Source organism: Myroides albus (assembly GCF_024722315.1).
Lineage (GTDB): Bacteria > Bacteroidota > Bacteroidia > Flavobacteriales > Flavobacteriaceae > Flavobacterium > Flavobacterium album_A.
This window is the reverse complement of the sequence record NZ_CP102754.1, coordinates 3,480,928-3,596,270: the sequence shown is the minus strand read 5'-3', so window position 1 is coordinate 3,596,270 and position 115,343 is coordinate 3,480,928. Positions and strand designations below refer to the sequence as shown.

The 115,343-nt window shown below is 34.3% G+C and carries 110 protein-coding genes, 4 tRNA genes and 1 riboswitch (1 of these 115 running past the window's edge); of the genes, 76 read left to right on the top strand and 38 right to left on the bottom strand.

Going from position 1 to position 115,343, the window contains the following annotated elements:
* Window positions 1-14: 14 nt before the first annotated feature.
* The 6 genes from NWE55_RS16040 to NWE55_RS16015 all read right to left on the bottom strand — a co-directional run bounded on the left by NWE55_RS16040 (window position 15) and on the right by NWE55_RS16015 (window position 7,169).
* On the bottom strand, window positions 15-737 hold the full coding sequence (locus tag NWE55_RS16040) for an LOG family protein (RefSeq protein ID WP_155092345.1): 723 nt from the start codon (window positions 735-737) through the stop codon (window positions 15-17).
* A gap of 12 nt (window positions 738-749) precedes the next feature.
* A complete protein-coding gene (gene uvrA / locus NWE55_RS16035) occupies window positions 750-3,578 on the bottom strand; it encodes an excinuclease ABC subunit UvrA (RefSeq protein WP_155092346.1) in 2,829 nt (942 codons plus the stop codon).
* Window positions 3,579-3,806: 228 nt separating this feature from the next.
* Entirely contained in the window at window positions 3,807-4,304 is a 498-nt protein-coding gene (locus NWE55_RS16030) for an META domain-containing protein (protein WP_155092367.1), read from the bottom strand.
* 601 nt (window positions 4,305-4,905) lie between these two features.
* Complete coding sequence (gene creD, locus NWE55_RS16025) at window positions 4,906-6,183, bottom strand: cell envelope integrity protein CreD (protein WP_258204417.1); 1,278 nt, start codon at window positions 6,181-6,183, stop codon at window positions 4,906-4,908.
* Window positions 6,184-6,234: 51 nt separating this feature from the next.
* The gene (locus NWE55_RS16020; protein WP_155092348.1) at window positions 6,235-6,534 is read right to left on the bottom strand and encodes a winged helix-turn-helix domain-containing protein; all 300 of its coding nucleotides are present in this window, start codon (window positions 6,532-6,534) and stop codon (window positions 6,235-6,237) included.
* A gap of 5 nt (window positions 6,535-6,539) precedes the next feature.
* Complete coding sequence (locus NWE55_RS16015; RefSeq protein ID WP_155092349.1) at window positions 6,540-7,169, bottom strand: hypothetical protein; 630 nt, start codon at window positions 7,167-7,169, stop codon at window positions 6,540-6,542.
* 332 nt (window positions 7,170-7,501) lie between these two features.
* Between NWE55_RS16015 and NWE55_RS16010 the strand changes: the two genes are divergently transcribed.
* From NWE55_RS16010 to NWE55_RS15985, 6 genes are all read left to right on the top strand, one after another.
* Window positions 7,502-8,470 carry a quinone oxidoreductase family protein gene (locus tag NWE55_RS16010; protein ID WP_258204416.1) on the top strand — a complete coding sequence of 323 codons (969 nt, stop codon included), beginning with the start codon at window positions 7,502-7,504 and terminating at the stop codon, window positions 8,468-8,470.
* A gap of 127 nt (window positions 8,471-8,597) precedes the next feature.
* Window positions 8,598-8,762 (top strand): hypothetical protein, encoded by a 165-nt coding sequence (locus NWE55_RS16005; protein ID WP_155092351.1) that lies wholly within the window; start codon window positions 8,598-8,600, stop codon window positions 8,760-8,762.
* Between the two features lie 24 nt (window positions 8,763-8,786).
* On the top strand, window positions 8,787-8,966 hold the full coding sequence (locus tag NWE55_RS16000; protein WP_258204415.1) for a hypothetical protein: 180 nt from the start codon (window positions 8,787-8,789) through the stop codon (window positions 8,964-8,966).
* 309 nt (window positions 8,967-9,275) lie between these two features.
* Window positions 9,276-9,707, top strand: coding sequence for an IS200/IS605 family transposase (gene tnpA / locus NWE55_RS15995; RefSeq protein WP_155093506.1), 432 nt, complete (start codon window positions 9,276-9,278; stop codon window positions 9,705-9,707).
* 598 nt (window positions 9,708-10,305) lie between these two features.
* Window positions 10,306-11,646, top strand: a complete 1,341-nt coding sequence (locus NWE55_RS15990; protein ID WP_155092354.1) for an NCS2 family permease — start codon at window positions 10,306-10,308, stop codon at window positions 11,644-11,646.
* A 75-nt stretch (window positions 11,647-11,721) separates the two neighbouring features.
* The gene (locus NWE55_RS15985) at window positions 11,722-12,663 is read left to right on the top strand and encodes a ketopantoate reductase family protein (protein WP_155092355.1); all 942 of its coding nucleotides are present in this window, start codon (window positions 11,722-11,724) and stop codon (window positions 12,661-12,663) included.
* 92 nt (window positions 12,664-12,755) lie between these two features.
* Here the strand turns inward: NWE55_RS15985 and NWE55_RS15980 are convergent, their stop codons facing one another.
* Window positions 12,756-13,373, bottom strand: coding sequence for a hypothetical protein (locus NWE55_RS15980; RefSeq protein ID WP_155092356.1), 618 nt, complete (start codon window positions 13,371-13,373; stop codon window positions 12,756-12,758).
* A gap of 100 nt (window positions 13,374-13,473) precedes the next feature.
* On the opposite strand from NWE55_RS15980, the gene NWE55_RS15975 reads away from it, so the two are divergent.
* Window positions 13,474-14,325, top strand: coding sequence for an alpha/beta hydrolase family protein (locus NWE55_RS15975; RefSeq protein ID WP_155092357.1), 852 nt, complete (start codon window positions 13,474-13,476; stop codon window positions 14,323-14,325).
* Window positions 14,326-14,470: 145 nt separating this feature from the next.
* On the opposite strand, the gene NWE55_RS15970 is transcribed toward NWE55_RS15975, so the two are convergent.
* The 3 genes from NWE55_RS15970 to NWE55_RS15960 are packed head-to-tail and all read right to left on the bottom strand — an operon-like array spanning window position 14,471 to window position 17,554.
* The gene (locus NWE55_RS15970; RefSeq protein WP_155092358.1) at window positions 14,471-15,511 is read right to left on the bottom strand and encodes a COX15/CtaA family protein; all 1,041 of its coding nucleotides are present in this window, start codon (window positions 15,509-15,511) and stop codon (window positions 14,471-14,473) included.
* A gap of 12 nt (window positions 15,512-15,523) precedes the next feature.
* On the bottom strand, window positions 15,524-16,960 hold the full coding sequence (locus NWE55_RS15965; protein WP_155092359.1) for a CCA tRNA nucleotidyltransferase: 1,437 nt from the start codon (window positions 16,958-16,960) through the stop codon (window positions 15,524-15,526).
* Between the two features lie 21 nt (window positions 16,961-16,981).
* Window positions 16,982-17,554, bottom strand: coding sequence for an L-threonylcarbamoyladenylate synthase (locus NWE55_RS15960; RefSeq protein ID WP_155092360.1), 573 nt, complete (start codon window positions 17,552-17,554; stop codon window positions 16,982-16,984).
* Between the two features lie 203 nt (window positions 17,555-17,757).
* On the opposite strand from NWE55_RS15960, the gene NWE55_RS15955 reads away from it, so the two are divergent.
* The 7 genes from NWE55_RS15955 to NWE55_RS15925 all read left to right on the top strand — a co-directional run bounded on the left by NWE55_RS15955 (window position 17,758) and on the right by NWE55_RS15925 (window position 20,567).
* The gene (locus NWE55_RS15955; protein WP_155092361.1) at window positions 17,758-18,201 is read left to right on the top strand and encodes a PaaI family thioesterase; all 444 of its coding nucleotides are present in this window, start codon (window positions 17,758-17,760) and stop codon (window positions 18,199-18,201) included.
* Between the two features lie 2 nt (window positions 18,202-18,203).
* Window positions 18,204-19,265: a chorismate-binding protein gene (locus NWE55_RS15950; RefSeq protein ID WP_155092362.1), complete on the top strand. Its 1,062-nt coding sequence runs from the start codon at window positions 18,204-18,206 to the stop codon at window positions 19,263-19,265.
* A 93-nt stretch (window positions 19,266-19,358) separates the two neighbouring features.
* On the top strand, window positions 19,359-20,075 hold the full coding sequence (gene bshB1 / locus NWE55_RS15945; protein WP_155092368.1) for a bacillithiol biosynthesis deacetylase BshB1: 717 nt from the start codon (window positions 19,359-19,361) through the stop codon (window positions 20,073-20,075).
* Window positions 20,076-20,142: 67 nt separating this feature from the next.
* A tRNA-His gene (locus tag NWE55_RS15940) sits at window positions 20,143-20,216 on the top strand.
* A 43-nt stretch (window positions 20,217-20,259) separates the two neighbouring features.
* Window positions 20,260-20,333 (top strand) — tRNA-His (locus NWE55_RS15935).
* 43 nt (window positions 20,334-20,376) lie between these two features.
* Window positions 20,377-20,450: transfer RNA gene (locus NWE55_RS15930), tRNA-His, on the top strand.
* A 43-nt stretch (window positions 20,451-20,493) separates the two neighbouring features.
* Window positions 20,494-20,567: transfer RNA gene (locus NWE55_RS15925), tRNA-His, on the top strand.
* A gap of 338 nt (window positions 20,568-20,905) precedes the next feature.
* Here the strand turns inward: NWE55_RS15925 and NWE55_RS15920 are convergent.
* A complete protein-coding gene (locus tag NWE55_RS15920; protein ID WP_155092363.1) occupies window positions 20,906-21,949 on the bottom strand; it encodes a M28 family metallopeptidase in 1,044 nt (347 codons plus the stop codon).
* Between the two features lie 105 nt (window positions 21,950-22,054).
* On the opposite strand from NWE55_RS15920, the gene NWE55_RS15915 reads away from it, so the two are divergent.
* From NWE55_RS15915 to NWE55_RS15900, 4 genes are all read left to right on the top strand, one after another.
* A complete protein-coding gene (locus NWE55_RS15915; protein WP_258204414.1) occupies window positions 22,055-22,864 on the top strand; it encodes an SDR family oxidoreductase in 810 nt (269 codons plus the stop codon).
* 84 nt (window positions 22,865-22,948) lie between these two features.
* Window positions 22,949-23,605: a fructose-6-phosphate aldolase gene (gene fsa / locus NWE55_RS15910; RefSeq protein WP_155092365.1), complete on the top strand. Its 657-nt coding sequence runs from the start codon at window positions 22,949-22,951 to the stop codon at window positions 23,603-23,605.
* 171 nt (window positions 23,606-23,776) lie between these two features.
* The gene (locus NWE55_RS15905; protein WP_258204053.1) at window positions 23,777-25,393 is read left to right on the top strand and encodes an IS1182 family transposase; all 1,617 of its coding nucleotides are present in this window, start codon (window positions 23,777-23,779) and stop codon (window positions 25,391-25,393) included.
* A 223-nt stretch (window positions 25,394-25,616) separates the two neighbouring features.
* Window positions 25,617-27,017: a serine hydrolase gene (locus NWE55_RS15900; protein ID WP_155092366.1), complete on the top strand. Its 1,401-nt coding sequence runs from the start codon at window positions 25,617-25,619 to the stop codon at window positions 27,015-27,017.
* 63 nt (window positions 27,018-27,080) lie between these two features.
* Here the strand turns inward: NWE55_RS15900 and NWE55_RS15895 are convergent, their stop codons facing one another.
* The gene (locus NWE55_RS15895) at window positions 27,081-27,176 is read right to left on the bottom strand and encodes a 30S ribosomal protein THX (protein ID WP_155092870.1); all 96 of its coding nucleotides are present in this window, start codon (window positions 27,174-27,176) and stop codon (window positions 27,081-27,083) included.
* 315 nt (window positions 27,177-27,491) lie between these two features.
* On the opposite strand from NWE55_RS15895, the gene bcp reads away from it, so the two are divergent.
* The 4 genes from bcp (at window position 27,492) to NWE55_RS15875 (ending at window position 30,689) form a co-directional block, all read left to right on the top strand.
* Window positions 27,492-27,953 (top strand): thioredoxin-dependent thiol peroxidase, encoded by a 462-nt coding sequence (gene bcp, locus NWE55_RS15890; RefSeq protein WP_155092871.1) that lies wholly within the window; start codon window positions 27,492-27,494, stop codon window positions 27,951-27,953.
* A 109-nt stretch (window positions 27,954-28,062) separates the two neighbouring features.
* Window positions 28,063-29,058, top strand: a complete 996-nt coding sequence (locus NWE55_RS15885) for a DUF2157 domain-containing protein (RefSeq protein WP_160340049.1) — start codon at window positions 28,063-28,065, stop codon at window positions 29,056-29,058.
* The gene (locus NWE55_RS15880) at window positions 29,045-30,127 is read left to right on the top strand and encodes a DUF4401 domain-containing protein (RefSeq protein WP_258204413.1); all 1,083 of its coding nucleotides are present in this window, start codon (window positions 29,045-29,047) and stop codon (window positions 30,125-30,127) included. Before NWE55_RS15885 ends, NWE55_RS15880 begins: the two co-directional genes overlap by 14 nt.
* Window positions 30,114-30,689 (top strand): GDYXXLXY domain-containing protein, encoded by a 576-nt coding sequence (locus NWE55_RS15875; RefSeq protein ID WP_160340051.1) that lies wholly within the window; start codon window positions 30,114-30,116, stop codon window positions 30,687-30,689. Before NWE55_RS15880 ends, NWE55_RS15875 begins: the two co-directional genes overlap by 14 nt.
* Window positions 30,690-30,746: 57 nt before the next feature.
* On the opposite strand, the gene NWE55_RS15870 is transcribed toward NWE55_RS15875, so the two are convergent.
* Window positions 30,747-31,511, bottom strand: coding sequence for a class I SAM-dependent methyltransferase (locus NWE55_RS15870; protein WP_155092875.1), 765 nt, complete (start codon window positions 31,509-31,511; stop codon window positions 30,747-30,749).
* Between the two features lie 344 nt (window positions 31,512-31,855).
* Here NWE55_RS15870 and NWE55_RS15865 point away from each other — a divergent pair, with 344 nt between their 5' ends.
* Window positions 31,856-33,457, top strand: a complete 1,602-nt coding sequence (locus tag NWE55_RS15865) for an ABC-F family ATP-binding cassette domain-containing protein (RefSeq protein ID WP_160340067.1) — start codon at window positions 31,856-31,858, stop codon at window positions 33,455-33,457.
* A 40-nt stretch (window positions 33,458-33,497) separates the two neighbouring features.
* Here the strand turns inward: NWE55_RS15865 and NWE55_RS15860 are convergent, their stop codons facing one another.
* Both NWE55_RS15860 and NWE55_RS15855 read right to left on the bottom strand, forming a co-directional pair.
* Window positions 33,498-33,962, bottom strand: a complete 465-nt coding sequence (locus NWE55_RS15860) for a GNAT family N-acetyltransferase (RefSeq protein ID WP_155092877.1) — start codon at window positions 33,960-33,962, stop codon at window positions 33,498-33,500.
* Between the two features lie 19 nt (window positions 33,963-33,981).
* Window positions 33,982-34,443: a GNAT family N-acetyltransferase gene (locus NWE55_RS15855; RefSeq protein ID WP_155092878.1), complete on the bottom strand. Its 462-nt coding sequence runs from the start codon at window positions 34,441-34,443 to the stop codon at window positions 33,982-33,984.
* A 246-nt stretch (window positions 34,444-34,689) separates the two neighbouring features.
* On the opposite strand from NWE55_RS15855, the gene NWE55_RS15850 reads away from it, so the two are divergent.
* Window positions 34,690-35,556, top strand: a complete 867-nt coding sequence (locus NWE55_RS15850; RefSeq protein ID WP_258204412.1) for a GNAT family N-acetyltransferase — start codon at window positions 34,690-34,692, stop codon at window positions 35,554-35,556.
* Between the two features lie 692 nt (window positions 35,557-36,248).
* Here the strand turns inward: NWE55_RS15850 and NWE55_RS15845 are convergent.
* Together NWE55_RS15845 and NWE55_RS15840 are read right to left on the bottom strand one after the other, a co-directional pair.
* Entirely contained in the window at window positions 36,249-36,890 is a 642-nt protein-coding gene (locus NWE55_RS15845; RefSeq protein ID WP_258204411.1) for a porin family protein, read from the bottom strand.
* A gap of 336 nt (window positions 36,891-37,226) precedes the next feature.
* A complete protein-coding gene (locus NWE55_RS15840) occupies window positions 37,227-37,832 on the bottom strand; it encodes a porin family protein (RefSeq protein WP_258204410.1) in 606 nt (201 codons plus the stop codon).
* 205 nt (window positions 37,833-38,037) lie between these two features.
* Here NWE55_RS15840 and NWE55_RS15835 point away from each other — a divergent pair, with 205 nt between their 5' ends.
* The 11 genes from NWE55_RS15835 to fabG all read left to right on the top strand — a co-directional run bounded on the left by NWE55_RS15835 (window position 38,038) and on the right by fabG (window position 47,966).
* Complete coding sequence (locus NWE55_RS15835) at window positions 38,038-39,831, top strand: ABC transporter ATP-binding protein (RefSeq protein WP_258204409.1); 1,794 nt, start codon at window positions 38,038-38,040, stop codon at window positions 39,829-39,831.
* A 289-nt stretch (window positions 39,832-40,120) separates the two neighbouring features.
* Window positions 40,121-40,915, top strand: coding sequence for an AraC family transcriptional regulator (locus tag NWE55_RS15830; RefSeq protein WP_258204408.1), 795 nt, complete (start codon window positions 40,121-40,123; stop codon window positions 40,913-40,915).
* Window positions 40,916-40,996: 81 nt separating this feature from the next.
* Window positions 40,997-41,398: a RidA family protein gene (locus NWE55_RS15825; protein WP_258204407.1), complete on the top strand. Its 402-nt coding sequence runs from the start codon at window positions 40,997-40,999 to the stop codon at window positions 41,396-41,398.
* Window positions 41,399-41,783: 385 nt separating this feature from the next.
* Complete coding sequence (locus tag NWE55_RS15820) at window positions 41,784-42,008, top strand: DUF2798 domain-containing protein (RefSeq protein WP_155092884.1); 225 nt, start codon at window positions 41,784-41,786, stop codon at window positions 42,006-42,008.
* A 3-nt stretch (window positions 42,009-42,011) separates the two neighbouring features.
* A complete protein-coding gene (gene ribB / locus NWE55_RS15815) occupies window positions 42,012-42,665 on the top strand; it encodes a 3,4-dihydroxy-2-butanone-4-phosphate synthase (RefSeq protein WP_258204406.1) in 654 nt (217 codons plus the stop codon).
* A gap of 9 nt (window positions 42,666-42,674) precedes the next feature.
* The gene (locus tag NWE55_RS15810; RefSeq protein ID WP_155092886.1) at window positions 42,675-43,247 is read left to right on the top strand and encodes a Crp/Fnr family transcriptional regulator; all 573 of its coding nucleotides are present in this window, start codon (window positions 42,675-42,677) and stop codon (window positions 43,245-43,247) included.
* Window positions 43,248-43,633: 386 nt separating this feature from the next.
* Window positions 43,634-44,122 (top strand): RNA polymerase sigma factor, encoded by a 489-nt coding sequence (locus tag NWE55_RS15805; protein ID WP_258204405.1) that lies wholly within the window; start codon window positions 43,634-43,636, stop codon window positions 44,120-44,122.
* On the top strand, window positions 44,112-44,720 hold the full coding sequence (locus NWE55_RS15800) for a hypothetical protein (protein ID WP_258204404.1): 609 nt from the start codon (window positions 44,112-44,114) through the stop codon (window positions 44,718-44,720). Before NWE55_RS15805 ends, NWE55_RS15800 begins: the two co-directional genes overlap by 11 nt.
* A 226-nt stretch (window positions 44,721-44,946) precedes the next feature.
* On the top strand, window positions 44,947-45,441 hold the full coding sequence (locus NWE55_RS15795) for a hypothetical protein (protein ID WP_155092889.1): 495 nt from the start codon (window positions 44,947-44,949) through the stop codon (window positions 45,439-45,441).
* A gap of 241 nt (window positions 45,442-45,682) precedes the next feature.
* Window positions 45,683-45,787: riboswitch (SAM-I-IV-variant riboswitch) on the top strand.
* 62 nt (window positions 45,788-45,849) lie between these two features.
* Window positions 45,850-47,151, top strand: a complete 1,302-nt coding sequence (locus tag NWE55_RS15790) for a Na+/H+ antiporter NhaC family protein (protein WP_160339118.1) — start codon at window positions 45,850-45,852, stop codon at window positions 47,149-47,151.
* A gap of 68 nt (window positions 47,152-47,219) precedes the next feature.
* The gene (fabG, locus tag NWE55_RS15785; RefSeq protein WP_155092891.1) at window positions 47,220-47,966 is read left to right on the top strand and encodes a 3-oxoacyl-[acyl-carrier-protein] reductase; all 747 of its coding nucleotides are present in this window, start codon (window positions 47,220-47,222) and stop codon (window positions 47,964-47,966) included.
* A gap of 80 nt (window positions 47,967-48,046) precedes the next feature.
* Here the strand turns inward: fabG and NWE55_RS15780 are convergent, their stop codons facing one another.
* A complete protein-coding gene (locus tag NWE55_RS15780) occupies window positions 48,047-49,036 on the bottom strand; it encodes a diaminopimelate dehydrogenase (RefSeq protein WP_155092892.1) in 990 nt (329 codons plus the stop codon).
* Between the two features lie 225 nt (window positions 49,037-49,261).
* On the opposite strand from NWE55_RS15780, the gene NWE55_RS15775 reads away from it, so the two are divergent.
* From NWE55_RS15775 to NWE55_RS15765, 3 genes are all read left to right on the top strand, one after another.
* Window positions 49,262-49,801, top strand: a complete 540-nt coding sequence (locus NWE55_RS15775) for a hypothetical protein (RefSeq protein WP_155092893.1) — start codon at window positions 49,262-49,264, stop codon at window positions 49,799-49,801.
* A gap of 292 nt (window positions 49,802-50,093) precedes the next feature.
* Entirely contained in the window at window positions 50,094-50,882 is a 789-nt protein-coding gene (locus NWE55_RS15770) for a class I SAM-dependent methyltransferase (RefSeq protein WP_258204403.1), read from the top strand.
* Between the two features lie 62 nt (window positions 50,883-50,944).
* Window positions 50,945-51,493 carry a putative glycolipid-binding domain-containing protein gene (locus tag NWE55_RS15765; RefSeq protein WP_155092895.1) on the top strand — a complete coding sequence of 183 codons (549 nt, stop codon included), beginning with the start codon at window positions 50,945-50,947 and terminating at the stop codon, window positions 51,491-51,493.
* A 39-nt stretch (window positions 51,494-51,532) separates the two neighbouring features.
* Here the strand turns inward: NWE55_RS15765 and NWE55_RS15760 are convergent, their stop codons facing one another.
* A complete protein-coding gene (locus tag NWE55_RS15760) occupies window positions 51,533-52,444 on the bottom strand; it encodes a DUF6048 family protein (protein WP_166520720.1) in 912 nt (303 codons plus the stop codon).
* Window positions 52,416-52,934 (bottom strand): DUF6452 family protein, encoded by a 519-nt coding sequence (locus tag NWE55_RS15755; protein ID WP_166520721.1) that lies wholly within the window; start codon window positions 52,932-52,934, stop codon window positions 52,416-52,418. The genes NWE55_RS15760 and NWE55_RS15755 overlap by 29 nt, the downstream gene beginning before the upstream one ends.
* Before the next feature lie 235 nt (window positions 52,935-53,169).
* Between NWE55_RS15755 and NWE55_RS15750 the strand changes: the two genes are divergently transcribed.
* Both NWE55_RS15750 and NWE55_RS15745 read left to right on the top strand, forming a co-directional pair.
* Window positions 53,170-54,705: an L-lactate permease gene (locus tag NWE55_RS15750; protein ID WP_155092896.1), complete on the top strand. Its 1,536-nt coding sequence runs from the start codon at window positions 53,170-53,172 to the stop codon at window positions 54,703-54,705.
* 210 nt (window positions 54,706-54,915) lie between these two features.
* On the top strand, window positions 54,916-56,046 hold the full coding sequence (locus tag NWE55_RS15745; RefSeq protein WP_258204402.1) for an aspartyl protease family protein: 1,131 nt from the start codon (window positions 54,916-54,918) through the stop codon (window positions 56,044-56,046).
* A gap of 90 nt (window positions 56,047-56,136) precedes the next feature.
* On the opposite strand, the gene rlmD is transcribed toward NWE55_RS15745, so the two are convergent.
* The gene (gene rlmD / locus NWE55_RS15740; RefSeq protein ID WP_258204401.1) at window positions 56,137-57,549 is read right to left on the bottom strand and encodes a 23S rRNA (uracil(1939)-C(5))-methyltransferase RlmD; all 1,413 of its coding nucleotides are present in this window, start codon (window positions 57,547-57,549) and stop codon (window positions 56,137-56,139) included.
* Window positions 57,550-57,786: 237 nt separating this feature from the next.
* Between rlmD and NWE55_RS15735 the strand changes: the two genes are divergently transcribed.
* The 5 genes from NWE55_RS15735 to NWE55_RS15715 all read left to right on the top strand — a co-directional run bounded on the left by NWE55_RS15735 (window position 57,787) and on the right by NWE55_RS15715 (window position 61,706).
* On the top strand, window positions 57,787-57,912 hold the full coding sequence (locus tag NWE55_RS15735) for a hypothetical protein (protein ID WP_258204400.1): 126 nt from the start codon (window positions 57,787-57,789) through the stop codon (window positions 57,910-57,912).
* Window positions 57,913-57,981: 69 nt separating this feature from the next.
* Window positions 57,982-59,223: an ornithine--oxo-acid transaminase gene (gene rocD, locus NWE55_RS15730; protein ID WP_258204399.1), complete on the top strand. Its 1,242-nt coding sequence runs from the start codon at window positions 57,982-57,984 to the stop codon at window positions 59,221-59,223.
* A 651-nt stretch (window positions 59,224-59,874) separates the two neighbouring features.
* Window positions 59,875-60,489, top strand: coding sequence for a bifunctional nicotinamidase/pyrazinamidase (pncA, locus tag NWE55_RS15725; protein WP_258204398.1), 615 nt, complete (start codon window positions 59,875-59,877; stop codon window positions 60,487-60,489).
* Entirely contained in the window at window positions 60,489-61,031 is a 543-nt protein-coding gene (locus tag NWE55_RS15720) for a hypothetical protein (protein WP_258204397.1), read from the top strand. The genes pncA and NWE55_RS15720 overlap by 1 nt, the downstream gene beginning before the upstream one ends.
* 99 nt (window positions 61,032-61,130) lie before the next feature.
* On the top strand, window positions 61,131-61,706 hold the full coding sequence (locus NWE55_RS15715) for a hypothetical protein (RefSeq protein ID WP_258204396.1): 576 nt from the start codon (window positions 61,131-61,133) through the stop codon (window positions 61,704-61,706).
* An 86-nt stretch (window positions 61,707-61,792) separates the two neighbouring features.
* On the opposite strand, the gene NWE55_RS15710 is transcribed toward NWE55_RS15715, so the two are convergent.
* The gene (locus NWE55_RS15710; RefSeq protein ID WP_258204395.1) at window positions 61,793-62,455 is read right to left on the bottom strand and encodes a thiamine diphosphokinase; all 663 of its coding nucleotides are present in this window, start codon (window positions 62,453-62,455) and stop codon (window positions 61,793-61,795) included.
* Between the two features lie 126 nt (window positions 62,456-62,581).
* On the opposite strand from NWE55_RS15710, the gene NWE55_RS15705 reads away from it, so the two are divergent.
* From NWE55_RS15705 to ygiD, 11 genes are all read left to right on the top strand, one after another.
* Window positions 62,582-62,893: a rhodanese-like domain-containing protein gene (locus NWE55_RS15705; protein ID WP_155092551.1), complete on the top strand. Its 312-nt coding sequence runs from the start codon at window positions 62,582-62,584 to the stop codon at window positions 62,891-62,893.
* Between the two features lie 173 nt (window positions 62,894-63,066).
* Window positions 63,067-63,945 carry a diacylglycerol/lipid kinase family protein gene (locus NWE55_RS15700; protein ID WP_258204394.1) on the top strand — a complete coding sequence of 293 codons (879 nt, stop codon included), beginning with the start codon at window positions 63,067-63,069 and terminating at the stop codon, window positions 63,943-63,945.
* 98 nt (window positions 63,946-64,043) lie between these two features.
* A complete protein-coding gene (gene lpdA, locus NWE55_RS15695; RefSeq protein ID WP_155092549.1) occupies window positions 64,044-65,447 on the top strand; it encodes a dihydrolipoyl dehydrogenase in 1,404 nt (467 codons plus the stop codon).
* A 109-nt stretch (window positions 65,448-65,556) separates the two neighbouring features.
* Entirely contained in the window at window positions 65,557-66,150 is a 594-nt protein-coding gene (locus NWE55_RS15690) for a hypothetical protein (protein ID WP_258204393.1), read from the top strand.
* A 133-nt stretch (window positions 66,151-66,283) separates the two neighbouring features.
* Entirely contained in the window at window positions 66,284-66,682 is a 399-nt protein-coding gene (locus tag NWE55_RS15685; RefSeq protein WP_155092547.1) for a hypothetical protein, read from the top strand.
* Window position 66,683: 1 nt separating this feature from the next.
* On the top strand, window positions 66,684-67,217 hold the full coding sequence (locus tag NWE55_RS15680) for a DNA-3-methyladenine glycosylase I (protein WP_155092546.1): 534 nt from the start codon (window positions 66,684-66,686) through the stop codon (window positions 67,215-67,217).
* A gap of 102 nt (window positions 67,218-67,319) precedes the next feature.
* Window positions 67,320-68,114: a HipA family kinase gene (locus NWE55_RS15675; protein ID WP_155092545.1), complete on the top strand. Its 795-nt coding sequence runs from the start codon at window positions 67,320-67,322 to the stop codon at window positions 68,112-68,114.
* A complete protein-coding gene (locus NWE55_RS15670; protein ID WP_258204392.1) occupies window positions 68,101-68,478 on the top strand; it encodes a DUF3037 domain-containing protein in 378 nt (125 codons plus the stop codon). Before NWE55_RS15675 ends, NWE55_RS15670 begins: the two co-directional genes overlap by 14 nt.
* 1 nt (window position 68,479) lies before the next feature.
* Window positions 68,480-70,261: a TrkH family potassium uptake protein gene (locus tag NWE55_RS15665; RefSeq protein WP_258204391.1), complete on the top strand. Its 1,782-nt coding sequence runs from the start codon at window positions 68,480-68,482 to the stop codon at window positions 70,259-70,261.
* A 13-nt stretch (window positions 70,262-70,274) separates the two neighbouring features.
* Window positions 70,275-70,958, top strand: coding sequence for a potassium channel family protein (locus NWE55_RS15660; protein WP_155092542.1), 684 nt, complete (start codon window positions 70,275-70,277; stop codon window positions 70,956-70,958).
* A gap of 2 nt (window positions 70,959-70,960) precedes the next feature.
* Window positions 70,961-71,803: a 4,5-DOPA-extradiol-dioxygenase gene (gene ygiD, locus NWE55_RS15655; RefSeq protein WP_258204390.1), complete on the top strand. Its 843-nt coding sequence runs from the start codon at window positions 70,961-70,963 to the stop codon at window positions 71,801-71,803.
* 37 nt (window positions 71,804-71,840) lie between these two features.
* On the opposite strand, the gene NWE55_RS15650 is transcribed toward ygiD, so the two are convergent.
* From NWE55_RS15650 to NWE55_RS15635, 4 genes are all read right to left on the bottom strand, one after another.
* Window positions 71,841-72,692, bottom strand: coding sequence for a GNAT family N-acetyltransferase (locus NWE55_RS15650; protein WP_258204389.1), 852 nt, complete (start codon window positions 72,690-72,692; stop codon window positions 71,841-71,843).
* Window positions 72,682-73,728, bottom strand: coding sequence for an NAD(P)H-dependent flavin oxidoreductase (locus tag NWE55_RS15645; RefSeq protein WP_160339116.1), 1,047 nt, complete (start codon window positions 73,726-73,728; stop codon window positions 72,682-72,684). Before NWE55_RS15645 ends, NWE55_RS15650 begins: the two co-directional genes overlap by 11 nt.
* Before the next feature lie 2 nt (window positions 73,729-73,730).
* Window positions 73,731-74,918: a serine hydrolase domain-containing protein gene (locus NWE55_RS15640; protein ID WP_155092538.1), complete on the bottom strand. Its 1,188-nt coding sequence runs from the start codon at window positions 74,916-74,918 to the stop codon at window positions 73,731-73,733.
* 65 nt (window positions 74,919-74,983) lie between these two features.
* Window positions 74,984-76,099, bottom strand: coding sequence for a C1 family peptidase (locus NWE55_RS15635; protein ID WP_160339117.1), 1,116 nt, complete (start codon window positions 76,097-76,099; stop codon window positions 74,984-74,986).
* Window positions 76,100-76,169: 70 nt separating this feature from the next.
* Here NWE55_RS15635 and NWE55_RS15630 point away from each other — a divergent pair, with 70 nt between their 5' ends.
* From NWE55_RS15630 to NWE55_RS15610, 5 genes are all read left to right on the top strand, one after another.
* Complete coding sequence (locus NWE55_RS15630; protein WP_006258825.1) at window positions 76,170-77,009, top strand: 1,4-dihydroxy-2-naphthoyl-CoA synthase; 840 nt, start codon at window positions 76,170-76,172, stop codon at window positions 77,007-77,009.
* An 823-nt stretch (window positions 77,010-77,832) separates the two neighbouring features.
* Window positions 77,833-78,141 carry a hypothetical protein gene (locus tag NWE55_RS15625; RefSeq protein WP_155092536.1) on the top strand — a complete coding sequence of 103 codons (309 nt, stop codon included), beginning with the start codon at window positions 77,833-77,835 and terminating at the stop codon, window positions 78,139-78,141.
* Window positions 78,142-78,256: 115 nt separating this feature from the next.
* Window positions 78,257-79,168, top strand: a complete 912-nt coding sequence (gene menA, locus NWE55_RS15620; protein ID WP_155092535.1) for a 1,4-dihydroxy-2-naphthoate octaprenyltransferase — start codon at window positions 78,257-78,259, stop codon at window positions 79,166-79,168.
* A gap of 12 nt (window positions 79,169-79,180) precedes the next feature.
* Window positions 79,181-79,867: a metal-dependent hydrolase gene (locus NWE55_RS15615; protein WP_155092534.1), complete on the top strand. Its 687-nt coding sequence runs from the start codon at window positions 79,181-79,183 to the stop codon at window positions 79,865-79,867.
* 6 nt (window positions 79,868-79,873) lie between these two features.
* Complete coding sequence (locus NWE55_RS15610) at window positions 79,874-80,905, top strand: o-succinylbenzoate synthase (protein ID WP_160339973.1); 1,032 nt, start codon at window positions 79,874-79,876, stop codon at window positions 80,903-80,905.
* Between the two features lie 136 nt (window positions 80,906-81,041).
* Here NWE55_RS15610 and NWE55_RS15605 read toward each other — a convergent pair whose 3' ends face one another.
* The 7 genes from NWE55_RS15605 to NWE55_RS15575 all read right to left on the bottom strand — a co-directional run bounded on the left by NWE55_RS15605 (window position 81,042) and on the right by NWE55_RS15575 (window position 91,272).
* Window positions 81,042-81,914 carry a helix-turn-helix domain-containing protein gene (locus NWE55_RS15605; protein ID WP_155092532.1) on the bottom strand — a complete coding sequence of 291 codons (873 nt, stop codon included), beginning with the start codon at window positions 81,912-81,914 and terminating at the stop codon, window positions 81,042-81,044.
* 273 nt (window positions 81,915-82,187) lie between these two features.
* Window positions 82,188-83,264, bottom strand: coding sequence for a porin (locus tag NWE55_RS15600; RefSeq protein ID WP_155092531.1), 1,077 nt, complete (start codon window positions 83,262-83,264; stop codon window positions 82,188-82,190).
* Window positions 83,265-83,488: 224 nt separating this feature from the next.
* Window positions 83,489-85,282, bottom strand: coding sequence for an acyl-CoA dehydrogenase FadE (locus tag NWE55_RS15595; protein WP_155092530.1), 1,794 nt, complete (start codon window positions 85,280-85,282; stop codon window positions 83,489-83,491).
* Between the two features lie 30 nt (window positions 85,283-85,312).
* Window positions 85,313-86,494, bottom strand: coding sequence for an acetyl-CoA C-acyltransferase (locus tag NWE55_RS15590; protein WP_155092529.1), 1,182 nt, complete (start codon window positions 86,492-86,494; stop codon window positions 85,313-85,315).
* A 28-nt stretch (window positions 86,495-86,522) separates the two neighbouring features.
* Window positions 86,523-88,928: a 3-hydroxyacyl-CoA dehydrogenase/enoyl-CoA hydratase family protein gene (locus NWE55_RS15585; RefSeq protein ID WP_155092528.1), complete on the bottom strand. Its 2,406-nt coding sequence runs from the start codon at window positions 88,926-88,928 to the stop codon at window positions 86,523-86,525.
* A gap of 40 nt (window positions 88,929-88,968) precedes the next feature.
* On the bottom strand, window positions 88,969-89,406 hold the full coding sequence (locus tag NWE55_RS15580) for a MarR family winged helix-turn-helix transcriptional regulator (RefSeq protein WP_155092527.1): 438 nt from the start codon (window positions 89,404-89,406) through the stop codon (window positions 88,969-88,971).
* Window positions 89,407-89,496: 90 nt separating this feature from the next.
* A complete protein-coding gene (locus NWE55_RS15575) occupies window positions 89,497-91,272 on the bottom strand; it encodes an AMP-dependent synthetase/ligase (RefSeq protein WP_160339972.1) in 1,776 nt (591 codons plus the stop codon).
* A 964-nt stretch (window positions 91,273-92,236) separates the two neighbouring features.
* Between NWE55_RS15575 and NWE55_RS15570 the strand changes: the two genes are divergently transcribed.
* The 12 genes from NWE55_RS15570 to NWE55_RS15515 all read left to right on the top strand — a co-directional run bounded on the left by NWE55_RS15570 (window position 92,237) and on the right by NWE55_RS15515 (window position 106,112).
* Window positions 92,237-94,159: an LTA synthase family protein gene (locus tag NWE55_RS15570; RefSeq protein ID WP_160339032.1), complete on the top strand. Its 1,923-nt coding sequence runs from the start codon at window positions 92,237-92,239 to the stop codon at window positions 94,157-94,159.
* A 604-nt stretch (window positions 94,160-94,763) separates the two neighbouring features.
* Window positions 94,764-95,285, top strand: coding sequence for a c-type cytochrome (locus NWE55_RS15565; RefSeq protein WP_155092524.1), 522 nt, complete (start codon window positions 94,764-94,766; stop codon window positions 95,283-95,285).
* A 23-nt stretch (window positions 95,286-95,308) separates the two neighbouring features.
* On the top strand, window positions 95,309-97,267 hold the full coding sequence (gene nosZ, locus NWE55_RS15560; protein ID WP_160339031.1) for a Sec-dependent nitrous-oxide reductase: 1,959 nt from the start codon (window positions 95,309-95,311) through the stop codon (window positions 97,265-97,267).
* Window positions 97,268-97,361: 94 nt separating this feature from the next.
* Window positions 97,362-97,970 carry a hypothetical protein gene (locus NWE55_RS15555; protein WP_155092522.1) on the top strand — a complete coding sequence of 203 codons (609 nt, stop codon included), beginning with the start codon at window positions 97,362-97,364 and terminating at the stop codon, window positions 97,968-97,970.
* Between the two features lie 3 nt (window positions 97,971-97,973).
* A complete protein-coding gene (locus tag NWE55_RS15550; protein WP_160339030.1) occupies window positions 97,974-98,414 on the top strand; it encodes a nitrous oxide reductase accessory protein NosL in 441 nt (146 codons plus the stop codon).
* 21 nt (window positions 98,415-98,435) lie between these two features.
* Window positions 98,436-99,695, top strand: coding sequence for a nitrous oxide reductase family maturation protein NosD (gene nosD, locus NWE55_RS15545; RefSeq protein WP_155092520.1), 1,260 nt, complete (start codon window positions 98,436-98,438; stop codon window positions 99,693-99,695).
* Window positions 99,679-100,386, top strand: a complete 708-nt coding sequence (locus tag NWE55_RS15540) for an ABC transporter ATP-binding protein (protein ID WP_155092519.1) — start codon at window positions 99,679-99,681, stop codon at window positions 100,384-100,386. Before nosD ends, NWE55_RS15540 begins: the two co-directional genes overlap by 17 nt.
* Window positions 100,379-101,161, top strand: coding sequence for an ABC-2 transporter permease (locus tag NWE55_RS15535; RefSeq protein ID WP_155092518.1), 783 nt, complete (start codon window positions 100,379-100,381; stop codon window positions 101,159-101,161). Before NWE55_RS15540 ends, NWE55_RS15535 begins: the two co-directional genes overlap by 8 nt.
* Window positions 101,162-101,228: 67 nt before the next feature.
* Window positions 101,229-101,825, top strand: coding sequence for a Crp/Fnr family transcriptional regulator (locus tag NWE55_RS15530; RefSeq protein ID WP_155092517.1), 597 nt, complete (start codon window positions 101,229-101,231; stop codon window positions 101,823-101,825).
* A 405-nt stretch (window positions 101,826-102,230) separates the two neighbouring features.
* Window positions 102,231-103,562: an autotransporter outer membrane beta-barrel domain-containing protein gene (locus tag NWE55_RS15525; protein ID WP_160339029.1), complete on the top strand. Its 1,332-nt coding sequence runs from the start codon at window positions 102,231-102,233 to the stop codon at window positions 103,560-103,562.
* A gap of 18 nt (window positions 103,563-103,580) precedes the next feature.
* Entirely contained in the window at window positions 103,581-104,654 is a 1,074-nt protein-coding gene (locus NWE55_RS15520) for an imelysin family protein (protein ID WP_160339028.1), read from the top strand.
* A 48-nt stretch (window positions 104,655-104,702) separates the two neighbouring features.
* On the top strand, window positions 104,703-106,112 hold the full coding sequence (locus NWE55_RS15515) for a di-heme oxidoreductase family protein (RefSeq protein WP_160339027.1): 1,410 nt from the start codon (window positions 104,703-104,705) through the stop codon (window positions 106,110-106,112).
* 45 nt (window positions 106,113-106,157) lie between these two features.
* Here NWE55_RS15515 and NWE55_RS15510 read toward each other — a convergent pair whose 3' ends face one another.
* The 4 genes from NWE55_RS15510 to NWE55_RS15495 all read right to left on the bottom strand — a co-directional run bounded on the left by NWE55_RS15510 (window position 106,158) and on the right by NWE55_RS15495 (window position 110,289).
* Window positions 106,158-106,757 carry a hypothetical protein gene (locus tag NWE55_RS15510; protein ID WP_155091526.1) on the bottom strand — a complete coding sequence of 200 codons (600 nt, stop codon included), beginning with the start codon at window positions 106,755-106,757 and terminating at the stop codon, window positions 106,158-106,160.
* 186 nt (window positions 106,758-106,943) lie between these two features.
* Window positions 106,944-107,519, bottom strand: a complete 576-nt coding sequence (locus tag NWE55_RS15505) for an LPXTG cell wall anchor domain-containing protein (RefSeq protein WP_155091525.1) — start codon at window positions 107,517-107,519, stop codon at window positions 106,944-106,946.
* Between the two features lie 222 nt (window positions 107,520-107,741).
* Window positions 107,742-109,145, bottom strand: coding sequence for a glycosyltransferase family 2 protein (locus NWE55_RS15500; protein ID WP_155091524.1), 1,404 nt, complete (start codon window positions 109,143-109,145; stop codon window positions 107,742-107,744).
* A 301-nt stretch (window positions 109,146-109,446) separates the two neighbouring features.
* Window positions 109,447-110,289, bottom strand: a complete 843-nt coding sequence (locus NWE55_RS15495) for an EamA family transporter (protein ID WP_155091523.1) — start codon at window positions 110,287-110,289, stop codon at window positions 109,447-109,449.
* 397 nt (window positions 110,290-110,686) lie between these two features.
* Here NWE55_RS15495 and NWE55_RS15490 point away from each other — a divergent pair, with 397 nt between their 5' ends.
* The 3 genes from NWE55_RS15490 (at window position 110,687) to NWE55_RS15480 (ending at window position 114,553) form a co-directional block, all read left to right on the top strand.
* Window positions 110,687-111,397 carry a sterol desaturase family protein gene (locus tag NWE55_RS15490; RefSeq protein WP_258204388.1) on the top strand — a complete coding sequence of 237 codons (711 nt, stop codon included), beginning with the start codon at window positions 110,687-110,689 and terminating at the stop codon, window positions 111,395-111,397.
* 169 nt (window positions 111,398-111,566) lie between these two features.
* Window positions 111,567-112,679, top strand: a complete 1,113-nt coding sequence (locus NWE55_RS15485; RefSeq protein WP_258204387.1) for a hypothetical protein — start codon at window positions 111,567-111,569, stop codon at window positions 112,677-112,679.
* A 95-nt stretch (window positions 112,680-112,774) separates the two neighbouring features.
* Window positions 112,775-114,553 (top strand): aminopeptidase P family protein, encoded by a 1,779-nt coding sequence (locus tag NWE55_RS15480; RefSeq protein ID WP_258204386.1) that lies wholly within the window; start codon window positions 112,775-112,777, stop codon window positions 114,551-114,553.
* Between the two features lie 54 nt (window positions 114,554-114,607).
* On the opposite strand, the gene NWE55_RS15475 is transcribed toward NWE55_RS15480, so the two are convergent.
* A protein-coding gene (locus tag NWE55_RS15475; protein WP_258204385.1) for a hypothetical protein crosses the window boundary here: on the bottom strand, window positions 114,608-115,343 show its 3' portion. Its footprint extends 104 nt past the window's final position; 736 of the gene's 840 nt are visible here — the last part of the coding sequence; its start codon lies off the right edge, out of view; it ends in the stop codon at window positions 114,608-114,610.

Here is a 115,343-nt window from a genome sequence, read left to right as displayed (position 1 = left end):
TTTGTAATATGATATTAAAAGTTTGGTCTTAAATTATACTTTTTATAGAAGTTGTCAATTACTTCAATTACTTCATCCGCACTGTCAACTAATTGAATTAAGTCCATATCTTCCGCACAAATGTTATTGTGCTTAGTTAATAAGGTTTGTTTTATCCAATCAATCAATCCTCCCCAGAACTCAGTTCCAACAAGAACGATAGGGAATTTAGCAATCTTCTTCGTTTGAATTAACGTTACAGCTTCAAACAACTCATCAAGTGTACCAAAACCACCAGGCATTACTACAAAACCTTGAGAGTACTTAACAAACATTACTTTGCGTACAAAGAAATAGTCAAATTGTAAGTTTTTATCGTGGTCAATATATGGGTTGAAGTGTTGCTCAAATGGCAATTCGATGTTTAGTCCAACAGAAACACCTTGTCCTAAATGTGCTCCTTTGTTACCTGCTTCCATAATACCAGGACCACCTCCTGTGATTACGCCATAACCAGCTTTACTAATTTTGAATGCAATTTCCTCAGCTAATTTATAGTAAGGATCATCTTTCTTAGTACGCGCTGAACCAAAAATAGATACACTTGGACCGATACGTCCCATGTTCTCGTACCCATTTACAAATTCAGACATAATTTTAAAGATTCCCCAAGAATCATTTGTCTTTATTTCATTCCAAGATCTTTGTTTGAACTTGTCTTGAATTTTAGCCTCTTCACTTTCAAAAATTTCTTTCATATCATCTAATCTTTAAAGCTCATTCTTCAAAAAATGAGCGGTATAACTTTTTTTATTCTTTATAATTTCCTCTGGTGTTCCCGTTGCAACTATCTGACCTCCCTGACTACCTCCTTCATATCCTACATCAATGATATAGTCTGCAAGCTTGATTACATCCAAGTTGTGTTCAATAATTAATATCGTATTTCCTTTCTCTACTAATTTCGTAATAACTTCCATCAGTACGCGTATATCCTCGAAGTGAAGTCCAGTTGTTGGTTCATCAAGGATATAGAAGGTATTACCTGTATCTTTCTTAGAAAGTTCTGTGGCAAGCTTAATGCGCTGTGCTTCACCACCAGATAAAGTAGTACTTTGTTGTCCTAAAGTTAGGTATCCTAAGCCAACTTCATCAATTGTTTTCAATTTACGATATATTTTTGGAATATTCTCAAAAAACTCTACCGCTTCTTGAACAGTCATATTTAAAATATCCGAAATTGACCTTCCTTTGTATCTTATCTCAAGGGTTTCTCTATTAAAACGCTTGCCTTGACACGTCTCACATTCTACATATACATCCGGTAAAAAGCCCATCTCGATTGTGCGTACTCCTGATCCTTCACAAGTATCACAGCGACCACCTTTTACATTAAAACTAAACCTACCAGGCTTATATCCTCGTATTGCCGCTTCAGGGGTTTGAGCAAATAAGTTGCGTATATCAGAGAACACATCCGTATAAGTAGCAGGGTTTGAACGAGGAGTTCTTCCAATAGGACTCTGATCTATACAGATCACTTTGTCCAAGTGCTCAAGCCCCTTAATCTTTTTATAAGGTTGTGGTTTGGCAACTGCATTGTAAAAATGAGTATTCAAAATAGGATAAAGCGTACCATTGATTAATGTCGACTTTCCTGAACCAGAAACTCCAGTCACACAAGTAAGCGTTCCCAATGGAATATCTACTGTGACATTCTTCAAATTGTTACCCGTAGCTCCTTCTAATCTCAAGGTTTTTCCATTTCCTTTTCGCCTTTGTTTAGGAACCTCTATCTTCATTTGACCATTGAGATACTTAGCCGTTAGCGTTTGTTCTTGTAGCAATTCTTGTGGCGTTCCAGTACTGATTATCTTACCTCCATTCTTTCCGGCTCTCGGACCAATGTCGATAACGTAATCAGCTCGTTCGATCATATCTTTATCGTGCTCAACGACAAGTACAGAATTTCCAAGATCACGCAGTGATTCCAAAGACTTTATCAATCGCTCATTATCTCGTTGGTGCAGTCCTATACTCGGCTCGTCTAAGATATACAATACACCTACCAGTTGAGAGCCTATTTGTGTGGCTAATCGGATGCGCTGTGCTTCTCCACCTGATAGTGTACGCGAACTTCTGTTTAAAGATAAATAGGTTAATCCTACATCTTCTAAAAAGGACAGACGAGTATTGATTTCCTTTAATATCTCAGTAGCAATACTTGCTTGCTTGTTTGTCAATTGTGGAGGAAGATTTTGAAACCATTTGATCAATGTTTCCACATCCATTTGGATTAACTCTCCAATGTTCTTTTCTCCGATTTTAAAGTACAATGCTTCTTTGCGCAGGCGACTACCACCACATTCTGGACAATCTATTTCGTCCATGAAGTCTTTTGCCCAACGTTTGATTGTCGAACTTTCGCTTTCTTCAAATTGATTTTTAATGAAATTGACAATTCCCTCAAAATCGATTTTGTAATTCTTAGTGATTCCTGCAACTTTTGATACTACCGAAAAGCTTTCATTGCCTCCATTGAGGATCACCTCCATGGCTTCATCAGGGATTTTTGAAATAGGATCGTTTAGCGAGAACTTGTATCGCTCAGCGATTGTTTCCAATTGTTTAAACATCCACGACTTTTTCTCCGTACCTAATGGTGCAATACCTCCAGCTTTAATAGATACTTTGTTGTCAGGTATTATCTTCTGTATATTCACTTGGTTAATAGTACCTAATCCATTACAACATTCACAAGCTCCTTTGGGAGAGTTGAAAGAGAAATTGTTCGGTTCAGGTTTCGGATAAGATATTCCCGTAGTTGGACACATCAGATGTCTACTGAAATACCTAAAATCACTTGAATCTTGTTCCAGTACCATGATGATATCATCTCCGTAATGCATGGCAACTTTGATGCTTTGGGCGATGCGTTGAAGGGTTAGTTCTTCTTTATCTACAGCTATTCGGTCAATGACAATCTCGATATCATGGGTTTTATAGCGATCAATGCGCATTCCAGATTCAATATCTCTAATTTCACCGTCTATGCGAACTTTAAGAAACCCCTGTTTTGCAATTTGCTCAAATAATTCTCTGTAGTGTCCTTTTCTTGCGCGAACAACAGGAGCTAAGATATTAATGCGTTTGCCGTCAAAGTCTTTTGCAATTAGTTCTTGGATTTGCTCATCGGAGTAGCTAACCATTTTCTCGCCCGTGTTATAACTATACGCTTCACCAGCGCGTGCATATAAAAGACGCAAGAAATCGTAAATTTCTGTAATGGTTCCTACTGTTGAACGTGGACTCTTGTTGGTAGTCTTTTGTTCAATAGCTATTACAGGAGATAAACCATCAATTTTATCGACATCTGGTCGCTCTAATCCACCCAAAAACTGTCTGGCATAGGAAGCAAATGTCTCTATATAGCGACGTTGTCCTTCGGCGTAGATCGTATCGAAAGCAAGTGAGGATTTTCCCGATCCAGATAATCCTGTTATTACAACAAGTTTTTCACGAGGTATTACGACATCTATATTCTTTAGATTGTGTACTCTCGCTCCTAAAACTTCAATATTATCGTCTGAATTAATCATAATTTTTTGCAAAGGAACAAAGATACATAATTATACAATTTTAAAGAAGTTTTATGACCTTTATGAGCATGGGATTAATACACTTTTAACGCTGAAAAAGAGACAGCGTGATTCATGTGCCTTTATTTTAGTTTAGAAGTAGAAATATACCCTAACTAAAAAGAAAAAATCCTTCTAATTTTTAAATTAAAAGGATTTTATATTGAAATACAATATTTTAAATATAGCCTACTCTGTTACTTCGGCTTTCTTAAATTTCATTACTACGATATCTCCAGAGATGAATAAAAGTTCATCACCTACAATATCATATTTTGTTACTGAAGTTAAACCTTGCATAAATACAGTGTCAGCAACACCTTCACAGAACATTTTTGTAGCTGCTAATTTATCTCCGATAGCAATACCGTTGTTCTCTTTGCTTTCATATTCACCCATGATGTTATTACAACCGTCATTACCGTTCAATTGATTCTCTCCTGAGAAAGTTAAACTTGGTTTTTTGTTAGGGAATAATTGGTCAACAGTTTTACCTTCTGCTGCAGGTGTGGTAACAGCTAATAGTTCCCAACTTCCTGTCAATTTACTTTCTGTTTTCTCCACTTGAACTTCTGTTTGTGTCGTTTCTTGATTCGTTTCAGGTGTCTCTGTTGTAGCTTGTTTGTCTTTACAGCTTACTACTGCAAAACTTAAAATTGAAGCTAAGATAAATACGGTTTTTTTCATTTTCATCTTTTTAATTAGTGATATAGCAAAAATAAGAAAAAATGAATGGTATTACAGTATCAAATTCATACTATGTGAGTATTGCAATGAAAATTACAGGAAATAATGTGTTGTACTTCTTTGTTAATTACCCTTTTAACGACTAATGCAAAAATAGTACAAATAGACGTAAAGAAACATAAATGATCAGTCCACTTTTTGAGTGATATAGTCGTTAGGCCTTTTAAATATCAGCTTTATGGCTCAAGCCATTTAAAGCCGATGGGTACTTTGTTCGGATATTGGTGCGATAAAGTACGCTATTTACTGGGATTAAGGGCACTTTTGCGAATGAACCTCCCACCATCTCCGAACAAACCCCTAACCAAGTAGGATACGGCAAATACCTCTCTGTAATTTATTTGTGTTTGGAAGTAAATTAGAATTGGAAAACTTATGAAACGTATTGCGAATATTGTAAAAAATAACCTCCTTTTCATCAAAGGAGGTTATAGATAGTGATACTTGTGTGTTTTAGTTAAATGATTCTTGTTCAGTTTATTGCGTCTGTCGCTACTGTTTGTTTAAGAATAGGCTTACACATTTCTATAGATAGACCTGTTTATTTGCTGAATGTTATTCGCTTTGAAAAGTACATCAGTATTGCTAAAATTGCAAAAAGTCCAATACTTCCGACAATTAACGCTGCTTCTTTCAACTGAAGTAAGAAGAATAAGAAAGTGTATAATAGCGATAGCAGTCCCATGATAGTCAGTGCAATTCTCTTGTTCTTGCTCAAGCCATAGAGGAATGAGGTAATCAATGTAATTGTCGCAGTGGCTGAAATTAAGTAAGCATAACTGAAACCAACGTACTCAGCAAAAGACAATAATAGGACAAAGTTGATACACAAAGCCAACCCTACTAAAGCGTAGTGCAAAATATTTATTTGAAGATTCTTTAAGTTCTCCATAAAGAAAAATGTTGCAAAAGTTAACCCGATGAATAATAAGGCATATTTAGTTGCCCTGTTTACTTTGCTGTAAAAATCATTCATCTGTAAGAATTTTAATCCAAATTCAAAAGTTTCTAAACTTTCCAGGTTGTTGATGTTTGCCTCAAAGGGAAATGATTGAAAGATAGTCCACGTTGGATTGCTTAACGTCATTTTTTCTGATTCGCTATCAGGTAGGTAGCTTCCAATGTATTTGATATCCTGATAAGTCGTATTCAGTTTTACTTTGTTTTCTTTGGCAGTGGCAAGAAACTTTAATTCTGTTGACCCTTTTAGGTGTAGAGGAAAACTGATTTTGCTAAGATCAATAGTAGATTCCTTGATGTCAAAACTCAAGAGATTTAAGCTTGACTTAGTGCTAATTTCGTTGTCCTGCTCAAAAAAATTGGAAGGATTGCCGTTGATATTGATTTGTTCTGTAAATCCTCTGCTATCAGATATAGCAAAGACAATCTTTGCTGTAGTAAATTGATCTTTGCTGTCGAGTTTTAACTTTTCTGCGATTTTATCGAGAGAGATAAAAGAGGCATCGACATTCAAATTTGTGTTGTAAAGCGTGACTTCATATAGGCTTCGCTTTTTAATTTGAGTTTCTACTTTTCCCGCTATATTTTGAGATTGTGGAGAAGTTAGTGATGGCACCGTTCTTTCAACTATGGTATTGTCTTTTTGAACATAGGTTTTTTTGTATTCTACATAAATGAAAGGGCCGTAGATTGTTTGTTCGTTACCCCACTTGGAAGTTACTTCATTTTTAACTTCTCTTTGAAACGATTCTCTTTCTGATACTATACCTGTGATAAAAGGGATAGCGATAAGTAATAGTAGGGATAGTACAGTAATGATGATTCCCTTGATCATTGGTTTTTGATTTTCTTTTTCCATATTTTAAATATTAAAAGTACTTTGATTTTCAAAGTAAAAAATTAAAAAAAATTATTTCAACTCTTTGATTAAATTTTCGAGATAGGTTAAGTGTTGTTTAAAGGCCATTTTTCCTTCTTCTGTAGCAGAATAGGTAGTGTTAGTTTTTCGTCCAATAAATCCCTTTGTTACAGTAATATACTGGCTTTCTTCTAAGTTTTTTAGATGAGAAGCCAGGTTGCCATCAGTCAGGCTTAAATATTCTTTTAGATCGTTAAACGAAAGTGATTCATTGACCATTAATCCGCTCATAATACCTACGCGGATTCTGTTGTCAAAGACTTTGTTCAATTTATCTAAATCAAATTTCATAACTGTTAGTTTTGTTTGTCGTATTTATTCCAAAGGATTATGCCATAAAGAAGGTGGATCAGCCCGAAACCAATAGCCCAACAAAGTAAGGTATAATCTATAAAATAGAAGGATACAAGTCCTAATAAAAGTTGCAATAGTGCTATTATTTTCACTTCTTTTACTGTGTCCTCCTGTACAGTATACAGAGCAAGTCCATAAAAAATTAGGGTAGTTGGTAAAGCAAAAGACAAAAGGTTGTACTTATACCACAATAGACAAAGAATACCACCAACAACAAGTGGTAGAGAAAAGCGAATTAGCAATCTCTTGGTTAAGCTATTGATAAATTGTTTTCCTTGTTTTTGCGTTTTCACAATGGTAAAATAGAAACCTCCAGTAACAGCCACTATAAAGGTGATCAATGCTAATGACAATAAGTTAAATGCATTGTACGTAGTTTGATAAGGATCGTTAAGCGTGAGGTCCTGATAGCTGTACAGTGAATTTGTTTGCCAGATATACAAGATACCGCTGGCAATTAATCCACAGAGTCCTACCCAAATTCCACTCCATCCACTAAGACTTAAAAACTTAGTAGAACGCTCCATCATTGTCTTGATTTGCGCTAAATCTTCAATAGCTTTATTACTCATAATAAAAGTACTTTGAATTACAAAGTTAATTAAAAATTGATAAGTTGGTTGCTTTTTTTTTTATTTTTTTCAAACGCCAAATTTGAGATAGACATCTGAGTGAATAGTAGCGATACAAAATCGATCTGAATTAGTAAGACATGCAAACATCTGGGTGGTTTAAGGGTGAATGAAGAAGATATTAAGTAGAGTTGCTTAGTTGTATTGGACTAAGAAAGATTTTGGATTGATAAAAAATGTGGGAGTCATATAAGTGAGCGGACTTGCTATCTTTTTTAGAAATGATACCTCTTATTGTTGTAATATTGTGCTTTATTTATTTTATTGAGAATATGAAGGCAGCAGTATTGTATAAGTCTGGTTCAGTACCTGTATATGGTGAAATAGAAGCTCCAGTTAGCAATGGTTTAAATCAACAATTGTTGCATGTTAAAGCAGCGGCAATTAAGAATTTGGACAAGGCGAGAGTGAGTGGAAAGCACTATGCGAGTTATAAGGATTTTCCTTGTGTTGTAGGGGTAGATGGCGTCGGGCTATTGGAAGATGGCAGACGTGTTTACGCACAAGGTATGACGGGGATGCTGGCTGAGTATGCATTGATTTCCCAACAGATTACACCTATCCCTCATAACTTAGATTATGTGACAGCCGCAGCCTTACCCAATGCTGTATTGGGTTCTGCCATGCCCTTATTGATAAGAGGGAAGCTGGAGAAAAGACAAAATATACTTTTTAATGGGGCTACGGGTGTTACAGGTCAGGTAGCCGTGCAAATTGCAAAATACTATGGAGCAAATGAGATTATCGTGACGGGGCGTAATGAGCGTATTCTTAATGAGTTAAGAACATTCGGCGCTACGCATACGATTAATCTAAAAGAAGGAGAAGAAGCGGTGAAAGGTAAATTAAAAGCGATTCACGATCAGTATCCTATCGATATCGTAATTGACTATCTGTGGGGACAGCCTATAACTTGGGTTTTAGATACTTTAAAGGGCGGAAGTATACATCACCTATCGCATACTACAAAAATTGTAACAGCGGGTGATATGGCAGGTAAAGAGATTGCGTTAACTTCTGCTATCTTGCGTAGCTCTGCTATAGAAATACTGGGCTCTGGTTTTGGAAGTTTATCAGCCGAGGAATTAATTGTCTTTAACAAAGTAATCTTACCCGAAATGTTTTTATTAGCCTCTAATGACAAATTGAAGATTCAAACTGCGGCTTACCCTTTAGAGGAAATAGCAGAGGTGTGGAATAAGGATTTGCCTTCGGGTACTCGACTTGTTATTACGATTTAGTTATTTGCTGAGAATTACAAAAATATGAAATGAGGATTACTTTTAGTGTTTACTTGTTTAAGGATGTTCTAGTGATAATATAGAATGTGGTTACGATAATAGAGATGAATTAATTACCATTGATAAATTGATTGGTAAATGGGACTTAGTGGATGTCAAATGGAATAGTGATGAAGCGTTTTTTGAAGATAGATGTAGAAAGGAATTTAATGCATTTAATTCTAATACAAAGGCTATTGCAGATATTAAGTATGGACAAGATAATCAGTGTCATAATACAAGTATTGTTTAAGAAAGGTCTTTACACTGTGATAAAGTGAGCTACCATAACCCTAAAACTAAAAAGTATCGTGATGATAAAATCTATAAACTAACAAATAAAGAGGGAATAGTATTCACTGATATAGAATCAGAGTTTATGTTGATATTAGATATATATGACCCTAATGGTCCTGTTTTTGTTAGTCAAGTTATTAAAACATATAGAAGAAAATAATATAGTTGAAGAACTGTCTTTTAAAGGCAGTTCTTTTTTTTTGAGGTTTTACCTTGGTCTTACTGATGTTTCCGATACATTTCAGAATAAGTACTGACGATCTATTCGCAGATGGTTTTGTAGTTTTTTTGATTAGCCAAAAAAAGCAGAATAAGACATATTAGTCAAATAAGCTCATGAGGAGAAAAAGTGTATATCATGAGCTTTCTTAATAGGTTTTGTTAGTGTTTATTGGTCGCAGACTGTAGTTAAAACTATGCACTTTAGTGCATTTAGCTTTCAGCTTCTAAAAATGTTTACCTTTGATATATGGAATATCAACGAACCGGAGGACATAGTGTATCACGTTTAACCGCCCATATAGTATGGGTGACTAAATATCGTTATCCAGTATTGGAAGGAGATATTCAGATACGTTGTCGTAGTCTGATCATTCAGATTTGTGAAGCAGAAGATATTCAAATTTTAAAAGGTGTAGTATCAAAGGATCATGTTCATCTTCATATAGAATATCGACCATCTCAAAACATAAGTAATATTGTCAAACTCTTCAAGGGTCGTACCTCAAGGAAACTCCAAATAGAATTTCCTGAGTTGAAGCACAGATACTGGGGACGTCACTTTTGGGCAATAGGCTTTGGTTGTTGGAGTACAGGAAATATTACTGATGAAATGCTAAATCAATATCTTGAACACCATCGTAAACCAAATGATAACGGAGGTAACTTTATACTTGAGTAAGTAGCTCCACCCAGGCAGACTTTAGTCTGCTTTAACAAACTATGGACTTTCAGTCCATAGTGGTTTATTTTTGAACTTACACACTTTAAGAGACAGTGCCCAAAGCAATTCTACTTCATATCTCTTTCATTTCTTCTACAACTATACTACAGTATGCTTTTTTCTTAGATTCAGAGCTATTTTGTATAATTACTTTTCGTTTTTATGTCTATCGCTTAATCTGTGTTAAAGAGGGATATGGCAATCATATGTGTACACACAGCGTCTTTAGATTTAATGAAGCATTGCAGATAGTTTGGGTTTTAGTGCTTAGTTATAGTAAATATTGTTTTAGGGGTGAATTATATTGCATTAATCTTTGTGTGTTCGAGATTGAAAAAAGAAAAGTTGTAAATGGTAAAGAAGAAGAAAACCCTGCCCAAGGACTTTCAAGAATTAGTTGACACAACAGTACTTTGAAAGAGTATTAAGTCATTGTGTTTTCATAGCGATGTATTGATTCTGTTTCTAATTAATTAGTTTTAATGTGGAATCTTTGAATTTTAATAGAGTTGTATTTAAAAACTTTTTACTTTTGTTTGCTTAACGCAACAACACAATGAAAAACTTTTTGGAGAACTACTTTCAGTTAAGTAGTAACGGTACCACTATAAAACGTGAGTTTGTAGCTGGGATAATTACTTTTTTAACCATGTCTTATATCTTGGTTGTGAATCCGAATATTCTTGCGGATGCCGGGATGGATAAGAGTGCTTTGTTTACCACAACTGCTTTAGCTACTATTTTTGCAACACTGTTAATGGGCTTGTATGCCAAATTGCCTATTGCTCAAGCTCCAGGAATGGGATTGAATAGTTTCTTTACTTATTCTGTTGTTTTGACTTTAGGGTATTCATGGCAGTTTGCTTTGACAGCAGTATTTATTGAAGGGATCATTTTTCTACTTTTAACCTTCTTTAATGTTAGGGAATTAATCGTAAAGAGTATTCCAAAAGTACTCAAAGAAGCTATCCCTGCTGGAATAGGTTTGTTCATAACGCTTATAGGTCTAAAGAGTGCAGGTGTGGTAGTAGGAGATCCCAATACTTTGGTTCGCTTAGGTGATTTTAGTCAACATACCGTATGGATAACGCTTGTAGGGTTGGTCGTTACTGGTATTTTATTGATTAGAAATGTAAATGGAGCCATTCTCTTTGGTATCCTTGCGGCGACAGTCTTTGGAGTTATTTTAGGTGATGTATCTTTGCCGAGTAGAGTGGTAGATTTACCTCCTTCAATTGAGCCTATCTTTGGAGAAGCTATCAAACCTATGTTTACGGCAGAAGGTTGGAACCAGATCTTGTCTATAGATATGGTTGTAGTTGTTTTTACTTTCTTGTTTGTTAATTTGTTTGATACAGTAGGTACCTTAATTGGTGTGATTTCTAAAACGAATATAGCGGACAAGGATGGGAATTTTCCTCAAATGAAAAAGGCTTTATTTACGGATGCAATGGGGACTACTTTTGGAGCGATATTAGGGACAAGTTCTGTGACTTCGTATGTAGAGAGTGCCTCTGGTGTGGCATCGGGAGGTAGAACTGGACTAACTGCAGTAAGTGTAGCTGTTATGTTTGCCTTAGCTTTATTCTTGGGACCGATATTCTTGATGATTCCTGCAGCTGCTACAGCTCCAGCATTGATAATCGTAGGGCTATTTATGATTAGTTCTGTATCGAATATCAATTTTAATAATCTATCAGATGGCTTACCTGCATTTTTAACGATAGTTTTTATGCCATTCACTTATAGTATTGCAGAGGGAATTGTATTTGGTATTTTGAGTTTTACAGTTTTAAAATTAGGTGCTAATCAGCATAAGGATATTACCCCGACGGTATATGTACTTTCTATATTGTTCTTGATAAAGATTGTATTAGACGTGGTGTCTATCGGATAATACAATAAATTGAAAAAGGGAATTTGGTTTCGAGAAAACTTATTACCTTGTTTGAAATTATAAAACAAGTAGCATATGAAGACTCGAATTGCAATTTTAGGCATAGGAGGTGTTGGGGGTTTTTATGGTGGTCTATTAGCAAGTTATTATAAAAATGACCCCAGTATTGAAATAATTTTTGTTGCAAGAGGTGATAATTACCAAGTGATAAGTACCAGTGGGATTGAAGTTTATACTGATAAGGAGAAATGGGTAGGAAAACCTAATTTAGTTGTTGATCACATCAAGAAAGCTGGTAAGTTAGACTACATTATCTTAGCGACAAAAGGATATGATTTGGAACCAGTCATTAGCGATCTTAAAGAGGTCGTAGATGATAGTACCGTTATATTGCCCCTTTTAAATGGAGTAGAAGCTTTCGAATTGTTAGCCTCTGCATTCAAAGAAGGACAGGTCTGGAAGGGGTGCACTTATATTGTAACTCGATTGAAAGAACCAGGTGTAGTGGATAATCCCAGTGGAAGACAACGTATACTCTTTGGTTTAGACAAAGAGCTTACCCCGCAAATGAGCTTTTTTGAAAAGATATTGACTGACGCGGGAATTAATGCCTTAGCGACATGTGATATTAGTAGGGAAGTGTGGGAGAAGTATATTTTGGTTTCTTCTTCTGCGACTGCGACAACGTATTATAACTCTTGTTTTGGCGGCGTAATGGAGCATCACGCAGATGTTATGCACCAGCTCTTGATCGAGATATCGTCATTGGCGAGAGCTAAGGGAATTACTTTGTCAGCTGATATTGTAGATGTAGTGGAAGGTAGGTTAAAGGCTATACCTTATGAATCGACAACATCTATGCACAGTGATTTTCTTAGTGGTAAGCTTTCTAATGAATTGGGGATTATGACAGGTTATATTGTCAAAGAGGCAGTAAAATATGGTGTTGAGGTACCTAAGTACAAAGAGATGTTCGAAAACCTAAGTCAGAGAACAGGAGAGAAGTATTTAAAATAGATTTTATATCTAATAATATGAAATTAAAAAAGGAGTGTATTCATACAGAATACACTCCTTTTTAGTTTGTTTGAAAAAAAATATCACTTTACTTATTTGGTTTTCTGTGGAGCTATTGCTTCTGTAGGTTCACTATGTTGTTGCATCATTTTCATAAATTCTTCGCGTTGCCTTTGCATATCTTCTTGCATCGATTGCATCATCTCCATGATATCACTTGTAAAGAAACTGTCTTGTTCTCCTGCATGGCTATTGCCAAACATGGAACTTTGCATACCGAAATTACTTTGGTTGCTAAACATGGGGTTATTTGGAGTTGAAATTTCTAAGTATTTATCTCCTTTGTCGTTCTCGTGAATTGTTATCGAATAAGGACTTATCCCCATGGAGTTATACTCTGACTTTTGTTGAGAAGACCCTCTTTCGTCAATAAATTTTGTCGTAATACCGATGATCTCACCTTTGTCATTTCTCTTGATGTTCGAAAAGTTTAAGGTAGCTACTTTTTCATCGTTGACTTCTTTTTTTATCAACTCTAAATCAGTATCTTTAGTTTCCTTAGTAATTTTGTACTCATAGGTAGTGCTTTTTACCTTGAAGTCATTCTTTTTCTCTTGTGCATGGCTAAAGTCAATTCCTGCAGAGATCAATAAAAACGTTAGCATTAGAATACTACTTGTGAATTTCATGCGTTTAGTTACTTTTTTCATTGTAAATATGTTTTTATTATAAGTTGATTGTTGCTAAGTTAGTTTTTATAGTTTTAAAATAGATATAAATTATTACTATCAAATGTTAAAATGATGTGTTATGAAAGGTGAATTATTTAAAAAGACAGTTGTATTAAAGAGCTCAAATAATAGAGATATATTGTCGGATATTACCCGTCCAGCAAATGATAAAGTATTGCCTTTGGTGATATTCTGTCATGGATATAAAGGTTTTAAAGATTGGGGAGCTTGGGATTTAGCGATGGATTATATTGCAGAGAAGGGATGCTGTGTAGTGAAGTTTAATTTTTGTATGAATGGTACTACGGTTGACAAGCCTACGGAGTTTGAGGATTTAGAAGCTTTCGGACATAGCACTTATAGCCAAGAACAAAACGATTTGACTACTGTAATCGATTATTATAAAACACTTGATGGGATAGATGCGAGTAATATTTATTTGATTGGGCATAGCCGTGGAGGTGGCGCAGTCATTCTTCAAGGATATTTTAATTCTGATGTAAAGGGAGTTATTACTTGGGCAGGTGTTTCTGATTTTAGAAAGCGCTTTCCACATCACGATCGCTTTGATCAATGGAAAGAACAAGGGGTATTCTATGTAATCAACGGAAGGACAAATCAGAAGATGCCACATTACTTTACTTTTTGGGAGGATTACGAGCAAAATGAAGAACAACTTAATGTACAAGTCGCAGCTCAACATTTGAATAAGCCAACGTTGATTGTACAGGGGACTGAGGATGAGGCTGTGCCGTTAAAAGAAGCTCAATTACTTCATCAGTGGATTTCGAACTCTCTACTCAATATTGTAGATGGTGCTAATCACGTCTTTGGGGCAAAACACCCTTATGAGGATAAAGAGTTGCCATTGCATCTCAAACAAGTAGCGGAGGCAACAGCCACGTTTATATTGGACAATGAAAAGCAATAAGTTTTTTAGGTCAGATATTCCTTTGAGGTTGTGGTAATATCCTGTTTTGAATACAAGACAATTTAATTGAGAAAATAGAATAAAAAAAGCGAAACAAGAATTTGACGTTTTCTTGTTTCGCTTTTTTATGTATTTAATTTCTTTTTTAGTCTTCCGAACTTCTACCGCAGTAGTAACATTTTCTTGCTTCGAGAATTAATTTGAATTGTACTCCAAATAGTATAGAAGCCAGTACTAAGTGCGCTGTTTGTGATCCAAATGGGAAGTGAAGATAATTCATCAAAACCCCCGTAAATACTTCTAAGATTAGCAAAATCATAACCCATTTCATTTTGTCAAATCCAAGGTTGTATTTTCTATTGGTGTAGAACAAATAGATGTTTACAGCTAAAATTAAAAAGGAGAAACTACGGTGTATGTAGAACTCAATATTTGGCATATTTAACCATAAATGTTCATTGCCAATTCCCGCTTGTATCTTTTCATCTATAAACTCTCTTACTTGAGTACCTAATACAGTTTGTACTAATGTAAAGATTAAGGATACAATAAGTATGGTTTTGAAACTGCTGTGGTATTTTCTAATTTCTTCATTTCTACATCTACATGCGTGTATGATACTGATAATAATCGCTACGATAACTAACGCCATTACCATGTGAACTGTAATCTTAATTGGGTTTAGTACGGAATAAACAACAACTGCACCTAACCACGCTTGAAATACCATTAAAGCAACAACTAACCACGAGGCAAGTGTAATGGATTTTCGCTCTTTCCAATATGAAAACGAGGCAATAGCCATTGCCAAACAAGCTAATCCTGCCAAAGCACCACATAACCTATTGATGTATTCGGTCCAAGTGTGATTTGGATTAAACTCAGCATAATCGTGCTTAGTATATTTTTCCCAGTGAACCTCGTTATACTCAGATGTTGTTGTAAAATCCTCTTTTGCTTTCCATAAACTATCGTCATGAATAATCATTTGTCCTTTTTCATATTGACGATCTGGTTGCCATTGCAATACTTCAACATCAGTAGGAGGGATGTAGTATCCGAAACATTTAGGCCAGTCTGGACAACCCATTCCTGAACCTGTCATCCTTACCGCTGCACCAGCAAATATCACTAAATACACTAATATTAGTGAAGCTTTAGCAAAGGGTAAAAAATAATTTTTCATATATATTGTCTATTATTTATTGACTATTTCTAATCCCATTTTTTTAGCTTTTTCAAGCATAAAATGGTAAGCAGCTTCATATTCATTTGGTATAACACCTTCTAAAATAGCTTCTTTGATTGATTCTTTGATTGAACCAATTTCTCTGCAAGGTTTTAAACCAAATATATCCATAATTTCTTCACCTGTAATAGGAGGTTGGAAATTGCGAACATGATCTCTTTCTTCTACTTCAACAATTTTTTGTCTAACAACTTTGAAATTATTGTGGTATTTCTTGAATTTATTTGGATTCTTAGTGGTAATGTCTGCTTCACATAGCGTCATCAAATCTTCTACATTTTCCCCTGCATCAAAAACTAAACGTCGCACTGCAGAATCAGTAACTTCTTTCTGTGCTAAGACAATTGGCCTTGAGCTCATCATAACCATCTTTTGAACAAACTTCATTTTTTGATTCAATGGCATGTGTAAACGAGTGAAGATTTTCTTCACCATTTTGCCTCCTAAAAACTCGTGCCCATGAAAGGTCCAACCGTTTCTCTTTGTATATCTCTTAGTAGGAGCTTTGCCAATGTCGTGTAAAAGGGCTGCCCATCTAAGCCATAAGTCATCTGTGTTTTGACTAATGTTATCTACAACCTCTAAAGTGTGATAGAAGTTGTTTTTATGTGTGTGACCTTCAATTTCTTCTACTTGGTTTAGTGCAGTTAATTCAGGAAGAATCAAGTCTAATAACCCTGTTTTATACAATAAAAGAAATCCTTTAGAAGGAGTTGTTGTCAATAGTATTTTGTTCAACTCCTCGACGATTCTCTCTCCTGAAATAATATCTAAACGCTTGTGATTTCGAGTAATTGACTCAAAGGAATCTTCGTGAATAAAGAAATCTAACTGAGCAGCAAAACGCACTGCTCGCATCATGCGCAACGGATCGTCAGAATAGGTAATATCTGGATCTAAAGGAGTGCGTATAATTTTGTTATTCAAATCACTAACGCCGTTAAAGGGATCTAACAATTCGCCGTAGTTTGCTTTGTTTAAAGATAAAGCCAAGGCGTTAATTGTAAAATCACGTCTGTTCTGATCATCTTGTAGTGTGCCATCTTCTACTACAGGCTTTCTACTGTCAAAGTGATAAGATTCTTTTCGTGCACCAACAAATTCGATATCCATATCATCAAAGCGCAACATGGCTGTGCCATAGTTTTTAAACACTTGAACTTTGGGTTGATTAGGCAATAATTTAGAAACTTCCAAAGCAAGTTCAATACCACTGCCAACAGCAACAATATCAATGTCTTTCTTAGTGTTTCTTTGAAGTAAGAAGTCTCGAACGTAACCGCCAATCACATAACTGTCAACTTTTAGGTTTTCAGCTGCTTTTGATACGTAATCAAATATAGGATTTGTTAAGGCTTCTTTATATATTGGAGTTTTAGTATTCATAATGATAAAAGGACAATACCGTTATTTTCTAAGTATTGTCACTTGACTATTTGCTGTTAGTTTTATTACAGTTGATGGTTTAACAGGTTTGATTTCTGTTTGTCTTAGATTCACAACATAATCTACCCCGTCAATAATTTCCTTTGATATTTCCTTGAAATTTTGAGGAGAAGGCTGTCCGCTTATATTAGCAGAAGTTGAAACCAAAGGCGATTTCATTCGCTCAATTAATTTAAAACAAAAAGGCTCCGTAACAATTCGAACGCCTAAAGCGTTGTCAGAGGAAATAATCTCTTTAGCAACATATCTTGGATTGTCAAGAACAAGTGTTGTTGGCTTGTCGCTATAATCAAGGATATCCCAAGCAACTTCGGGAATTTCGTTAAAAACCCTATGTAGAAGTCTGTCTCCATTGACAAGAACAATCATGCTTTTGGATTCAGCTCTTTGTTTTAAACTGTAAATTTTCTTTACAGCTTCTGGATTATTTGCGTCACAACCTATTCCCCATACAGTATCTGTAGGGTATAAAATGATACCACCATTTTTGATTATTTCGTATGCTTTGTGCACTTCTGCCTGGATATCTTCCATTGTGTTTAAAAAAAGTTGTAGTTTGTGTGTATGTTTTTGTGGGGCAAAATTACTAAAAAATAAGAAATTGAACGTTGATTAAAGTCAGGAAACTTGGAGATATAGGAAAAAGAGTGATAATTATATTTTTTTTAAGAATTGAAGGGGAAATTTACTTTAATTTTAAGAGCACTAAGCCACATAGGTTTTAAATTTGTAAGATTATGAGCAATAATATAAGAAAGAACTTTGATAAGGAGGCTATTTTAGAAATGTATGCTAAAGTCTCTAAGAATACCCTGATGGAAACATTGGGAATAAAATACGTTGATGCAGGCCCAGAATACCTTGTAGCAACTATGCCAGTTAAACCTGAAGTGCATCAACCCATGGGATTGTTGCATGGTGGTGCCTCAGTGGCCTTGGCAGAAAGCTTAGGGAGTGGGGCTTCTCTTATGTTGATAGATCCAGAAACGCAGGAAATCAGAGGTATTGAAATCTCTGCTAATCACGTAAAAAGTAAGAGAGCTGGTTTAGTGACAGGAACAGCTAAGTTGATTCATAGAGGTCGTATGTTGCATTTATGGGAAATTCGCATAACAGATGAAAATGGGGAGTTAATTTCACTCTGTAAAATAACTAATATTGTAATAGATAGAAGAAAGTAAGTATGTATTTGTATAAATGTTTACTTAAGCAATTTGAAGAAAAAAGACCATTTGTAGTATATAGAAAGCCTAATGCAGATCAAATGGTGGGGCTTTTTCAAAAAACGCGAGAGCTACACCTTATTGAGAATTTTGATGAAGTGGGATTTGTTTTAGCTCCTTTTGCACAAGGAAAGCGATTTTATATTCCTTTATCTGAATCAGCTATTATTGTAGAGCAAGCGCCACAAGGGAAATTGGATTTAGAGGACGTTGAATTAAATTACAATGATGCGATTGCTAAAGAGAATTTTGAAGATTTGGTGAAGCGATGTGTGTCGGCAATTAAGCAGAATGTTTTTGGAAAAGTAGTGCCATCCAGAAAAGAGAGTATCCAAGTAGACGTTCAAGGTGATTTGGAAGGGCTGTTTAATAGATTGTGCTTATCATATCCTACGGCTTTTTGTTATGTGATTTATCATCCAGAAATAGGGATGTGGGCAGGTGCAACACCCGAATCACTATTAAAAGTAAAGGATGGAGTATTAGAGACCATGGCATTAGCAGGAACCCAAGTAAATAATGGGCAACAAGATGTGGTATGGGAGCAAAAAGAGAAGGAAGAACAGCAGTTTGTGACTGATTTTATAGTGGAAAGTTTAAATCCATTAGCTAACAAGATAACAGTTTCTGAACCATTTACTAAAAGAGCTGCACGCGTTATGCATATATGCACAAGTGTGGTAGCAGAACTTAAAGAAAATAACGTTAAAGTTATTGTAGATGCATTGCATCCCACGCCAGCGGTATGTGGTATGCCAAAAGCGAAGGCCAGAGAGTTTTTGATTAATGAAGAAGGCTATGAGCGTAAATACTATGCAGGATATATAGGTGAACTAAACTGTAATGTGATTGAACAAACGGTAGAAGAGACTGATTTATACGTTAATCTACGCTGCATGGAAGTGGAATGTGACAAAGTGAGCTTATACATTGGGTGTGGGGTGACTAAAGATAGTGATCCTACGTCGGAGTTTATCGAAACTGTGAATAAGTCTTCGACGATGAAAAAGGTTTTAAAATAATTAGTATTAATATTAAAAGGAATTTGTATCTGAATTACTCTTGTTTTTTTTAACAGTTAGTAAGAATGATTAAGAGTTCACAACAAAGGAATGATGAAATTAGATATCTTAGCTTTTGGAGCACATCCAGATGATGTGGAACTTGGATGTGGAGCAACAATTGCCAAAGAAGTGTCATTGGGGAAAACTGTGGGAATAGTTGATTTAACCAGAGGAGAGCTTGGAACTCGTGGCACAGCTGAAACACGTAAAGCAGAAGCAGAAGAAGCAGCAAGAATACTTGGTGTGTCTGCACGTGAGAATTTGGGTTTTAGAGATGGCTTTTTTGTCAATGATGAAAAACACCAACTGGAAATAATAAGAATGATACGCAAGTATAAGCCAGAGATTGTCTTGTGTAATGCTATAGACGATAGGCATATTGACCACGGAAAAGGAAGTAAGCTTGTTTCTGATGCTTGTTTTTTATCTGGATTGATGAAGATTCAGACAGAGTTAGACGGAGTTAGTCAAGAAGCATGGAGGCCAAAACTGGTTTATCACTATATTCAATGGAAGAATATTGAGCCAGATTTTGTTGTAGATGTAGAAGGTTTTATGGAGCAAAAATTAGCTTCAGTTTTGGCTTATGGGACGCAATTTTACGATCCAAAATCGAGTGAACCGAAAACGCCAATAACATCAAAAAACTTTTTGGATAGCATAACGTATCGCGCGCAGGATCTAGGAAGGTTGGTTAATAAAGAATTCGCAGAAGGATTTACTGTTGAAAGGTATTTAGCAGTCAGCAGTTTAGATAAATTGATGTAATTTTTTTCTAAAAAAGCTTGCGAGGTATAGAAAAATAGGTACCTTTGCAACCGTTAAACAAAACACGGTGGTTGTAGCTCAGTTGGTTAGAGCGTCGGATTGTGGTTCCGAAGGTCGTGGGTTCGAGACCCATCATCCACCCAAAAACTTTGGGATTTAGTTTTAAAATAAAATTCATGACACGGTGGTTGTAGCTCAGTTGGTTAGAGCGTCGGATTGTGGTTCCGAAGGTCGTGGGTTCGAGACCCATCATCCACCCAAAAACTTTGGGATTTAGTTTTAAAATAAAATTCATGACACGGTGGTTGTAGCTCAGTTGGTTAGAGCGTCGGATTGTGGTTCCGAAGGTCGTGGGTTCGAGACCCATCATCCACCCAAAAACTTTGGGATTTAGTTTTAAAATAAAATTCATGACACGGTGGTTGTAGCTCAGTTGGTTAGAGCGTCGGATTGTGGTTCCGAAGGTCGTGGGTTCGAAACCCATCATCCACCCAAAAGGAAAAGGCTATTCTATTTAGAATGGCCTTTTTTTGTCAGTATATGTTAGAATGTTTTATCTAATTATAAATATTAGTATATAGGTAATTGCTAAGCATTTGATAGATAGGAATGAAAAAGAATCTAAAGTAATCCTTCGATTGATAAAACTTAGCACAAGAGCAATGGGAAGTACATATAAGGCATAGTACATTGGAGTAAATAAATTATTATAAATCCAAGCAAAGGCAGTATAGCTTTCTATATTATAGGCATACCCAGCTCTTATAAGCCATAATATAAGATTTGTCATGCACAAGATAAATAATGAGATATCAATTATTTTGGCTCTTTTAGTTCTTTTTTTCTGTAAGTTGGGGTCTGTGTTCTCCATTTGCTAATTTCCAAGCTGTTGTAAAGATTAATTGAGTTCTCTTTGTAAGTAAAGGTAGATCTATTTTATCAAAAGTATCTGAAGGTAAATGGTAGTCATCATGAGTGCCATTGTAATAAAATACTGCCGGAATACCTTTTTGGGCAAAACTATAATGATCAGATCGATAATAAATTTGTTGTGGATCATTTTCATCGTCAAATTTATAATCAATTGTAAGGTTGATTGATTCTTTATTTGCTGAACTTACAACATCATAAAGATCTTTGCTCAATTTTCCTGAACCAACTGCAAAAATATAATCACCTTTGCCAGAGTGCTCTTTACTTCGGCGTCCTATCATATCAATATTAAGGTTAGCAATGGTGTTTTCAATTGGAAATATAGGATTCTGAACATAGTACTTTGAACCAAAAAGTCCAAATTCTTCCCCTGTAAGGTGGATAAACAATACAGATCGCTTGGGTTGAATCCCTTGTTCTTTTAATTGTTGAAATACTCTTGCTATCTCCATAATAGATGCAGTTCCAGAACCATTGTCATCAGCTCCGTAATATATTTGATCTAATAGTATTCCCATATGGTCATAATGAGCAGAAATAATCAAAACTTCCTCTGGTTTTTCTGTTCCTTCAAAATAGGCTAGTATATTCTCACTGTCTTGTAGTTTCATCATTGAAGGTTTCATAAATGAAGAGGGAATACTCTGTAGATAGCCATCCATTTCTTTTGGTGGTGCAATTCCCCTTTTCTTGTAGAAGTTGACAATGAATTCAGTTGCTTTTTTCTGACCAGGCTCGCCAGTACGTCTACCTTGAAATTCATCAGAAGCAAGCTTTTTTAAGTTTGTTGCAATCGAATCTTGGTTAATTAGCGCGTAATATTGATATGGTACTACAGTAGTGTTGTTTAAAATACTATTATCTAAATTTTGCTGTACGCCTTTACAAGAATTTAGCAAGAGTACAGCAAACAAACCAAGTAATAATGTGTTTTTAATCATGTGGAACTAATTAGTTTTGTGTAAATATAGCAACTTATCAAATTATAGTGTATTCTTTATTATTGTTATCGATAGTATTATATTTGTTTAAATAAGAAAAGTAAAATGAGTAAAGTAGTTTTTATCACTGGAGGATCTTCTGGTATAGGCAAATGTGTAGGAGAGTATTTAACTCTAAAGGGATTTAAAGTTTATGGAACAAGTCGCAATCCAGAGAGGGTCGTAGGATCTAAATTTCCATTAGTTCAGCTCGATGTAAGAGATAAAGTAACTATTGTAAGTGCTATAGCTGAAGTAGTAGCAAAAGAAGGGAGAATCGACATCTTAATCAACAATGCAGGTGTAGGAATTACTGGTCCTATTGAAGAAATTCCTACAGATGAGATAATTAATAATTTTCAAACTAACGTTTTTGGTCCAATTGAAGTTATCAAAGCAGCATTACCTACGATGCGAAATCAGAAAGGTGGTTTAATTATTAATGTTACTTCTATTGCAGGATATATGGGATTGCCTTTTAGAGGTATTTATTCATCTTCAAAAAGCGCTTTAGAGATGATAACAGAGGCTTTGCGCATGGAACTGAAACCTTTCAAAATAGAAGTTACAAATGTAGCTCCTGGAGATTTTGCCACTAATATTGCTGCAGGAAGATATCATGCTCCAGTGTTACAAGACTCTCCGTATAAAGATGTTTATCAAATGTCTTTAGACATGGCAAATACACATGTGGATAGTGGTAATAATCCAATGGAAATGGCTGAAGCTATTTTTAAAATAATCAATACTAAAAAACCTAAAGTTAGGTATAAAGTTGGGGAGAAGTTGCAAAAGTTTTCTTTATTCTTAAAGAAGGTTCTACCGAGTAAAACTTATGAGAAATTGCTAATGAATCATTATAAGATAAAGAAATAAATTATGATTCAAAAATTGTGATTAACCCAGATATAAGTTGTAATTTTGGACTACAGCATAACATAATATAAGAAATATATTACTATGAAATTTTTTATTGACACAGCTAATTTAGATCAGATTAGAGAAGCTCAAGCACTTGGTGTTTTAGATGGTGTAACTACCAACCCTTCTTTAATGGCTAAAGAAGGCATTACAGGGGCTGCGAACATTATTAACCACTACAAAACAATTTGTGAAATTGTAGATGGTGATGTTAGTGCAGAAGTTATCTCGATCGATTATGATGGGATGATAAAAGAAGGTGAAGAGTTAGCAGCTTTAAATCCTCAGATTGTTGTTAAATTACCAATGACAAAAGAAGGTATAAAAGCATGTAAGTATTTTTCTTCTAAAGGTATTAAAACAAATGTAACATTAGTGTTCTCAGCAGGGCAAGCTTTATTAGCTGCTAAGGCGGGAGCTACTTATGTATCTCCATTTGTTGGACGTTTAGACGATATTTCAACTGATGGATTAATGTTAATCCAAGAAATTCGTCAAATCTATGATAACTATGGTTTTCATACTGAAATCTTAGCTGCATCAGTGCGTCACACAATGCATATTGTGAACTGTGCTAAGATTGGAGCAGACGTAATGACTGGGCCATTAAGTGCTATCGAAGGATTGTTAAAACATCCTTTGACAGATAATGGATTAGCTCAGTTCTTAGCCGATTACGCAAAAGGAAATAAATAAGATATAATAAAAATCTTATACATACATTTACAAACTACAAACGAAAGAAAGAGGCTGTCTAAAAAGCCTAAAAAACAAAACCCCGTCTAAAAAAGGCGGGGTTTTTTCATTGTTTGTCCTCAAAAATAATTATCTTCAAGGTGCAACCAAACAATAAGAAAGACAAATATAATGTTCAAATCTGAAAGTTTAAAATCGCCGAGTCTATTTCCTGAAGATATTTTTTCTAAAATTCCTCTAGACCATCCTGTTCGTCTTATCAATGCTGTTGTTGATGAGTTAGATATTAGTTCTATTTTAAGTCAATACAAAGGAGGAGGGACCACCAGTTATCATCCCCGTATGATGATAAAAGTCTTATTCTACGCCTATTTCAATAATATTTATTCATCGCGTAAGATTGAACGGGCTTTGACGGAGAACATTTATTTTATGTGGTTATCTGGTAATAGCTTGCCTGATCATCGCACGATTAATTATTTTCGCGCTAAGCGATTGAAAGGTCAAATCCATCAGCTTTTTGCAGATGTGGTTCGTCTGTTACAAGAATTACAATATGTTAGTTTACAAGTTCAATATATTGATGGAACAAAAATTGAATCTAGCTCTAACCGATACACCTTTGTATGGCGTGGTTCAGTGGAGAAAAACAAGGCTAAATTAGAAACAAAAATTCAAGATGTTCTCACAGAAATAGAGGGTCAAATCAAACAGGATCAAAGTGAACTCGCAAAAGAACACTGTTCCAAAAATATTGATAGTTTAGAGCTTAAAGAAAAAGTGACTCAGTTAAATAAACATAGGGCAGACCTACCCAAACCTACAGCTAAACAGCTCAAACAGTTAGAAGACGAGCATTTACCTCGCTTGCAAAAATACGAACAACAACTAGAAACTTTAGGTACTCGAAATAGTTATAGTAAAACAGATCCAGATGCTACTTTTATGCGAATGAAAGAAGATCACATGAAAAACGGGCAACTTAAACCTGCCTACAATACTCAAATAAGTACTGAAAATCAATTTATTACACATTATACTATTGCACAAAAATCAACTGACACCACTACCTTAATCAATCATCTAGAGACTTTTGAACAAACCTATGCACAACAAAGTAAAGAAGTTGTAGCAGATGCTGGGTATGGTAGCGAAGAGAATTATCTGTATTTACTTGAAAGAGAAATAACGCCCTATGTGAAATTTAATTATTTTCATATGGAACAGAAAAGAGCTTGGAAGAACAACCCTTTTCTACAACACAATCTTTACTACAATAAATTGTTTGATTACATCTTATGTCCAAATGGAGAAAAGCTACCTAATATTGGAAGTAGTACTAAATACACCACCACTGGTTTTGCGTCAAAAATACATCTGTATCAAGCTTCTAACTGCTTGAAATGCTCGTTAAAAGAGCTATGTAATAAAGCAGCAGAAAACAGAACAGTCTCTATGAATCATAGATTGGTTCAAATAAAACAACATATTAGAGAATTACTCAACTCTGAACGCGGTAAATATCATAGAAGTAAAAGACCTGTAGAAGTAGAAGCTGTTTTTGGACAACTAAAAAGCAACAACAAATTTACTAGGTTTACTCTAAGAGGATTAGAAATGGTCGAAATTGAATTTGGACTGATGGCTCTTGCACATAATTTAAGAAAACTTACTAAGAATAGAGAAAAATCGACTTTAAACAACAATTTTCATCCTAAAAAAGAGACTGATAAACGAAAAATGACAAATTATAAGTCTAAAACTCGTTTTAATTGCAAGAACTTTTAATCTAAGAGAAAAGTAACGTTTTATATAATACAAAAGAGGGTGACCTTTTGGGACACCCTCTTTTTTGTATGGATTCAAGTTAATGACTGGCAGTAATCTTTATATTCTATGATATGTGAGTTTCACAAAGGATATATTATTGTAAAAAAATATTGAATTATTGTTAAAAAGAATGTTATCTGTAAAATTACTAATATATTTAGAGGATAAAGTTAGATGATATATGAAGCGTATAAAGATTCTTTTCTTATTGACCTTACTGTCAATAGGTGTAGTACATGCTCAAGAGAAAGAAAAAAATGTAATAGTTGAAACCTTTGTAAAAGATTATAATTCGGAAGATTATGATGACTTTTACACGTATTTCTCTACTTCTCTAAAAGAGGAATTGCCTTTCAATCAAGCAAAGAATTTCTTTGTTGAGATGAAGGGAAAAATGGGAAATATTAAGAGTATAGAGTTCTATGGATTAGACGATAATCAATTGGCTCTTTACCGAACAGAGTTTGAGAATAAGGAAGTAGCATTATTAAACTTGGCTATCAATTCTCAGGGAGAGTTGGAGGGATTCCGCATTATTGATATGCCGGATAATAATAAGAAGGCATCTGCAATAACACAGAAAAGTAACCAAGATATTCTTTTAGAATCTGCTAAAGGTCTACCTGCGAAAGGACAGTTTGCAGTGGCTATCATTGACAACGATCAAGTGAATTACTTTGGAGTAGAAAATAAAAAGGGTAAGATAGTACTGAAAGATAATAGAGAAAATTTATTCTCAATGGCGAACTTTGCTACTATTTATACCTCAACCTTATTTGCAAAAGCAGTTAATCAAGGAAAAATAGAGTTAACACAAGATGCCAATGACTTTTATGATTTCGAATTCAATAATAAAGTTAGACTTCCATTAACTAAATTAGCCAATCATACCAGTTTTGTTCCCATGTTACCGCCTTTGGAATCTGTTAGTATTGGCGAAGATGAGTTCTTTAGTGGATATAATCAAAATCAACTCCACGAGTATTTAAAGAATCAACTCACAATAGATTCTTTAAACATGCAGTTAAAACAAAGTTTTTCTTTTTTGGGATATGCTATTTTGGGTGATGTGGTGTCAAAAGCACTCGAAAGTGACTTTAATACACTTGTTGAAGATCAAATCTTCAAACCTTACAAAATGAATAGTAGCATAGTTGATTATCAAAAGAAGAATAAAAAGATTTTAAAGGGAATTAATAGATTAGGGCAAGAGTCTACTGTAGTACCAGTAAGTATGTTTAAATATGCAACAAGTACTTATTCGAATACAGTAGATTTGGGCAAGTTTGTTCAAGCACAATTTGATCCAACAGATGAAGATTTGTCGTTGACAAGACGAGCAAGTGTCATTGTATCACCTACCTATTGGTTGTCTTCGGGTTGGAAAATAGCCTTTCCTTTTGGCAATGACACCAAGCTGTATTTTTCAAGAGCTGTAGATAGTGGATATTCAAACTATGTTGGCTTTGATCCAGTTAAAAAGAAAGGGTTAATCATATTAGCTAATAGCTCTACAGAGGAATCTTTAAAATCTTTAGATGAACTTAGCTTTCAGTTAATGATGAAGCTATTAAAGAATTAAAACAAGTGAAGTTTATAAAACAAAAGAGGATCAGATAAATTATTTACCTGATCCTCTTTTGTTTTATTTAGAGGTATCCTTTTTTTTCTTAGGTCTTCTAACCCCGTATGACTTGTTTACAATTTTCCCTCTTTTAGTTTTTAAATCTCCTTTACCCATGTTTTCAATATTTTAAAAATTAATAGATTATGTATAACACACTTTTCTCTGTGAAAAGTCTAAGTCCCTACAAGATACGCAATTTTAATGTATGGCGAAAATAAAGCGATTTATAAGTGACTTACAATAAGGTTGTTGAATACTTGTTTTAATAACCTACCTGCCAAAAATGATGTTATTTTTTAAAAGAGGTAATCTTTTTATTGTGGAGTATTCAATCTTACAAACAAATAATTGTAAGTCTATTAAAAGTTCAAAGTTGTAACTTAAATATAAATCGTCTACTTTTACTTTAAATCTTAAAATAAAGAAACAATGACTACTTTACAAATTGGAGATAAAGCACCAAGTTTTAAAGGTGTAGATCAAGCAGGAAAAACACATCAATTATCAGATTATAAAGGAAAAAAGCTTGTTGTATTCTTCTATCCAAAAGCAAGTACACCAGGCTGTACTTGGGAAGCATGTAATCTTCGAGATAATTATACAGAGTTAAAAGATAAAGGGTTTGAATTATTAGGGGTTAGTGCAGATTCAGCAGCAAGACAACAGAAGTTCATTGAGAAAAATGAATTGCCTTTTCCTCTTTTAGCTGATGAAGATAAAGCTGTCTTAAATGCCTTTGGTGTATGGGGACCAAAGAAATTCATGGGACGTACTTATGATGGAATTCATCGAACAACTTTTGTGATTGATGAAAATGGCATATTAATAGATGTGATCACAAAAGTAAAAACGAAAGATCACGCCGCACAAATTTTAGAATCTGTAAAATAATAACAAGTTACTGGTGTATTATATTACAAGATAAAACGTTATAATAAAAGATAGTGACTTTTATAGTACTATCTTTTGTTTTTTTAAGTATCATTAAATACTTGAGCTTATGAAAAAATTGTATGAAAAAAGAGTTTCAAAAGAAGATCTATACCTACTCAAGGAGCACAGTAGTGTAGAAAGTGAAGAACTGCAACATTTGGTTGAACAAGAATGTAGTGTTAGTTCAAATGAGTGGAGAACCTTTATAGAGTATTTCTTATTAACCTTGGGGAGTGGTTTATTAGTAAGTGGCATTGTGTTCTTTTTTGCCTATAATTGGAATGATATGCCAGCATTTGGCAAGTTTGCTGTTGTATTAGGATTATTAGTCGTAGCTGTTTATTGTAGTGTGACTAACCGTATGACAGAATCTACTCGAAAGGTAAGCTTAGTAATAGCATCTGTTTTAGTAGGAGTTTTGTTTGCTGTTTTCGGTCAAGTTTATCAAACTGGAGCCAATGCCTATGATTTATTCTTAGTTTGGACGATAACGATAATCCCATGGACAGTTGTTTCTAAATTCTCAGTACAGTGGTTAGGCTTAGTAGTCTTAGTAAATACTACTTTCTCTTTGTTCTTTTCTCAAGTCAGTACTGAATTGAATTTTTACATGGTGTTAAGCTTGTTTTTAAGCTTCAATATCACATTGTTTGTCCTTCCATTTTTAATCGGAAGAATGCAGGGATTTGTACCTTCAAAGTACTATACTGCGATAATGGCTTTTGTATGTACTTGTATTGCTGTTTTCTCTATTTCGGCATGGATATTCACTATTAGTTCAAACTATGATATTAATGATCTAATGGGAGAATCAATAGCAGTTATACTGAGTTGTGTATGGATAGGAGCAAGCTATTATTGGAGTGTTAAACAACGCAATATTTTGTTTTTTAGTTATTTCGGTTTAGCAGTCGTTTCTATTTTATTTATGTTGTTATTAAAGTGGTTTAAGCTTGAAATAGTTTCCCTGCTGCTCTATACAATTTACATTATTGGGGCTACCTATGGCTTAATTAAAGTAATTATGAATATGAATAAAACTTGGAAAGATGAAAGAGAATAGTCAATTCAATACAATTTTATCCTCTTTAGAAGCTAAAGGGGTTGAAATTGATCAGACTGGAATCATGCAGAAAAGAGAAGATAATTCATTGAAAACAGTTTTCATAAAGATCATATCAGTTGTAGGAGGTTTAATTGCCATGGGAACATTCTTAGGGTTTATATCTTTAGCCTTTGCCAGAGACTCTAATTTTGATATACTATTTCTGAGTTTTGGATTACTGTCAATGATTGGTTGTTATTTTATTCATAAAAGTACAGACAATGCAGTAAGAGATGGAGTTGGAATAGCCCTTTATATCAGTGGTTTTGTCCTGCTGTTAGCGGCTCTTATTCAGCACGATTTCATACCTACAAATATGTATATTGCTACAATAGTTATAGCCTCTATAAGTTTGTTTTTATATAAAAATCAGATTATAACCTTTATTGCTGCTACTGCCATAATCATAGGATGTCACGGATTACTGTTTGAGAATTTCAGCAATGATTATCTTAGTTTACTCTTACTTGTTTTGCTTTTAAGCGTAGTGTTTCTCTTTTATAAAGAGACTTTTTTAAGAAGTACAAGTTTGTGGTGGAATAACAATTACCAAGCAATCTTAGTTGCTACTTTTTGTTATTGTTTAGGCTTGAGTATCATGACATCTGTAGAGATGTTTTTACCTTACTATGGTTCCGAGAGAATGCTGTTTTCATACTCTACCAAAGTAGTGTTTATATTGATAACATTAGGTAGTTTGTACATTTTATTAGATAGGGCTTTAATACAAAATACTGTCATTAAAGGAATGTCAATCGTAATTACGGCTGTGTTTTTATATTTATTGGGAATTGATTATCCCGCTTTTATAGTTGGCTTTTTGTTTGCATTATGGTCGTATAACAACCAATTTAAAACAGGTATTGTTTTGTCTATATGCACTTTTATTTGGGCTATGGGAATGTATTATTACGACTTGAGTATTTCACTATTAGCAAAATCAATTTCTTTGATGCTTAGTGGGATTATTTTTCTTAGTGTTTATTGGGTAATTCATAAAAATTGGAAACAAGATGAGCAAGAATAGGACAAATTATGTGATATTAATCACAACAGTATTGATAGTATTATTTTTCATTCGCGCTGTGTTTGAAAAGGAGCAAACGATTAAAGAAGGACAGTTAGTCTTATTAGAATTAGCTCCTGTTGATCCAAGATCTTTAATGCAAGGGGATTATATGAGGTTGAATTACAAGATTTCTACAGGGATGAGTGATTTTCTAAATGATAGTTTATTTGTAAGTGAAACAAATGATTCACTTGGCATTACGCAGGACAGTTTTAATAAAGCTCCTATTACTTCTTACAAGGATACAAGAGGTTTTGTCCTTTTAAATATAGACGAGAAGGGGATTGGTCACCTTGTTGATTTATCATCTAAGATAAAAGAAAAAGGAGATAATCAGATTTACGTTAAGTTTTTCAATAAGACCAATTGGAATTTCAATATTGGAGCAGAAAGCTTTTTCTTTCAGGAAGGTGAAGCAGAGAAGTTTGAAAAAGCTGTTTACGGAGGCTTAAGAGTTGATGAAAAGGGAAATAGTGTATTAGTAGGGATGTACGATAAAGATTTAAAGCTAATTGAATAATTGCAATAGCATCAAAAAAAGAGGTTCAATATTGAACCTCTTTTTTTGATCTTTATTTTAGTATGCTTCAAATGTTATAGTATGAGTTTGCGAGTCAATATTTGAGGATAGTTCATAATTACTGTAAGTTTTAATTGCAGTAAAGCCAGCGTGTTTCAAAGCCAGTTCGAACTCTTTTATTCCCCAGAATCTCAAGCTAAAATAATCTAATTCACTTGATTTTAAAGAACCTTCATTTGACCAGTACTCATAACGCAATTGAGAAGTAGTTGTTTGAGTTAAAAAATTGACTTCTTCACGCGTTTCTGTCAATGTCAAAATACCATCTTTTACTTTCCAACTTCGCGCCATCATGGTAGGTTCACTTAAACAAGAAAGAGGAGATAAATCAATGATAAGTTTCCCTTTCTCGTTTAAAACCGCCTTAAATCGCTTGAGAACATCTATAGCGATATTTACATCTGTGATTAGTTGAAATGAACCTGCAGGCAATATTACAGCATCATAGCGACTGTTTAGGTTAAAGTCTTCGAAGCGCTCTTGTGCTAATTCAGGGTTTAGCTGTCTTTTTTGAACTTCAGCTTTACAATAGTCAAGCATTTCTTTTGAAGCGTCAAACCCTGATATATCAAATCCTTGTTCTAAAAGCGGGATTAATACACGACCATTTCCCGTTGCTGGTTCAAGTATTTTACCTGAAATACCTTGAAGTCTTTGACTGTAAAATTCTATATCTCCAAAAGAGCGACCGATAGGTTTATCTAAGTGATATACCCAGGAGGCAAGTGTACTATATCTATTGGTTAAATTTTGATTGTCCATATTATAGAAAATACTTTAGGTTGTCAATTAGTCTTAAAAGAGATAATTACTTTCTCATTTTGGCGAATTTAATTTAAAAAAGTAATATTTATAAATAAAAGTATTAAATTTGCGACAGTATTAATTAAAACATAGTTTAAATGTATATAGCTGAGTAAAGATTGGTTGTTTAACCAATTAAAGTGAGCTTTCACTATCAAAGAGGTTAAAAGATTCTTTAATTGAAGATATGGATTCTCTGTATTTTCTCAATACTCAGCAATATGTGATTAATTGTATTTGACCGTGAGGTAATGGTATACGGGCCATTGGTTAGGTATTTAATTAAATAATTTTAGTAAACTATGGTTTTAAGTATTTCAAACTTATCCTATTCTCATTCTGATTATTCCCCTTTATTTAGCGATTTGAACTTTGTCTTGAATCGAGCAGACAAAATAAGTCTTATAGGTGATAATGGTACAGGTAAAAGTACCTTATTAAAATTGATTTCATCCGAAATTGCACCTCAACAGGGTACAATCGAGTTGACATGCTCTCTGTTTTATCTCAAGCAAAATAAAATAGATTTACACCATCAAACCATTGCAGAAGCTCTGGGGATAGATGTTAAGCTCAATGCCTTAAAAGCAATATTGTCTGGAAGTTCTTCTGCGGAACACTATGATCTATTAGATGACGATTGGGGGATTGAGGAGCGCGTTGAGCAAGCGCTGAATTATTGGGACTTAGCAGAAGTCGATTTGACCAGTAGTCTTGCCACTTTAAGTGGTGGCCAACAAACCAAGGTACAATTTGCGCGTATGATGTTGAGTCAAGCAGAACTCTTACTTCTGGACGAGCCAACCAATCACATTGATATAGCTACCAAGTTAAAACTTTACAATTACATTGAAAACTTCAAAGGAGCGATAATTATCGTGAGTCATGATCGAGCACTGTTGAATCAAGTACACCTCACTTACGAGTTAGTAAATGGAACTTTGGAGCGATATGGTGGAAATTTCAGTTTCTTTAAACAACAAAAAGAACTTAAGCTTGCTGCAATGAATAGACAGGTAGAACAAACTCAAAAAGAGTTAAAAGAAGTTGCAAGGGAAAAACAAAAGCAAGTAGAAAAACAGACTAAGGAAAAAGCAAAGAACAAACGCAATGAAAAATCTGCTGGATTGCCCAAGATTGTTATTAATGCCTTTAAGAATAAAGCGGAGAATAGCGCAGCCAAGTCATTAGATGTTCAACAGCGACGGGCAGATCAGATAAAGGGAAATCTAAGCGAGTTGCAGAGTCAACTACACAAAGAGAGTCTCTTTGATATTCGCTTTCCACAATCGAGAATAAGCAAAGGTAAATTACTGTGGAGGGCTTGTGATTTACAGTTTACATATGATCAAACAAACGTCTTTATTGAACCTCTTAGTTTCGATATCGTTGCAGGAGAAAGAACTAAGATAGTAGGAGATAATGGAAGTGGAAAATCAACGCTTTTTAAATTGTTAATGAGAGAACTATTTCCTTCAAGTGGAGAACTTGAGCACAGTCAGTCCCAGCCTGTAGTAGTCTATTTGGATCAACATTATGGGCTTTTGACAAGTGAATTAACATTGCAAGAGCAAATTGCATTTTACAATAAATTAAATAAGCCTTCAGTAGAAGTGAATAACTTATTGTTTCAATATGGACTCCACTTAGAACTATGGCAGAGAAAAGTAGCACTTTTAAGTGGTGGTGAAAAGCTTAAATTAGCATTGTGTTGTTTGACGTTAGCTTATGAGAATATTGATGTATTATTGTTAGATGAGCCGACAAATAACTTAGATATCAAGAGTACGGAGAGTTTGACAGCAGCATTAAATCAGTTTAACGGAACCATATTGGTTATCTCTCATGACACTGTTTTTTTACAGGATATGCATACTGATAAAGAAATTAACTTAAATAAGTAAACCAAAAGAGGTTGTTTCATTTGAAACAACCTCTTTTGGTTTAATCTAAACGCTGTCTCATCGATTGATTAAAATTAGTAAATCCTTCTCTCTCATATAATTTTTGTGCAGCAGTATTGGCAGTTAAGACATTTAATTCAAGATAATTTACTCCTTGTGACTTTGCCCAAGATTTTACTTGTTGTAAAAGAGCTTTTCCAATACCTAATCCACGGGAATCTGGATTGACAACGATATCCATGATGTACACTAATTTCTGTTGAACAAAACAGTTATACATAGGAGCATCTTGTTTTTGAACGATCACAAATCCTTCGACTTGTGTATCTTTTTCGAAAACGTAGATCAAAAAATTGTTCTCTTGATTAATCACACTTTTGACAAACTCATAATCTTGATCTGTTTCTTTCATATAGTTTGGCTCATAAATAGCCATTTGCTTGAATAGTTCACGATAGAGTAGTAGTATGCTTTGAATATCGGCGAGAGTCGCTGTTCTAATCATTCTCTTAGGTTTTAGTAATTCATAATTTGTATCTCATTACACTGTGTACAGTTTCAAATGATTCTTTGAGGTATAGTGCTTGTGCTTTACTATTTTCTCTTAGAACCAAAAGCTCAATATAATCCACTTTCTTTTCTTTGCCCCATTTTTTTACATTTTCAATCAATTCTTTACCCAGCCCTTTGTTTCGGAAACCTTCTTCTACATATAAATCTGCAAAATTCAGATAACGGTGGGATACATAGCATTCATAAGGTAAAGTTTCTTCAATGAATAGGGCGGCCATCCCTATGAGTTGGCCTTCATGCTCTACGACAATAAACTCAGCCTGGTCGCTTTTTATCGTTTCCTCAAGAAAGTCAACAGCGGGCAAGTCAGCCTTAAAGTAATATGGTTGATACACTTGTTGTGTTTTAAGTTGCTTCTGATATAGCAGTTGTAATTGCTCTATATCCGTTAGTTCTGCCACTCGTATTGTCATATTGTGTAAAGTATAATAAAGCTAATTTACTTCTTTTTTTCTTTTAAAATCATTGATAAATAGAGGTGTTTGCATCAGTAAGAGATGTAAAGGGGTATCGTTATTTTTAGCACCTTGATTATTTGTTAGTTACTTATGGAATAAGGGTAGGTGAGCGATTTAGTAAATAGAATAATTAGAGAGAACATATGAACAGATTTGTATAAAGCTATTATATTTGGAAACTAAGAATCAAAAGATATAGACATGAAATTATCGATTCAACTCGCAACTATAGACGATTTAGGGATGTTAACACAAACAGCGATGCTCTCGAAACAAGTATGGGGGTATAGCCAAGAACTTATGAATTTATGGAAGGAAGAATTGACTATCACAAAAGAAAACTTGATTAAAGCGCAAGTATATAAGTGTTTTGTTGAACAAGAGTATATTGGTTTCTTTGAGCTAAGAGGAAAAGGTGCTTATGTTACTTTAGAACATTTTTGGTTATTGCCCAAGTGTATAAATAAAGGATTTGGTAAAGAAATAATCAAACAAATTAAGGTCATGTCACATCAGCTTGGTTTTAAGTATATCGAAGTATATGCAGACCCTAATGCTAATTTATTCTATGAGAAAATGAGTGGTGTTTGTGTGAAACAAATTTTGACTAAAGTACCTGGTAGGATGATGAATATCTATCATCTTCCTGTAGTAGAGCAACAATGGGTAGATTTGCATACTGTAGGATTGGTCGTTGTTGAAGAAGGTAAGCTGCTATTGGCGTACAGCAACAATAAGAAAGCTTGGTATTTGCCAGGTGGTAAGATAGATCAAGGAGAAGAAAGTAAGGTTGCTCTAATACGAGAAGTAGAAGAAGAATTAAGCCTTAGTATGAATAGTGATCGATTACAATATTTTGTCCATATCATTGCTCCAGCCTATGGAGAGAAACTCAATATCATGATGCAACAAGATTGTTATGTGTATGAGTTAAGAGATGAGAAGATAAAAGCTACTAATGAAATCGGGGCAGTGAAATACTTTAGTTTTGAAGATTATAAGAAGGAAGAAGTCCAGGTACCGGGAGTACTAATGGTATTTGAGGTATTAGGCTACACAAAGTCGTAAGACTTAGTGTCGGTTCCGCAAAGTTTCCTGACTTTGCACTAAAGTTATCTATAACTTGGAAGCGTATAGCTCATAGTCGTGGGACTTAGCACAGTGTTGTAGGTATATTGCTTACAGTCGCAAGATTTTGTACAGTGGGTATAGAAAACTGATTCTAAAAGAGTTGTTTTATTTCGTATATTTGATATAAACATTTCTCAATTATTCGTTTTAGTATCTGATAACTTTTATCATCTAATGTATACTAAACAAAGAAATAATTAGTTTCTTTCTATATTTAAAAAACACCATATATCTATGTGGTAAAATTCTCATTTTTTACAATTTATAAATTCTTGAAAAGCGTGCTACGCGTGTGTTGTTCGGTGTTTCTTCGGAAAAACACTACTTTTTCCAATGTTTAGCGAGTAATCCCCGAATAATCTCCGAACAAATGACATGAAGAATGGTTGTGCTTCCCGTTTTTACTGGTTTTGATCTTAGTTCGGCAGATGTCGAACCGCTGTTTTGGATATGATTTGTAAGTTCAATTTGAGAACAGTAAAAAAGACAATTAGTAAGAGAAGAACAGGAGGTTTATTGCATTAATCAAATAATAGTTAGAGGTCATAATAAATAGGCTAAATAGGCTATTATAAAAAAAGGGACTTCTTTTTTAAAGAAGTCCCTTTATAGCTATTTTGCAGGAATAATTAGAATTTATACCCTACAGATAATTGAGATACTTGATTCTTAGAAGAAGCTCCTTCTTTGTTAATTGAACTTAGACCTATATTAGCACGAAGATCAAAGAATACCCCAATTGGTAGTTCATATCCTATACCAAAATTTAATCCAAAGTCCACTTTATTCATCATCTGTTTTATTGAAACACTATGATTGTTTGCAGAAATACCAGCTTCAGGAATTTCAACTTTGTCATAATGTAGTTTTGCTGTAGTCAAGAAACCTATTTGAGGTCCTGCTTGTAGGTTTAAACCTTTCCACACATAATATTTAGCCATAATAGGTAAAAGAATGTAGTTTTGTTTAAACGTTCCTTCTACCTTTACTTCCCTAAATTCTAATAATCCATCATCATAGCTACCTGCACCATCAAATTTAGCTCCTTGACCTGAATATAATAATTCAGGTTGAATTGAAAATTTTTCAGTAATTGGAATTTCAGCGACAGCTCCAATGTGGAAACTGGTACGCGTTGAAAGCCCGTCAGCATTTGAAAACTTAGATTCGTTTAAACCTACTTTAGCTCCAAATTTAATTTCTTTTTCTTGTGCATTTGCAGCAAAGCCGATAGTTAGTACTGCAATTAAGGATAAAGTAATTTTTTTCATGTTTGTTTAATTGTTAATTTTTTGCAAAAGTATTTAAAAATTATTAACAAAAAACAAGAGAAGTTAAAATAGGTGAATTTTTACTTTTATTCTATGTATAATCTTTTTTTTGTGAATGTATAATTTGGTGATATTGCGTTTCTGTTATCTGTGGTTTAGGAGTGTTTAAGTATATGGCTCAAAGTCGTGAGGCTTTGTGCAGTGTCCATGCATAGCAGCTAATATATGAGCAGTATTGCTTCTGAAAAGAAGATCAACAGACAATATTGTTAGATCTTAAAAAAATAAAGGTTCTTACCACGTGATAAGAACCTTTATAGTTATGTTTAAATAGGATTAGAATTTATACCCTACAGATAACTGGAATACTCCGTTTTTTGCTTTTACTGTTTCTCCTTCAATTTTTTTAGTAACATTACTAAGACCAAGGTTGTAACGTGCATCAACAAATAGACCAAGTGGTAATTCATAACCTAAACCAAAGTTAAGGCCAAAATCAAAAGTTTTGATTACATCTTTTATATCTTCTCCAGCGCTTTTAGCAGCTACATTAAAAGCAAATTGAGGACCTGCTTGTACGTTTAAACCTTGGAAAATATAATATTTTGCCATAACAGGGATTGTGATATAATCCAGCTTTGTTGTATAAGTATTACTTGTTGTAATAAAAGTATTATCATTATAATACTCATCAATATCATCGAATTTCAGACCTTGAGCAGAGTATAATAATTCAGGCTGTATTGAAAACTTTTCATTGATAAAAATTTCAGCTACAGCTCCAATATGGAATGCTGTTCTTGTATCACCATTAGCATCACTTCCGTTTATGTTTGCAAAGTTAACCCCTGCTTTTGCTCCAATCTTTACGTCTGGAGTTTGTGCATTAGCTGTTAGACCAATTGCTAAAGCAGCAACTAAGGATAAAGTAATTTTTTTCATATTTCTATAAGTGTTAAAATTTTAGCAAAATTAAACTAATTTTTAATTAAAACAATATTAAAAGTTAAATGTGATAGCCTTTACTTATACTGTCAAAATATGACTCTTTATTTCATCACTAAAAATCGATATAGTTAAAAAGTATTATTATTTTTTATTGACCTAAATCAATACTTTCTATTTAGAACAATTCTATCTTTGCAGTATGAATTTGATAAAAATACTTAAACAGATAAAACCTTTTGTAATGCCTTATAAAAGGTTAATAATAGGAACTTTAGTATTGACGGCAGTGGGCTCTTTTGCCGTTCAGGTAAACGCTTTGATTATTCGCCATATGGTGGATACTTTAAATGAGGTAGTTACTGGGGTACAAGACTTGGCTTGGGGATATAAGATGCTGTTGTTTAGTAGTGTGGTGTTAATCGCAAAAGAAATAATCAATGCTTTTATACAGTTTGGGCAGAAGTTTTTCGGAGAGAAATTGCGTATTTATGTCTCAAGAGATATTTCTCAATTGATTGTTACCAAGATATTGACGTATCGCATGGCGTTTTATACCTCTGATGAGAATGACAGTGGAAAATTACAAACTCGTATTGACCAAGGGATAGGGAGTATTACTCGTCTTATACAGAATTTCTTTATCGATATATTACCACTTTTTGCCAATGCTATTGTGGCATTAGTGTTTATTTATACTGCTAATGTCTATGTGGGACTGGTTAGTACTGCTATGATTCCTTTGTACTTTTATGTCAGTCAGTTACAGGCGAGTAAGCTAAAAGGGTTTAGACGAAAAATGCGTAGCTTTAGAGAAAATAAAAACAATGGGATTATCTCTTTAATCAATTCTATTACGGTAATTAAGTCGTTCGTCAGAGAACCTTTAGAAGCCGAAAAGCATGAAGCAATTCAATATGATATGACAGAGAATCAATTGCAAACAAGACGTATGAGTTTTGTATTTGATGCTGTAAAGGGGTTCATTGAACAGTTTGGGCTTGTGGTGATTATTCTGATGACAGCCTATTTCGTATTAAAAGGTGATATGACTGTTGGGGCGATTATGTTTCACGTTCTGTTATTTAATAACGTGACAGCGCCTATTAGACAACTTCACCGTATTTATGACGATGTAAATGATGCCATGATTTACTCAGAGAGTTTCTTTGAAATCATTGAGGCTGAGCACGAGGTAGAAATCACTGGTACCTATGTGCCTACACAAATAAAAGGTAAGATAGAGATAAAGAATGTCTCTTTTGACTATCCAAACGGGACAAATGCTTTGAAAGAGGTGTCTATGGTAATAGAACCCAATAAGACTACTGCATTAGTAGGGCTTAGTGGGGCTGGTAAGAGTACGGTGATTAACTTACTGGATAAGTTTTATGCACCTACATCAGGGCAAATCTTCTTAGATGGTGTAGACCTAAGAGAATACGATACTAAGGAATTGCGTAAACACATAGGGCTGGTACTGCAAAAGAATCATATCTTTCAAGGGAGTATTGCTGAGAATATCCGCTATGGAAATCCGCATGCTACGATGGAAGAGGTGGAATTAGCTGCTCAGAAAGCGTATATCCACGAGCAGATTACTGAGTTGCCTCAGGGGTATGAGTCTGATGCTCGCTTACTCTCAGGTGGACAGCAACAGCGTATCGCTATCGCTCGTTTGTTTTTAAAAGATCCCGCTATTATATTTTTAGACGAGCCTACTGCCAGTTTAGATGCGATTGCTACAGAGCAAATCAAGAAAAGTCTGGATGCGATTAAGGAAAACAGAACAGTGATTATCGTCTCACACAGTATCTCTCAGATTATCGATGCGCATGATATCGTGGTTATGGAAAAGGGAAGAGTGGTAGAGAATGGTAAACACGAGGACTTGTATGAGAATAAAAGTACGTATTACGATATCTTTTCTGCTATGGCTAATAGCTTAAATTTGGAAAAAATATCTCAGACTTTACATCAAGAGGGAGGAAACTGAGAACAGAGAACAGGAAACAGGAAACAGGAGGACCGAGCGTGAAGAAAATGTCCGGTGGACATTTTTAGCGATGGGGCCAGGCGGCGCGGTGGCAGTGTAGAAACGGAAAACGGGGAGGACCGAGCGTGAAGAAAATGTCCGATGGACATTTTTAGCGATGGGGCCAGATGACGCGGTGGCAGTGTGGAAACGGGAACGGAAATAGTATATAAAATTAGGTTATGTTATGTATAGGAGTCACTGCGTATGCAGTGGCTTTTTTTTATCTTTGTCATTAAAGTATGTACTGATGTATTATCATGAAATAGCCCCTATATTACCTTTAAGACCTTATGTCCAGTATTTTTGGGTGTTAGAAGATACTATGGAAAGTACAGAGGTTAGGAACTTTAAGATTATTCCCGATGGAGTACCTGCTTTGATTTTTCAAGATAGTCCTAATCTATTTACTGATGTTCAGGGTAAGCTTATTCCAAAATTGTACGTGTATGGGCAGTTTAATCAGTATACAGAGGAAAGAATTTCTGGAGCGTTTAGAGTTATAGGGGTTTATCTGTATCCTACGGCATTAAAAGCACTATTTGGCATTGATGCCAATGAGTTTGCTAATCAGAATATTCCCTTAGAAGAACTTGTACATCAACCCATTTTGGAGAAGTTGGTCAATGCCAGAACAGTAAGAGAGAAGATAGTAATCATCAGTCAATTTTTAGTTCAGCAATTACAGAATCAAAAAGGAAATGCCGATAAGGCAAATTACGTTTCTAATCTGTTACAATATGGCAAGTCATTAAAGGAGGTGCAGCAAGAAATGAATATCTCAGAGCGAACGCTGGAGCGCTTAGTGAAGCAGTATGTAGGTATGTCTCCTAAAGTGTACTCGCGTATTATACGCTTTCAGGCAAACTTAAACCTCTTGCGTGAATCAAGTTTTAAGTCTTTAACGGAGCTTACGTACGAGAGTGGGTATTTCGACCAATCGCATTATATCCGTGAGTTTAAGACATTCACAGGTAGTACTCCAAAGCAATATCTATTAGATACACAAGAACAGCTACTCAATTTTCCTGAGTTTAAAAAGTAATTCTATTCTTGTCGGTTTTATACAATTTTTAATGATCAACTCCTTATAGTTTTGTTTTTCAAAATAATTAAAAATATTAAGATGAAAAACATGAAGGAAGTCAAAAGAGTAAACCCAACGACTTTATCAAGTCCTGTGGGGAGGTATTCACATGTGACGATAGTGCCTAAGGAAGCGACAATCTATACATTTTCAGGTCAGATAGGTACCGATAAAGAAGGGCGTATCCCCCTGGTGTTTAATGAGCAGGTAGATAATACGTTTGCGAACATAAGAGCTTTGTTAGAAAGTCAGGGTTTGAGCAGTCAAGATGTTATTAAGGTTAATATTTGGTCTACAAAAGAAATTGACTGGGAGTATTTTGACAAAGTGTGGGAAGAACTATTTGAAGGAAGTCATCCATCTATGACAATTGCTTATATTACTGCATTGGGTCTATCAGAGATAGATATCGAAATAGAGGTGTGGGCAGCTGCTATTTAGGCAACGGAAAACTGGAGGACCGAGCGTGAAGAAAATATCCGGTGGACAGTTTTAGTGGAGGGGCCAGGTGGCGTGTTGGCGATTTAGGGAACAGGGAACGGGAGGACCGAGCGTAAAGAAAGTGTCAGGTGGACAGTTTTAGCGATTTAGGGAACGGAAAACGGAAAACGGGGAACGGAAACAATATATAAAATTAGTTTATGTTATGTATAGGAGCCACTGCGTATGCAGTGGCTTTCTTGTTTTAAGAATGTAAGTCGTTAAGCTTAGTTGAGAATTGTTTCTATTTGTAAAGAACGTTTCCTTCTTTTTTGACTTATGTCAATGTTTGAGAGTGTTGAGAAGAAGACCTTTGTCCTATCACAAATCACAAAATAGAGATAAAATGGATAAAAAGTTTTATAAGTATATCAATACTTTATTTGTCGTCGTGCCAATGACTTTAATTATGGCATTTGTAGGCTTAATACGCAATTATGGTTTTGGAGAAAACTGGGTTTTACTCTTCTTAAAATCCTGGAGCACCATGATTCCCGTGGCTTATTTAGCAGCTTTTGTCATTATTCCTAAAGCACGCACTATAACTGAATCAATAACTAAAAAAGAATAAAGAATGAGTCAAGAATTAACTCTAAATCACTTTGGGTGGGATAGTCAAGAGAGAGTAGAACGAGCAATTAGCAACTTAAAAAGTGGGAAAGGTGTTCTATTACTGGATAATGAAGATAGAGAGAATGAAGGGGATATAATATTTTCAGCCCACTTGATGAGCGAAAAAGATATGGCAATGATGATTCGATATTGCAGTGGAATTATTTGTTTATGCTTGACAAATGATAAAGCAGATGAGCTTGAATTACCTTATATGGTTGAACAAAATAGTAGTCGTTTTCAGACTCCCTTTACCATTACTATAGAAGCGAGCAAAGGAGTAACAACAGGATTGTCTGCAGCAGATCGATTAACAACTGTAAGAGCAGCAGCAAACAAAGATGCGGTACCAGGGGACTTAGCTCGTCCAGGACACATCTTTCCGTTAAGAGCAAAGAATGGAGGAGTTTTAGAGCGCAATGGTCATACGGAAGGAAGTATTGACCTTATGAAGTTAGCTGGTTTACCTCCTCAAGCAGTATTGTGTGAGTTAATGAATGACGATGGGACTATGGCAAGGTTACCTGAGGTATTGACTTTCGCTCATGAACATAAAATGACAGTTTTGACCATAGCAGATTTAGTTTACTATCGTACCTTTGTTTTACAAGATTAATGATATGAAATGAAAAATTTAATAACATACCTACAAAATAGTGTTGAGTTTACTGATGAGGAGTTAGATAAGGTTCTTTCTTATTTTCACTATGAGAAGTATGAGAAAGGAGTGCAGTTAACTAATTCTGGTACTAATAGTCATAAATTGTATTTTGTGTCTAAGGGATGTGTTCGAATTTTTTATATTAATGAAGCAGGACAAGATGCTACTCGCTATATTGCGTTTGAGAATCAGTTTGCAACTGCATTAGTGAACTTTATAGATAATTCAAGTTCTTATGAATACTTGCAAACCTTAGAAGTGACAGAAGCTTATTGGATTACGCATAACGATTTTTATAACCTATTGGAATCTATGCCTAAGTGGGAGAAATTCTATAGAAAGTACCTTGAGTTAGCTTATCTGAATAATACTGCACGACATTTCGAAATGGTAACTATGGATGCAAGTGAACGATACAAACGATTACTAAGTCAAAATCCTATAATTGTTAGGAGGTTGCCGAATAAGATTGTCGCTACTTATCTTAATGTTTCTCAAGAAACGCTAAGTAGAATCAAATCAAAAGTATTAATTTAATTTTCTTAATTCCTCAAATGCAACTTGCCTTGGGGAATTTTTTATGTATATACCCCTTCTTGGGTAGGATGCACTTCTTATCTATATGTTATTTTAAGTGAGGTTCATGAAAAAGTTGATGCGAATACAGCATGAAAGAAATAGTTCTTTAATATAGAACAATCACTTGATCTGGTATATGAAATCAATGAACAATCATAATCTTAGCGTAGATAAAAGAACTCTAATCGAATTTATTTTAAGCATAGGTTGTAAGTAATCTATGCTTTTTTATTCATTCTCTAAATCAGTTAACATTTCGAAGGCATAGTTAAGTAGATCATTTGTAATTTAGTTGTAACATATTTCCATACTGTGTATCTAAATGACAAAACCAATCAAAACACATGAGTAAGTATAAAGAATTATTTGAGTCGCTCTATGAACAATATTGGCAGCGAATTTATCGATTGGCATTAGGATATGTTAATGATGCGGATTTGGCTAAAGATATAGCACAGGAGACTTTCGTTAATGTGTGGAATCAGTTGCCCAAGTTTAGAGCTGATTCAGGCTATGGTACGTGGATATACCGGATCACTGTAAATATCTGTTTAAGACAAATAGAACGAAGTAAAAAAGTTATTCCTGATGAAAGCGAGATAAGACAGAGCAAAAGTGTAGAGGAGGAGTACAAAGAAACCAATACTCAGATACTCTATCAAGCGATTAGTGAATTAAGTGAGCTGAATAGAATTATTATTTCGCTGACTTTAGAAGGGGTGGATCAAAAACATATTGCTGATGTGACAGGACTTACACATGCTAATGTGCGTACTCGAGTACATCGTATTAAAGAAGAACTATATCAAAAACTCAATAACTATGGAAAGTAATCAAGTAAATTTAGAACAGCTCTGGGCTACTCCGAGAGTAGAACACAGCGATATTAAGGAAGTTTATCAGTCTATAGATACCTATCGTTTAAAGAAAGTAAAGATGAATTGGGCTCTGGCTATAATAGGCGTGTCTACTATAGGCTGGATCATTGGAATTTATATATGGTTATTAGACACTGAGTTTGCTGGAAGTTTATGGGTGATTTTGGGATCTCTATGTTGTGGAATAACGATGATGTTGTTTATGTTTAATTATTATCGCTTAAATAGCTTAATGCCAGAATCTATATTAACACAGTCAACAAGTGATTATATTGCGTTGCTAACGAAAGAAAAGAAGCAACAATTACAATTGTCAAAGGTATGGATGAATGTATATATCGTTACTCTCATAACTGGGATAGCTATCTTTACTTATCCGTTTATTGTAAAGATTGATTCTGCAATTGTGGGAGGAAAGAATATTGTATTGATGGGTTATTATATTGTATTAGGGATCTGGGCTGGCGTGAATATGTATTGGAACAAAAAGATGAATACAAAAAAGATAATAAAATTAGAGCAAATGATTAGCTCTCTACAAGCTATTAAATAAGAAAAGTAAAGTCGCTTTAATTGTAGGGATTCTCCCAGCAAAGTCTCGAACGGTAGTTGTTTTTCTGTAATTTACGCTTCCAGTATTGCTTTTTTGAATAAGGTTCTAAATGATTGATGTAGTATCAGATAGTGAAAGGAAAGGTTGAATTATACTTATTAGAAATCTTTTAACTTTTATCTCCTTGTAAATTACAGTAGCTTTGACTTTTTAAAATAGAATAAATATGAAAAAAGTGTTGCTTTCAGCTGCTTTTGTATTAGCTATATCAGTTACTACATTTGCACAATCAACTCCAAAGAATGCCATTGGTTTGCGTTTTGGAGGAAATAGTGGATTAGGTACAGAGATAACTTATCAAAGAAAGTTAGCTAAGAACAATCGATTAGAATTAGATTTAGGTTGGAGAACTCGCCATGATGTAGATGCTTTTAAAGTAACAGGTATCTATCAATGGATGTGGAATATTGATCAAGGATTCAATTGGTATGCTGGTGCTGGTGCTGCAGTGGGAACTTGGAACTATTCTGAAAATATCAGAGGTAAAAGATATTCTGATAATGGTACTTTCGGTTTGGTAACGGGTACAATAGGAGTGGAGTATAACTTTGATTTTCCTCTGCAAATATCATTAGACTTAAGACCTGAAATATATTTGAATGACTCTTATAGAAATGGTCTTTATACTGATTTAGGTTTGGCAGTGCGCTATAGATTCTAAATTTTAAAAACACCTGAAAGCGATTTAAAATATACAGTCATCTTTTACTTGTTAAAAGATGACTTTTTTATTGAAGAGAAGTCGATGTTTGGCCTTTCTTTGAAATAGCTCACTGAAGTAATTAGGTATTTGCAAAAAAAGTGCTTTGGTTGAGGTAATGATGAAGTGGCGATGTAGATAGCCTTAAGATTAAAATAGAGGGGTGTTTTTGATATTAAAATTTTAAAGGCTATATTTGCACTCAAATTATCAAGAATTTTTTAGTCAAATACTAAAGAATAGCAACCTGCAACAACAAGCAAGGTGCTGCAATCGATAAGCCAGAAATGGAAAAAATGTTGTTTACTTCACAAGTAAGTATTATTTCTATCAGATCTGGCAAGTAATTTGTAAACCTTCAATTATTTAATTTACAGTATGTCAGAGAACAAGTTTTACACTTTTATTCCATTTTTCGTTTTCATAGCCATCTTTTTAGGTTCAGGTATCCTATTGGGCGGATTTTATATGATGCCGTCACCTATAGCTATTTCGGTGGGGATTATTACCGCGTTTTTATGTTTTTATAAAACATCAATGAATGATAAGGTGATATCTCTTATTAACGGATGCGGAGATAGTAAGGTAATTACGATGTGTATTATCTATTTATTGGCTGGAGCTTTCGCAGTTGTAACTAATGCGATAGGAGGTGTAGATGTTATGGTGAATATTGGACTTAGCTTTGTCCCTGTAGAGTACTTGGCAATAGGAATATTTGTCATTGCGTGTTTTTTATCCTTGTCTATTGGTACTTCCGTAGGTACTATTGTTGCGCTTGGGCCAATTGTAGTTGGTTTAGCAGAGAAGTCAGGAACATCTATGGGACTTCTATGTGGTACACTATTAGGAGGGGCTATGTTTGGGGACAATCTCTCGTTGATTTCAGATACAACTATTACTGCGACACAAACAGTAGGTTGTCAAATGAAGGATAAGTTCAGAGCGAATTTTAAGTTGGCTTTTCCAGCGGCAATTGTTACTCTGATAATCCTCGTATTTATGACAGGGAGTGAGAGTACTATTGTTTTTGAACTTGGGGATACAAGTAACTTTTGGGTTGTTATTCCCTATGTCTTAATTATTGTCTTAGCCCTACTGGGTGTACAAGTATTTGTAGCCTTATTTATTGGTATTGTTGTCGCAGGGTGTATTGGATTGATGCAAAGTGATTTTGATGTATTGGGATTTGCTAAGTTAACCTACGAAGGTTTTGTATCGATGAACGAAATCTTTTTATTGTCAATGCTTACAGGTGGATTAGCAAAGATGGTAGAAGATCAAGGTGGGATTGATTGGTTGTTAAGACAAATGAAAAAACTGATGAAGTCCCCTAAGGGAGCGGAATTTGGTATTGCTGGTTTGGTATCCTCAATAGGAGTTTGCCTTGCCAATAATACGGTATCTATCCTTGTAGCAGGTAATTTAGCAAGAGATATTGCTACAGAATACAAGTTAGATAGGCCGAGAGTGGCGTCCATTTTAGATATTTTTGCATGTATTGTGCAAGGAGTACTTCCTTATGGTGCTCAGATCTTAATATTATTGGAGTTCACCAATGGGAAGATTGATTATATTGATTTGATGAAGTATTCTTATTACTTTGTTTCTCTGTTAATTATCACTCTTTTTTATATGGTTTTTTTAAGAAAGCGCGTACAAATAGCATAAAATATGAATCAGAAAATACAAATTGTTTATATTTGTCCTTGGTTCAAATACAAAAATTGGATTTACACATGAAATTATTAGAAGGTAAAATCGCTATTATCACTGGTGCTACAAGAGGAATCGGTAGAGGAGTAGCTAAGGCATTTGCAGAACATGGTGCGAATGTTGCATTCACATATAGTTCTTCAGCTCAAGCAGCAGTGGAATTAGAACAAGAATTAGCAGCTTTAGGTGTTAAAGCAAAAGGATATCAATCTAATGCAGCAGAATATGATGCAGCAGAGAAATTGGTAGAGGAGATTTTAAAAGAGTTTGGAAACATTGATATTTTGATTAATAACGCTGGTATTACTAAAGATAACTTATTAATGAGAATGTCTGAAGCAGATTTTGATGCAGTAATTCAAGTAAACCTTAAGTCAGTGTTTAATATGACGAAAGCTGTTCAACGAACAATGTTGAAAAACAGAAAAGGGTCTATTATCAATATGAGTTCTGTAGTTGGAGTAAAAGGAAATGCAGGACAAGCAAACTATGCTGCGTCTAAAGCAGGAGTTATCGGGTTCTCTAAATCAATCGCTTTAGAGTTGGGATCTCGTAATATCCGTTGTAACGTAGTTGCTCCAGGATTTATTGAAACAGAGATGACAGGTGCTTTACCAGAAGACGTAGTAAAAGGATGGAGAGATGCTATTCCTTTAAAACGCGGTGGTACACCAGAAGATATTGCAAATACATGTGTATTCTTAGGTTCTGATATGTCTGCTTATATCACTGGTCAAGTGATTAATGTAGACGGAGGAATGCTTACATAAGATTCACTTCAATATACAATAAAACAAAAGGCTATCTAATTATTAGATAGCCTTTTGTTTTTATATAAGCCTTGTAAATTTTACAATAAGTTAGCTCTTAATTCTTCAGCTGATTTTGGAGATAAAGCTCCAAGTGGAATATCAAATACTGTAACTGCTCCAGTATGTCCTTGTTTAGCTTGTTTGTAAACAGCGCGTGAAAAGGCAACTAAAACACTGGCAGTAAATTCTGGATTACTTTCTAAGGTAAGGCCAAATTCGATATTTTGTTTTGTTTGTTCACCAGTCAATCCAGAACGGAATACTTTACCTCCATGAGGCATTGCAGAGTGGTTTGCTTTAAGCTCTTCTTCTGATATAAAGTGCACGGTAGTGTTGTAATCAGCAAAGTAATTAGGCATCGTCTTAATACTGTTTTCTATGACAGATTTATCTGATCCCTCTTGCGCAACAACGTAGCATACACGTTCGTGTTTTTCAGCTGTTGTTAATACTGGGTTTTCCCCTTGTCTAACTCGTTCTAAGGCAGTTTCAATAGGGATTGTATATTGTACCCCCGCTTTTACTCCCTCGATGCGTCTGATGGCATCTGAGTGTCCTTGACTCAGTCCTTTCCCCCAAAAAGTATACGTTTCCCCTTGTGGTAGAATACTCTCACCTAAAACTCTAAGCATTGAGAAGAGCCCAGGATCCCACCCTGTAGAAATAAGACTTAAAGTATGGTGCTCTTTAGCTACTTTATTTACGGTGCTAAAGAATTCAGGAATTTTTGCATGAGTATCAAAACTGTCAACTGTATTAAACCATTGAGCAATATATGGCACTTGCTGAGGTAGATCTGTTGAAGAACCTCCGCAAATAATCATGACATCTACAATGTTTCTATAGTCGGTAATTTTATCTATGTGTACAGCCTTTGCGGTAGTGTCAATTTCTTTAGGATCTCGTCTTGTAAAAATAGCAACGAGCTCCATGTCTTTATTTTGTCTTATTGCAAGTTCAACTCCTTTTCCTAAATTTCCATAACCAACAATACCTATTTTAATAGGGTTATTATAAGCAGTATTCATATTTCTATATTTGTTTTTTTAAGTAATGATCTTATTGGTAAATGTGTTTTTCACTCAATAAGGGGCTAATTTACTTAATTCTTTTAGAGTTTGCAGTAATTCTAAAAGAGAAAATAGCAGTTGTATCTTACTTTATCCGAAATCTGAACAGCGCTAAATACTTTGTTTACATTATAGGTTGTGTGTATTTTTTTGTAAATTTAACAAACTAAAATGGACGCTTGTATGAAAATAGGAAATGACACAATAGGAATTTCTTTAGCAGATAAGATAAAGCTATTTATTTTTAACTTCCTTATATATGTATTGTTAATCTTACTATTGGATTGGTTTTTTGACGGAACAATTAAATCATGGGATGTTTATCTTCTGAAGGGAATTATTTACAGTATATTGTTTACAGGTATCATTTATTTTACTCTAAAAACAATGACCAAAAGAGTTGCTACAAAACTGCAAATACCCTTGGCAGAAGGTGAAGAACTTGAGGCTCATGGCGTAGCAAATATGTTTATTGGGAAAGAAGCAGTTGGTGGGAAATTGGGAATTACTCCCGAAGCACTTATTTTTCACTCTCACAAGTTTAATATGTCAACGGGAACGGTGCGTATAAACTATGATATGATTAAAGCAGTTAAGCCTACCAGGATAATGTGGTTAATTAACACAGGGATCAAAGTTTATTTAAAAGATGGAGATAGCTTTGTCTTTGTTGTTAGCGATAGAAAAGTTTGGTTAGAACTGATTGCAAAAAAGTTGAACTAAGGCGTAGGTATATATAGTAAGGCTACTGAAAGCTTTAGGAAATGGTACATTTCTTAAAGCTTTTTTTTGTCTTTAAGTATAACCTCTTTTGGAAATTAATTCAACAATTTTGTCCTTTTTTGAAGTATTTTGTCATTTATGTATTTTCTTTGTACTTTAAAATAGTAATCATTAAAAAGCAATGTCAATAATGGATATTACAATCTAACATAGTATAATAGAGATAATCACAGGCATTATTTCTATTAAAAGTTCATATAAGTAAGTAGGACAATTAATTAATAGAAAGAATATGCAAGAAAATAATAAATATACTCAACACAATGAAGCTGCTTGGGATAAACAAGCATTAGCTAATGTTCAATGGTCACAACCTGTGTCAAAAGAAGTGGTAGAAAGAGCCAAACAGGGGGAGTGGGAATTATATGTATTACCAACTCCAATAAACAAAGAATGGTTGGGCAATCTACAAGGTAAAAGAGTTTTATGTCTTGCCAGTGCTGGTGGTCAGCAAGGGCCTGTATTAGCCGCAGCAGGTGCAATAGTTACTGTTTTAGACTTATCTACAGAACAGTTAAATAAAGATAAGTTTGTTGCAGAGCGAGATGGTTTAACCATTGAATTGGTTCACGGAAGTATGACAGATCTATCTATGTTTGAAGATCAGACATTTGACTGTATTGTACATCCTATTTCTAATCACTATATCGAGAGTGTGATTCCAGTATGGAGAGAATGCTATCGCGTATTAAAGATGGGAGGTAGTCTAATTAGCAGTTTTTACAACCCAGTTGTTTATATACACGATAGAGATCAACGCTTTGCCAAGGATCAAGTAATCAAGCCAAAGTATAGAATCCCTTTCGCTGACTTAAAGGATTTTACAGCCGACGAAATTAAGAATAAACAAGATAAAGGGGAAGCTTTTGTCTTTGGGCATTCACTACAGGATTTGATTGGTGGTCAATTAGATCAGGGGTTTGTGATTAAGGCCTATGAAGAAGCTTTTCAACCGAATCCTCGCTTTGTTGTAGATCCTTTTATTCCAACTTTCATCGCTACATTGGCTTTGAAAATCTAATATGAAATCGTTTTTTTTATTGTATCTTGTACTTAGTAATTTGTACGAAATAAGAAAGAAGTATGGATAAAAACACAACATGGATAGGTGAACAACACTTGTCAATTGAACGATGTAAAATCATATCAAAAGAGAATAGTTATCACGTTAAAGGTGAGTTGGTTGGGAATAAAAACAATCAAGTTTACGGCGTGGATTATCAGATTGTCGTGGATGAGAATTGGGAAACGAGATTTTTCTCAATAGAAACACGTACTGGTCATAAGAATAATTTTATTAATGCTCATAAAATTAATGGCTTATGGATGATTGATGAAATGGATCGTCCAGAGTTTAACGAATGTTTAGACATTGATATAGCTATAACTCCTTTTACTAATACAATACCAATCAATCGACTGAAACTTGCTGTAAATGCAACAGCAGAAATTACGGTGATCTATATAGACCCTATTGATGGTAGATTAGTACCGATGTTGCAACAATATACACGACTAAGTGATTCTCGTTATTTCTACAAAAACTTGGGAACTGAATTTGAGTCTGAGATTGAAGTAGATGAAAATGGCATTGTTCTAAATTATCCTGGATTGTTTAAAGCTATCATATAAAAACAAAGCGCACTGTAAAGTGCGCTTTATTTTTATTCTTTATTTCAACTGTTTCTTATTGTTTTCAATCATTTTTAAGTCTTCAGATTGACTACTATTATCTTCAGTGTTCACTTTATTACCTTCCAAATCATATTTTACATCAGATTCTATAGGAGCAGTATTTTTGTGTTTCTTTGATTTATAAAGTGGGATAAAATAGGTGATTGTATAATTAAATCCAACTCCTATAGCTCCACTGTGTTTTTTATTAAAACCGGGAATATAAAGGTTCTCAAATTGATCTGGCTGTTTTTGACTAACTAATCCATTTAACCTTAAAGTAAAGCCCATAAAAACATTGTTAAACATTTTTGCTTGAATTCCCGTGACAAATTCTACCCAATGTGCAGATAAGCCACTAAACTTTTCATTTGGTCTGATCTCTTGATTTGGGAAATAGGGATCTGTAGTATAGATTCTGTACCAATCTAAAGTCTGTGAGAAACTGCTAAATCCATATCTAAACCCTACAAAAATAGCATTTTCTTCATCTAACCAATTGTCATATACATTGTAGTTCGCTCCTAATCGGATATAGTTACCTTTAGTTGTGAAGCCATACGTACTTTCATTTCTCTCTAACTTATCTGTTCCTATTTCTGCAGCAGCCCACCAATTTTTATTGAGTCGATAATCTCCTGTAATCTCAAAACCCTGATAAGTTTTGTCATAGAATCCACGAGTTAAGCGAAACAAATCTACTCCAACACGCAATCCAAAACGCTGCGGGAATACTGCTGGTGTTTCTTGTTTGGAGGTTATTTGAGGTGTAGTCTCCACGATTTCAATTTTCGTAGGAGGGGCAATACTATCATTTTTACTTTCAATGACTTCTTTCTCTTGTGCAAAAACGGATAAAGCACAAAGAAATATACTTCCTTTAATAATAGATTGTAAAGTGTGCTTCATCTTGATTTAAAATTTCATTTGTTTCTGTAATATACAATTGAATCCAGTTGCCTTCTGTTCTTTCTTTATCTCCATTAAGTAGAGGAGAAGTTCCATCTTGGTTCAATGAGAAAGTAGATACATATCCACAAGCTTTGTTTAAATAACTTGTATTGATTTTGTATTTATAAGTTAAGGTATCACTAAGTACGTAAGTTTCTTCTTGCTCGCGTATTGTTCGAGATAAAACCCAACTTGTCTCCGGTTGATCTAAGCGAAGAGGGAGCACTAATTTATTGCCAGAAGATGCAATCTTTTGTTCTTCAAAACCTAAAGCATAGGCTTCAATGCGCTCTGTACGGGGAATATCTTGATCTTCATAATTGAAAAACTCAATTAAGAAACTCGGTGTAGTTGCTTCTGTTTCAGCGCAAATATCATCTTTCTCACAAGCAACAAAACTTAAGGAGCCTATTAAAATAGCGATAGATGCATATAAAATTCTTTTCATAGATTAATTCAAAGTCTATTTATGATTGCCAAAAATACTAAAAGTAATTCATAAGTCTTTAAAAATATTCTATAAAGGGTTGGCTGTAATTAGCAGTAGAATAAATACTAAATGAATAAATTATATTCAAAAAAAAGTAAAATATATAAAAATTTCAAAGATAAAATGACATTTTTCCTTATTTTGAAGGATTATTAGAATTATCTTTATAGAGCAAATAAAAAAAGATTGTAAAATGATTGAGAAAATTACAGCACTACAAGTAGTATTGGCAGTGATTCCCATTTTGCTGTTGATCATTCTCTTAGGAGTGATGAAAGTGTCGGGGCATATAAGTGCATTGATCACTTTAATAGCGACCGTACTTATTGGAATATTTGGTTTTGCCTTACCCTTTAGTGATACAGGGGTGGCAATAGCTTATGGCGTAGTCAAGGCTATGTTTCCGATCCTCCTTATTATTTTGATGGCAATTTACAGTTACAATGTTCAAGTACACACAGGTAAAATAGAAGTCATCAAACAACAATTTGCTGCTATATCAGAAGATAAAGCAGTTCAAGTACTTTTGTTGACATGGGGATTTGGAGGTTTGTTAGAGGGAATGGCTGGTTTTGGAACAGCTGTTGCTATACCTGCTGCAATCTTAATAAGTTTAGGATTCAAGCCCATTTTCTCAGCAGTAGCCAGTTTGTTAGCCAATAGTGTGCCTACTGCTTTTGGGGCTGTAGGGATTCCTGTTATTGTCTTGGCAGGTGAGGTGGATATGCTTGAGCAAATCACGAGTATCAGTGCAGATATTGTGGCACAATTAGCCGTCTTAATGTTCCTTGTGCCTTTCATGATTGTAACCCTTTCGAATCCTACTTGGAAAGCTGTTCCCAAGCATTTATTGTTGTCTTTTATTGTCGGAGCTACGTCATTAATTGTACAATATTATGCTGCTATATATATCGGTGCTGAAACTCCTGCAATTTTAGGAAGTATTGCAGCTATTATCGTGATTATATTATTTGGTAAGATTGCTGCGCTAAAACAGAAGCAGCCGAAGAAGGTATTGCCTTTTACTAAAAAAGAGCAGATGAGTGCGTGGAGTGTATATGGGTTGATTTTAGCTTTGGTGTTAATTACAAGTCCCTTATTTCCTGTTTCTACGTGGTTAAAAGCAAATGTGAGTATTTTTCAAAGCACCTTTAATTTTGAGATATTAGGGCAAGTTAAGAAACTGGGTGTTTATTGGTTAACCGATACAGGAGTATTAATTTTTATCAGTTCTGTCATTGGTGGATTGATACAGGGAGGTACTTTTAAGGGGTTAATGAAGTTATTGGGGGATACCGCTATTCAAATACAGAAAACGGTTCTGACGGTTTGTTGTCTTATTGCTCTGTCAACGATTATGGATGTATCAGGAATGATTACAGTATTGGGAGTAGCTTTGGCTACTGCTACAGGAGCATTCTATCCTTTCTTTGCTCCAGCAATTGGTGCAGTTGGTACCTTCCTAACGGGAAGTGATACGTCTTCTAATATTTTATTTGGTAAGTTACAAGGGTCAGTTGCCGATCAAATTGGCGCAGATAAGGGATGGCTTGCTGCAGCGAATACCACAGGTGCAACAGGTGGTAAAATTATCTCTCCTCAGAGTATAGCTGTAGCAACCACAGCGTGTAATGAACAAGGAAAAGAAGGACTAATACTCAAAAAAGCAGTCATCTTCTCCTTGCTTTATATTATTATAGCTGGCGTTATTGTGTATTTGGGGAGTTAAGTATAGAAATTAAGAGCCAGTAGGATTACACATAATCTTGTTGGATTAATTTAATAAGCATTTTAGACATTTTAGAGGAGAATTACTCGAAAGAGTAATTCTCCTTGTTTATTTTATATTCTTATTAATTAAAGTATTATTAAAATGTGAGAAAAGGTATAATTTATTATCTTGATATGCGTTAGTACAAGTATTAATTAGAAAAAATTAATGAGAAATAGATTTGCTTTTATTATAGCTTTTAGTGTGCTATTGTCGTTTGTATCAGGTTTTGCACAAACAATTCGATTGCCTTATCACGATAAAGGAGGCTGGATGCTCGTGGATTTAAAAGTCAATAATAAACCGATGACTTTTCTATTTGACACAGGTTGGGATGGCTTAGCTATTCGAGGTAGTCTGTTGGAGGATTTCTATTCAGGGGGACATATCGGGGTTGTAGATGCAAATAACGTAGCTAAACAAGTGGAAGTGATCCACGTTGATAGTATGAAGGTGGGGAATTATACCTTTCATCATTTGCCTTTTACTGACTTAGAACACTTTCCGATGTTGAAGGATCCTATTTTTGACTGTTATCAGATAGATGGGATTTTAGGTAATGTGATCTATCAAGACAAAATCTTAGAAATAGATCCGGTAAAGAAAGAGATTATTCTACAAGACTTTAATCCAGAAGTAATAGATAGGCTATTACAAGGAGGGTTCACGGAGGTAAAGAATCTAAATATGGGCTATTCTCCTCGTATGATTATTCCTATTAATATTAATAATTTAGAGCGTTACTTTTTATTAGATACAGGAGATAATAGCTATATCAGCATGAGTCTTGACAAAGACATACTAAAGACATTAGACAGGGACAAAGCTAATAAGTATTTGACTACTGGAAGTGTAGGTGCTTTTGGAATGGATGAATCGCTAAACTACACTTTGGTTTCCAATGGGAATACAATCACTATAGGAAAGCACAGTTTTAAAGAGGAGGAAATCACCATGTCTTTAAGCGAAAATACTTATCAGTTAGGCGTTGAGTTTATCAAGCAATTTCACTTGATTTACAGTCCGAATCGCGGTACTTTATTCTTAAAGAAAGTACAAGATACTAATGTAATCTCTACTTTAGAAAAAGTAGGGTATGGGATTGCATATATCGAAGGACAATATCGCATAGCTGCTATAGGTGAAAAGAACAAAAAGGTAAAGTTAGGAGATGTAGTGTTGGAAATGGATGGTGTATCGATGAGTAATCGCTGTGATTACCGAAAGTATATTCAGAATAAGAAAGAGGCTCCAACGTTAAAATTGCTAAGGGATAACAAGGTTGTCAAAATAAAGTAATTAGCTATTTTATCTTATTGAGGAGTAGGTATAAAAACAAAGGGCAGTGAATCATCACTGCCCTTTGTTTTTTGAGATATTTAGTTAGTATTATCTTAGTTCTAACAACACAACGTTTTCAACGTGGTGAGTCTGTGGAAACATATCCACTGGACGTACTTTAATCACTTTGTACTTGTGATCCATCAAGGCTAAATCTCTTGCTTGTGTAGCAGAGTTACAGCTCACATATACAATGCGTTTAGGTGCAACTTTAAGTAACATCTCTACGACATCTTTATGCATACCGTCACGCGGAGGGTCTGTAATAATCACATCTGGTTGACCATGTGTTGCGATAAATTCATCGTTAAACACATTCTTCATATCTCCAACGAAGAATTCACAGTTGGTAATATTGTTGCGTTCAGCATTGAGTTTAGCATCTTCTATAGCCTCAGGTACTGCTTCTACACCGATTACTTTACCAGCTTTTTTAGATACGAATTGAGCGATTGTCCCTGTACCAGTGTACAAGTCATATACTAATTCACTACCTGTCAGTCCAGCGTATTCTCTTGTTATTTTATATAATTCGTATGCCTGTTGAGAATTTGTTTGGTAGAACGACTTAGCATTAATGCTAAACTTAAGACCTTCCATTTCCTCTAAGATATAATCACGGCCTTTGTACAATACTACATCTTGATCGTAGATTGTATCATTTGCCTTGCCGTTGATTACATATTGTAGAGAGGTAATCATAGGGAAGCGCTCAGCCAAGAAATCCATTAATAATTCTCTTTCTTCTTTGTTGTCATAGAAGAATTGAATCATGACCATTACTTCTCCTGTAGAGGCTGTTCTGATCATTAGTGTACGCAATAGGCCTTCTTGTTCACGAGGATTGAAAAAAGATAGGTTATTCTCATTGGCAAACCTTCTTATTTCATTTCTGATTTCGTTAGAAGGGTCTTGCTGCAAATGACATTTTTTGATGTCCAATATCTTGTCCCACATTTTTGGGATGTGGAATCCAAGTGCATTTTCTTTACCCATTTCTTCTCCACTTGCTACTTCTTCAGGTGTTAACCAACGTGCGTTAGAGAATGAAAACTCCATTTTATTTCTGTAAAATAAAGTTTCTTCTGACCCCATGATAGGTTCAAATTCAGGTAATTCAATTTTCCCAATGCGCTTAAGGTTATTGTAAACCTCTTGGTTTTTGTAGAATAATTGTTGGCTGTATTTCATATTTTGCCATTTACAACCCCCACAAGCTCCAAAGTGTTCACACACAGGTTCAATTCTATGTTCAGAAAGTTTGTGGAATTTTACAGCACGACCTTCGTAATAAGCTTTGCGCTTTTTGAATGTCTGTACATCAACCACATCTCCCGGAACTACATTAGGGATAAAAATAACTTTCCCATCTGGAGCTTTTGCTACCGAAACGCCTTTTGCACCTGCATCAAGGACTTCTACGTTTTCGAATACGATTCTTTCTGTTCTTTTTCTTGTCATGCCGCAAAAATAGGCTAAAAAACGATTGATTTTTAGCTTTTACTCATTTTTAGTGTTTGTTTTAAAGGTGTTTAATTTGCTTTAGTACAGTGTGTTATGTATTGTTTTGCTTATTTGTAATCACTCTAATTTATTTTGGATAGAAAATCACTCTAAGAAAGCTGTTCAAAAGGCAGGACAGATTAAAATTAGCTTCTTTGGATAATGTTAATGATATCTTATAGTTAACCTTAGTCGATGATGGATCATAATTTATTTAACTTTTTAGCACTGTGTTTATCAGTAGATGTAAACCATGAGTATGCAAAGAGGGAATTTGGAAGAAGACAGATTGTTTTCTCTCTAATAGCGGGTAAATTGTAATTATAATTTCGCAAAAAATAATTATCTTGCAAACTGTAATTTATTAAAAACACAATAAACCATTATATAATGTCACAAAAACTTTCATCGGCTCAAATTATAGAGTTAGAAAATAAATATGGAGCTCATAACTATCATCCACTACCAGTAGTATTGTCTAAAGGTGAGGGAGTATATGTATGGGACGTAGAAGGTAAGAAATACTACGATTTTTTATCTGCTTATTCGGCAGTGAATCAAGGACACTGTCATCCAGCTATTGTTAAGGCAATTAGTGAACAAGCGGGAACTTTGGCTTTAACATCAAGAGCATTTTACAATGATAAGTTAGGAGTATACGAAGAAAAGATTACAAAGCTTTTTGGCTTTGATAAAGTACTTCCTATGAATTCTGGTGCAGAAGCAGTAGAAACAGCTTTGAAATTATGTAGAAAATGGGCATACGAAGTGAAGGGAATTGCAGAAGATCAAGCAAAGATTATCGTGTGTGAGAACAATTTCCACGGAAGAACAACGACAATTATTTCTTTCTCAAATGACCCAGACGCTCGTAAGAATTACGGACCTTATACAGATGGGTTTATCCGTGTTGCTTATAATGATGTAGATGCTTTGAAAGCTGCAATGGAGGCGAATAAAGGTACTATTGCTGGTTTCTTAGTTGAGCCTATTCAAGGTGAGGCAGGAGTGTATGTGCCAGATGCTGGATATTTAACAGCAGCTAAAGTGCTTTGTGAGCAACACAATGCTTTATTCATCGCAGATGAAGTACAAACAGGTATCGCTCGTACAGGTAAAATGCTTGCGATTGACCATGAAAATATCAAAGCGGATATCATTGTATTAGGAAAAGCATTGTCAGGAGGAGCATATCCAATTTCAGCTGTTTTGGCTAATGACGAGATTATGAACGTAATCAAACCAGGTCAACACGGTTCTACTTTTGGAGGTAACCCTACTGCAGCTGCAGTAGCTATCGCTGCTTTAGATGTTGTCTTAGAAGAAAAGTTAGCAGATAATGCTGAGAAATTAGGTCAATTGTTCAGAGCTGAGTTGAACAAGTATATTGCAAACAGTAATATCTGTACTTTAGTACGTGGAAAAGGATTGCTTAATGCAATTATTATCAACGATACAGAAGAAAGTGATACTGCTTGGAATATTTGTCTTAAGTTAAGAGATAACGGACTATTGGCAAAACCAACACATGGTAATATTATTCGTTTCGCTCCACCATTAGTAATGAATGAAGAGCAGTTATTAGACTGTGTACGCATCATCACTGAAACATTAAAAGAATTCGAAAGATAGTATTCGACTAAATAACAATAAGAAACCTGCATTAGTTTGCAGGTTTTTTTTTGCTCTTATATTAATGGTGAACTATGTGGTTTTATAGGGGGGTTATTATGGGTAAATAGACAGCAAATCACCTTCTTGTATGACATCAAGGTTTAGTTTAAATAAGATTTGCAATCCGAGTTATTGGCTGTCAAAGTTCTCAGTCAACTTTAAGCTTATTTTGTATTTGGAGCAGTAGTGATTTCTTGGGACTTTGTAGTAGTTTTCTTGGGGTATGCTTGGGGTTTTCTTGCTGAAAAGGGCTGTTTTTCGAAGAAAACCCCAAGGAATCCCCCAGTATTCCCAACGAAACCCCAAGGAATTACTCTTAAAATTGTATTGAAGTTTCCCTTTGTTTGTTAGATAAGGGGGCTTACTTCAAGGCGAATGTTTCCTCTAAGATTATTAGGTGATTTAGATAGAAATTTCCTAAAACTACAGATTTGCTTCACAGTGTGATCTGTATGTTTTTCGACCCTGCAGTGGGTAGGTAAAGGTGTAATGATTACTGAACAAATAGATTGTAGGGGAGATAGGAAGATAATAGATTTTGCCTCTAAAGCGGTACATTATTTTCATTTTGGTTACTTTTGCAGTTAACCACATTAAAATACGTAAAGGATGAAGGCACTACTTATAGTTGACTTACAATATGATTTTCTTCCTGGAGGGAGTTTGGCTGTTCATCAAGGTGATGATATCATTCCGATTATAAATAAGATTCAAGACAAGTTCGACATACTTGTTGCTACACAGGATTGGCATCCTAAAACACATAAAAGTTTTGCTTCTCAGCACAAAGATAAAGAGGTATTTGAAGTAATTGACTTAAACGGGTTACCCCAGGTTTTATGGCCAGATCACTGCGTGCAAGGAACTAAAGGTGCGATGTTTAGCGATGCTTGGCAGAGCAATGGTGTCGCTGCTGTATTTCGAAAAGGAATGGATGAGGAAGTAGACTCATATAGTGGCTTTTTTGATAATGGCAAGCGTAGCACGACAGGATTACATGGGTTTTTGCAGGAAAAAGGAGTAACAGAAGTATATGTCTGTGGTTTGGCAGCTGAGTTTTGTGTGTATTATACCTCAAAGGATGCAGCTGAAGCAGGCTTTAAGACTTACTTTTTAGATTTTGCTACAAAACCGATAACTGCAGAAGGCTTGGTTGAGGCAAAGAGTAAGTTAACGGAGCAGGGGGTCATAGTGGTAAGTAAAGAAGATGAATTAGTTTTTTAATGAAAAAGTATACACGATTTAATTTTTTTAAACACACTTTCTGTGATTGGGTTGAAATACCTCTTGATTTTATAAAAGATAGGGAGCCTAATTACAAGAGTAAAGCGGGTAGTCAGTATTTTTTTGATGATGAAGGTGTTGCTCGTTTGTCTAATCATTGGGGACGAGCTGCAAATTGTCGATGGAGAATCACAGGGGATAATAAGGTGAATAACCAAGGCTTGGTGCTTGCGTATGCCAAGTGGACTGACTTTTTTCCCAACAATGAAGATGAGAAGTTATATGTGATAATTGTTAAAGTTAAGCAAAAGTCTGTGACTTTTACCCATAAGGAAAGTCTAAAAAGCAGTGGAATGATAGTCAGGACTGCTAAAGAAACTGCTAAACGCATTTCTAAAATCAAAGAAGTATTGGAAACAGATCACTGGTTTAAATACATAGAAGGTGTTGATTTAGAAGTTGCAAGGGAACTTATAGTAGAACAATTAGTTAGTACAGAGAAAGATTTTCAATTCATTAAAAGAAGTTTATTTAATAGATAGTCAGAAAAATTATTGTTTGAATATTTAATTTTTTTGTACTTTTGACCGCTTCTTTGTAAAAAGAAGTTAAAATGAAAAATAATTAACATTGATTAAACTATGAAAAAAATTACATTATTAGCTGCGTTATTAGTAGGAGGTTTAGTAAGTGCAAATGCACAAAAAGTAGAAACTCCAAAATTAGCTGAAAAAGTAGGAACTACACCTATTAAAAAAGGAAACTGGATGGTTGGAGCAACTGTAGGTAATATAGGTTATGACTTTGAAGCTGAAAGTTTTGGTTTCGAAATTAAGCCAACTGCAGCATACTTTATCTCTGATGGATTTGCAGTAGGAGCTGAAATCGGTGGAGGGCTTGAGACTGTAAAAAGTGGTAAAGACATCTGGAGTTATGTAATTATGCCTTATGGACGTTACTACTTCCCAGAAGGAGCAAGTGAAACAGGACGTTTCTTCGGACAAGGTGGTATTGGAATCAAAGGTAAATCTCAAGATGGAAATACTAAAAATTCATTTGCATTTGATATCAAAGGAGGTTATTCTCACTTCGTATCTCGCAATGTTGCTTTAGAGCTTACAGCTGGGTATAGCTATAGTAAAGCTAACTTTACAGGTGGAAAGAATTTCTCTGGATTAGGTATTGGATTAGGATTCCAAATTTTCTTAGGAAAATAATCTTAATAAGATTTATTAATAGAAAAAGGATGTCAGTGATGACATCCTTTTTTGTTTATATAGTAATTTAAGAATAATAATTGTTGTTAATCGTGACATTCCATCATTAATAAATAACCTTGTTTGTAGGATATAGTAACTAATCCGTCCTGAAGAACTGAATTACTACTTCCGGTGCGCTCTCCTAAGATTAAAGATTCATTAGTAAGTGGATACAAGAGGTTTGTCGTTGTTATATCAGTCACTTCTCCAATTGGAATTAGTGAAATGATCGTATCTTTTTCGTACCACTTCTTAAATTCGAAAGGCAGTGTATAGATGCGAGAATAGTCGTCGTATATGGTTATTTTAAGTTTTTCTCTGTATTTAGCAATATTTGTAATATTCGTAATGGTGTGGTCTGCTCGTTTACCTGTAGCCCATATAACATTAGCAGCAGGAATACCTCTGTCTATGAGGTAATTAAAGGCCTTTTCTAAGTCCGTAGAATCTTGATCAGCAATATGTATAATATCTATGGGATACTGTTTTTCTCTGTAAATATCTACATTAAAATCTCGATCAAAATCTCCGATGAGTACATCTACTTTTATACCTAATTCAACCACGCGTTCTATAGCAGAATCAAGTACAACAACAAGTGGCGACCATTCCAATAATTGTCCCATAAGTTCAACGCTGCAGGCAGCACCATTGGCAATAATTAAAGCAGGCTCTTGGTCATCTCGGACAATGTGATGTGAGGACATAATATAAGGTTTTTATCAGAAGGCAAAATAAGCAAATACAAATTAGATTGACTTACTTTTTTTTGAAAAAATCTAAATTAGTTTGAGAATAACCTTATATTTGAAACCAAACAAAAACCTTATAGCATGATGAATTTATCTCAAGAACAATGGTGGGAAAAATGTCAAGAAGACCCTAATGCAGTAATTTTGGATGTTCGCACTGAAGAAGAAGTAGAAGAAGTAGCTATTCCTGGCGCAATTAATATTGATATTTACAAAGGGCAAGGATTTTTAGATGAAGTAGAAGCATTAGATAAATCTAAGAATTATTATGTGTATTGTAAAGCAGGAGGAAGAAGTAATCAAGCTTGCTTGCTTATGGGACAGCTTGGATTTGAGAATACCTATAATTTGTTAGGTGGTATTACGGAATGGGAAGGTCCTACAGTGGGATAATACAATAGAAGTAAATACATAGAGAAAGCCAGTAGGAATACCTATTGGCTTTCTTTGTTTTGGCAAGTAGATATTAAAAACGGGTATTACTTTTTAATCTTAGTAAGACAACCTTTTGTATCTTTGTTTTTACAATTTTAAATCGGTTGCTCTTTTTTAGAGTTTTTTTAATTATGATAAAAGTTTATTTCATTATAAATCCAATTTCAGGAAAAGGTAAACACAATATTACGCAAGAGTATGTAGCCTCTTTCTTTAATAAAGACACCCATCGAGTAGTTGCTCACTATTCTACTTACAAGAAGCACGCTATTGAATTGACTCAGCAAGCTCTAAGAGAGGATGCGGATATTATTGTAGCTTGTGGTGGTGATGGTACAATACACGAGGTTGCGACAGAATTAGTGGGGAAAGAGGTTGCATTTGGGATTGTACCTGTGGGATCAGGAAATGGATTAGCCTCCAATTTATCTATTCCTAAAGACATCGAAAAAGCAATTATTCGAGTGAGAGATGGTCATGTAATCAAAATGGATGTAGGAACCTTAAATGGCGAATACTTCTTTAGCAATATGGGATTTGGAATAGACGCAACGATTATAGATAAGTATGAGAGATCAGGTAAGAGAAAATTAGGTGCCTATATCAAAGCTTCGTTAAATTCTGCCCAAGAGTTTAAGGCTAAACGCGTTCAAGTCACTTATAATGGGATGACAAAGGAGGTAAATCCCCTGTTGTTATTTATATCCAATTCGAATGAAATGGGTTATAATATGTCTTTGACCCCGAAAGCAAGTTTGACTGACGGACTATTAGATTATTTGATGGTACCTAAGATTAATCTGTTTAAGCAATTGACTTTTGGATTTTATGTCTTGTTTAAAATGACAGATAAATTTAGGAAGACTGATTATATCCAGACAGATCACATTATTGTTGAGATTCCAGACCAACAGACCAATGGTTTGCAGATGGATGGCGAATATTATGAATTTGATGCCAATAAATTTGAAATAAAAGTACTTAAAGGCGCTTTACAAGTTATTTGTTAGGACAGATGTCCTAAGAAAAGTGTAAAGTTTTTAGCACACTTGTTTAAAAAGTGTAAATTTGTATTTCATATATAAACAACAAATAAGAAAAAAATATTATGAATTCATTTGACGTAGTTGTAATAGGTTCAGGACCTGGAGGATATGTGTCTGCTATTCGTTGTGCACAGTTAGGATTCAAGACTGCTATTATTGAAAAATACCCAACATTAGGAGGTACATGTCTAAACGTAGGATGTATTCCTTCAAAAGCTTTATTAGCTTCTTCTCACCACGTAGAAGAGATAGCTCATTTTGCTGATCATGGAATTGAATTAGCAGGTGAAGTAAAGGTTGATTTAGCAAAAATGATTGATCGTAAACAAGCAGTTGTAGATCAGACTTGTTCAGGAGTAAAATACTTGATGGATAAGAATAAAATCACTGTGTTTGAAGGAGTAGGTTCATTTGAAAATGCAACTACAATCAATGTAACTAAGAATGATGGTTCAGTTGAGTCAATCGAAGCAAAACACACAATTATTGCAACGGGATCAAAACCATCAACATTGCCTTTTATCACTTTAGATAAAGAGAGAATCATTACTTCTACAGAGGCTTTAAAATTGCCAGAAGTACCAAAACACTTGATTATCATTGGTGGAGGAGTTATTGGTCTTGAATTAGGTCAAGTTTACTTAAGATTAGGGGCTCAAGTATCTGTGGTAGAGTTTGCAGATAGAATATTGCCAACAATGGATGGTGCTGTGTCTAAAGAGTTGACGAAAGTATTGAAAAAACAAGGTATGAAGTTCTATACATCTCACAAAGTACAAGGTGTTGTGCGCGAAGGGGATGTAGTTAAAGTGTCTGCTGAGGATAAAAAAGGAGAAATTGTTACATTAGAAGGAGATTATACTTTAGTTGCTGTAGGCCGTCGTCCATACACAGATGGATTAAATGCTGATAAAGCAGGAGTGAAATTAACAGATAGAGGACAAGTAGAGGTAAACGATCACTTACAAACATCTGTTTCTAATATTTACGCTATTGGAGACGTTGTACGCGGCGCTATGTTGGCTCATAAAGCTGAGGAAGAAGGAGTATTGGTAGCTGAGTATTTGGCAGGTCAAAGACCACATATCGATTATAACTTAATCCCAGGTGTAGTTTATACTTGGCCTGAGGTTGCAGCTGTAGGAAAAACAGAAGAGCAATTGAAAGCAGAAGGAGTAGCTTATAAAGCAGGAAGCTTCCCATTCAAAGCATTAGGACGTGCAAGAGCAAGTGCTGATACAGATGGATTCGTAAAAATCTTAGCAGATAAGAATACTGATGAGATATTAGGTATGCATATGGTAGGAGCTCGTGCTGCTGATTTAATTGCAGAGGCTGTGGTAGCTATGGAATACAGAGCTTCAGCAGAGGATATTTCAAGAATGTCTCATGCTCACCCAACTTTTGCAGAAGCGATTAAAGAAGCTGCTTTAGCGGCAACTGATAATAGAGCATTACACGTGTAATTATTTGCATTCAATATAAATTAAAAAAGCCTGAGTATTTATTACTCAGGCTTTTTGTTTTGTTGTGAATTTATTTATATTTGTCTTAACAACCATTTAACATTGTGAGATGAAAAAGATTATGCTTTTCGTTAGTGTAGCTATGCTATCACTATCGTGTAGTAAGAGTGATGATAATAATACAGCAGTAGATCCAATATTCGACGCTGAGTTTGTTCAGATTAAATCCGTAAATGAAATACCGGTAGCTACTTTAAAGTATGCTGGGAATAAAGTAGGACAAAGACCGGTTGGTATAGTCGAGGAGGGAGGGGCCAATTGCAAGGAATTAGATCGCTTGATAGTACCAGAGGATAGAAAAGTTTTGGAGTATGGCAATTTTGTAAAAGTATATGAAAACAATAGCGAAGGTAGTTGCAAATTGAAATGGGATTATTTAAGACAAATTGAATTGAGAAGCAACTCTTCTGGTGATATGTCAGCAAAGGTAACCCAAAGGTATAATAGACCAGCTACTAAAGAAGAACTTGAATTAGATCCGAAGATAAAGTTCTACGTAGAAACTACAAATGAATACTCAGGTAAAATAGAAATAGGTTTTCAAGCAGGTTATCTGCGTATAGAGGATACTAATTTATCTGACGTAACAGAAGGAAGTCAAAATAAAGGAAAGTCTTATTTGTATTTTCATTTACCAAAATAGATCAAAAAGCCAATTGTATTAGAAACGATTGGCTTTTTTTGTTTGCAATAGCTGATAATCCTAACATTTTCTTGTGTTTATTATTTAATTTTTATTGGTAGATTTGTTATTCTATTACTTAAATAAGAACAGAATGATAAAGTATAATAAGGAAACAAAACAATTAGAAATTCGAGATAACTACAAAGGAAGATTAAAGTCTTCTCGTATTATGTCAGTAATAATCTTGATCTTGGGAATCGTTAAATTGTTTTTGGCAGATTGGAATAAACCAAGGGAGATGGATTATGTATTTTGTCTTATAGTGGCTCTTTTTGTTTACTTAGTGTATAAGAATTTGTTTGTAAACACAGCGATTGATACAATTGACAAATACAATATTAAGTATGTCAAAATGCCTAAGGCATTAGCTACTAAAGCAACGATTAAACTCAATAATGGGAAATCGCGCGATGTGTTTGGTTTAAAACAAGTTTCTGATAGAGAGACTTTTCGAAAGTTATTGACTGATGCCAAAATTCGAGTGATATAGCATGGGATATTGCGACTTTGTAAAGGGATTGGGAGATGATACTTCTAACCCACATAAGTATTATCACGATAAAGAGTATGGATTTGCTTTAAGCGATGATAATGATTTATTCGAAAGATTGGTTCTGGAGATCAACCAGGCAGGCCTTAGTTGGTCAACAATATTGAATAAACGTGAGAATTTTAGAAAGGCATATGACAATTTTATAATTGAAACGGTGGCAGCTTATCAACAAGATAAGATAGATGAATTGCTTCAAGATAAGGGAATTATCAGAAATAAACTAAAGGTAAATGCGGCAATCTATAATGCTCAACAGATTGTTCTCTTGCAAAGAGAGTTTGGTAGCTTTAAAAAATGGTTAGATATACAAGAGTTTGAAACATTAGATCAAGCTGTAAAACTGTTTAAAAAACACTTTAAGTTTGTAGGAGGGGAGATTGTGAATGAGTTTTTAATGAGTACAGGATATTTGCCAGGAGCCCATAGTAAAGACTGTCCAATCTACAAAGAAATAGAAAATAGCAACGCTTAATTTGGTACGCTTAGCAGAAAAATAATTTAACGTTCAATACAAAAGTATTGAGCGTTTTTTTAATTAATATTGCATATTAGTAATCAAGCAAAATATTCTTTTATGAAAGATTCACTTGAGTTAAGGACAGTTACAGTGACCAGATATATTACTCCTTTGAGAGAGGGAGGGTCTTTACCTGCCTTAGCCGAAGCAGATGATGATTTTAAATATGTATTAAAGTTTAGGGGAGCTGGACATGGAGTAAAAGCTTTGATAGCCGAATTGTTAGGAGGGTTAATTGCAAGAGAATTGGGATTGAAAGTTCCAGAATTAGTTTTTGCAGAACTTGACGAGGCATTTGGCAGAACTGAAGCAGATGAAGAAATACAAGATTTATTACAGTTTAGCAAAGGGTTGAATCTTGCATTGCACTTTTTGTCAGGAGCTTTGACGTTTGATCCTGCAGCAGAAACAGTAGATGATACACTTGCTTCAAAAATAGTGTGGTTAGATGCCTTTATTACAAATGTCGATCGTACATTTCGAAATACAAATATGTTGATTTGGCATAAAGAGCTATGGTTAATTGATCACGGTGCGGCTTTCTATTTCCATCATTCATTTTCGAATTGGGAGAAAAGTGCAGAAACTCCTTTCTCTTTTATAAAAGATCATGTATTACTGCCTCGAGCAAGTAAATTATATGAAGTAGATCAAGAATTTAAGAAAATCTTGAATAGAGATAAGTTTGTAGCTATTGTCGATCAAATTCCAACAGAATGGTTGGAATGGGAAGGAAGTGATTTTTCGGCAAATGAGATTAGAGAAGTGTACCTGAACTTTCTATTAAGAAGACTTGAGTCTTCAACTATTTTTATAAACGAAGCAAATAAGTGGAGAGATGCAAGTATATGAGTATGCTGTAATACGATATGTTCCCAAAGTAGAGCGAGAGGAATTTATAAATATAGGTTTATTAATTTTTTGTAAATCTAAACGCAGTTTGCATTCGTCATTTTGTTTGAATAAAGATAGGATTGCGTGTTTTAGCAGTGAGTTAGATTTCGAAACATTAAAAGCACATGTTGCAGCCTTTGAAGAAGTTGCAAAAGGTGTAAAAACGAGTAAAAACCCAATAGCTCAGTTAGATGTTGCTGAACGATTTAGATGGTTGACTGCAGTTAAGAGTTCATGTATTCAAGCTTCGCGTCCTCATCCGGGGATGACTTCTGATTTAGAAGTATTGTTTAAACGTCTTTTCGAAGAATTAGTTTTATAAGATGCCATTTTATCGTTTAAAAGATAACGTAATCAATCAGATTAAATACTTTTTAGTCCGTTTGCCTTTTGTATTGAGTTTTATCACCTTGTTTATCTTGGTATATGACTTGGGGTTTAGCACGCTTAATGATTATCAAGTAGGATTAAACAACTTGTATAATACCTGTTTGACAATTGGGATGCTCGCTATTGCAAGAAGGTATTTGAGTAAGGAAATATCTAATAGTACAGGAGTAAGGATATTTGATATATTCAGTGTAATATTATTTATGTTCTTGGTTGTTGCTCGTTGGAAACCTGAGCATACAACTCATTTTTACGACAGTAGCGCCGTTATTTTCTTTGCCGTATTTATTATGGTTGTTCGAGAGTTCTCTGTGTTACAGTTGAACTTAAACAAGACAAGGCTTAATCCCGCCCAACTGTTTATCATTAGCTTTTTGTTGATTATTTTTGTTGGAGCTTTTATGTTGTCTTTTCCCAAGGCTACAACTACTCCTGGTAGTCTTCGCTATATAGATGCGTTGTTTACAGCTACGAGTGCAGTATGTGTTACGGGGTTATCTACTGTCGATATAGGTGGTCAGTTTACCGTGTTTGGAAAGACCGTGATGATATTCTTGATGGAATGTGGTGGTTTGGGTATTATGACTATTGCAAGTTATTTTAGTTACTTCTTTAGGGGAAAATCCTCATATGGAAATCAACTTGTGATGAAATCCATGTCATCAATAGACAAGTTAGGAGATGTTTTTGCTACTTTAAAGCGAATTATTGTTATATCGGGAATTATTCAAATCTTGGGGATGATTGGTATTTACATTGCCACGCGTCATCAGCAGTTTACATCATTATATGAACGAGTATTCTTTTCTATATTTCATTCAGTATCTGCTTTTTGTAATGCAGGCTTCTCTACCTTACCAGAGAGTTTATATACCTTTGAATACCGTTTTAATTATCCTTTACACCTAATTATTGCAGGATTATTTATTATGGGGGGATTAGGTTTCCCTATTGTATTTAATATCTATATGTATGTAAAACACTTAATTGTAAATAGATTACTTCCCTTTAGTCGTAAGGAGGCGAGTATTTATGTTCCAAGGGTAATTAACTTGAGCACTCGCATTATTCTTATAACAACGGCTGCTTTGATTGTTGGAGGAACTCTAATGGTATATCTATTAGAGTATAATAATACGCTTGCAGAGCACCAAGGATTTGGTAAATGGGTAACAGCATTCTTTACAGCAACATCTCCTCGTACAGCTGGTTTTGCGTCAGTTGACAATGGAATGTTTAGCGTTCCTACTTTTTTGTTTATTATGTTTCTAATGTGGGTGGGAGCTTCGCCAGTATCAACAGGAGGGGGAATTAAGACCAGTACTTTTGCAATTGCGTTATTAAATATATGGACTCTGGCAAGAGGGAAGTCTAAGATTGAAGTGTTTAGAAGACAGGTAGATGAGTTGTCTGTTCAACGTGCATTTGCTATTATTTTACTATCCTTATTCGTTATCGGTGTTGCTATTTTTGCTTTAACTTATTTTGAGCCTAAGATTGGAATCGTCGAATTGGCTTATGAAGCTTTTTCAGCATACAGTACTTCAGGATTAAGTGCAGGGATAACGAGTCAATTGGGAGATGGGAGTAAGGTGATTTTGATTTTAACTATGTTTATTGGAAGGGTAAGTATGTTAACGATAATTATAGCGATGACTAAGAAAGATCATTTGACCAATTATAGCTATCCGAAAGAGGAGATTTTGATTAACTAAGAATTTGAGAATTATGAAATATATTATTGTAGGATTAGGGAATTTTGGAGCTTCATTAGCACAAAAGCTAACAGAGCAAGGAAATGAAGTTATCGGTATTGATAAAAATATGACACGTGTAGATTCTTATAAAGATAAGATTTCACATACAATATGTTTGGATTCGACGGATCAATATATGATGGCGGGATTGCCATTAGCGAATACAGATATTGTAATCGTAGCTATTGGGGAGGACCAAGGTGCGAATATTATGACTACTGCTGTGTTGAAAAATCTCAATGTCAAAAGATTAATTAGTCGTGCTATTACTCCTTTGCATGAAAATGTGTTACAGGCAATTGGAGTTGATGAAATAGTGCACCCAGAGGAAGAAACAGCAGAGCGATGGGCTAAGAAATTATGTATAAAGGGAGTGGTAGATTCGTATGAAATTAATGGTCGTTATAGTATAGTAGAGATCACGGTTTCGGATCGATTTGCCGGTAAAACTTTAGGTGAAATTGCCTTTCGTACAAACTACAATCTTGTTGTTTTAACGACACTTAAAGTGAGAGAGGAAAAGAACTTTTTGGGTATACATCGCAAAATACACGAAGTTCAGGGTATAGCCAACTACGATACTGTTTTGAATAAAGGGGATATCATGGTTGTCTATGGCGACAATAGAGATATTAAAAAGATCTTAGGAGAATAATTATGTATCAGGACAAAGAGGTCATTAACCAATTGATGCGGCTTCCTGATATAGGAGGAAGAATGCCTGTGTTGTTTATAGGGCATGGTTCTCCTATGAATGCGATTGAAGAAAATGAATTCTCAGTTACTTGGAAACAATTGAGTAGTAAATTGCCTATTCCAAGAGCAATATTAGTTATATCTGCACATTGGCTCACGAAGGGAACCTATGTGACAGCAAGTCAAAAGCTTCAAACCATACATGACTTTGGTGGATTTCCCCAAGCGTTGTTTGATATTGAATATCCTACTGATGGTTCACCCTTATTAGCAGAGGAGGTTCAGCATATAGTAAGGAGTACTACTGTTCAAGAAGATATGGATTGGGGATTGGATCACGGGAGTTGGTCTGTGTTGCGTAGAATGTATCCCTTGGCAAATATTCCTGTAGTGCAATTGAGTATTGATTACTACCAGGGTGGTGAATTTCATTATAAATTGGGTAGTGAGTTAAGTGATTTGCGAAATAAAGGAGTTTTGATAATAGGAAGTGGAAATATTGTTCACAATCTCAGAATGATAGATTGGAAGAATATGGATACAGATAATTATGCTTTTGATTGGTCTATCGAAAGTAATGAATTGATTAAAAAGTCAATTTTAGATAGGAATTTTAAGGTCTTAGTAGATCATCAAGGTTTGGGACATGCTACTAAATTAGCTATTCCTACTCCTGATCATTATTATCCATTACTATATACGCTTGGTCTTGTGGATCAAAAAGATGAAATTGAGATATTCAATGACAAATATGTCGGAGGTTCTTTAAGTATGACTTCGTATCTGTTTGGGAGATATTTGTAAATAAAACAAAAGGCGATTTTATAGATCGCCTTTTGTTTTATTTTAAATATAATTCCATTTCATGTTGTTCTAAAAATTCTATTCCTCCAATTGATTTAAAGAACATATTTACACCAAAGTTTTGTGCGTCAATATTAGTGACAAAAAACTCTTTGTTATCTCCTATGGTATCTTTTATTAGGAGAGAGGCAAATCCTTTTCGTCTAAACCCTTCTTTTACCCAGAGTTGTAGTATCTTATTCTTTGTAGTATTTACGATGATATATCCCACTGGTTGCCCTTCGAAAACAATCTTTTTAAGCGTGAGATTGCGTTCGTTGTTTGAGATACAAAACTCATTGTTTTGCCATGAAGGTAGAACATCTTTTTCAGCATAGTAGATTAGATATTCGTAATAAGAAATATTCTTGATTTCAGTATTATTGACAATATTTTCGTCTACTACTTGTAATTTAGTATTTCCTTTTAGGCAATTCAAGTTTCGCCATTTTTTAAAGCCAATCTTTCTATAGGTTTTAGATGCAGTTTCATTAGAAGTGATTACTTCTAATGAAATTTTCTTAATATCAAAACTTCTAAATATAGGTAAGGCATAGTCGTACATTTTTGTAGTAAGATTATTACCTCTAAATTCAGGGAGTACACCAGTAGCAGCATTATATAGCTTGTAATTGTTCCTTCCGTGAAGGATAAAGGCTACTAATTTTTTGTTTGAATAAACTCCAATAGAATCACTTAGTTGAATACCTTCTGCTTTAATTTTGGTTTCTAACTCTTCTTTAGTTAGGTGCATAGGTATTGTGTAATCACCAAATGAAGCATTAAAGACTTCTACCAGTTCAGTAAAATCCACATTATTTAAAAACCTATATTGAAAGTTATTGCTCATAGAATTCTGTAATCAGTTTATTGAAAATATCTTTTGTATCTTTTCTTGTTGCATGATGCGCGTTTATCCCACACCAAAGTGAGTTAAAATTATAAAGATTTTTCTGTTTTGCAAAAAATCGAATATTTTGTGTTAAAATATTTTGAAAAGGAAAGTCTGGAATGGGGCTTTTTGAGTTATCTACTTGTGTCATAAAGTCATTGATAATTCCACGAGCCCATTTGCCTGAGAAGGCCTTTGTAAACTTGGTTTCAACTGCAGTACCTTTGGATAGTAAATCCTTTTGATATTCCATTGCATTGCTCTCGGTAGCCGTTATAAAAAGAGAACCGAAAGTAGCAAAGCTCGCGCCTCGATTAAAATAATCTTTGGCTTGTTTGCCAGTGAATAGCCCTCCTGTTACAATCAACGGAATATTCACTCCTTCTTTTCTTACACAATCAAAAAGTTGATTTAGGGGTAAGTTGTCTTCTATATTATCACTCAGAAAACTACCTCTATGCCCACCTGCTTCAATTCCTTGTAAGACGATTGCATCTATTTTGTGATCTTGTAAATATTTTGCTTCTTCTACAGTTGTTGCTGTACCTATTAAAAATATATGCTGTTTATGTAAAAGCTCAATTTCTTCTTTTGTAAAACAACCAAAAGTAAAAGTTATGATTTTGATGTTGTGTTTTAATACTACTTCTAATATTGGGTGGTAGGTTGGTTGAATAAAGTGTGGTATTTCTTCATAGGGGATATTGTTGTCCTTGCAGATTGTCTTTAAGGTTGTTTGCATAGAAGCAATATCCTCCTTATTTTCTTTTATTATTGGATGTAAAAAGATATTTATAGCAAATGGTTTGTCTGTTAACTCCTTAGTCTTTGTTAGCAGTTTGTCACATACAGCAGGGGGAAGGCCACCTAAAGGTAAGGTTCCTAAACCTCCTTGGTTCGCAATTGCAGCAACCATTTCTGGGGTTGCTACGCCAAGCATTGGAGCTTGACCAAGATCGTACTTAATGCCTAAAATGTCTTTTAATCCTTTCATAACTATAGTTCTAAATTACCCACAGGATAATCTCCAAAATGATGAGATAAATCAACTGTTTTGTATGTTAATTTCGAATATTTGTTTGAAAATAAAATAATACACACATTGTCTTTTTCAAGTCGAATATAAGATGAAGTGTTACCTCTCCACCAACCATTGTGATACGTGAATGTATCTCCATTTGTCATTTCGATGAGTCTAAATCCTAAACCGTAATTTCTTACTCCTTTATTTTCAAAACTATATCCTTGAAACATTTGTTTTCTTAACTTTTCACTTAAGAATGTTTCGGAATATAAAGCTGTATCTAATTTAAGAAAATCTCTTGGGGTAACATAAATATTTTTATCCCCATAAGTGCTATCCATATAATCCCAATGCATTGGAGTGTAATTGCTTTTATATGATTGAGTTACGTCGTTTTTCTTGTCTAAATCATCAAAGACAAAACTATTTTTCATCTCTAGAGGATCAAATATTAGTTCTCTTACAGCTTCGCGAAAAGTCTTATTAGTAACTTTTTCGACTATACTTGCTAATACAACGTAATTTGTATTACTATATGAAAATCTGGTATTTGGACTGAAATCCAAGTCTACTTTTTCAGATTTAATAATGTCAATGACGTCTTGGTTTTTAATAGGTGTTTTATAACTCCATACTTCTCCATAATAACCATAATAACGCAATCCACTGCGATGTGATAATAGCGTTTTTACTGTGATTTCTGGATAGGGAAATCCTTCTATAATTTCACTTACACTTTGATCAAGTTCAAGTTTTCCCATATCGATAAGTCGCATAATAGTAACAGCAGTAACTACTTTACCTACTGAAGCAACGTGAATAGGGGTGTTTTCAGTTATCTGTTCTGCATTTCTTTTATTCGCAAATCCAGAGTAATCTTCATATATTATTTGCCCGTTCTTAGCCACTAAGAAGCTTCCTGTATATCCAGATTTCTTTATGTTTTTAATATAAAAGTCTTCTACCTCATTTGCTTTTGATAGGATATAACTTGGAGATAGTTTGTCAAATTCAACGAGATATGGGTTTTCTTCATATATACTATGTTCTTGTATGATTGAAGTGTTTAGTGCTAAGTCTTTTTCTTTCACTTTAGTTTGACAAGAAATAATTAAAAGTGAAGAAAGTAAGGTTATTGTTAGTTTGTTTTTGTTTGTCATTTTATAATTAGCTGTAACCAATTAAGTGTATTAAACTAATTGGTAAATCCATTAAACAACTGTTGTTATTTAATGTTTAAGTTTTTTAAAGTTTGTTTTTGTAATGCCTCCTTGTGCAATAGTACTGATATTGATTTAAGTTTCATATAAGCAGTACTCATATAAATATAGCCGTCATTGCCAATGCGTTCAGTATTATTTCCCCAAGAGTTCTTTACTTTATAATAGATATTGCCTTTTTGATCTTTTACTTTTCCAATTATGTGCATTAAATGATCATCTTGTGTTTGATAACTATAAAAGTCTTGTAAGCGGGATTCTTCCGTAATTGTCTTTTCTTCTACGATTTCTGTTAGTCCCTTACTGTTATCATCTTTTGATGAAGGGATAAATGCGATTCCGTTTTTAGCATTAAAAGTAATTTCTGAAACATCACAGTCAAGAGACAGGGTATAACCTTTATCTAAAGCGTTGTCAATATTAGCGATATACTCATCTAATGGGAGGTTGTATAGACTTCCATTTGAGAAATTATCTGGGATATTTAAAATAAAAGGAGTGTAGTAAGTTTGGTTTTTAAACGATGTTATTGTGATGTAATCATCTGCTTTAATACCTAGCATATCCATAAATGTCTGTGGTGTATACTTCTTGCCTTCATAAGTAAATTCAGTAATATTTTTACCTATATATGTATCTAAGATAAACTCAGTAATTGGTTTCCAATTATTACTTATTGTATTTCTGCTTGAAGTATAAGCATCTAATGTACTTTTTAATACTCTAAATAATTCACTATGATCGTATTCTTGCTTAGTTTGCTCTGGAGAAAACACGTCATTTGGAACAATACCGTATTCTTTTATACTGTTGATTACATCATGAGCAAGTCCACCCTCACCAAATTGAGTTTTCCCCTTACGAGTGATGTAGTTGTCTATTTTCTTGGGATAGACATTGCGCACGGTGTACATTTCTGATATATCAATAAACTTTCCCGTTTTCCTGATTATTTCAGACTCCAGAAAAGAAGATGTGCTAAAACTCCAACAAGTACCAGTATTTCCTTGGCTTATTACAGGAGTTGCGTCGAGGTCTATAATAGTTTGAAAATCATATTCTTGTGCTTGAATACTTATCGTTAAAGCAAATAACGATAGAGAGAATAAGAGTTTTTTCATGGTTTATAATGTTTTGGTTTTGCAATATAATGCAAAAAATAGATTATTTTTACGATAAATTCAAAAGATTATGAGTAAGATACAATGGGAAACAGCTATCGAGTTTGAGGATATTACATATAAAAAATGTGATGGAGTTGCTCGTATAGCATTTAATAGACCAGAGGTTCGCAATGCTTTTAGACCAAAAACAACAAGCGAACTATATCGTGCTTTTTATGATGCACAAGAGGATACGTCAATTGGGGTAGTACTTCTTTCAGCAGAAGGACCATCACCAAAAGATGGAGTGTATTCTTTCTGTAGTGGAGGAGATCAAAAAGCAAGAGGGCATCAAGGATATGTAGGAGATGATGGTATGCACCGATTAAATATTTTAGAAGTTCAACGTTTGATTCGCTTTATGCCAAAAGTGGTTATTGCAGTTGTACCAGGTTGGGCAGTAGGTGGAGGTCACAGTTTACACGTTGTATGTGATATGACATTAGCCAGTAAAGAACATGCTATATTTAAGCAAACTGATGCAGATGTAACGAGTTTTGATGGAGGATATGGTTCTGCTTATCTTGCAAAGATGGTAGGTCAAAAGAAAGCGAGAGAAATATTCTTTTTGGGTAGAAATTACTCTGCTCAAGAAGCTTTTGAGATGGGAATGGTTAATGCAGTGATTCCTCATGCAGAGTTAGAAGATACCGCTTATGAATGGGCTCAAGAAGTGTTAGCTAAATCACCAACATCAATTAAGATGTTGAAGTTTGCCATGAACTTAACTGACGATGGTATGGTTGGTCAACAGGTATTTGCTGGAGAAGCGACAAGATTGGCCTATATGACTGATGAGGCAATTGAAGGAAGAAATGCATTCCTTGAAAAGAGAAAACCTAATTTCCCTAAGAAATGGATTCCTTAATAGGTAATAATTAGTAAGATATAAGAGCACTTTATTCATGTGAATTAAGTGCTCTTTTTTTGTGATAAGGTGTGTTTTAATGAATGGGCATGGGGGAGTATTGGCGAAAGAATACTAATCGCATTTCTTCATTTTAGACTAAAGGTACTTTTATTAAATAAGGGGTTGTGAAAGCTGTAATACTTTTTTTTAAGAAGTAATTTAATATGATTTATAATGTATTTTTCGGACATAATAAAGGTTTGTTTACTGGAAGGTATGCAGAGAAGATGTCTTTATCAATGAAATGAAACGTTGAGTAAAACTTCTTTTATTATGTTTTGTTCAGCTAATTTGAAAGTGAATTATGGAGTTTGTTATCGGTAAAAGTAGGAGTACAGCACTTGAAATTTGGAGTATTAAAGTGTTCATTTAAATGTATACTTCGAAAAAAATATATAGAATATTTGTGGTGTCTGTATTAGTTATGTTTGTAAAAACCTTGTAATTTTCTTCTAAAACACTTGCTTTTTAAAGCAAATAAATACTTCAAATATTCAATTTTAACACTTATAATTTAACTTTATATAAAGCATGTTTTTATTTTTAAAATCAAGTAGTTATGTTTTGTTATAACTAAAAGTTATCAGTGTAAATAAGTACTTTTTGATGTAAAAAAGTCAATCAATACACACTAAACTAAATATTGTTTTTACTTAAAGTTTAACATTAAGTAGTCACTTGTAATGACAGTGTATATCGAAGCCTTATTAATAGCCTATTATTTTGTACACCTTACGATTTACCATTACCTTTATAGTACTTATAACTAAGATTACAGATAATGGCTAAAATTGTTCTTAAGAGAAAAAAGGCTATAGTAGATAGACATAGAAATTATATTATTTTTTTAGATGGTGAAAAGTTATGTTCTATTTCAAATGGTGAAGAAGTAACATTTGATGTTGCTCCAGGAAAACATATTTTGAGTGGAAAAATAGATTGGAACTCATCCAATGCTATCGTTTTTGAGATTAAAGATGAGCACACTATTTTGTTTACAATTAGAGGGTGTAATCCTCTACTTGCACTTTATTATACATTTGCTAAACCCAGCAAATATTTAAAACTTAAAAAACAAGGATACCTATAATCGGAGTATATTTAATTTCCGTTGGATACTAAGGAATAGATGTCATAAATTCTCTTTATTTTTGTGTGCAGTTAAAATGATTTTTCAAAATCGCTGCTTAGTTAAATTTGAATTTATGACAAAAATGAAAGCGTGGATTAACGCTGCAAGATTGAGAACACTACCGCTCTCTGTTTCGGGTATTATTGTTGGGTCAGCATGTGCTTTCCCTTTTTTTACTTCCAATGCTAATTTTCTTAGCATATTTTTATTCGCAATATTGACAACGCTTTTATTGCAGATACTATCAAATTTTGCTAATGATTACGGAGATGGTGTCAAGGGAACTGATAATGAAACGCGTGTAGGACCACAACGCGCTGTGCAAAGTGGGTTGTTGTCAGCTGCTCAAATGAAGAAAGGGGTAATCGTAACCTCTTTACTATCTCTACTATCAGCTTTAGTTTTGATTTACATATCGTTTGGAAAAGATAATTTTCTTACCTCTCTTTTCTTCTTTGTTTTAGGAGTTAGCTGTGTCGCTGCGGCAATTAAATATACTGTTGGTTCAGGAGCTTATGGATATAAAGGATTAGGAGACTTATTTGTATTCATTTTCTTTGGGCTTGTAAGTGTACTCGGTAGTTTCTATTTGTACGGTCAAGTTTTTAGCTACTGGGTAATCCTACCAGCATTAGCTGTGGGAAATTTGAGTATTGCTGTGTTGAATATTAATAATATGCGTGATTTAGATTCAGATAAGCTTGTTGGTAAAAATACACTTGCAGTAAAATTAGGTCGATCAGGAGCAAAGCAATATCATTATTTTATTATTGTATTTGCCCTAATAGCATTTATTGTATACGCATTGTATTCCAACTTTTCTTATTATCAATACTTCTTTATCGTCGCTTATATTCCATTTATAAAACACTTGATATTTGTTAAGAATAACACCTTGCCAAAAGAATTAGACTCACAAATGAAGATAGTTGCTTTATCAACTTTTTTTGTTTCCGTTTTATTTTCTTTAGCTTTAATCCTTTAAAATAATTAGAATATGAAAATTACTTACTTCGGACATGCTTGCTTAGGTATAACGATTGATGATATCAATATAATTGTTGACCCATTTATTACGGGTAATCCTTTGCCTGCAGCTAAACAAATTGACGTTAATGCTATCAAAGCAGATTACATTCTTTTAACGCACGCGCATGGAGATCACATCGCAGATGTAGAGTTGATTGCGAAGAATAATCCCGATGTTGTAGTGGTGTCAAATGCGGAAATTGCCGGCCATTTTGAGGCAAAAGGGTTGCAAGCTCATCCGATGAACCACGGTGGTAGTTGGACATTTGAGTTTGGAAAAGTAAAGTACACGCCTGCTATTCACTCGAGTTCTTTTCCAGATGGTAGCTATGGGGGACAACCAGGGGGATTCGTGATAGAGAGCAAGAACAAGAATGTCTATATCGCTGGAGATACTTCTTTGACAATGGACATGAAATTAATTCCTCTTTTTACACAATTGGATTTAGCTATTTTACCTATTGGAAGCAACTTTACTATGGATATTGATGAAGCGGTAATTGCTTCTGATTTTGTAGGTTGTGACAAAGTTATGGGTTATCACTTTGATACTTTTGGTTATATCGAGATAGATCACGAAGAAGCTAAGAAGAAGTTCTTTGAGAAAGGAAAAGATTTAATGTTATTGGCTATTGGAGAGAGCCTAACTTTGTAGTTTATGATAGAAGCATCGTATGAACGCTATATTTTAGATTTTAAGAGACCATCAGGTACCTCGAGGGGTATTCTTACCCAAAAAGAAACATGGTTGCTTAGAATTAAGGAAAATAACAAAATTGGAATAGGAGAGTGCGGGATACTGCGCTCTCTTAGTTTTGATGACCGATTAGGATATGAAGAAAAACTCCAATGGGTAGTTGAAAATATAGCTTTAGGTAAAGAGGTGTTATGGGAACAACTAAGAGAATGGCCGTCTATACAGTTTGGAGTTGAGCAAGCTTTCTTATCACTTGAAGCTTCAGATCCTTTTATTCTTTTTCCATCTGCTTTTACTGAGGGAAGAAAGGCCATTGACATAAACGGCTTAATTTGGATGGGTGAGCACGAGTATATGAAAGAGCAGATTGACGAGAAATTAAATGCTGGATTCAAATGCGTTAAGCTGAAGATAGGGGCAATTGATTTTGAAAAAGAAGTTGATTTACTGCGCTATATTCGATCGCATTTCTCTGAAAAAGAGATTGAATTAAGAGTTGACGCTAACGGAGGATTTACGCCTTTAGAGGCCTTGGAAAAGTTAGAAGTATTGTCTGAATTCAAATTGCACAGTATTGAGCAGCCTATTAAGCAACGTCAGTATGAGCAAATGGCAGAGTTATGTAAAAAGACTCCTTTGCCTATTGCTTTAGATGAAGAATTGATAGGGGTGATTAACATAGAAGATAAAGCGAGGTTGTTAGATGAGCTTAAACCTCAATACATTATCTTAAAACCAAGTTTAGTTGGCGGTTATAGAGGTAGTGAGGAATGGATTGCTTTAGCTCAAGAGCGAAATATAGGATGGTGGATTACCTCTGCCTTAGAAAGTAATATTGGTTTGAATGCTATTGCACAATGGACTTTTACACTTAAAAATAGCTTGCCGCAAGGCTTGGGAACAGGAGCTTTGTATACAAATAATTTTGATTCACCTTTGGAAGTAAACCAAGGTGCTTTGTGGTACAATCCTACTGTACAATGGAATGTGCCATAAGAACATTCATAATAAAGGGTATTACCAACAATTATTGAGGATATAAATCTATAAAAATCAAAAGGTAATTACTAAAATAGTGTATTGATAGCAATAAAAAACAAGGCTTATAATCATCGTTATAAGCCTTGTTTTTTTATGATTTTCTATATTCATCTGGTGCTACACCAACATACTTTTTAAAGAAACGCGAAAAATACGAATTGTCTTTAAAACTTAGTTTATAGGCAATTTCACTTGCAGACATATTTGTATTGACTAAGAGTCTTTTGCTTTCAAGAAGTATTCTTCCTCTAATTAGTTCTCCCGCTGATTGACCTCTTACTTTTTGACAGACAGCATTTAAGTAATTTGGTGTGACATATAGTAATTCGGCATATTCTTTTGGAAAACGCAACTCATAAAAGTGTTTTTCTACCAAATATTCAAATTGCTTGACAAGGTTACTTGGTTGCAACTGACTATAAGTAAAATTATCATCGTGTTCATAGTGCTTTTTACAAAGTAAGAAAAGCTCAAGTAAGTAAACGCGTATCAGATTTTGATCTGTTCCTTTTTGAAGGTGTACTTCGTAATTTATCTTGTCAAAAATATTTAGTATAGTAGAATAGTAACTGTCAATACTCAATAGAGATTCATTGTCTATATCTAATCGAAAGAAAGGCAGATTATCGATAAACTGGCTATCTGATAGAAACGAAGCAAAAAAATCCTTTGTAAAGTTAATGATGAAACCTTGGGTGTGTTCGTTAAAATCCCAACGGTGTACTTGGCCAGGATTGATGAAAAATAGATCTCCTTTCTTTACATTGTAGTTTTTATAGTCTATAAAGTGTTCTCCTTCACCCCCCGTTATGAAAAGGATTTGATAAAACAAGTGCTTATGTGCGACAGAGACAACATTGTTTCTCAATGATAAAACGTGTTGCAAATCGAAAATAACGCAATCCTGAGCAATGTTTTCTTGATCTAATAAATCGCAACTATTAAAACGGGGTATCTTTTTCATACTATTCTACTTTTCTCAATTAAGATTAAGAATTACGAATATAAAATTACTAAAAAATATATATTGTTGCTATCAATGGTATAAAATTGTATAAATTATTACTAAAAATTAGAAGTGTTGCATAAAAGTGCTAAATAATGTCCATAAATAAGTAATTAAGGAACAATGGAATCATTTCTCAATAAAAAAGATTGTCTTTATTCCTTTTTTTCTAATAGTTAAAGTACTAAAACAAAAAAGGAACAAGAGTTTAACTCTTATTCCTTTCTTGTTTTATTTTCTTACCATAGGGATTAACCATCTTATTCCTGCTACGATTTGATTTTCGTGTTGATCGGAGAGATGTGATAATTCTCTTTCAAAACTTTGGTTTTGGTATATATAGGCTGTAAATAACCTTAAATCCTTAAAGAGGTTTTGATCTTGTAAAGGATAGTATTCTAAAGCTGCTTGAAGGTTGACTTGAGAATAAGCATAGTTATTGGTTAAATCTTTCCTTTTGTTGTAAATACCTCTAATATAGGGAACAAATTTATTGATCTTGTATTTAGCACTTAGAGCAAATGAATTATCTCTAACTTCAGATACGCCAATATCTTCAATATTTACCAAGTCACTATAGTTTAAGTTTCTTGTTCCATAAATCCAATCTGATTCAAAAATCCATTTCCCTAAGTGAAGCTGATTACCGATTGTAGCCCAATTATAGTATTTTGAACTATCATGTTGCATCAAAGAGTAGCCGTATCTGGTTCTTAATTTGTCATTGAATAGTTTTCCTTCCCACAATAACATATAAGAATACGCCTTATTTTTATATTCTGGAGTTGTAAAAACTTCTGTAGGACTACTTATCTGGAAAGTAAATTTATGTTTATTCATATAGTACATGAAATTTACCCCAGGGCTGTATACTTCAATATCATTTGTCACAATGGTGTACATGTATAATTCTGCACCATTGTAATCAATATCAAAAGACCCCCAGTTTGTAAATAGTTTACCTGCTGAGATTGCCCAGTTGTCATTGATATGATATTCCAGGAAGGCAAACTCTAATGCGTCTTTACTTTCTTTCGCATTAAAACTATATCGAAAATTAAAATCAACCTTATTGAACAATTTAGTTGTTAAGTAAATCCTTGTTTGATTCACTTGAAATTGACTTAGTTCTGTTTGGGTAGGAGTGAAGACATTTTTATAATCATATCTCGTATCCAAGTAAAGATTAAAGTCGTTTACCACTTCACTTTCGGGAAGTTTAAAAATACTCTTTTGGTTGAAATCTTGCGCAATTGCTTTACTTCCTATAAGGGATAGGAAAGAAAATAACAGTAGTTTATTTCTCATGGATGCTTTCTTTTTTTGCAAAATAGTGATTTTATAAACAATATTGGCTATAATTATGTATTTAAAGTTGCAAATAACGGATTTTGTTTGAGAAAAATATATTAACTATCTGTTAATTAGTGCTTTTCGTTTTTGGTTAGTAGTCAAATAAAAAACCGCCCTTTCTCCGAAGAAAAATGACGGTTTTTTTCAAACAAACTAAACCAAATTGTCTGTATCCTAAATTAGAATACGTATTCGTTTGCGTCTACTAATTTTGATGCAATAGTTTCTCTTAGTGCATTTACATTAGGTAGGTTCACATATTTTGTAAATCTGCGTAGCCCCATTAACATTACACGTTGTTCATCACCTTCAGCGAAAGAAGCGATTCCTTCTTTACCTTTTAATCCGATGATGTCTACAGCGTGGTATAAGTATAATTGAGCCATAGCGATTTGCTCTTTAATATTTTCTTCTCCTTTTAACTTCGCTAATTTCTCTGTTCTAAGGATAGCACTTTCTGCCATATAGATTTCAATTAGCATATCAGAAGCTGCCATTAATAAAGCTTGGTGTTTTTCCAAATCTGGACCGAACTTTTGAACAGCACTACCAGCTACCATTAAGAAAGCTTGTTTTAACTTGCTGATCATCTCTTTTTCTTCAGCGAATAATTCAGAATAATCTGGTACATCAAAGCTTGGGATACTCATTAATTCGTCAGCTACTTTCATAGCAGGACCTAATAAATCTACATGTCCCTTCATTGCTTTTTTAATCAACATCCCTACAGTAAGCATGCGGTTGATCTCGTTTGTACCTTCGTAGATACGTGAAATACGAGCATCTCTCCATGCGCTTTCCATTGGTGTGTCTTCTGAGAATCCCATACCACCGAAGATTTGGATTCCTTCATCTGCACAAGCTTGTACGTCTTCTGATACAGCAACTTTTAGGATAGAACACTCGATAGCAAATTCCTCTACACCTTTTAGCTCAGCTTCTTGATGTGTGTTTCCTTCTGCAATACGTTGATTGATTCTCTCCTCAATAGCTGCCGCCGCTCTGTATGATGCAGCTTCACCTACATAAGCATTAGTTGCCATCTCAGCTAATTTCGTACGGATAGCTCCGAAAGATGAGATAGGAGTTTTAAACTGAATACGCTCGTTTGCATATTTAACTGATTGCGTGATTAAACGACGTTGAGAATCTAAACAAGCAGCTGCTAATTTGATACGTCCTACGTTTAATGCATTCATCGCAATTTTAAATCCATTACCTCTTTCAGAAAGCATATTCTCTACTGGAACTTTCGTATCGCTAAAGAATACTTGACGAGTAGAAGAAGCTCTAATACCCAATTTATGTTCTTCTTCTCCTAATGTAATTCCGTTACTTGGATCGTTTTCTACGATAAACCCAGTAATGTTTTTGTCATCTTCGATACGTGCGAATACGATGAATACATTACAGAATCCAGCGTTAGAGATCCACATTTTTTGTCCTGTGATAGAGTAGTACTTACCATCCGCTGATAATACAGCTTTTGTCTTTCCTGAATTAGCATCTGATCCTGCATCTGGTTCTGTTAAACAGTATGCACCAAACCACTCTCCTGAAGCTAATTTAGGAACGTATTTTTTCTTTTGTTCTTCGTTTCCGTATAGTGTAATTGGCATTGTCCCAATTCCTGTGTGAGCACCGAATGCAGTTGAGAATGAACCCGTCGCTCCAGAAATATAATCACAAACTAACATTGTAGAGATGAATCCCATTTCTAATCCGCCATAAGCTTCTGGTACAGCAACTCCTAATAAACCAAGTTCACCAGCTTTACGCATAGTTTCCTCAGTGAATGCGTAGTCTTTTTTCTCGAAGCGCTCTTTGTTAGGCCATATTTCTTTGTCGATAAATTCTTTTACAGATTCACGCATCATTATTTGCTCTTCTGTAAAATCTTCAGGAGTGAAAATGTTTTCACATTTCGTTTCTTTTACTAAGAATTGACCTCCTCTTACGATATCTTTACTCATGTTTATTTTCTTTATTGGTTAATAGCTTTATTATAATAATTCATAGATTCCTGCAGCACCTTGTCCTGTACCTACACACATTGTTACCATTCCGTATTTAGAACCTCTGCGTTTCATTTCATCAAATAACTGAACGGATAGTTTTGCTCCTGTACATCCTAATGGGTGACCTAATGCAATAGCTCCACCGTTTACGTTTACAATATCAGGGTTGATACCTAACTCTCTAATTACAGCCAAAGATTGAGAAGCAAAAGCCTCGTTTAATTCAAAAAGATCGATATCTTTTAACTGTAATCCTGCTTGTTTTAATGCTTTTGGAATTGCTTTAACAGGTCCTATACCCATGATGCGTGGTTCTACACCAGCTGCAGCATAGTTTACCATGCGTGCGATAGGTTCTATGTTTAGCTCTTTTACCATTTCTTCTGACATCACCATCACGAAAGCAGCCCCATCACTCATTTGAGAAGAGTTACCTGCTGTTACAGATCCATCTGCAGCGAATACAGGTCTTAGTTTTGCTAAGGCTTCGATAGAAGTACCAGCTCTTGGTCCTTCGTCTTTAGTCACTGTATATGATTTACTATCTTTTTTTCCTTTTTCGTTAATGAATACTTCATTAATGGTAATAGGAACGATTTGATTGTCAAATTTCCCTTCTGCTTGTGCTTTTAAAGCTTTCATATGTGAGTTAAAGGCAAACTCATCTTGATCTTCACGAGAAACTTTGAATTGATTAGCTACAGCCTCAGCTGTCAATCCCATTCCCCAGTAGTAATCTTCATTTCCTTCTTTTGCTACACCGTAGTCAGGTGTTGGTTTATATCCTCCCATTGGGATATAACTCATACTCTCTGCACCACCTGCGATGATACAGTCAGCCATACCTGCTTGTATTTTAGCTACAGCCATACCGATAGTTTCTATACCAGAAGCACAATATCTATTTACAGTTACTCCAGGTACGTCATCTACTTTTAATCCCATTAGAGAGATTAGACGAGCCATATTTAGTCCTTGCTCAGCCTCAGGCATTGCGTTTCCTACCATTACATCATCGATGCGAGTTTTGTCAAACTCTGGTAGTTTACTCATTAAATATTCAATAGTCTCAGCAGCCAGTTCATCCGGTCTTTTAAATCTGAATACACCCTTAGGCGCTTTACCTACTGCCGTTCTATATCCTTGTACTATATATGCGGTTTTCATATTCTTTGTCGTTTTAATTGGTTAAAGATTAGTTTCTTAATGGTTTACCATTTTTCAGCATGTATTGGATTCTCTCCAGCGTTTTGCGTTCACCACATAGTGATAAGAAAGCCTCTCTTTCAAGATCTAATAAATACTGTTCAGTCACTAATGTAGCTTCTGATAAGTCTCCTCCTGCCATTACATAAGCCAGTTTGTTAGCGATCTTGCGATCGTGCTCAGAGATGTATTTACCAGCCATCATACTGTCAGTTCCTACTAAGAACATACCTAAAGCCTGACGACCAAGTACTTTAATATCTTTGCGTTTAGCCGGTTGTGTATATCCCGCTTGTGCTAATACTAAAGCTTCGCGTTTAGCTTGTGCCAATTGTAAATCTTTGTTTACAACCACTACATCTTTTCCTTTTTGCAATATATTTAAGTCAAAAGCCTCTTGTGCTGATGTAGCTACTTTAGCCATACCGATAGTTAAGAAGTGCTCTTGCAGTGTATTTAGCTCTACATCATTTTTGCGGTATAGATCAGACGCTCTTACGGTCATCTCTTTAGAACCACCTCCACCAGGGATAAGTCCTACACCGAATTCTACTAATCCGATATATGTCTCTGCGGCAGCTACTACTTTATCGGCGTGTAAGCTTAGCTCACATCCACCACCAAATGTCATTCCATGAGGAGCAGCAACTACAGGAATACCTGAGTAACGCATTTTCATCATTGTATCTTGGAATGTTTTAATAGCGATATTTAACTCATCCCAATCTTGCTCTGCAGCCATCATGAAGATCATCATCAAGTTCGCTCCTACAGAGAAGTTGCTACCTTGGTTACCTACTACTAATCCTTGGAAGTCTTTTTCAGCGATTTCAACAGCTTTGTTTAATCCTGCTAAAACACCACCACCGATTGTATTCATCTTTGAGTGGAACTCTAAGTTTACGATACCATCACCTAAGTCGATTAATGAAGCTTCACTATTACCCCATACTTTATTAGATGTTCTAATATTGTCAAGGATAATGAAGGCATCTTGTCCAGGAATAGGTTCAAAAGTTTTTGTGTTTTGGTTGTAGAACAGTTTTTTACCATTCTCCACTTTATAGAAACTCTTCGCTCCAGAAGCTGCCAATTCTTTAACCCAATCAGCTACTGTGTAACCTTCTTTTTCGATTAAAGCGATTCCCTTTTCAAGGCCTACTAAATCCCAAGTTTGGAATGGACCATATTTCCACGCATATCCTGTACGCATAGCATCATCGATAGGGAATAGGGTGTCAGTGATTTCTGGAACACGTTGAGAAACGTATGCAAATAAAGAAGCAAAGTGTTTTCTGATTAATTCACCTGCTTTAGTTTGGTCTGCTAATAATAAAGCTAATTTAGCTTTCGTACCACCAGCTTGTTTTGCAGTTTCAAGAACAGCTATTTTAGCACGTTCTAATGGACGGTATTCTAATTTCTCTAAGTCTAAAGCAAAGCGATTAGTTTTACCTTCTTTATCTACTTCTTTGTAGTAGAATCCTTTTCTTGATTTGTCACCTAAGAATTTATTTTCTAATAGGAAGTTAAGCGGTTTGCTATCTTTAACTTCTTGAATCATAGCGTCTGCAGGGCAGTTTTGCTTTAATCCATTCGTTACGTTAACAGCGGTATCTAATCCTACTAAATCTCCTAGTTTAAAAGTACCTGTTTTAGGACGTCCTAAGATAGATCCTGTCAGTGTATCAGCTTCCTCGATAGTTAACCCTATTTCTTGAGCTAATTGCATTACCATTGCCATAGAGTAAACCCCTACGCGGTTACCGATAAACCCAGGTGTGTCTTTACACAATACTGGCGTTTTACCTAAGTAAAGACTACTGTATTTTTGGAAGAATTCGATTACCTCAGGAGCCGTTTGTGGTCCAGGGATAATCTCGAATAATTGTAAATATCTTGGAGGGTTGAAGAAGTGCGTTCCACAGAAGTGTTTTTGGAAATCTTCTGAACGGCCCTCTACCATTAGTTTCATTGGAATACCAGAAGTGTTAGAAGTAATTAACGAACCTGGTTTTCTGTATTTCTCGATTTGTTCGAATACTGATTTTTTAATATCTAATCTCTCGATTACAACTTCGATTACCCAATCACAATCTTTGATCTTCACTAAGTCATCTTCTATATTCCCAGTCGAAATGCGAGAAGCAAATGCTTGAGAATAGATTGGAGCTGGTTTAGATTTCAAAGCATTAGCTAAATGAGTATTAGCAATTTTGTTGCGTACTGCTTTGTGTTCAAGTGTTAAACCTTTCTTCTCTTCATCAGGAGTTAATTCTCTTGGTACAATATCAAGAAGTAATACCTCTAGTCCAATATTAGCAAAGTGACAAGCAATAGCAGATCCCATTACTCCAGATCCTACTACGGCCACTTTCTTTATTAATCTTTTCATATTTAGTTATTCTTTGGTTTATACTTAATTCTACTTGTTGTTAATCTTCTTCGAAAATACTCTTGTTACTTACTAAAGTATTCACTATGTCAGTCACTTCGAAAAAATGTTTTAATTTTTCTTCTGATACAGAAGACAGTACTTTTTCATTAAATCGCTTCACTTTCTCTTTTGACAATTCTCTTTTCTCTATTCCTAAAGGAGTAAGCTTAATAATTACGCCACGTCCATCATTGGGATTTTTCTCTCTGGTGATTAATCCGTGTTCTTCCATCTTCTTTAATGTACGCGTAAGACTTGTTGCTTCCATTCCCATATTTGGGCCTAATAGAGTAGAAGAGGTACCTTCTCGATCTATACTTAACAAAGCAAAAGCTAAGGACATCGTAGCGTCATATTTAGAAGCTTCTTCATTATACATTCTTGCTACAGCTTGCCAAGTTGCTCTTAGTACATAGTCAATTGTTTTATTTTTCATACCAGCTTTGTGTTTTTCAAATATAAAAAAAAATAGTATGCACGCATACTATTCTTAATTTATTTACCTTTTATAGTAAAATTTTAACATTTACCCTCTGTAAATCTTTTCGTACAAATCGTGGTATTTTGCTAAAATTATCTTTCTTCTCAGTTTTAAAGTAGGAGTAAGGTGTTCACTGTCAATGCTCCATACTTCAGGTGTAAGTTCAAATTTTTTCACTTGCTCCCATTTTCCGAACTTTTTATTGATGTGATCGATTTCTTTGGCGATGCGCTCAATTACTTTCTCATTCTTAACAAGTTCTTCATCTGTCGTACCAATATTGATGCGTTTTCTTCGAGCCCATTCGCGAATAAACTCGAAATTTGGTTGAATAAAGGCAGCAGGCATTTTTTCTCCCTCCCCGATAACCATGATTTGTTCAATAAAACGAGAGTGTTTCATTGTATTTTCGATCATTTGAGGAGCGACATATTTACCTCCAGAGGTCTTAAACATTTCTTTTTTGCGATCAGTAATATGCAAGAACCCATCTTCATCAATCTTACCAATATCTTCCGTGTGGAAGTAGCCATCTTTAATCACAGATTTAGTCTTTTCTTCATCTTTGTAATAACCCAACATAACATTAGGTCCTTTGCAAAGAATTTCACCATCTTCTGCTATTTTTACTTCTACATTACTGATCGGTTTTCCTACTGTTCCTGCTCTCATTCCTCGGTTTCGCTTGTCATTTACAGCAATTACAGGAGAAGTTTCAGTTAGACCATAGCCTTCTACTACAACTATACCAGCAGCGTTAAATACACGAGCTAATCTCGGTTGTAAAGCAGCACTACCAGAAACAATCAGCTTAATATTACCTCCAAGGGCTTCAACCCATTTTTTAAATACTAATTTTCGAGCAAACCCCAATTGTAGGTTATAGAAAAATCCTCTGTCATAAGGTTGGTATTTAAAACCAAGTTCTAATGCCCAAAAGAAGATTCTCTTTTTTAGTCCTGTCAAAGCTGACCCAGTAGTGAAAATCTTGTCGTACACTTTTTCAAGTAAACGCGGTACAACAGTCATGACGTTAGGCTTAACTTCTTTTAAGTTATCTCCCATCTTATCGATAGACTCTGCATAATATATTGCTACACCATTAAATTGGTATAGGTAGATCAACATGCGTTCAAATACGTGGCAAATTGGAAGGAAACTCAACGATCTGTATTTTTCATCTCTTGTAAAAGGGATTCTATCTGCACTACCTAAAGCGTTTGATAAAATATTATTGTGAGATAACATTACTCCTTTAGGTTTTCCTGTAGTACCAGAGGTGTATATTAAAGTAGCTAAATGATCTGGAGTTATAGTATCCTTAATGCGATCTACTTCAGCTTGATTGCTTTTATCTTCACCTAAAGCAAGTAGTTGGTCAAAGTTTTTACATCCGTCGATTTGATCAAAAGAGCATATATCAATGATAAGCGGTAACTGATCTTTAACGGATATTAATTTTTCATAGACTTCAATGTCAGAAACAACACAGTATTTTGCCTCTGAGTGACTTAAAATATACTGATAATCTTCTGCTGAAATTGTCGGATAAATAGGGACATTTTGTGCACCTATTTGCAAAATTCCAATGTCGAGAATATTCCAATTCGTATGATTTCTATTGGTTATAACAGCAATTTTATCATTCTCTTTTATACCTAAGCGAAGTAAAGCCCTTGAAATAGCATTTGCTTTATTTACATATTCTTCAGAAGATGTTTTTACCCATTCTCCATTTACTTTTGTAACAAGTGCATCAGATAGGGGAAAGTGATCTCTTTGAAGATAAGGTATATCAAATAATCTTGTAGGATCAATCATGTTTTAATTAATTAGCTATTGCAAAGTACAAAAAAAATATAAGATTCCATCAAATTAATGTGTACTTGACATTTTTATCTTATTTTATTTGCTATTCTCTTAGTCGAAATTCTTCTAAACTATATTATTCGTTTTTTTAATTCTTCTGATTTTAAGTGGATTCAACCAAGGTCTTATCATTGATTCAAGCATCTTTAATTGATAAAAAATGTACTCATTACTGAAGAGATTCTCGTATTCTGTAGTCTATATGAAGGGTGTTTTTGCCTTTTGACGGTTATTTTTTAGTAAAAATTAAGGGTGAATCACTTAATCAAAGTACTGCGTAGTCAGTTTTGTTTAGTTGTATTTGAATTATCGCTTTGTATTGGATTGGTAATTTACGATCTTACAATTGCTTGATGTAGCAAGTCAAGGTTTCCTATCAGTTGTTTTTACCTACTACAGTTATTGCGTAGGGATGTATTTTTTCACAAAGGTTAGTGCAACTCAACTTTCTCAATAGGCAACCAAATACAGAGATATTCTACAAAGTTTCTTGGGGGTTGGCTTGCACTTTCTTCGGGTTTGTTAGGGGGGGGCTAGGGGTTTACTTGCCAAAAGCGGTGTTTTGTCGAAGAAAGGTGCAAGAATACCGCAAGAAAAGTGTGCGCAAACTACTTAGAGGTATAAAATATTTTACTGAGAAGTGTGATATAATGGTGAGAATTTGCTACGAGTAGTTTGAGAGGCTAAAACAAGGAATTTGTTTATTAAGCAGAGTAGTTCACTTGTCAAGAAAATTGTTTGCTAAAGTGCTCTTTTTTGTGAATGAAGAATAAAAACAAAGAATCGAAAGGGGGATAGCAATTTTCAAGTCGATTATTTTAGAAAAAAAACTTCACATCATATAAAATGCTGTATTTGCTTATGCAAGTGAGAATAGAAATGATTAAGTTTGTGTTTCAAAAAATAAAAAAACCTTATGATTTCAAATCGTTTTCGTCTAAACGAAGTATTAGTGCTATTTTACAGACTGTTTTTAGCTTTCTTTTTTTACTTCCTTGCTCGTACTTTATTTTACGTATATAACAGTGATTTATTGAATGTAGATTCATTTGGACAATACCTTTCTTTAGCTTATCACGGATTGACCTTTGATAGAATGGCTATTTTTTATATGAGTAGTTTGTTTATCATTTTGTCAATATTACCTATTTATAAAACGACAAGTAAAGGGTATCAGAAACTCCTTTTTTGGTCTTATATCATTCCCAATTTATTAGCTTACGCAACTAATTTTATCGATTTAATTTACTATCGATTTATCTATGCACGTACGACAATTGCCGTTTTTGATAGTTTAGAACACGAGTCTAATAAGGGGACTTTATTTTTTAATTTTTTGATTAATTATTGGCATGTATTCTTGTGGTGTATTGGCTTGAGTATTGTATGGGTGTTTTTGTACAAAAAAGTGAAGTTTACAAGACCGATAACAATTGAATCAAAAAAATCATATTGGATTTCGTCTATTGTATTGTTTGTTATTGTGGTAGTCGGTTTTATAGCTGGTGTACGCGGGGATTTAAAGAAAACGACCAGACCGCTAAATATTATTGATGCTAATAGACATGTAGAGAAACCGGAACATGCTGATGTCGTTTTGAACACGCCTTTTGCAATCTTGCGTACAATTGGAAAAACGAGTTTTAAAAAGGTTGATTTTATGGATCAGCCTACTTTAGATAAATATGTCAGTGCTGTAAAACACTATCAAACAAATGAGCCATCAACTCCAAATATCGTATTGTTTATCACAGAGAGTTATGCGCGTGAGTATGTAGGAGCATTTAACAAGGATATGAATATACCAAATTACCAGAGCTATACTCCTTTTATTGATTCGCTATCTCAACATAGCTTGATTTTCCCTAATGCATTCGCTAATGGGTACAAATCGATACACGGAGTGTCTTCTGTAATAGCGGGGATACCTTCTTTTAAAGATGCATTTACCTCATCGCCATTTCCAAAGCAAAAGATAGAATCGTTAGTTTCAACTTTAAAGTCAAAAGGGTATGACACATCATTCTTTCATGGGGCTCCTAATGGATCTATGGGGTTCTTAGGTTTTGGAAATATTTTGGGATATGATCACTACTACGGTAAAACGGAATATAATAATGATGATGACTTTGATGGTACATGGGGGATTTGGGACGAACCTTTCTTTCAGTACATGAGAAAGACATTAAATGAAAAAGAAGGACCTTTCTTTGCTACCTTATTTACGGTTTCTTCTCATGAACCATTCAATGTACCAAAAGAGTATGAAGGTAAATTTCCGAAAGGCAATCAGCCGATTCACAAGACAGTGGGATATACAGACTATGCCTTTAAGCGTTTCTTTGAAGAAAGTAGCAAAGAACCTTGGTTTGAGAATACGATATTTATTATAACTGCTGATCACACCAATCAAATCGACTATGATGAGTACCGCAAATTAGTGAATCGCACAGCTGTTCCTATTTTAATTTATACGCCAGATGAAAGAGTAAAAGGAGTTGATAAAAGCTTGGCTCAACAGATTGATATTTACCCTACAGTTTTAGATATGATTGGCTATGATAAGCCATTTAGAAGTTGGGGACGCAGTTTGATTAACGATACCATTACCAAGCCTTTTGTGGTGAATTATGGAGGTAATGAGTACACTTATCAAGAAGGTAATTATATTGTTAGATTTAATGGAAAAGACATTACTGGTTTTTACGACATCAATGACAAAGGGTTAGAGCGTAACTTGATAAATGAGAAGAATGAGGAGATGTTGGAATTAGAATTAAAATGCAAGGCATTTGTTCAAGATTATTTTGCTCGAATCATAGACAAGAAATTAGATTAAAATTTAAAAATCAAATAGGAGAGTGGGAGAATACCTTTGGTGTTTTTCCACTCTTTTTTTATTCTTTACTCTATGCCTGTTTTTCTTTTTCATAGAGAGTTATTTTCGGCACTAACTTCTTTAGAAGTACTATTTGCGATTGTTTATTCATTACAAATTGTTTTTCTTCTTCAAGTACCATTTCGGTTGCAGTTCATAGATTAGTTTTAGGTATCCCTTTTTTTTCTGATTCAATGTATATCAAATCTCTGGTCTAATATCTGTATTAACATTTTGTTATCACGTGGTTTGAACAATCATATAAGGTGAAAATTGTACACTTTTTATAGTGTTTACTCATATAAAAGATGTTTTTGTCTTTTATGTATATGTTAAGGAAATCATAAAAAGATATAATTGCCCTTTATTTATTAAGTTATTTTATACTCCATTCTTCTAAATAATAAATGTATTGATCTGACAATGGTTGTAATCAACTGATTTTAAGTTAGTTGTATTTGTGTTGATAAGTTTTTGAATACAGTAATTTCCTTATGATTTGGGTCATAAAGGAAGAAGCTAAATAGAATTAACTTCACAATATGTAAACAAAAATAAACACATTATGAAACTAAGATTTATAAGTACAGCATTGATGCTAACGATTTGTTCGTTTGTAATTAGTTGTAATTCAGGAAGCAAAGGTAAAGAAGAGCAAGCTGTTACTACTAATGAAAGAAAAGTGGAAACCAAAGAAGAAACAAAACCAGCAGCGTCACAAAATTCTCAAAATTTACCACCTTCAGAGCGAGTGGATTTGACTAATAAAGGGGTAGGTCCAATAAAGTCATTAGAGTTAAAAGAACTTGATCAGAAATTGGCAGACAAAGGACAAGAAATTTATAAAAATATGTGTACTGCGTGTCACAAACCTGCTAAAAGATTTATCGGTCCAGCACCTAAGGGAATACTTGAACGCCGTACACCTGAATGGGTAATGAATATGATTTTGGCTCCAGAAAAAATGTTGGAAAGTGATCCATTAGCGAAAGAGTTATTAAAAGAATTTAACGGAGCGCCAATGGCTAATCAAAATCTTAGTGAGGAAGATGCTAGAGCAGTCTTAGAATACTTTAGAACACTATAATTATAGATTGTAAATATTATATTATGAAAACAAAATTCAAATTATTATTAACCTGTTCCGTAGCTGGTTTATTGTTGGCTGGCTGTGGTGACTCTAAAAAGAGCAATAAAGGTGCTCTCTCGACAAATGCTGCTGAGAAAGTATACGTAGCTCCAGGTGAATATGATGAGTATTATGGTTTCTTCTCTGGTGGATTTAGTGGACAGTTATCTGTTTATGGATTACCTTCAGGGAGGCTATTTAAAGTAATACCTGTCTTTTCACAAGATCCAGAGAAAGCATATGGATATAGTGAGGAAACAAAACCGATGTTGATGACTTCACATGGTTTTATCCCATGGGATGATTCTCACCACCCTGATATTTCTCAGACTAAAGGAGAAGTAGATGGACGTTGGATTTTTATTAATGGGAATAACACTCCGCGTATTGCGCGTATTGACCTGGAAGATTTTAGTACTGCTGAGATTTTAGAAATTCCAAATAGTGCGGGTAACCACAGTTCTTCTTATGTTACAGAAAATACCGAGTATGTAGTAGCAGGTACGAGATTCTCTGTGCCAATTCCTCAAAGAGATATGCCCATTAAAGACTATAAGGGTAATTTCAAAGGTGCTTTATCTTTTATATCTGTAGATCAAGAATCGGGAGAAATGGATTTGTCTTTTCAAATTTTAATGCCTGGATTCAACTATGACTTATCACACCCAGGTCGTGGTAAATCACATGGGTGGTTTTTCTTTACGACTTATAACACAGAGGAGGCTCATAGTTTGTTAGAGGTGAATGCATCTCAAAACGATAAAGATTTTATTGCTGCTGTAAACTGGAAAAAAGCAGAGGAGTATATCAAAGCGGGAAAAGGAAAGAAAATGCCTGCTAAATACGCTCACAATAAATTTGACAATAGTACTCACATGGCAACGCATACGATGAAAGATGAAGTATTGGTATTAGATGCTACTGAATTGCCTGGACTTGTTTATTTGTTACCTACTCCAAAATCACCACACGGATGTGACGTAGATCCATCAGGTGAGTACATTGTAGGTAATGGGAAATTATCTGCCAATCTTACTGTTCACTCTTTCACAAAAATGTTAGATGCAATTGAGAATAAAAAATTTGATGGTGACGCTTATGGCTTGCCAATTTTAAAATTCGACGATGTTTTAGCTGGAGTTGTTGAACAACCAGGTTTAGGCCCTTTACACACAGAGTTTGATGGTAAAGGAAATGCTTATACTACTTTCTTTATCTCATCAGAAGTTGTAAAATGGAAATTGGGTACTTGGGAGATTGTGGATAGAAAACCAACATATTACTCTGTCGGTCACTTGATGATTCCTGGAGGAAACTCAGCTAAACCTGATGGGAAATATATGGTGGCAATGAATAAAATTACCAAAGATAGATATCTGCCTGTAGGACCTGATTTGAATCACTCTGCTCAGCTCTATGATATTACAGGTGATAAAATGGAGTTGATTTTAGATTTCCCTACGATTGGAGAACCTCACTATGCAGCTGCAATTAAAGCAGATAAAATCATGCATAAATCTCGACAAATCTACAAGTTAGATGAGAATAAACACCCTTATGTAACTAAGAATCCAAGTGAGGCTAAAGTAGTTAGAAAAGGAAATGAAGTACACATTAATATGACGATGATTAGAAGTCACTTTACGCCAGATAATATTGAAGGTGTGAAAGTGGGTGATAAAGTATTCTTCCACGTGACAAATCTTGAACAAGATTTTGACGTACCACACGGATTGGCGATGCTTGGAGCTAATACAACTGAGTTACTGGTAACTCCAGGTAAAACTGAAACATTTGTATGGGAACCAAAACAAGTTGGAGTATGGCCGTTCTATTGTACTGACTTCTGTTCTGCTTTACATCAAGAGATGCAAGGGTATATTCGCGTTTCTCCAGCAGATTCAGATATCGAACTATCTTGGTCATTAGACGATGAGTAAGCGTTTGATAAACAAAGAAAATATGTTGATGTAAAATAGTTTGAGAATAAAGGGCAGAGTGTATAATGCCTCTGCCTTTTATAAAATTTTAGACATGAAAAAAGCAAGCTTATTAATGATGGTGGGAGCAGCGCTATTACTCTCGTTGTTTTTCTTTCCTCTGTGGAATATAGAGTTAGGAGCACCACAATATCCTGTACCATTGGGGATGAATATCCATATCACTGGTATAGAAGGAGTAAAGGAGTTTGATATTCAAAATATAGATGGTTTAAACCACTATATCGGGATGAAAACAATTCCTAAAGCTGAGCAAATGTGGGAGTTTACTGTATTTCCAATCGTAATTGGTCTGATGAGTGTGTTGGGAATCTTATTGGGGATTGGAGGTTATTTGAATAAAGTAAAACCAATATTCTTTTTATACTGGTTGATCTTGATGAGTGTATTAGGTTTACTGGGGATGTATGACTTTAATCTGTGGTTGATTGACTACGGAAGTGATTTAGACCCTCATGCAATTATGAAAATGGTTGATGCAAACGGAAATCCCCTTACGTATGAACCACCTATATTCGGACATCGAAAAATTTTAAATTTTGATGCCTATTCATATCCACATATTGGAGCTTATTTAATGGCTGTTGGAATGTTCTTCACACTATTGGCTTATTTATGTGGGCGAAAAGCTAAAACAAATTAAAAGATGAAAAAACTTTACTTTTTAATATTGGTCCTGTTGGTTAGTTCTTGTTCTGTTAAGGTACAAGAAATAAATTACGGAGAGGATTTATGTCATTTCTGTAAAATGGGAATTGTAGACAAAGCACATGCTTCGCAACTGGTGACAACGAAAGGGAAAAACTTTAAGTTTGATGCCATAGAATGTATGATTAACTTCCTAAGCGAGAGCAAAGCTGATCAATCTCAGTATGCATTTATTTTAGTGTCTAATTTAAGTGAACCTGGTAAAATGATTTCAGCTCAAGAAGCTACTTTTATCATTAGCAAAGATATACCAAGTCCTATGGGAGCTTTTCTTTCGGCTGTTCAAAATAAGGAACAAGCAAGTGTTATTCTAAAGGAAAGCAACGAAGCCATGTTGTATCAATGGGATAATGTTCAAGGTAAAATTAAAAAGCATTAATAAATTCTAAAATATAGCAGTATGAGAAGTCTTTATGTAAGGTATTTCTTGTTCTTATTGGTCACTTTAAGTTGCTCTGTTTCTGGTTTTGCTAAAAAAATACAAGTATGTCATGACTGTAGTATCATTAGTATAAAACAAGCAATCCAACAAGCAGAAGAGGGTGATACCATAGTTGTTAAACAAGGTACTTATTACGAAAATGAGATTTTAATTGATAAATCACTTACCTTACTCAGTGAAGACGCAAGCGTTGATGGACAAGACAAAGGTGAGATATTTATAGTTAAGGCTGATGATGTAACCATAGATGGTTTTACAATTGTCAATGTAGGAACAAGCTACATAAAAGACTTCGCTGCTATTAGAATTAGAGAAAGCAAAAACTTTGCTGTTCGAAACAATATAATTCGCAATCTTTTCTTTGGGATTTACCTTGAAAAATCTAAAGATGGAATTGTTGAGAATAATAAAATTTACGGCAAAGCAAAAAACGAGTTTAACTCGGGTAATGGTATCCAACTTTGGTATAGCAATAATGTGATCATTAAATCTAATTATGTTGAGAAAGTAAGAGATGGCATTTATTTAGAATTTTCTAACTATTGTCAAATTGAAGATAATGTGAGTCAGTATAACGTTAGATATGGATTACACTTTATGTTTTCGAATCACGATGTGGTCAAAAATTGTAAATACATTCACAATGGAGCAGGAGTAGCGATTATGTTCTCTAAATATATGACTATGACAGATAATCTATTTGAAGATAACTGGGGATCTGCAGCCTACGGAGTATTGTTAAAAGAAGTAAACGATACAGAGATTAACTATAATACTTTTAAAGGCAATACAACTGCTATCAATATAGAAGGATCTAATAGAGTGACTTATCTTCACAATGATTTTATTGGAAATGGATGGGCAATTAACTCTAACGGAGCTAATTATCACAATATAGTAAACTATAATAACTTCTCTAATAATTCATTTGACCTTGTGTATAGGGGGCCACTCAACCATAATAATTTTGATTCAAACTATTGGAGTGGTTATACAGGCTATGATCTGAATAAAGATGGAATAGGGGATGTACCCTATAGACCAATCAAATTATTCTCTTATATCGTCAATAAAACACCTGAATCAATCATTTTATTGAGAAGTTTATTTATTGATATCATTGATTTCTCTGAAAAAGTATCACCGATTTTTACACCAGATAATTTAGTTGATAATACACCTATAACCAAATATATAAAACATGATAAAGATAGATAGTTTATATAAGAAATATGGAGAAAATCACGTCTTAAAGGGAGTGGATTTAGAAATAGAACAAGGGGTTATCGCAATATTGGGACCTAATGGTTCGGGTAAAACAACATTGAATAAGTGTATTCTCGGTATGGTGTTTCCCGATAGTGGTAATATTTCCATTGATAATCAAAGTGTATTGAATAAATGGGACTATAGACAGAAGATAGATTACTTGCCTCAAATCGCCAATTTTCCAAGTAATATCACTGTTCAAGAGCTTCTAAATATGATTAAGGATTTGAGAGGCAATAAAACGCAAGATGAAAAAGAATACATTGAGCTGTTTCACTTGTCAAAATTTTTGAATAAAAAATTAAGTGCACTTTCTGGTGGAACAAAGCAAAAGGTAAATATTCTTTTAACTTTTATGTTTGACAATCCTATCATGATTCTCGATGAACCAACTACTGGGTTAGACCCTGTAGCCTTGCTAACATTAAAAGACTTGATCATCAGAGAGAAAAATAAAGGCAAGATAATCTTAGTAACTTCACATATCATGGATTTTGTTGAGGGAATCTCTGATGAAATCGTTTTTATCTTAGAAGGCAAGATATACTTTAAGGGAAGTATCGAATTGTTGAAAGAAAAAACAAATCAAGAGAGTTTTGAAAAAGCTATTGCTAACATATTAAAACAAAATTATGCTTAAGATTTTAAAATACAGTTTTTACGATTTGATTAGAAGTCGATGGAGTTATATATACTTGTTGTTTTATCTCCTATTGGGGATTGTATTGTTGTTCTTAAACAGCGATATTGGTAAAGCGATTATTACTTTAATGAATGTTATCATAGTCTTAGTTCCTCTGATAAGTACTATTTTCGGAGTAATGTATTACTATGATTCACGTGAGTTTACGGAGTTGCTATTAGCATTGCCATTAAAACGATCTACTATATTCTTCGGTCAATATTTAGGAGTTGCTCTTTCATTATCTATGAGTCTAATTATCGGGTTGGGTATTCCATTTTTATTCTATGGCTTATTAGCATCTGGAGTAATTATAAACTTCTTATTATTAATCGTAACAGGGGTGTTCTTAACTTTTATTTTTAGTGCTTTTTCTTATTGTATAGGACTAAAGAATGAGAATAAGATTAAAGGATTTGGTTATTCTATTTTACTATGGCTTTTCTTAGCGATTATTTACGACGGTGTTTTGCTTACTGTCCTTATTGTTTTTGGGGAGTATCCACTTGAGAATATCACTTTAATCGGAACCATTTTGAACCCTATTGATTTGTCGAGGATTCTGATTTTATTACGACTTGATATATCTGCTTTATTAGGATATACAGGAGCAGTTTTTAAAAGCTTTTTTGGCAATGGTGTAGGAAGTATTATATCTTTTTTCATTTTGCTACTTTGGGTTGTTTTTCCGTTATTTTTATTGCGTAAATTCGCTAAAAGAAAAGACTTTTAGTAGTAAATCAGGTTTAAATATATAGTTTTCGTATGATTTTAATCAAGGGATTTTTAATTGTTAAGTCATGATAGATAAAGAAACTTTATTTGAGTTTGGTGCAATTGAAAAAGTGTATCGAAAGGGGGATAGAATCTTCACTTTAAACGATCATGCTTGCAATTATTACCAAGTCCTATCTGGTCAAGTAATGCTTATTAATTATTTGAGTAGTGGTAAGGAATTTATACAACAAATCTTTTCGAAAAATGAAAGTTTTGGAGAAGCGATGTTGTTCAATGATACCACCTATCCTTATAATGCTGTGGCAATGAAAGACGCTGTTATATTAGAATTGTCAAAAGATAAATTCTACAAGCTACTATGGGCTGTACCAAAGTGTGTACCAGGTATACTCAAGGATATGGCGAATGAACTTTATTATAAATCGCTCATGGCACCTGAAATATCATGTCAAGATGCTCAAGGGCGTATTCTTGTCTTTTTGGATTTTTATAAAAAGCAACATGCTCCACAAAGTAAGAAATTTGGCTACCTTATTAATCTAACCAGGCAACAAATAGCCGATCTAACTGGGCTACGAGTAGAAACTGTGATTAGGACCTTAAAACACTTAGATACTGAAGGTTTTATTAAGATTAATAGTTCTAAAATATTCATCTAAACAAAACTTTGTATTGTCCTTATACGGCTTAGTACTATTTGTTATTCTGCCATAGGACTATGCTGATTAGCGATTAATTAGCAGAGTTATCTTAGAATTGATTATTGTCTTTTACTTGCTATAATTCAATAAAGAGAAGCTTTACATTATCCCACTACTGATCTTTTTTTCCCTACTAAGATTACTTCATTCTCCCTGTTATTCTTTATTAGCCAATGCTATATGAGTTGAACTAAAACAACTTAAGTATTGAATCTTTATTTATTCTGCGCTAATTGTATCATCGTTAACTCTGTATTGTTTCATAATTGTATGAAATGGGGGCTTTATATGTGTTCTTTTTATTTTTAATAAGTCTTAATAAGTTAATTTTGTTGTGAAATATTAACATTTACAACAGCTGTTATGAGTATAAGATTATTAATTGTCGTGTTTCTGTATTCTACTTTAACATTAGCACAACAAGCTGATTCTATAGCTAATAGACTCTTAGTAGAACAAGTAAAACAAGAGGTGTTAAAAGAGATAGAAAAAAAGGAGCAGATAAAGCCTTTTGATCTTAAGCGGTTTAGTTTAAATGGGTATGGAGCGATTAATTACTACAATTATGGTCGCTACGATACAGATTTGAATATTAAAGACAAATTTGATATTGAGAGATTAAACTTATACTTAGGATATCAGTTTACTGATCGAATTAAGTTGAAGGCTGAGATAGAATTTGAACATGGGGGAACAGGTTCTACCATAGAATTAGATACACAAGAGGAGTTCGGCGAATACGAGAGTGAAATTGAAGCAGGAGGGGAAGTTAAGTTAGAGCAATTGTACGTAGATTTTCAGATTAAACCATACTTTAATATTAAGGCTGGTCGTATGAAACTTCATACCAATTTGGCTCAGAGTTTGGACAGACCTACACAGTATTTCACAACACATAGGCAAGAAATGGAAAGTGAATTACTTCCGTTGGGTTGGTATGAGAATGGGATACAGTTTTATGGTCAGTTTCTCAATCAAAAGTTGCGATATGAATTATCTATTACGAGTGGTTTGGACGCGACGGGGTTTAGTTCGAGAAATTGGATTAAAAGAGGACATCAACAGCGATTTGAAATGAGTGTAGCTAATAGTTTCGCTTTTTCAGCTCGACTTGACTACAAGTTTGGAACGCATAAGGATACTTACTTTGGTTTTGCAGCCTATATCAATGATGCTGCAGCCAACAGGCCTAAGAAAGATATGGATGTATCGTCTTATGTTACTCTTTTTGAATCACATATCAGTTATAATGAAAGCTTCTTGCGATTTAACAGTGTCTTTGTATATGGAAATATAGAGAACTCTGATATTGTTAGTCGAAAAAATGCAAGCCTTTCTAAAAATCTTGGTGTAAAGCGCACTCCGATTGGAAAAAATGCTTTAGGTGTATCAGCGGAATTAGGCTATGAAATTCTTCACTTTTTTAATTTCAAACAACAGTTATATCCATTTATCCGATACGACTATTATGATTCTATGTATAAAACAGAAGGAAGTGTTGTCAGAAAACCACGCTGGCAAAGAAGTGTTTATACTGGGGGAATCAACTGGTTTATACTTCCAGAAGTAGTATTCAAAGCACATTATTCTACGCGTATTTTAGGGTCATATCACTTCGATCCAGTAACCTCTATCAATACCGACAAAAAGCAAAAAGAAAACACATTCTCTTTGGGAATTGGGTTTAGTTTTTAATATAAATACATTAAAGTTATGAAAACAAGATTATTAGCAGTAGGTTTTATCATATTATCGTCAATAGCATTTAGCTGCAGTAGTAATAGTGATGAAACAGAAACGCCAAAAGTAGATGATTTATACAAAAATGTCCTGACAGATCTTACGCAAAAAGTGATTACGGAGACTTATAAGGACTTGAATATCAAAGCTACTGAATTGCAGGATGCAGTGAATGTATTTGCAAAATCTTCTACAGATGAAAACTTAGAGAAAGTAAAAAAGGCATGGGTAGATACGCGAAAACCATGGGAACAGTCAGAGGGATTTCTTTATGGGCCAGTTGAAACGCAAGGGTTGGATCCTGCAATGGACACTTGGCCAGTAGATGTAGAGGCGATGAATAATATTCTTAAAAGCAATCAGCCCATTACTGCAAAACTAATAAGTGCCAATCACGAAGCAAGGGGATTTCACTTAATTGAGTTTCTTGTGTGGGGCGAAGATGGCCTAAAGAAAGCAGATCAATTAAGTGACAGACAAATTGAATATTTAGTAGCTGCAACAGAGGATTTACAGTTAAATACAAAATACCTATATGACGCTTGGAGAGCTGACAAAGGAAATTATGGCAAGATATTTATCTCTGCAGGACCAAGCAACAATAAGTATCCTTCGTATCAAGCAGCTTTAGAAGAGTTGGTAGATGGATTGTTTACCATAGCTGATGAAGTCGGTACAGGTAAGATAGAAGAACCACTGAATCCTGAAGGCAGTACACCAATGCCCGAAAAAGAAGAGTCAAGATTTAGCAATAACTCTAAGCAAGATTTCATCGACAATATTATTAGTATTCAAAATGTTTATAACGGTTACTACAAACAAGACGTCAATGGAATTTCTAAAATTGTACAAGAGAAGAATGCTGCCTTAGATAAGGAAATCAAACAAGCTATTACTGATGCAATTAATGCCATTGATGCAATTCCTAATACTTTTACTCAGGCAATTTACAAGAATAGAAAAGAGGTGAAAGATGCTCAAAATAAAGTAAATGACTTGGCAAATCTTTTAGATACTAAACTAAGATCTTTTGTAAATAGCCTTTAATCAAATGATCTTGAAGCAATTCAAGGCTTAATTATTATCTGTTATAAAATGAAAAGTAATGCGACATACTTGTTTTTAACGATAGGAATATTTTTTTTAGGTGCTTGTTCTAACAATGATAGTGCAGAGTATGTACAATTACCTGATTTGGAGGAGAGAATGATGGCAGGAGGAGAGACAACTACTTTTATAAGTTCAAGTAATGCTTATGGAATGCCTGCGAGTAATTTGTCAGCAGAAGATTTGTCACTGCATCTAACAGGCGATTTGATCTTTGAGTTTGTATTTGTTACTCCACCCAATCAAGTAAATCAGGGTTTAGGACCTATTTTTAATAATTCTTCTTGTATCTCTTGCCATCCAAAAGATGGTAGAGCAGCGTTTCCAGTTGATTTGGCAATGCGCAGTGGTTTTTTCCTTAGAGGAAGTGTTCCAGGAGTCTCCAAGAATGGTGGACCAATGCCGATTCCAGGGTTTGGTTTACAGCTACAAAATCAAGCTGTTTTTGGAACGCAACCAGAGGTAGAGTTCCAGGTAAATTATAGTACAATAACAGAAGAATTTGCAGATGGTACGAAGGTAGTTTTGCAGAAACCACATTATTCAGTGATTAATGCTTATAGGCAACTTCCCAACAGTGTTTTACTTTCTCCGAGAATAGGTATGCCTGTTTTTGGCTTAGGATTGTTAGAGGCAATTCCTGAACAGGATATTTTGGCGAATCAAGATATTGACGATGCAGACAAGGATGGTATTTCTGGTAAAGCAAACTACGTCTTTGATGCAAAAACGCAATCGACAAAACTCGGTAGATTTGGTTGGAAAGCTAATACTGCCAGTTTATTAGAACAATGTGCTGCTGCATTTGTCAACGATATTGGAATAACAAATTACCTGTTTCCAAATAAACCTGGTTTAGGACAATCTAACGGGGACTACACTCACGATGTTGGCGATTATAATTGGAGAGTACAAAGAGATATTAAAGACGATGTTTTAGACGCAGTTACTTTTTATACTCAAACATTAGCTGTACCTGCATCGCGTAATCACACAAAGGAATCTGTCAGAAAAGGAGCGAAGACGTTTGATCAAATAGGTTGTGCAAAATGTCATATTGCCAAGCATAAGACTGGTTATAGTCCAATCAAGGCCTTGTCTTATCAAACTATTTATCCTTACACAGATATGTTATTACACGATATGGGAGATGATTTAGCAGATAATAGACCAGATTTCTTAGCTGATGGGAATGAATGGAAGACAAGACCACTATGGGGGATCGGATATCAATATTTAGTCAACGGGCATACAGAGTTTTTGCACGATGGAAGGGCTAAAAACCTAACAGAAGCAATACTGTGGCATGGTGGGGAAGCGTTAGATGCAAAAAATAGATTTAAGGCACTCTCAAAACAAGAAAGAGAGAATCTATTAGATTTCTTAAACTCATTATAAGTTTTTATATGCAAAAAGAGCTGACTTTTAAAGGTCAGCTCTTTTTTATTTTGACAATCTATTCTTATTGATTTCATCTTGTAATTGACGGCGAATTTTCTGTTCTCGTTCTAACGAATTTCTTCGGAGTTCTTCTAATTCTAATTCAGTGTCAGCGAGTTGCTTGATAGCATCTTTAGTATTTAACGTACTTTGTTTAGATCTAAAGATGATTATGCCAATACTCAGTAGCCAAAGTATTATTAATCCCCACACAATTACTTGGAAGGAAGTAGAAGTAATATTTATACCTAATGATTTAAAGCCATTTGGTTTTGCTCGCTCTATTTCTAATTCTTTTTTTATACTCTCTACTTGTTTTGATAGAGAATCTACAACTACTTTCTGTTGATCAATCGTGTTATAGACATCCTGGTGTTCAGTTTGAATCTTCGTGATGCTATCTCTATATACGACAATGGAGTCATTGACATTCTTTCTTAACATGGCAAGCTTATCCTTTGGTATAACTGAATAATACTGATAGTTTGTAGATTCTGCTTGAAGTTTAGCAAATTGCTTATCAATACTTTTATCGATCTCTTGTGCAAAACAAGTTAGACCTAAGGTTAAAAAAGAAACAGTAAGAATTACTTTTGTTTTCATTCAGTAGTTGTATTTTTTAATATATATTAAATTTTTCGCTAATATAAGGTTAATTTTAATAAATAAAATAGATTAGTGTTAATATATTGGTTAATTGAGAAGCAGTTTTCTTTTTTTAAGCAAAGGGGTAATAAAAAAGTCCAGATTGTAATTTACAATCTGGACTTTTTTACAAGTTAGTGTGTATTAAACTTGTTTGCTTTTATTGATCTCATCTTGAAGTTGACGGCGAATCTTCTGTTCTCTTTCTAAAGAGCTTCTTCTGAGTTCTTCCAATTCAAGTTCAGTGTCATTTAAGCGTTTTAAAGCTTCTTTAGTATCTTTATTGCTCTTTCTAAATCGGAAAAAGATGATTCCTAAGCTCAAAAGTAAGAGTCCAATAATAGACCACACAATAGTTTGAAAAGTTGATTTTTGAGTAGAAATACCAAAAACTTCAAAGCTATTCTCTTTTGATAAGGCAAGATCTAAACTGTCTTGTATGGTTACAAGCTTGTTTGAAAGGGAATCTACAACTACTTTTTGATTATTCATTTCATTGTTTACTTGAACAATATTGCTCTGAAGTGCATCTATAGAGTCCCCAACGTTTTTTTGCAATTGTTCTAATCGCGCTTTGGGTACAACTTTGTAAGACTGGTAGTTAGTGGATTCCTGTAATAAAGAGGTAAATTGCTTGTCAATACTATTCTTATCATCCTGTGCGATGGTGATTGTTGTAAATGTTAGTAAGGAAACGGTAAGAATAATTTGTCTTTTCATTCAGTGATTATATTTATGATTATGTATAGTGATAGTATTTGCTAATATAACATTATATTTATTTAAAAACCTATATTCTACAAGGGTTTTACAAGGAGAGAGATGTTAAAAAATAAAGAGAAAATTCATTTTTCACAAGATTTGTATTCCTATTTTAAATAAAAATACCTTCAATCTGTTTATTGAAGGTATTTAAGTAATCAAATATAGTAAAAAGTACAATTAACCTCGAGTAAGCCATCCTCTTCTGCTTGCAGTTGCAATAGCATAGGGAGTTATCCAAAATAAAGTAAATGTGTAAAAAATACTATATGGATAAGCCCAAAATGACTCTAATATGTTATATCTCTTTGAGTAGAAAAACACTTGAATAGTAGAGAATAAAAATATGCCTGAGAGTGTAGATACAACAAATAAAATAGGATGAGTGATTATAAACAACAACATTACAATAGTTAATGGATAGGCCATGATAACTCTAATCCATTGATTCAACAGTAAAATTCTTGGTCCTATTTTAGAGCCTTCTCTAAAGTTCTTAAAGGCAAACTTACTCATCATGATATTTTCTCTCACATTACTTCTTTCCCAACGAATAAACATCTTATATAGATTTTTATATTTTTCAGGGGTATTGGTGAATACATAGGCATTTTGTTGAAATAAAACGTGGTAACCTTGTTTTAGAATCATATTGGTCATTGCTCTATCTTCTCCAATATCAGAAGGCTGTCCCATGAATGTTTGATTAATCCAATCTTCTAAGCAGTTCATTACGGCTTCACGTCTATATCCTGCTAAGGCTCCTGGTGTACATAGTACAGATCCTAATACACTTTGTGCTGATCTGATAAATTCAAAGCTAAATACAAAACTTACATTTAACATTCGCGGTATCATGGCACTTTTGCTGTTTAATACTTGAACGTTTCCACCAACAGCACCACATTTTTCATTAGTGATGAAAGGGGATACTAAGTTTCTCAAGGTATCTTCTCTTACAATAGAGTCACTATCTACAGTAACAAAGACATCTCCGCTACCTATCTTAAAAGCTCTATATAAGGCATGTCTTTTTCCCATGTTTTTAGGTTGCTGATAGATCTCAATTCGATCTCCTAATTCAGCTTTCGCTTTCAGCATCCATTGCCAAGTATCATCCTTACTACCGTCATCTAAGGAGATAATTTGTAGTTTTTCTTTTGGATAATTGCTATCAGCCAAGCTGTGTAGTGTTTGCCATACAAGCTTTCCTTCGTTATATGCAGGTACTATTACAGTACATGTAGGAAGTTCATCATCGGATACAGATTTAATAGCTCTATATCTGATGTATAGAAATATGATGAAAAGAAGAAATGCTATTTGTATACACAACAGTACATAGGTTGAGTTTAAGAAGATTTCTCCCCATACCGTATTAAGTCTTTCTTGGTGAAGTTTGTTGAAATAGGGTTTAAGTCTAAAAACAAGAAATGAAGCTCCAATCATGGCACTAAAAGTTAGCAAAAGAACCATATAATCTTTTCTGTCTAAAGTGGCTTCATGGAAGATGTTTTTTATTTTATCTAAGAAGCTTTTCTCTGTCGGCTGTTGTTTTTCTTGTATCGGTTCTAAAGTTCGCATAGTCTTGGTGTTTTATAATTAGTAAAATCAAAAAAATGATTGTTCAAATAAGATTGATATTACTTTTACTGAATATTCAGCGATTTATTTGAATTTGGGTATGATATATAGACCAATATGTATGCCAACAGCTCAGAATGTACTACAAGGCTATTTATTAACAAATCAAAAAGGACATATTGTAGAATAATACAACAATATGAGATACATTTAAGAAGCCTATAACTCCTTTTAAAATGAAAAAACACGTGGCCAATTTGATAGGACAACGTGTTTTTATGAAACATTTAAGTTCTCTGTTTTACTTTTTAGAAAATATGGTGGTACCAATACTCGCTCCCACTACACAAGCAATCGAAATCCATTGTAGCAAACTCAATTGTTCTTTTAAGAACAGAAGTCCTGATAAAGCAGCAAAGGCTGGTTGTAAACTTGTAAGAATGCTAAATGTATTAGCTGGGAGTTTTTTTAAGGCTAATAAGTCAAGACTAAAAGGCAATGCACTGGATAGAATAGCTACTAAAAGACCAATTCCCGCCGAAGTCCAAGTTAGATTAACCAATCCTCCTGAGTAAATACCAACTGGAACAACAATGAATGTGGCAAAAATCAGCCCAACAGAAACTGCGTCATTAGTATTCATCTCCTTGGAAACTTTGCTGCCCATTAAGATATAACATGCCCAAAAAATTCCTGCTGTAAAAGCCAAACCTAAACCTATAAGGTCAATGTCATTTGTTGTCCAGGGTACAATAAGCAAGATTCCTATACATGCTAATAAAGCCCAAATGATATCAAGTAGTTTACGTGATAGAGCAAGCGCTAAGAACAAGGGACCTACAAATTCTATAGTTACCCCAAGTCCTAAAGGAATCCTCTGAATGGCTAAGTAAAATATCATATTCATTAAAGCAATCGAGCCACCATAATAAAAACAGTATAACCATTGCTTTTTGGTAAACTTAGAAATCTTTGGTCTATTAATGAGATTGAGTAAAATAGCCGATAAACCAATGCGCAAAGAGGTAGTACCTGTAGCACCAACTATTGGAAATAGCTTTTTGGCCAGAGAGGCTCCTCCTTGTACGCAGACCATAGATAAAAGAGCTGCACTAACAGCAGAGCCAGTTTTAGTTTGTTTCATTCACTTAGAGATTATTTTTTGGGGTTAATAAAAGTAATCAAACTTCCAAAAGTAAATGAAAATTAAAGCTAATCAAAGCAAAGCAAAGGTCTTATTGTATAAATCCAATTCTTTTTGGAGAAGCTCTAAGGTACAATGGTTATGATGTGTCCTACTAAAAGAGTAAAATCTTTTCAATTTTGGAAATAATTCATGTTTTTCTTTACTACCTTGATTTAAATAAGTGTAGTTAGTTTGTGATTTTGATATGAATTGGATATAAGGAAAGAGAGGAATAGAATACGTGTTTGTAAGGTTATTCAACGTATGGTGTTTATAGCGGAATTAATGCAAATAGACTATTAGCATGGGGTAAACTGGAGTTATTTTAACTATTTTTACTTTTTAGAATTAAATTATGTTGGATTTATTATTGCTACTATCAAGGGTAGAACTTGTTTCTTTTTCACTGCTATTAAATGCAATATTGATTGGAGTCTCTGTATTGTTTTATCACTTTTGCACGACTTATTGTGGTGGAAAGAAAATTCAGACATCGACAGAACCTATAAGTAAGGAGGATTTGCGCTTAACCCTCGTGGTGTTGGTTTGCAATTCAATAGTCTTTTTGGTGGGATTTGAGTTGTTTAGAATAGATGTTATACAAGTAACTGAGAATAGTTCATGGGCAACAATAATTCTTCAAACAATTGTTTTAATTGGTATGATGGATTTTTTAATGTATGTATTTCATCGAATCGCACATTCCCCCGTTTTTTATAAAGCAGTACATCAAAGACATCATAAGCACGAAAGTGTGAATTGCATTAGTTTATTTGTTTTACACCCTTTAGAAGCAATTGGATTTGGTTTAGTTTTTATTTTGTGTTTACTTGTTTATTCATTTTCAGTTCAAGCTATAGCAATCTATCTTTTTATTAACCTTATCTGGGGAACTATAGGTCATTTAAACGATGAAATATTGAAAGAAAATACTATTGCTAAGTTTTTAAAGAAGAATGTTTTAGGACTGAGTTTGTTTCACAATCACCACCATCAGTACCCCAATCACAATTTTGGTTTCTATACTGTGATCTGGGATAAGTTTTTCGGTACATATCTAAAGTAAAAGTTTGTTTTTAAAGTATATGTCAAGTAAAGAGATATTGTAGTTTGATATATACTTAAAACGCGTTAATTTGTTGTCATATTTATTGAAACTTTTTTAGATTGATAATTAATTTGAAAGTTGTAATTTTGAGTAATGAATATATTGATTTTATATTAAAAATAGGTTTATGAAAAAGTATGTGATATTTCTATTAATAGGAGGTAGTGTTTTTGGACAAGAGGTAGAAGTTAAAAAGGAAATAGAGTGGGCAAGGGATTTTGTTCAAATAGGGAATACCGAATACATTCAATATAAAGCTATTGAAAATGACAGCCTACAAATAGAGAAGATCGTTTCAAATTTTGCGGATACAAATACTTCGGTAGAAACAGAGTTGGAGGCAATTAAATTAACAGATAGTGTAACAGAGCCTTATATATATCGAAATAACAAACATAATACGCTGTTCTATGGGATATATGAAAGAGGGGCTATTGTCGAAGGACTTGTTTTAGATTCTCTATCTTTTGTAGGAGGTAATAATAGATATCACCTGTATGCAAATAGGGAGGTTCAGAAAACGTATTACTTTGATTTGGATAAACATTATTTTTCTTTTTTAGAGGCTTCAGTTGGTTCTAACAATAAAGTCTTAGATTATTACTACTCTTTGCCTCCTGGTGCTATTTCACCTTTTATTTTATCGAGTAAACAAGATGAAAGTGAGGTAAATGACGAAGGTTTTGAGAAAGTGGTATACTCAAATCAGGGCAAAGAAATCATATATTTTTTCTCAAAGACAGAAGATAACTTTAGAATTAAAGTAACAGAACAAGGGAAAGTAGCATACTATATTGTATCTAAACAAGCTGGAAATATTTTTATCGAAAATATAGAATATGATTTATTGACCAAAGAAGAGGGATATCTAAATAAAGCAAGCATTGTCAATGTGGGGTTTGCTCAAAAAAGAGCAACAACAATTACAGAAAAAGGAAAGGGAATTTGGGATGCCTATTTTGAAGAGTTCTTAGAGTCAAAATGGAATGAGAAAGGCCAGCTTGTATATGATTACAGACGCGGTAATGAAAAGAAAAATACAAGAATGCGCGTAGTTGTAGGTAAGAATATTGAAGAAAATAGCCTATTGTACAATTTGGTTGTGAGTTTTATTAATAATCCCGAGTTATTCAGACGAGATTTGACTCTTCGCGATTTTGATTATAGTAACGTAAATAGCAATAAAACAATATCTTTAAAGTCTAAGAAAGATCAGAAATACGAATTGGTAACTAAGTAGCTTGAAAAAGAACAAAACAATTCAATTTAACAGTTATAGCTATTGTCAATGATTTGCATTTTGTACCTTTAGCTTGAAAAATTTATTTAGAAAAAATGACATATTTAGAGAAATTATCACAGATTCGTCTTTTAATGAAAGAGAAAGGAGTAGATGGTTACATTATTCCTTCTTCAGATCCACATATAAGTGAGTATTTACCAGACCATTACAAATGTATAGCATGGACTTCAGGATTTACAGGGTCAGCTGGAACATTAGTAATTACTCAAAGTTTTGCTGGTTTATGGACGGATTCGAGATATTTTGTTCAAGCTAACGAGCAGTTAAATGGGTCAGGTTTTGAACTTGTAAAACTAAAAGTACAACACGCTCCTGAGTACGTTACTTGGTTAGGGGAGACTCTTCCAAAAGGTGCAACGGTTGCTTTTGACGGGAATTTAGCTTCATTAGCTGTAGCAAATGCAGTAAAGACAATATTAGATCCCTTGGGAATTAATGTCAATGGACATGTAGATTTGTTAGACCCTGTATGGAAGAATAGACCTACTTTGCCTAAAGAAAAAGCTTATACGTTGCCAGTGACGACAACAGGTCAAGCAACTAAAGACAAGATTGCTGCTGTACGTGCTGTATTGAAACAAAAAAGAGCAACTGCTCATTTAATTTCTTCTTTAGATGACTTGGCTTGGTTATTAAATATAAGAGGAACAGATGTTAAGTGTAACCCTGTTACTTTGGGATTTGTATTTATTAATCAAGAGAAGGCAATTCTCTTTATTGATTCGGACAAAGTATCTCAAGAAGTGGTAAGTGAGTTACTTTCACATGGAGTGGAAATACAAGAGTACGCAAAAGTACAAGCATACTTGAAAGGGCTAAGTAAATCAGATATTATCTTATTAGATCCTAAGCGAACTTGTTTCGCCACTTATGATTCAGTTCCACAAGATGTAACTATTTTGGAAGAAATGAATCCTTCTACTATGCTAAAAGCGATAAAGAACGAGGTTGAGATAAATCATCAAAGAAATGCGATGATTAACGATGGGGTTGCTTTGACAAAATTCTTTAAGTGGATTGAAGAAAATGTGGCTTCAGGAACACTAACTGAAATGAATATTGCAGATCATTTAAGAGAACTTAGAGCAGCTCAACCAGGATTCAAAGATATTAGTTTTGATACCATTTCAGGATACAAAGATCACGGTGCTTTACCACATTATAAAGCAGAACCACATAGTAATTATGACTTAAAACCTGAAGGATTGTTATTGGTAGATTCAGGAGGACAATATGAAACAGGAACAACTGATATTACGCGTGTTATTTCTTTAGGGAAGCTTACCCAAGAGGAGAAAGAAGATTATACTGTTGTTTTGAAAGGTACAATTGAAGGATCAATGGCTATATATCCAAAAGGTACAAGAGGATATCAGATAGATGCTATCACAAGACGACCTATATGGGCTACATTGAGAAACTATGGACATGGTACAGGACATGGTGTTGGTTTCTTTTTGAATGTTCACGAGGGACCTCAAGTATTTAACCCAACTGCTACTGATATTCCAGTGGAGGTAGGGATGATTACCTCAATTGAACCAGGATTGTATAGAGAAGGTAAGCACGGAATTAGAATTGAGAACTTAGTTCTCTCGAAAGAGCTTTCTTCAAATCAATTCGGAGATTTTATGGATTTTGAAACTCTTACGATTTGTTATATTGCTACGGATTTAGTTGATAAGTCCCTACTGGAAAGTGCACATATTGATTGGTTAAATAACTACAATCAGTGGGTTTATGATTCATTAGAAAGCAAATTGACTAAAGAAGAAGCTGCTTGGTTGAAAGAAAAAACTAAAGCAATTTAGTAGTTACGATACAAAAAAAGGGCATCCAGTTGGATGCCCTTTTTTTTGTACTTTCTAATTATATCGAATTAGTGTATTCATATTAATATTTGGAATTTTACTAAGCGTTTCAAGTAACTCATTCCAATTTTTAAACCCTGATTTTCTTGCTATTTGTTCCGTATCTATGGAGCTAAACAGCAATAACTCAAGGCTTTTTAAAAGCCTTTCTTTCTTACAGTAATTAATTACTTGATCACCATAGTAGTAAATAAAATCTTTGTTTAGTATATCTAAACTTATCTTGTGTTCCTCAGCTACTTGGTGTGCAGCAATTTCACTGCAATCATCTAATGCTATAAATTCCTGATATACTTCTTCACATGTCGCTTTGTTCAAAGTAGGAGTATAGCTATCTTCTTTATAGGTTATCTCGCCGTTAATTTCTAAACTACAACAGGCTATAGTTACACTTTGCGTGTCGCTATCCACAAAAGCTGTACCTGTGATAAAATATGTAGTATTGTCTATTTCGTATTTACAAGATATTTTTTGATAAGTATCTGCTTGCTTGTTTGTTCTTATCTTATCTAAGTTATCTTGCAAGTATTTCGTAATTAACTTGTGATTTTCCTTGTTCTCCTCATAATTAATGGCGCGGACTAACTCGTTCTTGTGATTATAGGTCAATCCAATATTGTCTAATTTTTCTTCTTGGATGACATAACTATTAAACTGTACATAATCTAAATGATTCATAGAGTGAATAAGAGTATTCGTCATGGAAGAAAAATAAGAAAAATAAAACTGT

What these genes read in the sequence shown, in the direction of transcription:
- NWE55_RS16040 (WP_155092345.1), bottom strand. Translation starts at nt 737, where the DNA reads ATGAAAGAAATTTTTGAAAGTGAAGAGGCTAAAATTCAAGACAAGTTC.
- uvrA (WP_155092346.1), bottom strand. Translation starts at nt 3,578, where the DNA reads ATGATTAATTCAGACGATAATATTGAAGTTTTAGGAGCGAGAGTACAC.
- NWE55_RS16030 (WP_155092367.1), bottom strand. Translation starts at nt 4,304, where the DNA reads ATGAAAAAAACCGTATTTATCTTAGCTTCAATTTTAAGTTTTGCAGTA.
- creD (WP_258204417.1), bottom strand. Translation starts at nt 6,183, where the DNA reads ATGGAAAAAGAAAATCAAAAACCAATGATCAAGGGAATCATCATTACT.
- NWE55_RS16020 (WP_155092348.1), bottom strand. Translation starts at nt 6,534, where the DNA reads ATGAAATTTGATTTAGATAAATTGAACAAAGTCTTTGACAACAGAATC.
- NWE55_RS16015 (WP_155092349.1), bottom strand. Translation starts at nt 7,169, where the DNA reads ATGAGTAATAAAGCTATTGAAGATTTAGCGCAAATCAAGACAATGATG.
- NWE55_RS16010 (WP_258204416.1), top strand. Translation starts at nt 7,502, where the DNA reads ATGAAGGCAGCAGTATTGTATAAGTCTGGTTCAGTACCTGTATATGGT.
- tnpA (WP_155093506.1), top strand. Translation starts at nt 9,276, where the DNA reads ATGGAATATCAACGAACCGGAGGACATAGTGTATCACGTTTAACCGCC.
- NWE55_RS15990 (WP_155092354.1), top strand. Translation starts at nt 10,306, where the DNA reads ATGAAAAACTTTTTGGAGAACTACTTTCAGTTAAGTAGTAACGGTACC.
- NWE55_RS15985 (WP_155092355.1), top strand. Translation starts at nt 11,722, where the DNA reads ATGAAGACTCGAATTGCAATTTTAGGCATAGGAGGTGTTGGGGGTTTT.
- NWE55_RS15980 (WP_155092356.1), bottom strand. Translation starts at nt 13,373, where the DNA reads ATGAAAAAAGTAACTAAACGCATGAAATTCACAAGTAGTATTCTAATG.
- NWE55_RS15975 (WP_155092357.1), top strand. Translation starts at nt 13,474, where the DNA reads ATGAAAGGTGAATTATTTAAAAAGACAGTTGTATTAAAGAGCTCAAAT.
- NWE55_RS15970 (WP_155092358.1), bottom strand. Translation starts at nt 15,511, where the DNA reads ATGAAAAATTATTTTTTACCCTTTGCTAAAGCTTCACTAATATTAGTG.
- NWE55_RS15965 (WP_155092359.1), bottom strand. Translation starts at nt 16,960, where the DNA reads ATGAATACTAAAACTCCAATATATAAAGAAGCCTTAACAAATCCTATA.
- NWE55_RS15960 (WP_155092360.1), bottom strand. Translation starts at nt 17,554, where the DNA reads ATGGAAGATATCCAGGCAGAAGTGCACAAAGCATACGAAATAATCAAA.
- NWE55_RS15955 (WP_155092361.1), top strand. Translation starts at nt 17,758, where the DNA reads ATGAGCAATAATATAAGAAAGAACTTTGATAAGGAGGCTATTTTAGAA.
- NWE55_RS15950 (WP_155092362.1), top strand. Translation starts at nt 18,204, where the DNA reads ATGTATTTGTATAAATGTTTACTTAAGCAATTTGAAGAAAAAAGACCA.
- bshB1 (WP_155092368.1), top strand. Translation starts at nt 19,359, where the DNA reads ATGAAATTAGATATCTTAGCTTTTGGAGCACATCCAGATGATGTGGAA.
- NWE55_RS15920 (WP_155092363.1), bottom strand. Translation starts at nt 21,949, where the DNA reads ATGATTAAAAACACATTATTACTTGGTTTGTTTGCTGTACTCTTGCTA.
- NWE55_RS15915 (WP_258204414.1), top strand. Translation starts at nt 22,055, where the DNA reads ATGAGTAAAGTAGTTTTTATCACTGGAGGATCTTCTGGTATAGGCAAA.
- fsa (WP_155092365.1), top strand. Translation starts at nt 22,949, where the DNA reads ATGAAATTTTTTATTGACACAGCTAATTTAGATCAGATTAGAGAAGCT.
- NWE55_RS15905 (WP_258204053.1), top strand. Translation starts at nt 23,777, where the DNA reads ATGTTCAAATCTGAAAGTTTAAAATCGCCGAGTCTATTTCCTGAAGAT.
- NWE55_RS15900 (WP_155092366.1), top strand. Translation starts at nt 25,617, where the DNA reads ATGAAGCGTATAAAGATTCTTTTCTTATTGACCTTACTGTCAATAGGT.
- NWE55_RS15895 (WP_155092870.1), bottom strand. Translation starts at nt 27,176, where the DNA reads ATGGGTAAAGGAGATTTAAAAACTAAAAGAGGGAAAATTGTAAACAAG.
- bcp (WP_155092871.1), top strand. Translation starts at nt 27,492, where the DNA reads ATGACTACTTTACAAATTGGAGATAAAGCACCAAGTTTTAAAGGTGTA.
- NWE55_RS15885 (WP_160340049.1), top strand. Translation starts at nt 28,063, where the DNA reads ATGAAAAAATTGTATGAAAAAAGAGTTTCAAAAGAAGATCTATACCTA.
- NWE55_RS15880 (WP_258204413.1), top strand. Translation starts at nt 29,045, where the DNA reads ATGAAAGAGAATAGTCAATTCAATACAATTTTATCCTCTTTAGAAGCT.
- NWE55_RS15875 (WP_160340051.1), top strand. Translation starts at nt 30,114, where the DNA reads ATGAGCAAGAATAGGACAAATTATGTGATATTAATCACAACAGTATTG.
- NWE55_RS15870 (WP_155092875.1), bottom strand. Translation starts at nt 31,511, where the DNA reads ATGGACAATCAAAATTTAACCAATAGATATAGTACACTTGCCTCCTGG.
- NWE55_RS15865 (WP_160340067.1), top strand. Translation starts at nt 31,856, where the DNA reads ATGGTTTTAAGTATTTCAAACTTATCCTATTCTCATTCTGATTATTCC.
- NWE55_RS15860 (WP_155092877.1), bottom strand. Translation starts at nt 33,962, where the DNA reads ATGATTAGAACAGCGACTCTCGCCGATATTCAAAGCATACTACTACTC.
- NWE55_RS15855 (WP_155092878.1), bottom strand. Translation starts at nt 34,443, where the DNA reads ATGACAATACGAGTGGCAGAACTAACGGATATAGAGCAATTACAACTG.
- NWE55_RS15850 (WP_258204412.1), top strand. Translation starts at nt 34,690, where the DNA reads ATGAAATTATCGATTCAACTCGCAACTATAGACGATTTAGGGATGTTA.
- NWE55_RS15845 (WP_258204411.1), bottom strand. Translation starts at nt 36,890, where the DNA reads ATGAAAAAAATTACTTTATCCTTAATTGCAGTACTAACTATCGGCTTT.
- NWE55_RS15840 (WP_258204410.1), bottom strand. Translation starts at nt 37,832, where the DNA reads ATGAAAAAAATTACTTTATCCTTAGTTGCTGCTTTAGCAATTGGTCTA.
- NWE55_RS15835 (WP_258204409.1), top strand. Translation starts at nt 38,038, where the DNA reads ATGAATTTGATAAAAATACTTAAACAGATAAAACCTTTTGTAATGCCT.
- NWE55_RS15830 (WP_258204408.1), top strand. Translation starts at nt 40,121, where the DNA reads ATGTATTATCATGAAATAGCCCCTATATTACCTTTAAGACCTTATGTC.
- NWE55_RS15825 (WP_258204407.1), top strand. Translation starts at nt 40,997, where the DNA reads ATGAAAAACATGAAGGAAGTCAAAAGAGTAAACCCAACGACTTTATCA.
- NWE55_RS15820 (WP_155092884.1), top strand. Translation starts at nt 41,784, where the DNA reads ATGGATAAAAAGTTTTATAAGTATATCAATACTTTATTTGTCGTCGTG.
- ribB (WP_258204406.1), top strand. Translation starts at nt 42,012, where the DNA reads ATGAGTCAAGAATTAACTCTAAATCACTTTGGGTGGGATAGTCAAGAG.
- NWE55_RS15810 (WP_155092886.1), top strand. Translation starts at nt 42,675, where the DNA reads ATGAAAAATTTAATAACATACCTACAAAATAGTGTTGAGTTTACTGAT.
- NWE55_RS15805 (WP_258204405.1), top strand. Translation starts at nt 43,634, where the DNA reads ATGAGTAAGTATAAAGAATTATTTGAGTCGCTCTATGAACAATATTGG.
- NWE55_RS15800 (WP_258204404.1), top strand. Translation starts at nt 44,112, where the DNA reads ATGGAAAGTAATCAAGTAAATTTAGAACAGCTCTGGGCTACTCCGAGA.
- NWE55_RS15795 (WP_155092889.1), top strand. Translation starts at nt 44,947, where the DNA reads ATGAAAAAAGTGTTGCTTTCAGCTGCTTTTGTATTAGCTATATCAGTT.
- fabG (WP_155092891.1), top strand. Translation starts at nt 47,220, where the DNA reads ATGAAATTATTAGAAGGTAAAATCGCTATTATCACTGGTGCTACAAGA.
- NWE55_RS15780 (WP_155092892.1), bottom strand. Translation starts at nt 49,036, where the DNA reads ATGAATACTGCTTATAATAACCCTATTAAAATAGGTATTGTTGGTTAT.
- NWE55_RS15775 (WP_155092893.1), top strand. Translation starts at nt 49,262, where the DNA reads ATGAAAATAGGAAATGACACAATAGGAATTTCTTTAGCAGATAAGATA.
- NWE55_RS15770 (WP_258204403.1), top strand. Translation starts at nt 50,094, where the DNA reads ATGCAAGAAAATAATAAATATACTCAACACAATGAAGCTGCTTGGGAT.
- NWE55_RS15765 (WP_155092895.1), top strand. Translation starts at nt 50,945, where the DNA reads ATGGATAAAAACACAACATGGATAGGTGAACAACACTTGTCAATTGAA.
- NWE55_RS15760 (WP_166520720.1), bottom strand. Translation starts at nt 52,444, where the DNA reads ATGAAGCACACTTTACAATCTATTATTAAAGGAAGTATATTTCTTTGT.
- NWE55_RS15755 (WP_166520721.1), bottom strand. Translation starts at nt 52,934, where the DNA reads ATGAAAAGAATTTTATATGCATCTATCGCTATTTTAATAGGCTCCTTA.
- NWE55_RS15750 (WP_155092896.1), top strand. Translation starts at nt 53,170, where the DNA reads ATGATTGAGAAAATTACAGCACTACAAGTAGTATTGGCAGTGATTCCC.
- NWE55_RS15745 (WP_258204402.1), top strand. Translation starts at nt 54,916, where the DNA reads ATGAGAAATAGATTTGCTTTTATTATAGCTTTTAGTGTGCTATTGTCG.
- rlmD (WP_258204401.1), bottom strand. Translation starts at nt 57,549, where the DNA reads ATGACAAGAAAAAGAACAGAAAGAATCGTATTCGAAAACGTAGAAGTC.
- NWE55_RS15735 (WP_258204400.1), top strand. Translation starts at nt 57,787, where the DNA reads ATGATGGATCATAATTTATTTAACTTTTTAGCACTGTGTTTATCAGTA.
- rocD (WP_258204399.1), top strand. Translation starts at nt 57,982, where the DNA reads ATGTCACAAAAACTTTCATCGGCTCAAATTATAGAGTTAGAAAATAAA.
- pncA (WP_258204398.1), top strand. Translation starts at nt 59,875, where the DNA reads ATGAAGGCACTACTTATAGTTGACTTACAATATGATTTTCTTCCTGGA.
- NWE55_RS15720 (WP_258204397.1), top strand. Translation starts at nt 60,489, where the DNA reads ATGAAAAAGTATACACGATTTAATTTTTTTAAACACACTTTCTGTGAT.
- NWE55_RS15715 (WP_258204396.1), top strand. Translation starts at nt 61,131, where the DNA reads ATGAAAAAAATTACATTATTAGCTGCGTTATTAGTAGGAGGTTTAGTA.
- NWE55_RS15710 (WP_258204395.1), bottom strand. Translation starts at nt 62,455, where the DNA reads ATGTCCTCACATCACATTGTCCGAGATGACCAAGAGCCTGCTTTAATT.
- NWE55_RS15705 (WP_155092551.1), top strand. Translation starts at nt 62,582, where the DNA reads ATGATGAATTTATCTCAAGAACAATGGTGGGAAAAATGTCAAGAAGAC.
- NWE55_RS15700 (WP_258204394.1), top strand. Translation starts at nt 63,067, where the DNA reads ATGATAAAAGTTTATTTCATTATAAATCCAATTTCAGGAAAAGGTAAA.
- lpdA (WP_155092549.1), top strand. Translation starts at nt 64,044, where the DNA reads ATGAATTCATTTGACGTAGTTGTAATAGGTTCAGGACCTGGAGGATAT.
- NWE55_RS15690 (WP_258204393.1), top strand. Translation starts at nt 65,557, where the DNA reads ATGAAAAAGATTATGCTTTTCGTTAGTGTAGCTATGCTATCACTATCG.
- NWE55_RS15685 (WP_155092547.1), top strand. Translation starts at nt 66,284, where the DNA reads ATGATAAAGTATAATAAGGAAACAAAACAATTAGAAATTCGAGATAAC.
- NWE55_RS15680 (WP_155092546.1), top strand. Translation starts at nt 66,684, where the DNA reads ATGGGATATTGCGACTTTGTAAAGGGATTGGGAGATGATACTTCTAAC.
- NWE55_RS15675 (WP_155092545.1), top strand. Translation starts at nt 67,320, where the DNA reads ATGAAAGATTCACTTGAGTTAAGGACAGTTACAGTGACCAGATATATT.
- NWE55_RS15670 (WP_258204392.1), top strand. Translation starts at nt 68,101, where the DNA reads ATGCAAGTATATGAGTATGCTGTAATACGATATGTTCCCAAAGTAGAG.
- NWE55_RS15665 (WP_258204391.1), top strand. Translation starts at nt 68,480, where the DNA reads ATGCCATTTTATCGTTTAAAAGATAACGTAATCAATCAGATTAAATAC.
- NWE55_RS15660 (WP_155092542.1), top strand. Translation starts at nt 70,275, where the DNA reads ATGAAATATATTATTGTAGGATTAGGGAATTTTGGAGCTTCATTAGCA.
- ygiD (WP_258204390.1), top strand. Translation starts at nt 70,961, where the DNA reads ATGTATCAGGACAAAGAGGTCATTAACCAATTGATGCGGCTTCCTGAT.
- NWE55_RS15650 (WP_258204389.1), bottom strand. Translation starts at nt 72,692, where the DNA reads ATGAGCAATAACTTTCAATATAGGTTTTTAAATAATGTGGATTTTACT.
- NWE55_RS15645 (WP_160339116.1), bottom strand. Translation starts at nt 73,728, where the DNA reads ATGAAAGGATTAAAAGACATTTTAGGCATTAAGTACGATCTTGGTCAA.
- NWE55_RS15640 (WP_155092538.1), bottom strand. Translation starts at nt 74,918, where the DNA reads ATGACAAACAAAAACAAACTAACAATAACCTTACTTTCTTCACTTTTA.
- NWE55_RS15635 (WP_160339117.1), bottom strand. Translation starts at nt 76,099, where the DNA reads ATGAAAAAACTCTTATTCTCTCTATCGTTATTTGCTTTAACGATAAGT.
- NWE55_RS15630 (WP_006258825.1), top strand. Translation starts at nt 76,170, where the DNA reads ATGAGTAAGATACAATGGGAAACAGCTATCGAGTTTGAGGATATTACA.
- NWE55_RS15625 (WP_155092536.1), top strand. Translation starts at nt 77,833, where the DNA reads ATGGCTAAAATTGTTCTTAAGAGAAAAAAGGCTATAGTAGATAGACAT.
- menA (WP_155092535.1), top strand. Translation starts at nt 78,257, where the DNA reads ATGACAAAAATGAAAGCGTGGATTAACGCTGCAAGATTGAGAACACTA.
- NWE55_RS15615 (WP_155092534.1), top strand. Translation starts at nt 79,181, where the DNA reads ATGAAAATTACTTACTTCGGACATGCTTGCTTAGGTATAACGATTGAT.
- NWE55_RS15605 (WP_155092532.1), bottom strand. Translation starts at nt 81,914, where the DNA reads ATGAAAAAGATACCCCGTTTTAATAGTTGCGATTTATTAGATCAAGAA.
- NWE55_RS15600 (WP_155092531.1), bottom strand. Translation starts at nt 83,264, where the DNA reads ATGAGAAATAAACTACTGTTATTTTCTTTCCTATCCCTTATAGGAAGT.
- NWE55_RS15595 (WP_155092530.1), bottom strand. Translation starts at nt 85,282, where the DNA reads ATGAGTAAAGATATCGTAAGAGGAGGTCAATTCTTAGTAAAAGAAACG.
- NWE55_RS15590 (WP_155092529.1), bottom strand. Translation starts at nt 86,494, where the DNA reads ATGAAAACCGCATATATAGTACAAGGATATAGAACGGCAGTAGGTAAA.
- NWE55_RS15585 (WP_155092528.1), bottom strand. Translation starts at nt 88,928, where the DNA reads ATGAAAAGATTAATAAAGAAAGTGGCCGTAGTAGGATCTGGAGTAATG.
- NWE55_RS15580 (WP_155092527.1), bottom strand. Translation starts at nt 89,406, where the DNA reads ATGAAAAATAAAACAATTGACTATGTACTAAGAGCAACTTGGCAAGCT.
- NWE55_RS15575 (WP_160339972.1), bottom strand. Translation starts at nt 91,272, where the DNA reads ATGATTGATCCTACAAGATTATTTGATATACCTTATCTTCAAAGAGAT.
- NWE55_RS15570 (WP_160339032.1), top strand. Translation starts at nt 92,237, where the DNA reads ATGATTTCAAATCGTTTTCGTCTAAACGAAGTATTAGTGCTATTTTAC.
- NWE55_RS15565 (WP_155092524.1), top strand. Translation starts at nt 94,764, where the DNA reads ATGAAACTAAGATTTATAAGTACAGCATTGATGCTAACGATTTGTTCG.
- nosZ (WP_160339031.1), top strand. Translation starts at nt 95,309, where the DNA reads ATGAAAACAAAATTCAAATTATTATTAACCTGTTCCGTAGCTGGTTTA.
- NWE55_RS15555 (WP_155092522.1), top strand. Translation starts at nt 97,362, where the DNA reads ATGAAAAAAGCAAGCTTATTAATGATGGTGGGAGCAGCGCTATTACTC.
- NWE55_RS15550 (WP_160339030.1), top strand. Translation starts at nt 97,974, where the DNA reads ATGAAAAAACTTTACTTTTTAATATTGGTCCTGTTGGTTAGTTCTTGT.
- nosD (WP_155092520.1), top strand. Translation starts at nt 98,436, where the DNA reads ATGAGAAGTCTTTATGTAAGGTATTTCTTGTTCTTATTGGTCACTTTA.
- NWE55_RS15540 (WP_155092519.1), top strand. Translation starts at nt 99,679, where the DNA reads ATGATAAAGATAGATAGTTTATATAAGAAATATGGAGAAAATCACGTC.
- NWE55_RS15535 (WP_155092518.1), top strand. Translation starts at nt 100,379, where the DNA reads ATGCTTAAGATTTTAAAATACAGTTTTTACGATTTGATTAGAAGTCGA.
- NWE55_RS15530 (WP_155092517.1), top strand. Translation starts at nt 101,229, where the DNA reads ATGATAGATAAAGAAACTTTATTTGAGTTTGGTGCAATTGAAAAAGTG.
- NWE55_RS15525 (WP_160339029.1), top strand. Translation starts at nt 102,231, where the DNA reads ATGAGTATAAGATTATTAATTGTCGTGTTTCTGTATTCTACTTTAACA.
- NWE55_RS15520 (WP_160339028.1), top strand. Translation starts at nt 103,581, where the DNA reads ATGAAAACAAGATTATTAGCAGTAGGTTTTATCATATTATCGTCAATA.
- NWE55_RS15515 (WP_160339027.1), top strand. Translation starts at nt 104,703, where the DNA reads ATGAAAAGTAATGCGACATACTTGTTTTTAACGATAGGAATATTTTTT.
- NWE55_RS15510 (WP_155091526.1), bottom strand. Translation starts at nt 106,757, where the DNA reads ATGAAAACAAAAGTAATTCTTACTGTTTCTTTTTTAACCTTAGGTCTA.
- NWE55_RS15505 (WP_155091525.1), bottom strand. Translation starts at nt 107,519, where the DNA reads ATGAAAAGACAAATTATTCTTACCGTTTCCTTACTAACATTTACAACA.
- NWE55_RS15500 (WP_155091524.1), bottom strand. Translation starts at nt 109,145, where the DNA reads ATGCGAACTTTAGAACCGATACAAGAAAAACAACAGCCGACAGAGAAA.
- NWE55_RS15495 (WP_155091523.1), bottom strand. Translation starts at nt 110,289, where the DNA reads ATGAAACAAACTAAAACTGGCTCTGCTGTTAGTGCAGCTCTTTTATCT.
- NWE55_RS15490 (WP_258204388.1), top strand. Translation starts at nt 110,687, where the DNA reads ATGTTGGATTTATTATTGCTACTATCAAGGGTAGAACTTGTTTCTTTT.
- NWE55_RS15485 (WP_258204387.1), top strand. Translation starts at nt 111,567, where the DNA reads ATGAAAAAGTATGTGATATTTCTATTAATAGGAGGTAGTGTTTTTGGA.
- NWE55_RS15480 (WP_258204386.1), top strand. Translation starts at nt 112,775, where the DNA reads ATGACATATTTAGAGAAATTATCACAGATTCGTCTTTTAATGAAAGAG.